83 protein-coding genes and 1 riboswitch (1 of these 84 running past the window's edge) are annotated in these 91,938 nt (G+C 71.5%); of the genes, 31 read left to right on the top strand and 52 right to left on the bottom strand.

The window, feature by feature from the left end:
- The 11 genes from ABS772_RS20485 to ABS772_RS20435 form a co-directional block, all read right to left on the bottom strand.
- The coding region (locus tag ABS772_RS20485) for a cyanase (protein WP_456238269.1) at nt 1-295 on the bottom strand (295 nt) is incomplete at its 3' end.
- Nucleotides 296-394: 99 nt separating this feature from the next.
- On the bottom strand, nt 395-1,393 hold the full coding sequence (locus ABS772_RS20480) for an ABC transporter ATP-binding protein (protein WP_350396580.1): 999 nt from the start codon (nt 1,391-1,393) through the stop codon (nt 395-397).
- 8 nt (nt 1,394-1,401) lie between these two features.
- A complete protein-coding gene (gene ntrB, locus ABS772_RS20475; protein ID WP_350396579.1) occupies nt 1,402-2,241 on the bottom strand; it encodes a nitrate ABC transporter permease in 840 nt (279 codons plus the stop codon).
- A gap of 4 nt (nt 2,242-2,245) precedes the next feature.
- Nucleotides 2,246-3,607 (bottom strand): CmpA/NrtA family ABC transporter substrate-binding protein, encoded by a 1,362-nt coding sequence (locus ABS772_RS20470; protein ID WP_350396578.1) that lies wholly within the window; start codon nt 3,605-3,607, stop codon nt 2,246-2,248.
- Between the two features lie 164 nt (nt 3,608-3,771).
- Nucleotides 3,772-4,533, bottom strand: coding sequence for a sulfite exporter TauE/SafE family protein (locus tag ABS772_RS20465; RefSeq protein ID WP_350396577.1), 762 nt, complete (start codon nt 4,531-4,533; stop codon nt 3,772-3,774).
- A 4-nt stretch (nt 4,534-4,537) separates the two neighbouring features.
- Entirely contained in the window at nt 4,538-5,485 is a 948-nt protein-coding gene (locus ABS772_RS20460; protein WP_350396576.1) for an MBL fold metallo-hydrolase, read from the bottom strand.
- Between the two features lie 10 nt (nt 5,486-5,495).
- Complete coding sequence (locus tag ABS772_RS20455; protein ID WP_350396575.1) at nt 5,496-6,830, bottom strand: FAD-dependent oxidoreductase; 1,335 nt, start codon at nt 6,828-6,830, stop codon at nt 5,496-5,498.
- Nucleotides 6,827-8,029, bottom strand: coding sequence for an acyl-CoA dehydrogenase family protein (locus tag ABS772_RS20450; protein ID WP_350396574.1), 1,203 nt, complete (start codon nt 8,027-8,029; stop codon nt 6,827-6,829). Before ABS772_RS20450 ends, ABS772_RS20455 begins: the two co-directional genes overlap by 4 nt.
- 59 nt (nt 8,030-8,088) lie before the next feature.
- Complete coding sequence (locus ABS772_RS20445) at nt 8,089-8,640, bottom strand: OsmC family protein (protein ID WP_350396573.1); 552 nt, start codon at nt 8,638-8,640, stop codon at nt 8,089-8,091.
- A 210-nt stretch (nt 8,641-8,850) separates the two neighbouring features.
- Nucleotides 8,851-10,464 (bottom strand): sigma 54-interacting transcriptional regulator, encoded by a 1,614-nt coding sequence (locus ABS772_RS20440; protein WP_350396572.1) that lies wholly within the window; start codon nt 10,462-10,464, stop codon nt 8,851-8,853.
- A 271-nt stretch (nt 10,465-10,735) separates the two neighbouring features.
- Nucleotides 10,736-12,184: an aminotransferase-like domain-containing protein gene (locus ABS772_RS20435; protein WP_350396571.1), complete on the bottom strand. Its 1,449-nt coding sequence runs from the start codon at nt 12,182-12,184 to the stop codon at nt 10,736-10,738.
- 357 nt (nt 12,185-12,541) lie between these two features.
- Between ABS772_RS20435 and ABS772_RS20430 the strand changes: the two genes are divergently transcribed.
- The 8 genes from ABS772_RS20430 (at nt 12,542) to ABS772_RS20395 (ending at nt 19,633) form a co-directional block, all read left to right on the top strand.
- Complete coding sequence (locus ABS772_RS20430) at nt 12,542-13,024, top strand: MSMEG_0572/Sll0783 family nitrogen starvation response protein (protein WP_350396570.1); 483 nt, start codon at nt 12,542-12,544, stop codon at nt 13,022-13,024.
- An 83-nt stretch (nt 13,025-13,107) separates the two neighbouring features.
- Complete coding sequence (locus tag ABS772_RS20425; RefSeq protein WP_350396569.1) at nt 13,108-14,184, top strand: Nit6803 family nitrilase; 1,077 nt, start codon at nt 13,108-13,110, stop codon at nt 14,182-14,184.
- Nucleotides 14,138-15,241, top strand: a complete 1,104-nt coding sequence (locus ABS772_RS20420; protein ID WP_350396583.1) for an MSMEG_0568 family radical SAM protein — start codon at nt 14,138-14,140, stop codon at nt 15,239-15,241. The genes ABS772_RS20425 and ABS772_RS20420 overlap by 47 nt, the downstream gene beginning before the upstream one ends.
- Complete coding sequence (locus tag ABS772_RS20415; RefSeq protein ID WP_238254494.1) at nt 15,238-15,783, top strand: MSMEG_0567/Sll0786 family nitrogen starvation N-acetyltransferase; 546 nt, start codon at nt 15,238-15,240, stop codon at nt 15,781-15,783. The genes ABS772_RS20420 and ABS772_RS20415 overlap by 4 nt, the downstream gene beginning before the upstream one ends.
- The gene (locus tag ABS772_RS20410; RefSeq protein ID WP_350396568.1) at nt 15,783-16,781 is read left to right on the top strand and encodes a sll0787 family AIR synthase-like protein; all 999 of its coding nucleotides are present in this window, start codon (nt 15,783-15,785) and stop codon (nt 16,779-16,781) included. Before ABS772_RS20415 ends, ABS772_RS20410 begins: the two co-directional genes overlap by 1 nt.
- On the top strand, nt 16,778-18,010 hold the full coding sequence (locus ABS772_RS20405; RefSeq protein WP_350396567.1) for an MSMEG_0565 family glycosyltransferase: 1,233 nt from the start codon (nt 16,778-16,780) through the stop codon (nt 18,008-18,010). The genes ABS772_RS20410 and ABS772_RS20405 overlap by 4 nt, the downstream gene beginning before the upstream one ends.
- Entirely contained in the window at nt 18,003-18,284 is a 282-nt protein-coding gene (locus ABS772_RS20400) for an MSMEG_0570 family nitrogen starvation response protein (protein WP_350396566.1), read from the top strand. The genes ABS772_RS20405 and ABS772_RS20400 overlap by 8 nt, the downstream gene beginning before the upstream one ends.
- A gap of 80 nt (nt 18,285-18,364) precedes the next feature.
- Entirely contained in the window at nt 18,365-19,633 is a 1,269-nt protein-coding gene (locus tag ABS772_RS20395) for an MSMEG_0569 family flavin-dependent oxidoreductase (RefSeq protein ID WP_350396564.1), read from the top strand.
- A gap of 235 nt (nt 19,634-19,868) precedes the next feature.
- Here ABS772_RS20395 and ABS772_RS20390 read toward each other — a convergent pair whose 3' ends face one another.
- Both ABS772_RS20390 and ABS772_RS20385 read right to left on the bottom strand, forming a co-directional pair.
- Nucleotides 19,869-20,558, bottom strand: coding sequence for an SDR family NAD(P)-dependent oxidoreductase (locus tag ABS772_RS20390; RefSeq protein ID WP_350396563.1), 690 nt, complete (start codon nt 20,556-20,558; stop codon nt 19,869-19,871).
- Nucleotides 20,555-21,619: a phosphoesterase gene (locus tag ABS772_RS20385; RefSeq protein WP_350396562.1), complete on the bottom strand. Its 1,065-nt coding sequence runs from the start codon at nt 21,617-21,619 to the stop codon at nt 20,555-20,557. Before ABS772_RS20385 ends, ABS772_RS20390 begins: the two co-directional genes overlap by 4 nt.
- 315 nt (nt 21,620-21,934) lie before the next feature.
- On the opposite strand from ABS772_RS20385, the gene ABS772_RS20380 reads away from it, so the two are divergent.
- Nucleotides 21,935-22,447, top strand: a complete 513-nt coding sequence (locus ABS772_RS20380; RefSeq protein ID WP_350396560.1) for a DUF892 family protein — start codon at nt 21,935-21,937, stop codon at nt 22,445-22,447.
- Between the two features lie 56 nt (nt 22,448-22,503).
- The gene (locus tag ABS772_RS20375; protein WP_350396559.1) at nt 22,504-22,695 is read left to right on the top strand and encodes a hypothetical protein; all 192 of its coding nucleotides are present in this window, start codon (nt 22,504-22,506) and stop codon (nt 22,693-22,695) included.
- A 27-nt stretch (nt 22,696-22,722) separates the two neighbouring features.
- On the opposite strand, the gene ABS772_RS20370 is transcribed toward ABS772_RS20375, so the two are convergent.
- Nucleotides 22,723-23,370, bottom strand: coding sequence for a hypothetical protein (locus ABS772_RS20370; protein ID WP_350396558.1), 648 nt, complete (start codon nt 23,368-23,370; stop codon nt 22,723-22,725).
- A gap of 9 nt (nt 23,371-23,379) precedes the next feature.
- Complete coding sequence (locus ABS772_RS20365; protein WP_350396556.1) at nt 23,380-24,015, bottom strand: hypothetical protein; 636 nt, start codon at nt 24,013-24,015, stop codon at nt 23,380-23,382.
- A 104-nt stretch (nt 24,016-24,119) separates the two neighbouring features.
- Between ABS772_RS20365 and ABS772_RS20360 the strand changes: the two genes are divergently transcribed.
- Nucleotides 24,120-25,103, top strand: a complete 984-nt coding sequence (locus ABS772_RS20360; protein WP_350396582.1) for a glycosyltransferase family protein — start codon at nt 24,120-24,122, stop codon at nt 25,101-25,103.
- A gap of 66 nt (nt 25,104-25,169) precedes the next feature.
- Here the strand turns inward: ABS772_RS20360 and ABS772_RS20355 are convergent, their stop codons facing one another.
- Nucleotides 25,170-26,354, bottom strand: coding sequence for a glycosyltransferase family 4 protein (locus ABS772_RS20355; protein ID WP_350396555.1), 1,185 nt, complete (start codon nt 26,352-26,354; stop codon nt 25,170-25,172).
- The gene (locus ABS772_RS20350; RefSeq protein ID WP_350396554.1) at nt 26,354-27,403 is read right to left on the bottom strand and encodes a glycosyltransferase family 4 protein; all 1,050 of its coding nucleotides are present in this window, start codon (nt 27,401-27,403) and stop codon (nt 26,354-26,356) included. The genes ABS772_RS20355 and ABS772_RS20350 overlap by 1 nt, the downstream gene beginning before the upstream one ends.
- Nucleotides 27,404-27,451: 48 nt before the next feature.
- Here ABS772_RS20350 and ABS772_RS20345 point away from each other — a divergent pair, with 48 nt between their 5' ends.
- Genes ABS772_RS20345 through ABS772_RS20310 form a run of 8 tightly spaced genes read left to right on the top strand, consistent with a single transcriptional unit; the run spans nt 27,452 to nt 35,470 of the window.
- Nucleotides 27,452-29,506, top strand: a complete 2,055-nt coding sequence (locus ABS772_RS20345) for an HAD-IIB family hydrolase (RefSeq protein WP_350396552.1) — start codon at nt 27,452-27,454, stop codon at nt 29,504-29,506.
- A 60-nt stretch (nt 29,507-29,566) separates the two neighbouring features.
- Complete coding sequence (locus ABS772_RS20340) at nt 29,567-30,421, top strand: glycosyltransferase family 2 protein (RefSeq protein WP_350396551.1); 855 nt, start codon at nt 29,567-29,569, stop codon at nt 30,419-30,421.
- A 16-nt stretch (nt 30,422-30,437) separates the two neighbouring features.
- Entirely contained in the window at nt 30,438-31,607 is a 1,170-nt protein-coding gene (locus ABS772_RS20335) for a glycosyltransferase (protein ID WP_350396550.1), read from the top strand.
- Nucleotides 31,608-31,649: 42 nt separating this feature from the next.
- Nucleotides 31,650-32,606 carry a glycosyltransferase family 2 protein gene (locus ABS772_RS20330; protein WP_350396549.1) on the top strand — a complete coding sequence of 319 codons (957 nt, stop codon included), beginning with the start codon at nt 31,650-31,652 and terminating at the stop codon, nt 32,604-32,606.
- The gene (locus tag ABS772_RS20325; RefSeq protein WP_350396548.1) at nt 32,603-33,658 is read left to right on the top strand and encodes a glycosyltransferase; all 1,056 of its coding nucleotides are present in this window, start codon (nt 32,603-32,605) and stop codon (nt 33,656-33,658) included. The genes ABS772_RS20330 and ABS772_RS20325 overlap by 4 nt, the downstream gene beginning before the upstream one ends.
- Before the next feature lie 60 nt (nt 33,659-33,718).
- The gene (locus ABS772_RS20320; RefSeq protein ID WP_238255705.1) at nt 33,719-34,393 is read left to right on the top strand and encodes a class I SAM-dependent methyltransferase; all 675 of its coding nucleotides are present in this window, start codon (nt 33,719-33,721) and stop codon (nt 34,391-34,393) included.
- On the top strand, nt 34,390-34,557 hold the full coding sequence (locus ABS772_RS20315) for a hypothetical protein (RefSeq protein WP_350396547.1): 168 nt from the start codon (nt 34,390-34,392) through the stop codon (nt 34,555-34,557). The genes ABS772_RS20320 and ABS772_RS20315 overlap by 4 nt, the downstream gene beginning before the upstream one ends.
- Before the next feature lie 19 nt (nt 34,558-34,576).
- A complete protein-coding gene (locus tag ABS772_RS20310) occupies nt 34,577-35,470 on the top strand; it encodes a methyltransferase domain-containing protein (RefSeq protein ID WP_350396546.1) in 894 nt (297 codons plus the stop codon).
- Nucleotides 35,471-35,873: 403 nt separating this feature from the next.
- Here ABS772_RS20310 and ABS772_RS20305 read toward each other — a convergent pair whose 3' ends face one another.
- From ABS772_RS20305 to ABS772_RS20245, 13 genes are all read right to left on the bottom strand, one after another.
- Nucleotides 35,874-36,293 carry a tellurite resistance TerB family protein gene (locus ABS772_RS20305; RefSeq protein WP_350396545.1) on the bottom strand — a complete coding sequence of 140 codons (420 nt, stop codon included), beginning with the start codon at nt 36,291-36,293 and terminating at the stop codon, nt 35,874-35,876.
- A gap of 107 nt (nt 36,294-36,400) precedes the next feature.
- Nucleotides 36,401-36,862 (bottom strand): PTS sugar transporter subunit IIA, encoded by a 462-nt coding sequence (locus ABS772_RS20300; RefSeq protein WP_350396544.1) that lies wholly within the window; start codon nt 36,860-36,862, stop codon nt 36,401-36,403.
- 37 nt (nt 36,863-36,899) lie between these two features.
- Nucleotides 36,900-37,628: a response regulator gene (locus ABS772_RS20295; RefSeq protein WP_238255700.1), complete on the bottom strand. Its 729-nt coding sequence runs from the start codon at nt 37,626-37,628 to the stop codon at nt 36,900-36,902.
- 10 nt (nt 37,629-37,638) lie between these two features.
- The gene (locus tag ABS772_RS20290; protein ID WP_350396542.1) at nt 37,639-40,353 is read right to left on the bottom strand and encodes a sensor histidine kinase KdpD; all 2,715 of its coding nucleotides are present in this window, start codon (nt 40,351-40,353) and stop codon (nt 37,639-37,641) included.
- Nucleotides 40,354-40,379: 26 nt separating this feature from the next.
- Complete coding sequence (locus ABS772_RS20285; RefSeq protein ID WP_350396541.1) at nt 40,380-40,997, bottom strand: K(+)-transporting ATPase subunit C; 618 nt, start codon at nt 40,995-40,997, stop codon at nt 40,380-40,382.
- Between the two features lie 13 nt (nt 40,998-41,010).
- The gene (gene kdpB, locus ABS772_RS20280; protein ID WP_350396540.1) at nt 41,011-43,101 is read right to left on the bottom strand and encodes a potassium-transporting ATPase subunit KdpB; all 2,091 of its coding nucleotides are present in this window, start codon (nt 43,099-43,101) and stop codon (nt 41,011-41,013) included.
- 69 nt (nt 43,102-43,170) lie between these two features.
- Complete coding sequence (locus ABS772_RS20275; RefSeq protein ID WP_350396539.1) at nt 43,171-43,371, bottom strand: hypothetical protein; 201 nt, start codon at nt 43,369-43,371, stop codon at nt 43,171-43,173.
- A 2-nt stretch (nt 43,372-43,373) separates the two neighbouring features.
- Complete coding sequence (kdpA, locus tag ABS772_RS20270; protein ID WP_350396537.1) at nt 43,374-45,089, bottom strand: potassium-transporting ATPase subunit KdpA; 1,716 nt, start codon at nt 45,087-45,089, stop codon at nt 43,374-43,376.
- Between the two features lie 45 nt (nt 45,090-45,134).
- Nucleotides 45,135-45,224, bottom strand: coding sequence for a K(+)-transporting ATPase subunit F (locus ABS772_RS20265; RefSeq protein WP_183437366.1), 90 nt, complete (start codon nt 45,222-45,224; stop codon nt 45,135-45,137).
- A gap of 445 nt (nt 45,225-45,669) precedes the next feature.
- Nucleotides 45,670-47,082 carry a pyruvate kinase gene (gene pyk / locus ABS772_RS20260; RefSeq protein WP_350396536.1) on the bottom strand — a complete coding sequence of 471 codons (1,413 nt, stop codon included), beginning with the start codon at nt 47,080-47,082 and terminating at the stop codon, nt 45,670-45,672.
- Between the two features lie 209 nt (nt 47,083-47,291).
- Entirely contained in the window at nt 47,292-48,389 is a 1,098-nt protein-coding gene (gene arsB, locus ABS772_RS20255) for an ACR3 family arsenite efflux transporter (protein ID WP_350396534.1), read from the bottom strand.
- A 10-nt stretch (nt 48,390-48,399) separates the two neighbouring features.
- Nucleotides 48,400-48,837 carry an arsenate reductase (glutaredoxin) gene (gene arsC / locus ABS772_RS20250; protein ID WP_350396533.1) on the bottom strand — a complete coding sequence of 146 codons (438 nt, stop codon included), beginning with the start codon at nt 48,835-48,837 and terminating at the stop codon, nt 48,400-48,402.
- Complete coding sequence (locus ABS772_RS20245; RefSeq protein ID WP_350396531.1) at nt 48,830-49,189, bottom strand: ArsR/SmtB family transcription factor; 360 nt, start codon at nt 49,187-49,189, stop codon at nt 48,830-48,832. The genes arsC and ABS772_RS20245 overlap by 8 nt, the downstream gene beginning before the upstream one ends.
- Nucleotides 49,190-49,239: 50 nt before the next feature.
- Here ABS772_RS20245 and arsH point away from each other — a divergent pair, with 50 nt between their 5' ends.
- Together arsH and ABS772_RS20235 are read left to right on the top strand one after the other, a co-directional pair.
- Nucleotides 49,240-49,986, top strand: a complete 747-nt coding sequence (gene arsH / locus ABS772_RS20240; protein ID WP_350396529.1) for an arsenical resistance protein ArsH — start codon at nt 49,240-49,242, stop codon at nt 49,984-49,986.
- 51 nt (nt 49,987-50,037) lie between these two features.
- The gene (locus ABS772_RS20235; RefSeq protein ID WP_350396528.1) at nt 50,038-50,922 is read left to right on the top strand and encodes an alpha/beta fold hydrolase; all 885 of its coding nucleotides are present in this window, start codon (nt 50,038-50,040) and stop codon (nt 50,920-50,922) included.
- Between the two features lie 23 nt (nt 50,923-50,945).
- Here the strand turns inward: ABS772_RS20235 and ABS772_RS20230 are convergent, their stop codons facing one another.
- The 11 genes from ABS772_RS20230 to ABS772_RS20180 form a co-directional block, all read right to left on the bottom strand.
- Nucleotides 50,946-51,161 carry a DUF6894 family protein gene (locus tag ABS772_RS20230; protein WP_350396527.1) on the bottom strand — a complete coding sequence of 72 codons (216 nt, stop codon included), beginning with the start codon at nt 51,159-51,161 and terminating at the stop codon, nt 50,946-50,948.
- 181 nt (nt 51,162-51,342) lie between these two features.
- Complete coding sequence (gene atzF / locus ABS772_RS20225) at nt 51,343-53,163, bottom strand: allophanate hydrolase (RefSeq protein WP_350396526.1); 1,821 nt, start codon at nt 53,161-53,163, stop codon at nt 51,343-51,345.
- Between the two features lie 287 nt (nt 53,164-53,450).
- On the bottom strand, nt 53,451-57,005 hold the full coding sequence (gene uca / locus ABS772_RS20220; protein ID WP_350396525.1) for an urea carboxylase: 3,555 nt from the start codon (nt 57,003-57,005) through the stop codon (nt 53,451-53,453).
- 6 nt (nt 57,006-57,011) lie between these two features.
- Nucleotides 57,012-57,629 carry an urea amidolyase associated protein UAAP2 gene (locus ABS772_RS20215; protein ID WP_238255059.1) on the bottom strand — a complete coding sequence of 206 codons (618 nt, stop codon included), beginning with the start codon at nt 57,627-57,629 and terminating at the stop codon, nt 57,012-57,014.
- Nucleotides 57,630-57,644: 15 nt separating this feature from the next.
- On the bottom strand, nt 57,645-58,457 hold the full coding sequence (locus ABS772_RS20210; RefSeq protein WP_350396524.1) for an urea amidolyase associated protein UAAP1: 813 nt from the start codon (nt 58,455-58,457) through the stop codon (nt 57,645-57,647).
- A 236-nt stretch (nt 58,458-58,693) separates the two neighbouring features.
- Nucleotides 58,694-59,065, bottom strand: coding sequence for a cupin domain-containing protein (locus ABS772_RS20205; protein ID WP_238255057.1), 372 nt, complete (start codon nt 59,063-59,065; stop codon nt 58,694-58,696).
- 12 nt (nt 59,066-59,077) lie between these two features.
- Nucleotides 59,078-60,451: a type III glutamate--ammonia ligase gene (glnT, locus tag ABS772_RS20200; RefSeq protein WP_350396523.1), complete on the bottom strand. Its 1,374-nt coding sequence runs from the start codon at nt 60,449-60,451 to the stop codon at nt 59,078-59,080.
- A gap of 4 nt (nt 60,452-60,455) precedes the next feature.
- Nucleotides 60,456-61,256 (bottom strand): creatininase family protein, encoded by an 801-nt coding sequence (locus tag ABS772_RS20195; RefSeq protein ID WP_350396521.1) that lies wholly within the window; start codon nt 61,254-61,256, stop codon nt 60,456-60,458.
- The gene (locus ABS772_RS20190; protein WP_350396520.1) at nt 61,253-62,191 is read right to left on the bottom strand and encodes an ABC transporter ATP-binding protein; all 939 of its coding nucleotides are present in this window, start codon (nt 62,189-62,191) and stop codon (nt 61,253-61,255) included. Before ABS772_RS20190 ends, ABS772_RS20195 begins: the two co-directional genes overlap by 4 nt.
- A 32-nt stretch (nt 62,192-62,223) precedes the next feature.
- Nucleotides 62,224-63,285, bottom strand: a complete 1,062-nt coding sequence (locus ABS772_RS20185; protein ID WP_350396519.1) for an ABC transporter permease — start codon at nt 63,283-63,285, stop codon at nt 62,224-62,226.
- A gap of 14 nt (nt 63,286-63,299) precedes the next feature.
- Nucleotides 63,300-64,310 carry an ABC transporter substrate-binding protein gene (locus tag ABS772_RS20180; RefSeq protein WP_350396518.1) on the bottom strand — a complete coding sequence of 337 codons (1,011 nt, stop codon included), beginning with the start codon at nt 64,308-64,310 and terminating at the stop codon, nt 63,300-63,302.
- 389 nt (nt 64,311-64,699) lie between these two features.
- Nucleotides 64,700-64,809, bottom strand: a riboswitch (guanidine-I (ykkC/yxkD leader).
- A 423-nt stretch (nt 64,810-65,232) separates the two neighbouring features.
- Between ABS772_RS20180 and ABS772_RS20175 the strand changes: the two genes are divergently transcribed.
- From ABS772_RS20175 to ABS772_RS20160, 4 genes are all read left to right on the top strand, one after another.
- A complete protein-coding gene (locus tag ABS772_RS20175) occupies nt 65,233-66,549 on the top strand; it encodes a quaternary amine ABC transporter ATP-binding protein (RefSeq protein WP_350396517.1) in 1,317 nt (438 codons plus the stop codon).
- The gene (locus ABS772_RS20170; protein WP_238258169.1) at nt 66,465-67,316 is read left to right on the top strand and encodes an ABC transporter permease; all 852 of its coding nucleotides are present in this window, start codon (nt 66,465-66,467) and stop codon (nt 67,314-67,316) included. Before ABS772_RS20175 ends, ABS772_RS20170 begins: the two co-directional genes overlap by 85 nt.
- Before the next feature lie 186 nt (nt 67,317-67,502).
- Entirely contained in the window at nt 67,503-68,339 is an 837-nt protein-coding gene (locus ABS772_RS20165; protein WP_238258167.1) for a glycine betaine ABC transporter substrate-binding protein, read from the top strand.
- A gap of 79 nt (nt 68,340-68,418) precedes the next feature.
- A complete protein-coding gene (locus ABS772_RS20160; protein ID WP_238258166.1) occupies nt 68,419-69,768 on the top strand; it encodes a hypothetical protein in 1,350 nt (449 codons plus the stop codon).
- A 147-nt stretch (nt 69,769-69,915) separates the two neighbouring features.
- Here ABS772_RS20160 and ABS772_RS20155 read toward each other — a convergent pair whose 3' ends face one another.
- Both ABS772_RS20155 and ABS772_RS20150 read right to left on the bottom strand, forming a co-directional pair.
- Entirely contained in the window at nt 69,916-71,415 is a 1,500-nt protein-coding gene (locus ABS772_RS20155; protein WP_350396516.1) for an Ig-like domain-containing protein, read from the bottom strand.
- A 670-nt stretch (nt 71,416-72,085) separates the two neighbouring features.
- Nucleotides 72,086-73,114 carry a GlxA family transcriptional regulator gene (locus ABS772_RS20150; RefSeq protein WP_238257750.1) on the bottom strand — a complete coding sequence of 343 codons (1,029 nt, stop codon included), beginning with the start codon at nt 73,112-73,114 and terminating at the stop codon, nt 72,086-72,088.
- Between the two features lie 430 nt (nt 73,115-73,544).
- Here ABS772_RS20150 and ABS772_RS20145 point away from each other — a divergent pair, with 430 nt between their 5' ends.
- The 6 genes from ABS772_RS20145 to ABS772_RS20120 all read left to right on the top strand — a co-directional run bounded on the left by ABS772_RS20145 (nt 73,545) and on the right by ABS772_RS20120 (nt 80,979).
- Nucleotides 73,545-74,798, top strand: coding sequence for a sarcosine oxidase subunit beta family protein (locus ABS772_RS20145; RefSeq protein WP_238257752.1), 1,254 nt, complete (start codon nt 73,545-73,547; stop codon nt 74,796-74,798).
- Between the two features lie 29 nt (nt 74,799-74,827).
- Nucleotides 74,828-75,160 (top strand): sarcosine oxidase subunit delta, encoded by a 333-nt coding sequence (locus tag ABS772_RS20140; RefSeq protein WP_350396515.1) that lies wholly within the window; start codon nt 74,828-74,830, stop codon nt 75,158-75,160.
- 1 nt (nt 75,161) lies between these two features.
- The gene (locus tag ABS772_RS20135) at nt 75,162-78,149 is read left to right on the top strand and encodes a sarcosine oxidase subunit alpha family protein (protein WP_350396514.1); all 2,988 of its coding nucleotides are present in this window, start codon (nt 75,162-75,164) and stop codon (nt 78,147-78,149) included.
- The gene (locus ABS772_RS20130; RefSeq protein ID WP_350396513.1) at nt 78,142-78,756 is read left to right on the top strand and encodes a sarcosine oxidase subunit gamma; all 615 of its coding nucleotides are present in this window, start codon (nt 78,142-78,144) and stop codon (nt 78,754-78,756) included. Before ABS772_RS20135 ends, ABS772_RS20130 begins: the two co-directional genes overlap by 8 nt.
- 170 nt (nt 78,757-78,926) lie before the next feature.
- Complete coding sequence (locus ABS772_RS20125) at nt 78,927-80,288, top strand: L-serine ammonia-lyase (RefSeq protein WP_238258426.1); 1,362 nt, start codon at nt 78,927-78,929, stop codon at nt 80,286-80,288.
- Between the two features lie 469 nt (nt 80,289-80,757).
- A complete protein-coding gene (locus tag ABS772_RS20120; RefSeq protein ID WP_350396512.1) occupies nt 80,758-80,979 on the top strand; it encodes a DUF1127 domain-containing protein in 222 nt (73 codons plus the stop codon).
- Between the two features lie 330 nt (nt 80,980-81,309).
- Here the strand turns inward: ABS772_RS20120 and ABS772_RS20115 are convergent, their stop codons facing one another.
- The 9 genes from ABS772_RS20115 to ABS772_RS20075 form a co-directional block, all read right to left on the bottom strand.
- Entirely contained in the window at nt 81,310-81,819 is a 510-nt protein-coding gene (locus ABS772_RS20115; protein WP_238258730.1) for a prolyl-tRNA synthetase associated domain-containing protein, read from the bottom strand.
- Between the two features lie 20 nt (nt 81,820-81,839).
- A complete protein-coding gene (locus ABS772_RS20110) occupies nt 81,840-82,637 on the bottom strand; it encodes an electron transfer flavoprotein subunit beta (protein WP_350396511.1) in 798 nt (265 codons plus the stop codon).
- Nucleotides 82,634-83,869, bottom strand: a complete 1,236-nt coding sequence (locus tag ABS772_RS20105; RefSeq protein WP_350396510.1) for an electron transfer flavoprotein subunit alpha/FixB family protein — start codon at nt 83,867-83,869, stop codon at nt 82,634-82,636. Before ABS772_RS20105 ends, ABS772_RS20110 begins: the two co-directional genes overlap by 4 nt.
- Entirely contained in the window at nt 83,866-85,764 is a 1,899-nt protein-coding gene (locus ABS772_RS20100; protein ID WP_350396509.1) for a DUF3483 domain-containing protein, read from the bottom strand. The genes ABS772_RS20105 and ABS772_RS20100 overlap by 4 nt, the downstream gene beginning before the upstream one ends.
- A 253-nt stretch (nt 85,765-86,017) precedes the next feature.
- Nucleotides 86,018-88,060 (bottom strand): NADH:flavin oxidoreductase, encoded by a 2,043-nt coding sequence (locus tag ABS772_RS20095; RefSeq protein WP_350396508.1) that lies wholly within the window; start codon nt 88,058-88,060, stop codon nt 86,018-86,020.
- Nucleotides 88,061-88,131: 71 nt separating this feature from the next.
- On the bottom strand, nt 88,132-89,265 hold the full coding sequence (locus tag ABS772_RS20090; protein ID WP_350396507.1) for a hybrid-cluster NAD(P)-dependent oxidoreductase: 1,134 nt from the start codon (nt 89,263-89,265) through the stop codon (nt 88,132-88,134).
- Nucleotides 89,266-89,268: 3 nt separating this feature from the next.
- Nucleotides 89,269-90,528 (bottom strand): aromatic ring-hydroxylating oxygenase subunit alpha, encoded by a 1,260-nt coding sequence (locus ABS772_RS20085; RefSeq protein ID WP_350396506.1) that lies wholly within the window; start codon nt 90,526-90,528, stop codon nt 89,269-89,271.
- Between the two features lie 124 nt (nt 90,529-90,652).
- Nucleotides 90,653-91,447, bottom strand: a complete 795-nt coding sequence (gene hisN / locus ABS772_RS20080) for a histidinol-phosphatase (protein ID WP_350396504.1) — start codon at nt 91,445-91,447, stop codon at nt 90,653-90,655.
- A 2-nt stretch (nt 91,448-91,449) separates the two neighbouring features.
- A protein-coding gene (locus tag ABS772_RS20075) for a phosphotransferase (RefSeq protein WP_238258692.1) crosses the window boundary here: on the bottom strand, nt 91,450-91,938 show its 3' portion. The gene runs 447 nt beyond the window's last position; only the last 489 of its 936 coding nucleotides appear in the window; the start codon falls outside the window, past its right edge — the gene reads right to left on this strand; the stop codon is at nt 91,450-91,452.

Raw genomic sequence — 91,938 nt, 5'->3', positions numbered from 1 at the left:
TGCCGTAGACCATCACCAGCTCGTAGAAGCGGTAGATCAGCGGGTCGGTCGGCGGCATCTGCGGGATCGAGCCGCGATAGGGCGCCTCGTTGAGCATCCGCTCCTCGGCCTGGCTCAGCCCGAACAGTTCGGCGGCCTTCGCGGCTTGCGCCTTGGGCAGCTTCATCTGGCCCATGCAGGCGGCGGTGATGAGGATCGGCGAGATGCCGCCGATCTCGTCCTGGATGTGCTTCCAGGTCCAGCCCTTCTCGCGCTTGATGTCGAGCAGTTTCTCGGTGAGGTCTTCGCGCTTCATGCAGGTCTCCTTGGATGTGGGCATGGGGACCTCGCCCGCTTCCGAGCGGGAGCGGGGTCGAGGCAGTGATCGCGGGGCGGTGATCCCGGGGCGACGGGCTCAGGCCCGGCGGGCCGGGGGATCGGCGGCGGTGGCGATGGCGGCGGCGTCCGCCTCGCTGAGGGAGGGGCGCACCACCGGCGGATGGCGGGGGTCGTAGCCGTCCGGCATCGCGTCCCGCAGGGTGCGGGAGCGGGTCACGAGGAAGTCGATCAGGTGGTTGCGCAGGGCGTAGTAGCCCGGCGCGTGGTGGAGCTGCGTGCGGTCGCGGTCCTTGGGCAGCGGGTTCTCGACGATCTCTGCGACCTTCGCCTCCGGCCCGTTGGTCATCAGCACGATCCGGTCGGCGAGGTAGATCGCCTCGTCCACGTCGTGGGTGATCATGAAGACGGTCTGGCCGGTCTCGACGCAGATCCGGCGCACCTCGTCCTGCAGCGTGCCGCGGGTGAGCGCGTCGAGCGCCGAGAACGGCTCGTCCATCAGCAGGATCTTCGGCTCGATGGCGAGCGCCCGGGCGATGCCGACGCGCTGCTTCATGCCGCCGGACAGCTCCGACGGGCGCTTGTGCTCGGAGCCGGCGAGCCCCACCGTACCGATCGCCTTGCGGGCGCGGGCCTCGATCTCGGCCCGCTTCGCCTTCCGCCAGCGCGAGGACACCGCGTAGGCGACGTTGCCGAGCACGCTGCGCCAGGGCAGCAGGGCGTGGCCCTGGAAGATCACGGCGCGGTCGAGGCTCGTGCCGGTGATCGCCTGCCCGTCGACGATGACGACGCCGTCGCTCGGCGCGTCGAGCCCGGCGAGGATGTTGAGCACGGTGGTCTTGCCGCAGCCGGAATGGCCGATCATGCAGACGAACTCGCCGCGCCGCACCGGCAGCCACAGGTTCTCGAAGATCGTGGTCGGCTTGCCTCCCTTCTTGCCCCCCGGCGCCGGAAAGCGCCGGGCGATCCCCTCGATGGAGATGAATTTTTCGGACGTGGGCATGCGGCGGGTCCCGGCCTCGGAGGTGTCGGGGGCGGCGCGGCCGGCACGCCGCACGAAGGGAAGGAGCTTGCTCATGCTCGGCCTCATTCGGGGAAGGTGACGAGGGCTTGCGCGCGGGCGAGCAACTGGTCGAGGACCATGCCGACGAGGCCGATCACCAGGATCGAGGCGATCACGTTGGTGATCGAGAGGTTGTTCCACTCGTTCCAGACGAAGTAGCCGATGCCGGTCCCCCCCACGAGCATCTCGGCGGCGACGATGACGAGCCACGCGATGCCGATCGAGATGCGCATGCCGGTGAGGATCGTCGGCGCGGCCGCCGGCAGGATCACCGTGAAGGCGCGCCGGACCGGGCTCACCTCCAGGGTGCGGGCGACGTTGAGCCATTCCTTGCGCGTGCCCGCGACGCCGAAGACCGTGTTGATCAGCATCGGCCAGATCGAGCAGATGAAGATCACGAAGATCGCCGACAGGCTCGAATCCTTGATGGTGTAGAGGGCGAGCGGCATCCAGGCGAGCGGGGAGACCGGCTTCAGGATCTGGATGTACGGGTCGAGCGCCCGGCTCATTAGCGGCGACATGCCGATGAGGAAGCCGACCGGGATCGCCACCAGCACCGCGAGGCCGTAGCCCAGCGCCACGCGGCCGATGGAATAGGCGAGCTGGATGCCGATGCCCTTGTCGTTGGGCCCGCGGTCGTAGAACGGGTCCTTGAGGTGTCGCCAGATCGTCGCCCCGACGTCGAGGGGGCCGGGCATGGCCGACTTTCCGGTCGTGGCCGTCTGACCCATCAGGGCGGCGTATTCCGGGTCCATGGCCTCGGTTCGGCCCGATCCGCTCACCGCGACCTGCCAGCCGAGCAGGATCAGCGCGAGGAGCGCGAGCGAGAGGATGCCGGCGCGCAGCGAAAGGGTGCGGTGCATGAGCTCAGCTCGCACGCTTGATCTTGAAGGATTCGAGGTATTCCGCCGGCTTGGCCGGATCGAACGTCTTGCCCATCACCACGAAGGTCTTCGTCGTCGTCTCGGGTGGGGTGAGCCCGTCCTGCTTCATCAGCCGCGCGGCGTCGGTGGCGCGGTAGACCTGCCGGGCTACGCCGGCGTAATCGACATCGCCCTTGATCTGGCCCCAGCGCTTCATCTGGGTCAGCGTCCAGATCGCGAAGCTCTCGTAGGGGAAGGGATCGAAGGCGACCCGCTTCGGGTCCTTCTTCACGCTGCCGAGCCCGTCGGCGTAGGTGCCGGTCAGAACCTGCTCGACCACGGTGAGCGGCTGGTTGAGGTAGTTGGCCGGCGCGATCGCGGCGGCGATCTCCTTGCGGTTCTCCGTCTTCGACGCGTAGGCGGTCGCCTGGAGGATGGCGCGCAGGAGGGCGGCCGTCGCGTTCGGCATCTCGCGGATCGTGTCCTGCGCCACCGAGAAGGAGCAGCAGGGATGACCGTCCCAGATCTCCTTCGAGAGGATATGGATGAAGCCGACGCCGTCGTAGACCGCGCGTTGGACGACGTTGTCAGGGGCGAGGAAGCCGTCGATGTTGTCGGCGCGCAGGTTCGCGACCATCTCGGGCGGCGGCACTGAGCGCAGCTGCACGTCGGTGTCGGGATCGATGCCGTGCTCGGCGAGGTAGTACCGCAGCAGGTAATTGTGGTTCGAGTAATCGAACGGAATCGCGAGCTTGAAACCCTTCCAGTTCTTCGGGTCTCGGTTCTCCTTGTGCTTATTCGCGAGGCAGATTGCCTGTCCGTTGACGTTCTCGATTGCCGGCACTGCGAACGGGACCGGGTTCGAGCCGAGCCCCATCGTGATGGCCAGCGGCATCGGTGCCAGCATGTGGGCGGCGTCGTATTCCTTGTTGAGGGTCTTGTCGCGCACCACCGCCCAGCCGGCGGTCTTCACGACATCGACGTTGAGGCCCTGCTTCTCGTAGAAGCCCATGGGCTTGGCCATGATGATCGGGGTGGCGCAGGTGATCGGGATGAAGCCGACCTTGAGGTCGGCCTTCTCCGGCTTGGCCGTCTCCGCGAAGGCCTCGGCCACGAACTTCGTCGGCAGGAACTGGCCGACGGCCGCCGCCGCGGTCGCCAGCCCGACGCTCTTCAGGAAGGCGCGGCGCTCCGCCCGATGGGGAAACAGGGCCCGCATCATCGTGATCTCGACGGCCCGCTCGATCGCGGCGTCACCCGTGGGCAGGGCCGCCTCGTGCGCGGCCTGGCTGTTATGCGCCCCGCAGGAGCAGCCGCCGCGCCCGAGGCGGCGTTTGGCGTCGAAGGGATTGTCGAAGGGGGCCATCACGGTCTCCGGCAGGGCAGGTGAACCTCTCTCAGCAACACTCGCGCCAAGCGTTGGAATTTTTTATTTCGGATGCTGAATCAGAGACTTATCGTTTTCAGGGTCGGCCCGCCGGATCGTGCGCCTTCGACAATGTCGACCGATTGTCGACATTGTCGCCCGGCTCAACGCACCAGCATGACGAGGCCGGCGCCGGCGATGAGCGCCGCCAGCACGGTGTCGAGCAGGCCCTTGCGGGCGGCGCAGGCGGAGCGCAGCCGCAAGCCGGCGAGGCCGCCGCCCGTTCCGCCGGCCACGAAGGCGAGGACCAGGGGCCAGTCCACGAGCTGCGACAGGGCGTAGCTGAGGCCGGTGGTGAGACCGAAGGCGGTGATCACCACGAGCGAACAGCCGACCGCGCTGACGAGCGGCATCCCGGTCGCGGCGACGAGTCCCGGCACGACGAGGAAGCCGCCGCCGATGCCGAAGAAGCCCGACATCAGCCCCGTGGCCCCGCCGAAGCCGACGAGCTTCGGCACGCTCTCCCGCGCCGCGTCCGGCGCCGCGGCGGGCCGGAACCGCCGCCGGACCATCATGGCCGCCGCCGCGAGCATGACCAGCGCGAACAGGGCCTGCAGCCGGGGCCCGTCGAACTGCTTGCCGAGACCGGCGCCGAGCAGGGCGGCGAGGATGCCGGCCAGGCCGAACCATCCGGCGGCGCGCCACGGCACCCGGGCCACCCGCAGGTGGCCGACGAGGTTGACCAGCGAGCAGGCCGCGACCGCGAAGGCGCCGGTGCCGACCGCGACGTGGACGTTCCTGAGCCCGACGACGTGGATCAGCATCGGGATCGCGAGGATCGAGCCGCCGCCGCCGGCGAGCCCCAGGATCAGCCCGACGACCGAGCCCGAGGTCGCCCCGAGCGCGTATTGGACGGGGTCCAGCATCGGCTCAGCTCCGGCCCGTCGTCAGCGGGATCTTGAGGTAGCGCGTGCCGTTCTCCTCCGGCTCCGGCAGGCGGCCGCCGCGCATGTTCACCTGGATCGACGGCATGATCAGCCGCGGCGCCGACAGGGTCCGGTCGCGGGCCTCGCGCATCGCCACGAACTGATCCTCCGCGGTGCCGTCGCGGACGTGGACGTTGCCCCTGCGCTGGGCCGCGACCGTGGTCTCGTAGGCGAAGCTGTCGCGGCCGGGCGCCTTGTAGTCGTGGCAGAGGAAGAGCCGCGTCGGGTCGGGCAGCGACAGCAGGCGCCGGATCGAGCGGAACAGAAGGCGGGCGTCGCCGCCGGGGAAGTCGGCCCGCGCCGTGCCGTAATCCGGCATGAACAGGGTGTCGCCGACGAAGGCGGCGTCGCCGATGACGTAGGTGAGGTCGGCCGGGGTATGACCCGGCACGTGGAGGACGACGGCCTCGATCCCGCCCAGGGCGAAGCGGTCGCCGTCCTCGAACAGGCGGTCGAACTCGGTGCCGGCGCGGGCGAATTCGGTGCCCGCGTTGAAGAGCTTGCCGAAGGTCTCCTGGACCTCGACGATGCCGCGGCCGATCGCGAGGCGCCCGCCGAGCTTGCCCTGGAGGTAGGGCGCGGCCGAGAGGTGGTCGGCGTGGACATGGGTCTCCAGGATCCACGCCACCGTCAGGTTCTCGGAGCGGACATAGTCGATGACCTGGTCCGCCGCCGCGTAGGACAGGGTGCCGGCCGCCGGATCGAGGCCGAGCACGGAGTCGATCACCGCCGCCTCGCGGCTGTCGGGATCATGGACCACGAAGGTCGCGGTATGGGTCGGCTCGTCGAAGAAGCCGTGGACGATCGGGCGCGGAGCTTGCCCCGAGAGGCTCGCGGCGACGTGTGTCCGCGCCCGGTCCAGCGCGGCGTCGGCGGGGGTCGGAGGGGGCATCGTCGTCTCCTCAAGCCGCGAGCCAGGCGGTGACGTCGCCGCCCTGCCGCTGCTCCATCGCGAGCCGGTGCTCGCTGTCCTCGACCACGTGCCAGGGCGCCCCGGCGACGGGCGTGCCGTGCAGGACGATCGGGGCCGAGCGGGTCTTCAGGCGGATGACCGGGGCGGCGTGCGCGTAGCCCGGAGGGTCCCGGCCCAGGATCGTGCCCGCGATGGTCGCGGCTTGGCGGGCGACCGGCTCGATGAAGCGGCAGGGCCGCCCGTCGATGCTGATGCAGTCGCCGAGGGCGAAGATGTCCGGCCCGCTGGTGCGCAAGGTGGCCGGATCGACGACGATGCCGCGCTCGAAGGCGAGGCCTGCGCTCCGCACCAGGCGGGAGGGCGTGGCGAGGCCGGTCGCGGCGATCACGGTCGCGGCCGCGAGGCGCGTGCCGTCGGCCAGCGCCAGCGCGATCGTGCCGTCGGGCCCTCGGCTCAGGCCGCCGACGAGGCTGTTGCCCCGGTAGCGGATGCCGAGCCCTTCGAGGCCCGCCAGCAGGCGCCGCCCGGCCTGTTCCGGCAGGAGTTCGGGCAGCGGCAGCGCCTCGGCGCCGACCAGGGTGACCGCGTGGCCGGCCCGCGCCAGATCCTCGGCCAACTCGCAGCCGACCATCCCGGCACCGATCACCGCGACGGTGCGCGGCCCCCGCGCCAGTTCGGCGTGGAGCGAAGACCACGCGGCGAGGTCGTTCACCCGCCAGCACAGGGCCGGATCGAGGCTCGCCGGCAGCGCCGGGCGGGCGCCGTGGGCGAGGACGAGATGGGTGTAGGGAAGGGTGCCGCGGGTGGTGCGCAGGGAATGGCGGTCCGGCGAGAGGCCGACCGCGACCGTCTCGGCCATCAGGCGCAGGCCCAGGCGCGCCGCCGCGGCGGCGCCGGCCTCGCGTCGGAGAACCTCCGGGCTCAGGCCGCGCCCGAGGGCGACCGAGAGTTCGGGCTTGTGGTAGAGGCCGCCGTCGCAGGCCGTCACCAGGGTGATCGGCACGCTCGCATCCTCGGCCCGGATCGCCTCGGCGACGCTCCACCCGCTGACGCCGCCGCCGACGATCACCACGCCGGGCCGCCGCTGCGGCGCGACGGAGACCGGCATCGGCGCGGCCTTCGCGCGCCTGACATACGGCTCGAAATCCGCTTTGGTGACGCCGCAGATCGGGCAGGCCCAATCCTCCGGGATGTCGGCGAAGCGCGTGCCGGGGGGCAGGCCGCTATCGGGATCGCCCTCGCCCTCGTCGTAGATCAGGCCGCAGGCCCGGCAGAGGAATTGCTGCCAGGGGCCGAGGCCGTCGGCCGGCTCCGGCGCGGTCACGCCCGGCCTCCCTCGGCGGTGGGAAGCGTCTCCCGCGAAAGCCGCGCCATCTCCCAGCGCAGATGCTTGATCGCGGGCGTGACGATGGCGACGAAATGCGCCTCGCGGATGCGGCGCTGGGGTGCGGCCGACATCAGGTAGCCCCGCGCGCCCTGGTGCAGCAGCGCCGATTGCGAGGCGCGAAGCGCCAGTTCGGACACTTGCGCGCGGGCATCGAGGACGTCGATCAGGTAGTCGGTCGCACCGTCATAGGGCGTCTCGGCGAGGCGCATCACGCGGGCGCGCAACTCGGCGAGTTCGGCCGCGACGGTGTCCGGGCGGTCGTCGAGGAACTGGTTGACGTGGCCCAGGGTCTCCTCGACCGCCAGCATGGCGTCGAGGCTGCCCTCGGCGACGCCGAGGCCCATGCCGCACTGGAGCAGGATGAAGGCGCCGCGGATGCGGCCGATGAAGGGGCGGGCCGGATCGGCGATGATCTCATCCTGCCCGACGAACAGGTCGTCCACCCGCACGCCCCAGGTGCTGGTGCCCTCCATGCCGGAGAAATGCGGGCAGGGCCGCAGCTCGGCGCGGTCGCAGGCCAGCAGGAACATGATCTCGTGGCTGATCGTGTCGCCGGCTCCGATCACGCCCGCGATGGCGCCGCAATACTGGCCCGGCCCGATATGGCTGACCCAGGGCAGCATGCCGGTCACCCGGTAGCCGCCGGGAACGCGGCGGGCGCGCAGCAGGATCGGCTCGATCCCGGCGAAGGCCTTCATCGGGTTGGAGAGCGCGGTGCCGCCGAAAGTGCGGCCCGTCGCGTGGGCGTCGAGCACCGCGCCGGAGAGCGCCGGGTTGCCCGACTGCTCCAGGTAGAGGCCGCAGACGTCGTGGCACCACATCAGGAAGCCGGTGGCGCCGCAGGCCCGGCTCGCGGCCTGCATGGCGGCGATCGACAGGCCGAGGCGGGCGCCGTGCCGGTCGAGATGGACGCCGAGGGCGCCGGCCGCTCCGAGCCGGCCCAGGATCTCGAGCGGATAGGCGCCGCGGTCGATCTCCGCCGCCGCCGCGCTCAGGGGGCCTTCGGCGACGGCCCTGGCGGCGGCGAGGACGGCGGCGTCGGTCCAGTCGGGACGGTTCCGCGCGGCGGGCGGCGCGGCGGACGGCGCAGCCGGGGCATGATCGTCCGCCGGCCGGAGGGCGAGGGCGCTCGGCATCGTGCAATCTCCGCGAAGGTGGGAGGGGCGGCGGGACACGCTCGGTCCCGCCGCGGGCGTCAGGCGGCGAGGCCGATCTTGAAGGGGATCGGGTTGCGCATGGAGTTGGCCACCGGCGAGAAGACGTTGGCGTGCTGCACGATGGCGTCGAGCTCCTCGCGGCTCGCATCGCCCTCGATGGTCACGGCGACCCGGATCTCCTGGAAGCCCATGTCGGCCGGCAGCTTCTCGGCGCCGCCGGCCCCCCAGGCGGCCGGGTTGCCGATGTCGCCCTCCAGATGCAGTTCGAGGCGCGACAGGCGCACCTGCTTCCACGTGGCGACGGCGGTGATGCCGACGGCGAGGCAGCCGCCGAGCGCCGAGAGCACGATCTCGCCCGGCGCCGGGGCCGTGTTCTCGCCGAAGAGGTGGAGCGGCTCGTCCACCACGACCGGCTGATGGTCGCCGACATAGCTGAGGGTGCGGTACTGCCCCTCGAGCACGGTGTGCACCTTGTTGGTGCCGCGCGAGCCGGGATTGCAGCGGCCCTTCTCGGCGAACTGCATCAGGCCGTCCCGATCGATCGGGCGCAGATAGGCGGTGACGGTGGTGGGGGCGGCGCTCGCGCTCATCGGCAACTCCTGTTCGGCTCGGGCCCCTATTGTGTCGGGGCCGGCTCGGAGGGACTTGCGCAAGGCGGGTGCCAGACCGGGCAAGGACAGGATGATTTCGTAAATACGAGCAGGATCAGCGACTTGGAGCGGAACGCCCGGGTGCGTTCCCATGGCGTTGCGTCGGCGAATGTCGACACTTTGTCGACATTGTCGGGTTTGGCCGGCCCGTCACGCCGTGGGTTGGAGCTTGCGCCAGCGATAGGAAAACTGGCGCTCGGTCAGCCCGAGCCGCTGCGCCGCGCGGGTCTTGTTGCCGCCGGCCTGGGTCAGGGCCATGCGCAGCTCCGCGTGCCCGTGCGAGTCGGCGGGCAGGTAGGGCCGCACGGCGCCGAACGCCTGCAGCGCCGCCTCGCGCTCCAGCGTCGGAGGCGAGGCCGGATACGGGACCGCCGCGAGCGCGGTCGGCGTCGCGGCGAGGGCGCCTTCGAGCATCGGCCGCACGTCCTCGACGTCGAGGACGCCCTCGCTCGCCAGCAGCACCAGCCGCTCGATGAAGTTGGCGAGCTGGCGGATGTTGCCCGGCCAGGGCTGCCGGGCGAGATGGGCGACCGCCGCTTGCGTCAGGTTGACGTTGCGCTGGTTGCTCTGGTTCGCCTGCGTGAGGAAGTGCAGCACCAGATCGGGGATGTCGCTGCGCCGCTCCGCCAGCGGGGGCAGGGTGATCGGTACGACGTTGAGGCGGTAGAACAGATCCTCCCGGAAGCGCCCGTGGGCGACCTCCGTGGCGAGGTCCCGGTTCGTCGCGGCGACGAGGCGCATGTCCACGCGGATCTCGCGCTTGCCGCCGAGCCGCACGACGGTGCCCTCCTGGAGGGTGCGCAGCAGCTTGGTCTGGAGGATCGCCGGCATCTCGCCGATCTCGTCGAGGAAGATCGTGCCGCCGCTCGCCTGCTCGAACCAGCCGGCCCGCGCCTCGACCGCGCCGGTGAAGGCGCCGCGCTCGTGCCCGAACAGCTCGGACTCGAACAGGCTGTCGGGGATCGCCGCGCAGTTGACCTTGATGAACGGCCGGTCGCGCCGCGGGCTCGCGAGGTGCAGCGCCCGGGCGAAGAGTTCCTTGCCGGTCCCGGATTCGCCGAGCAGAAGCACGCTCGCGGTGGCGCCCGCGACCTTCTCCACCTGCGCGAGGGCGCGCAGCAGCGCGGGCGAGGTGCCGATGATGCCGTAGCGGGCGCGCTTGATGCGCAGCTCCCGCGCCAGCATGTCGTTGTGTTCCTCCAACGCCCGCGTCTTCCGCTCCACCCGCTCGTTCAGGGTCAGCAACTGGCTGACCATGGTGGCGATGATGCGCAGGATGGTGAGGTCGTCCGAGAGCGCCCGCTCCCGGTGCCGGATGCGGTGGCAGGCGATGGCGCCGACGGTGCGGTGATCGACCCGGATCGGCAGCGCCAGGAACGAGACGGCGCCGCGGGGCAACTGCGCCCGCGCCACGGCGCGCCCGAGGAAGGTCGGGTCCTTGTCGATGTCCTGCACGATGATGAGGTGGCCGTCCTTGATGACGCGTCCGGTGATGCCCTCGCCCGGCGCGTAGCGGCCGCGCGCCGCCTCCTCGCGGGTCAGCCCGTAGGAATAGGCGATGCGGTGGCCTTCGCCGTCGGGGTCCTTCAGGACGATGCGCCCGCGGTTCAGCCCGACGATCTCGGACAGGAGATGCAGCATCTCGCGGGCGACCTGATCGAGGCGCAGGCCCTTGCCGATTAGGTTCATGACCTCCTGGATGAGGAACATCTCCTGCGTGCGCCAGTGCGTGCTCGACGCAGCCTTGCGGACAGTTCCATCCATTCCTCGGCAGGCCCCCGGCTCGCTGATCGGCACTCCACCGATCTGCAAGCCTCGTGCAAATCGGAGGCGGCCCGAGCCCTCACGGCCGAACGGGAGGCCGGCGCACCGGCACCGGGCGCGACGGAGCTGCGGATCGCGTGACGTCCCCGATCGACGGCCGAGACGCCGAACGGCTGGGTCGGCACCGAGCGTCCCTCGCGACATCCGATGGGCCCCTGCGGTTTCTCCGCCATCATCGGGCAAGGCCCGCGGTGATCGTCCGGAAACCGTCTCAGATGTAGGTCGAGGCCAGGGCCGGCGAGCCTTCGAGCGCGTGGGCGAGCACTTCCAGGCCGTGCGTGATCTGCTGCCGGGTCGAGGGGCCGCCGAGGCAGAGGCGCACCGCCTCCGGTGGTGTCCCGGCCACGCAGAACGGGTCGCTGCCGACGACGCCGAGCCCGGCCGACCGTCCCTGGCTGGCGAAGGCCGAGCGCGTCCAGCCCTCCGGCAGCGTGATCCAGCCATGGAAGCCGTGCGGGTCGGCGGTGTAGGTTCCGGCCGGGAGGAGCGAGGCCGCGATGCGTTGGCGGGCGCTGGACTCCTCGCGGACGAACTGCACGATGGCCTCGGCCGTCCCGTCCATGATCCAGCGCGTCGCCAGGGCCGTCGAGATCGGCGACGCCATGACCGTCGCGGCCCGCAGCGCGCCGCCGAGCGGCAGGGCCGACCGGGCGCTCGGGGCGATCAGGAAGGCGAGGCGAAGCCCGGCGCCCAGGCACTTGGCGAGGCCCGCGACGTAGTAGGTGATCTCCGGCGCCAGTTCCGCGAAGCTCGGCGGCGGGGTCGGGCAGATGCGCGCGTAGGCGTCGTCCTCGATGAGGGTGACGGCGTAGCGGCGCGCCACGGCGATCACCGCCTCCCGCCGCGACCGGGGCAAGGTCGCCGTGGTGGGGTTCTGCAGCAGCGGGTTGAGGTAGAGGGCCTTCGGCGCGACCTTCGTGCAGGCGGCCGCGAAGGCGTCGGGATCGACCCCGTGCCGGTCCATGGGCAGGTCGACGAGGCGCAGCCCCAGATGTGCCGCCAGCGCGCGGATGCCCGGATAGGTGATGCGCTCGGCGCAGATGGTGTCGCCCGGCCGCGCCACCTGCCCCAGCACGGCGAACAGGGCGCTGTGGGCGCCCGGACAGATCAGCAGGCGCTCCCGCGGCGCGACGATGCCGCGGCCCTTCAGCCAGCGCAAAGCCGCCTCCTTGTCCTCGTCCGTCCCGCCGAAGCCCTGGTAGCGCAGCAGGTTGCCGAGGTTGCCCGCCAGCTCCGCGAACGAGGCCTGCATGCGCGCCTGCAGCGCCGGAGCGTCGGGCTCGGGCGGCAGGTTCATGGTGAAGTCGACCGGCCCGGTCCGCGCCGGGCCGCCGGGATTGACCGCCTGGGCCGCCTGGGCCGGGCGCGCCGGATCGAGCACGAAGGTCCCCTGGCCGACGCGTCCCTCGATCAGGCCGCGCTTGCGCGCCTCGACGTAGCCGCGGGAGACGGTGGTGAAGTTCAGGTCGAGGGCCTCGGCCAGGGCGCGCTGCGTCGGCAGGCGCGTGCCCGCGGCCAGGCGCCCCGTCCGCACATCCTCGGCCAGGGCCTCGACGATGGCGCGGTAGCGAGGCTTGCCCCAGCGCTTCAGGTCCGGCGTCCAGGCCCCGGTCACGCCGGCCAGGGAGGCCTGCCGCCCGTCCCGCTCCGATGATGTCATCCGCCTCGTATCCGAAGATCATGCGATCAATGTCGAATTGTATGGCTAGCAACTGTCATACCGCAACCTCGACCCCTCCGCCCCGATCAGTCGATCCATACAATGCGGCGGATCGCCGAACCTGGAACGTGCAGGCCCAGGCGCCAAATCGGGCAGCATCCGCTCTGCCGTTGGGCAGTCTCATGGATCGATGTCGGGCAGCGCGCGGGCAATATTGATCGTATTATTGATCGCATTGCTCTAGGCCACATTGATCGGTGCATTGATGGAAGTCGATTGGCACACCGCTTGCCATGCTCTGCCCGCGGCCGTCGCAGCGCTGCCTGCGGCGGCCCCTGCCATCAAGGAGCGAGAGCCATGCCTGCCGTGAACCGCGAGCACCACAAGAAGGGCGACTTCCTGGTCGATTACGAGGAGAAGGTCTTCGAGGACGTGAAGGCGGAGCCGGGACAGAAGGCGCTCGTCACCTTCCACACCGTCGCGTTCGAGGGCTCCATCGGCCTCGTCAACCTGCTCCAGGCCACCCGCCTGCAGCGCAAGGGCTTCGACACCTCCATCCTGCTCTACGGCCCGGGCATCACGCTGGGCGTGCAGCGCGGCTTCCCGCGGCTCGGCGACGAGGCCTTCCCGGGCCACCTCAACTTCAACAACCAGCTCGAGAAATTCATGGCCGAGGGCGGCAAGGTCTATGCCTGCCGGTTCTCGACCCAGGCCCTGTACGGGCACGGCGAGGCGGCCTTCATCGAGGGCATCCGCATGATCAACCCCCTCGACGTGCTCGACTGCATCCTCCTGCACAAGCGCGACAACGCGGTGATCATCGACACCTGGACCGTCTGAGCGGGCTCTCAGGTCCGCCGACGGCCCCGTCGCATCCGGCGGCCGCCCCTGACGCGGCCGCCGTCACAGCCGGAGGATCATCCATGTCAGAGAACCGGATCGTGCGGGCCGCCGCCGTCCAGATCGCGCCGGACCTCGACCGGCCGGACGGCACCCTGGAGCGCGTGCTCAACGCGGTCGACGAGGCCGCCGCCAAGGGCGCGCGCTTCATGGTCTTCCCCGAGACCTTCGTGCCCTACTATCCCTACTTCTCCTTCGTGCTGCCCCCGGCGCTGCAGGGCGCGGAGCACCTGAGGCTGTACGAGCGGGCGCCGACCGTTCCGGGCCCGCTGACCCAGGCGGTCGCCGCCGCCGCCCGCCGCCACGGCGTCGTCATCGTGCTCGGCGTCAACGAGCGCGACCACGGCTCGCTCTACAACGCGCAGCTGATCTTCGACGCCGACGGGACCCTGAAGCTCAAGCGCCGCAAGATCACCCCGACCTACCACGAGCGCATGATCTGGGGTCAGGGCGACGGCGCCGGCCTCGACGTGGTCGAGACCGCGGTCGGCCGCGTCGGGGCGCTGGCCTGCTGGGAGCACTACAACCCCCTCGCGCGCTACGCCCTGATGGCGCGCCACGAGGAAATCCACGCGGCCCAGTTCCCGGGCTCGCTGGTCGGCCAGATCTTCGCCGACCAGATGGAGGTGACGATCCGGCACCACGCCCTGGAGGCGGCCTGCTTCGTGGTCAACGCCACCGGCTGGCTCACCGACGAGCAGGTGGCGCAGGTCTGCCCGGACGAGCGCCTGCGCGGCGCCTGCCGGGGCGGCAACTGCACCGCCATCGTCTCGCCCGAGGGCAAGCACCTCGCTGACCCGCTCGGCCCCGGCGAGGGCATCCTGATCGCCGACATGGACCTCGCGCTGGTGACCAAGCGCAAGCGCATGATGGACGCAGTCGGCCACTACGCCAGGCCCGAGCTGCTCAGCCTCCTCCACGACGACCGTCCGGCCTCGTTCGTGCACCAGCCGATCCGTTCCCCGACCGTTTCCCGGAGCCTCGACCATGAGCAGCAGCCCGCTTCCGACGAGCCTTCCCTCGGTGCCGCCGGTCGTGGCGGGCCTGGTCGGGATGCCGACGGAGCGCCTGATCAACGCGTTGCAGTCCTACGGCGTTAGGCTCGCCGACAGCCGCGCCGGGGCGCCGAGCCGCCGCGGCGGGGCGGGCCCCTCCGACCACAAGGCGATGACTATCGCCGGCCGCACCGTGATGGTGCCGGTCCACACCGAGACCGCGTTCGAGTCGCCGTTCCTGGTGCGCCGACCGGACGCGAACGGGGTGTCGGTGATCGAGCACGACGGCGTGGTGATCGGGCAGGCCACCTTCCCGGGCAAGCCCCGCTTCTACGCGCTCTCGACCTTCGACGGCGTGCCCTACGCGAAGATCGCGGTGCTGCACGGGCGGGACGTCCTTGCCACCACGGTGCTGCAGACCTGCATCCGCTACGCGAGCCGCACCAAGACCTGCCAGTTCTGCTCCATCGGCCAGTCGCTCGCGGCCGGTCGGACCGTCGCGCACAAGACGCCGGAGCAGTTGGCCGAGGTCGCCCGCGCGGCGGTGCTGCTCGACGGCGTCAAGCACATGGTGATGACGACCGGCACGCCGAACGCGACGGACCGGGGCGCCGCCGTGCTCTGCGAGAGCGCGTTCGCCGTGAAGGCGGCGGTGGATCTGCCGATCCAGGCGCAGTGCGAGCCGCCGGACGACGACCGCTGGTTCGAGCGGATGAAGGCCGCGGGCATCGACGCCCTCGGCATGCATCTCGAGGCCGTCACCCCCGAGGTGCGGGCGCGCATCATGCCCGGCAAGGCGAGCGTGCCGCTGGAGCGCTATTACGCGGCCTTCGAGGCCGCGGTTCCGGTCTTCGGGCGGGGGCAGGTCTCGACCTACATCCTCGCCGGCCTGGGCGACACGCCGGAGGCCATCCTGGAGACGGCCGGGCGCCTCGTCGGCCTGGGCGTCTATCCCTTCGTGGTGCCCTTCGTGCCGATCTCGGGCACGCCGCTGGAGAGCCATCCGGCCCCCGGCCCGGACTTCATGCACGCCGTCCTGAAGCCGCTCGCCGAGATGCTGGCTGCCGCCAGGCTGCGCTCGACCGACATCAAGGCCGGCTGCGGGCGCTGCGGCGCCTGCTCGGCGCTCTCCACCTACGAGCGCGCGGGGGCGGCGGCATGATCCTCGAACCCGTCCCGCCGTACCGGCCGAGCCATTTTCGCGTGAAGTTCGCCACGAGCGCCTGGGAGCGGCGCGCCTGCGCGGCGTTGCGCCGGCAGGTCTTCTGCGCCGAGCAGGGCATCTTCACGGACGACGACCGCGACGCCATCGACGCGCACGCCATCCCGATCTGCGCCCTGTCGACGCTCGGCGGCGACGCCGACGCCGTCGTCGGGACGGTGCGCATCCACGAGGTCCCGGAGCGTCCCGGCGAGTGGTGGGGCTCGCGCCTCGCCGTCGCCCGGGAATTCCGCGGGACCGCCGCACTGGGGGCCGGGCTCATCCAGGTCGCGGTCTCCTCCGCCCACGCAAGGGGCTGCACCCGCTTCCTCGCCCACGTGCAGGAGCGGAACGTGCCGCTGTTCGCGGCCCTGCACTGGACGAGCCTCGACACGGTCGCGCTTCACCGCCGTCCGCACCACCTGATGCAGGCGGACCTCGCAGCCTACCCGCCGATGCACGATCCCGAGCACGGGCTCGTCACCCTCGCCAAGGCCGCGTGATGAGCGCGGGCTTCGACCTCCAGGCCCTGGCGCACCAGATCCGCGGCGCCCGCGGCCTCGCCCACAAGCGCGACATCGACGCCGTGGTCGCGCGGCTCGGGCTGAGCAGCCGCCCTTCCGCGGTGCCGGTCGGCGACGATTGCGCGGCCATCCCCGACGGCGACGGATACCTGCTCCTGGCCATCGAGGGCTTCCTCGACGGCTTCGTGGCCGCCGACCCTTACTTCGCGGGCTATTGCGGGATCATGGTCAACCTCGGCGATGTGGCCGCCATGGGCGGGCGCCCGCTCGCCGTCGTCGACGCGATCTGGAGCCGGGATGCCGCGGCGGCGGACCCGATCCTGGCCGGCCTGTCCGACGCGGCCGCGCTCTACGGCGTGCCGGTGGTCGGCGGCCACACCAACACCCGCGCGGCCGCGGGCAACCTCGCGGTCGCCGTGCTCGGCCGGGCGGGCCCGCGCCTGCTGACGAGCTTCGACGCGGCGCCGGGCGACGACCTCGTCGCCGCCATCGACCTGCGCGGGCGCTTCCGCGAGCCGCACCCGTACTGGGACGCCTCGACCGGCAGCCCGGGCGAGCGCCTGCGCGGCGACCTCGCGCTGCTGCCCGGACTCGCCGAGGCCGGACTGGCCCGCGCCGCCAAGGACATCAGCATGGCCGGCGTCGTCGGCACGGCGCTGATGCTGCTCGAATGCTCGGGGGTGGGCGGGCTCATCGACCTCGACGCGATCCCGCGCCCCGACGGCGTCCCGCTCGCGCGCTGGCTGACCGCCTTCCCGAGCTTCGGCTACCTCGTGAGCGTCCGACCCGACCGCACGCCGGCCGTGCTGGCGCGCTTCGCGGAGCGCGGCATCGCCGCCGCCGCCGTCGGCCGGCTGGACGCGAGCCGGGTCGCCCGGGTCCGAGGTCGCGCGGACGCCGGAGAGGCCGTGGTCTGGGACTTCGCGGCCGGCCCGCTGATCGGGTGCGGCCGGACCGATGCGGGAGACGCCTCGTGACCGGGCTGCGCATCGCCATCCTGACCCACTCCACCAACCCGCGCGGCGGCGTGGCCCACTGCCTCTCCCTGGCCGAGGCCCTGTGCGCCCTCGGCCACGAGGCCGTGGTCCACGCGCCGGACCCTACCGGCCGGGGCTTCTTCCGGGCCGCGGCCTGCCCGACCGTGACGGTGGCCGCCAAGGCCCCCAAGACCGCCGAGGCCGCCGAGGCCGCCGAGGCCGCCGAGGCCGCCGAGGCCGCCGAGGCCGCCGGCACCGTCGCGCTGGTGCGGGCCCGCATCGAGGACTACCTGCGCCACTTCGCGACGCCGGCCGCCTGCGACTTCGACCTCTTCCACGCCCATGACGGGATCGGCGGCAACGCCCTCGCGACCCTGAAGCACAGGCGCCTGATCCCGGGCTTCGCGCGCACCGTCCACCACATCGACAGCTTCTCCGATCCGGTGCTGGCGGAGTGGCAGGACCGCTCGATCCGCGAGGCCCGGCGCCTGCTCTGCGTCAGCCGCACCTGGGGCGACTGGATCAGGGACGACCTCGGCGTCGAGGCCGACGTGGTCGGGAACGGGGTGGACCTGTCGGCCTACCGGAGCGAGCCGGCCGAGGCGGACGCGGTCGTGCGCGCGCGCTGGGGTCTCGGCGCCGGGCCGGTGGTCCTCTCCGTCGGCGGCTTCGAGGCGCGCAAGAACACGGCCGGCATCGTCGCGGCCTTCGCGCGCCTGCGCCAGCGCCACCCGACGGCGCAGCTCGTGGTCGCCGGCGGCGCCTCGCTCCTCGACCACGCGGCCTACCGCGCCCGCTGCCGGGCGGCGCTGTCCGCGGCCGGGCTCACGGTCGGCCCCGGCGCGGCGGTCGTCGAGACGGGCCCGGTCCCGCAGGCCGAGATGCCGGCGCTCTACCGGCTCGCCGACGTCCTGGCCTTCCCCTCCTGGAAGGAGGGCTTCGGCCTCTGCGTGCTGGAGGCGATGGCCTGCGGCACGCCCGCCCTCGTGTCCCGCCAGCCGCCCTTCACCGAGTACCTGACGCCGGCCGACGCCCTCTTCGTCGATCCCGCAGACCCGGACGACATCGCCGACGCCATGGCCGCGGCACTGGTGCCGGACACCCGCGCCCGCCTGCGCGCCTCCGGCCTGACGCGGGCCGCCGCCCATTCCTGGCGCGGCTGCGCGGAGCGCCACCTCGACGCCTACGCGGCCTGCGCCCGCGTCCCACAGGAGCCGATCCATGCCTGAGATGCGCTTCCACGTCCGCTGGCCCGACGGCCGGCGCGAGGCCTGCTACTCGCCCTCCCTCGTGGTGAAGGACTTCCTCACGCCGGGCGAGAGCTACGCCGTCGACGACTTCGTCGAGAAGACCCGCACGGCCCTCACCATCGCGAGCGAGCGGGTGCGCGAGAAGTACGGCTTCGCCTGCTCCTCGGCCCTGGACCAGCTCGCCCGCATCGAGGCGGCCGCGGCGCGGCAGCCCCCCGGCGGCCGGGTCACCGTCGAGACCTTCGAGCCCTGAGCCGGCACCGCTTCCCAGATCGTCACGCCCAGATCGTCTCGCCCAGATCGTCTCGCCCAGATCGTCTCGGAGTTTGCGCCATGACCTCCACGCCCCGTCACGTCCCGGTCGTCATCGTGGGAGGCGGCCAGGCCGGCCTCTCGGTGAGCTACCACCTCAAGCAGCGCGGGATCGAGCATCGCGTGTTCGAGAAGAGGACCGCCGCGCACAGCTGGGCGACGCAGCGCTGGGACAGCTTCTGCCTCGTCACGCCGAACTGGCAGTGCGACCTGCCGGGCCACCCTTATGACGGGCCGGACCCGGACGGGTTCATGAAGAAGGACGAGATCGTCGCCTACCTCGCGGCCTTCGTCGCCAAGGTGGACCCGCCGATCCATGAGGGCGTCACGGTCACGCGCGTCGCGCGGCGCGAGGACGGCCTCTTCTCGGTCCAGACCTCGGAGGGCGACTACACCGCGAGCGAGGTCGTCGTCGCGTCCGGCGGCTACCACACCCCGATCATCCCGCGCATGGCCGAGAAGCTGCCGGGCTCGATCACGCAGATCCACTCGAACCAGTACCGCAACCCGGCCCAGCTGCCCGACGGCGAGGTGCTGGTCGTCGGCTCCGGGCAGTCCGGTGCGCAGATCGCCGAGGACCTGCACCTGGCCGGCCGCACAGTGCACCTGGCGGTGGGCGACGCGCCCCGCTGCGCCCGGTTCTACCGCGGCCGCGACGTCGTCACGTGGCTCGCCGACATGGGCTACTACGAGATGACCGTCGACAACCATCCGCTGCGCGACGGCGTCCGCGACAACACCAACCACTACGTGACGGGCCGCGACGGCGGGCGCGACATCGACCTGCGCCGCTTCGCCATCGAGGGCATGAAGCTCTACGGCCTGCTGGAGGATTACCGGGACGGCGCCCTGCGCTTTCGCGACGACCTCAAGCGCTCGCTCGACGGGGCCGACCGGACCTACAACGGCATCAACGCGGCCATCGACACGTATATCGCCGAGAAGGGCATCGAGGCCCCGGCGCAGGCGCCCTACACCCCGGTCTGGGAGCCGGGGGAGCCGGTGCTCAACCTCGACCTCGAGGGCTCCGGCATCACCAGCATCGTCTGGTGCATCGGCTTCACGCCCGATTTCCGCTGGCTCGATGCCTCGGTGTTCAACGGCGCGGGCAGCCCCAAGCACAAGCGCGGCGTCACGAGCGAGGACGGCGTCTGCTTCATCGGCCTGCCCTGGCTGAACACCTGGGGTTCGGGCCGCTTCGGGGCGGTCGGGCGCGACGCCGAGCACATCGTGCAAGTGATCCAGAAGCGCCTCGGGGCCGAGCGGCCCGCCCTCCGGTTCGCGGTCTGACGGCGACCGAGACGTTCGGCAAGTCCGAGATCGGCGCAGTGGCCAAGGTCCTGGAGAAGGGGCTGTGAGGCTCCGGCCGGGTCTCGGGAGCGGCGCGTTCGCGGGCGCCGTCATCCTCGCATCCGCCCTCGGCAGCAGGGCCGCGGTCACGGGCTGGCTGCCGGCGGTCGACCTCGCCGTGGACGCACCCTGAGACGCCCTGCCGTCAGGCACGCTGAGATCACAGGCGGTCGGCCTACCAGAGCACCGTCGCGCCGGTATAATCGAGAAACACGCAGCCCCGCTGGCCCTGGCGCGCTTCGAGAACCGCGACCATCCCGCGGGCGCTGGTCTCGACGTCGAGGGTGGCGCGCCGGCCGCCGAGATCGGTGCGGACCCAGCCCGGATGCATCAGGACGAGGCCCCAGGCCGCCCCGGAATGCTGGCCCGCGAACGAGCGCGCCAGCGTGTTGAGCGCCGCCTTGCTGGCCCGGTAGCTGCTCCATCCGCCGCCGCGGTTCAGCGACACCGAGCCGAGCTTCGAGGTCATCAGGACGATCAGCCCGTCGGGCGCGAGACGGCGATGGAAGCTCTCGGCGAAGCGGATCGGACTGAGGGCATTGGTCTGGAACACCGCGCCGGCCACCTCCCGCGGCAGCAGGCCGGCGGGCGTGCCGGCCTGGGTCGCGACCCCGGCGACGACGAACACGAGGTCGAAATCCGGCGCCTCGGCGAGGCCTGCCCGCAACCGCGCCACGGCCGCATCGTCGTCGATGTCGATGCCGGTCTCGATCCGCAGCGGGCCGGCCCCCGCGAGCGCCGCGAGCGCGGCGGAGGGGCGGCGCACGGTGGCGGTCACATCCCAGCCGCGGGCGAGGAAGCGCTCGACCAGACCGAGGCCCAGGCCGCGGGAGGCGCCGACGATCAACGCCCGGCGACGGCTCACGGGACCTCGGCCTCCGCCCCGAAGCCGAGCCCGGCGACGAAGCGGTTCCAGGTCTCGATCCGGATCTGGCCGCCGGTGGCGCGGCGATGGCCCTGTGCGAACTGATCGTCCGGCCCGAGCCGAGGCGCGCGCTCCTCCAGAAAGCCGATCAGGTCCGGCACGGTGGCGCTGCGGACGGCGAAGTGGACATAGCCCGCCCGGAAGCCGGCATTGGCGCCGATCACCACCTGCCGCCGCAGCCGGTGGGTCCAGGATTGCGCGACGAGCGGATGGATCTGGCAGGGCGAGTCGCAGCGGATCAGCGCGACGGGGCCGGAAAAGAGCGGCGGCACGCTCCGCGCGGCGTCGAGGGCCGCGCGCACCTCGGCCCGGGCCGCGCGCAGGAGCGCCGCGTCGGGATCGTCCGCCGAGACGACGTCGCCCGGCCCGCCTGCCCGCAGGAGCAGACGCAGGGCCGGGCCGGCATCGCCGCCGGCCGAGCGGCGCGGCGCGTTGACGAGGCTCACCGCCTCGCGCAGCGCCTTCAGGGTGTAGGCCTTGCGCAGCGGTCCCATGACGTCGGGGAAATCGGCGCTCGCGGCGCGCTCGCCGAGGTCGCCGACGAGACCGATTCCGGCGAGCCAGGCCAGATCCTCCGCCTCGCCCAAGGCCGCGGCGCAGGCATGGGCGAGCAGGCTGGAGGTCGGCGTCGGCGCGTCGGCCTGTCCGCTGATCACCGCAGCCTCGGCGGCCGGCATCGACCGCGGCACGTGGTGATCCACGAGCACCGTCGGCACGCCGGACAGGATCGTGCCGGCCTGCACGCCGAGATCGGTGACGACGAGCCCCCCGGGGTCGAGGGCGGAGAGTTCGGCCGCCATAGCCGGCGACCAGGCCGACTCGCCGCGGCCGACCACACGGACGGGGACGAGGCCGCGCCCCGACCGTTCGAGCGCGCGCGACAGGATCGCGCCCGCCGACAGGCCGTCGGCATCGTCGTGGCACAGGACCACCGGCCTGCCCGGCCCGAAACCGGAGACGGCCCGGGCGAAGGCGGCACCGTGCGCGGCCAGATCCGTCACCGGCGTTCACCGCGTCGGCAACAGCCCGGATGGTGCCTCGTCCCGGACATGCGGTCGTCTCCTGCTCGGGTCCTGCTCGGGCTCGAATCGCGGCGCCGACGGGCAACCGCGGCCCGCGCGCCCGGTTGCGGCGCCACTTGCCGCAGGGGGACCCACGGCGTGACCCACGGCGCGCGTGGCAGGCCCGCGATGCGAAGACATCGTGTCGGCGCATCAGGCTTGGCGGGGCGCTTCCGCCGCAGGATACGCGCGGAACGCCGGTGTTGCTCTCAAGTTATCGGCCGGAACAGAGCTCAACCCGGAGACTAAAACGAGATGGCAGGCACCGATATCGGCACGATTTACGCTGGATCCCTGAAGAATACGCGTGCTTTGGAGAAGCAGGGGCTGGAGCAGATGGAGAGGCAGCTCTCCGGACTTGAGCGTTATCCCGACTATGCTGCCGTCCTGCGCCGTCACGTCGAAACCACGAAGGCCCAGCTCGGCCGTCTCGACAAGGCGCTGGAGGCGATCGGTGAGAGCCCTTCGGGCCTGAAGGAGACGGTGACGAGCCTTGCCGGCTCCCTCGGCGCCGCCGTCCACGCCTCGGCCCAGGACGAGACGCTGAAGAACCTCTACGCCGGCTACGCCTTCCAGCACGACCAGATCGCCGCCTACCGCTCGCTGAGCGTGATCGCCGAACGGGCGGGCAAGACCGAGCAGGTCTCGCTCTTCCGCGCGGCGGTCGACGAGGAGACGCGGGCGGCCGAAGACATCGCGGCGCTGATCGAGCCCGTCACCAAGACCTATCTCGATCTGACGCTCAGCGGCGCGAAGGCCGACAGCTAGAAACCCTCCCGGGCGGCCTCGGCCCGGGGCCGCCCCCAGCTCGGACGCTGCGCGCCATGGACGATCCCACCCCCGTTGCCGTCACCGTCGAGGCCTGCCCGGAGCACTCGGAGCAGTTCCGCTGGCATCTGACCGACCGGGACGGCGTGTCCGTCCGCGTCTCACCCGAATCCTATCCCTCGCCGGAGGATGCCTGTTCCGCCGGCGAGGCCGCCCTGCGGGCGTTCGGCGCCGCGCAGCCCGGCTGAGTGTCCCTCAGGGTGTCACCCGAGGTTTCACGCGGGCGCCGTCCACGCCGCGTGGACCGCGCCGCGGGCGGTGTCGGGCTTGGACGCCCCGATGAAGACGACGACCGGGCCATGGGCGTCGCGCCGGGGATCGTAGAAGTCGAGCAGGCCCGGTGCGATCGCCTGGAAGAAGCGCGGGCGCACGGCGTCCCGGCGGAGCAGGTGGTCGATCACGACCTGATCGCCGTGCACCGCGTTGGGCACCGGGCCGCAGGAGCCGGCCGTCATCCAGCGCTCGGGCTCGGCTGCGAAGCGCGCGTAGAGCCCGGCGAGTTCGTCGCCCTCCCAGCGCATCAGGGCGCTGGAGAGGCGGCCCTTGTGGAAGTAGTCCTCCATCGCCGCGAGGCCCGGCTCGGCCAGGGCGTCGGCCGGGCCCGTGAAGACGGTGTCGAGGTCGCACAGCACCGTCGTGCCGTCCGAGAGGCCGGGGCGGAACGCCTCCATCTTCGCCCACCAGGCCGGCCAGTCGTGGCGCAGGGGCACGCGCTCGACGCCCGCGACGGCGAGCGGCCCGTCGGTGAGGCAGAGGATCCGCGTGAAGGCCGGGGCGTGGCGGCGCACGCCGCGGGCCAGCCGCTCGACCCAGGTCGCGTCGTAACGCCCGCCGCCCTTGAGCACCGTGATCAGCGTGGACATCGGACCGGATCATCCTTCGAGAGGCTGCAGATGCAGGCGCCCGGCGGCCTGGGACTCGGCGAACCACGCGCGCTCGGCGGCCCAGGGGTGGCCGGGCCAGCCGTCGAACCCGAAGCCGTAGGCCCGGGCCGGATCGGCCTCGGCCGGACGGGCGAGCAGGAGCGCCAGGGTCACGAGGAAGCCTGTGCTTGGGTTCGGGCGCCCCTGCGTGTGGGGGGCGAGCAGGCGCCGGGCGTGCGCGTGCAGCGCCTCCGGCAGGATGTGGATCGGGCGGCCCAGGGGGCGCAGCAGCGCCAGGGCCTCACGGGTCCAGCAGATCGGCTCGGGGCCCTGCTCCTCCGGCGGCAGCATCGGAAACGGCAGGATGAAGGCCTGCGCCGCCCGGACCACCGGACGCTCCAGAAAGGCCCGGTCTGCCAGCCACTCGCGCATCTGGCCGCCGCGATTGACCAGGGCGAGATGCGTGACCCGGGAGCCGGTGCGGCCGTCGAAGCCCGCGGCGTTGTTGAAGCGCACGATGCATTCCGCCGCATCGATCGCCTCCGCGGCCGCGCCGATCTCCGGCGCGTTGCCGACGATGGCGAGGGACGAAGAGGCGGCCAAGCCCGGCCGCTCGCCTCGGAGGCAATCGATGTCGGCAGCCATTCGCGTCAACGGTTCGAGGGCGTCGTCCGAGGAACGGCCCAGGTAAGGCGCCGGCCCGGCGCAACCAGACCCTCGTCGCGAGAAGGTGTTTCGACGTGACGGCCCTGCGCCGGTGCTTCGTCTGCGCGGCCGACATGCTCGCGCCGAGTCGGCGGCACCTGACCTATCCGGACGGGCATCGGCGTTCGTTCCCGCTCGCCTGCGGCTCCTGCGGCGTCCTGCTCGAACGGGAGGCGGACGCGTCCGGCTGCCGCGCGCATCTGGCCGAGGCGCTCACGGCGCGGACCTTCGTCTGCGACCGGCAAGCGCCCTACGGGCTCGACCTCTACACCCTGCGCATCGCCGCGACCCGGCCCGGGCGCGGCATCCGCCCGCTCGACGCGGAGGGCCGTGCGGCGCTGCTCCATCCCCACGCCGAGCGCGCCGCGCATGCGGAATTGTACGACCTCGACGGGGCAGAGGCGCGCCCCGTCTCCCTCGGGCTGATCTGCCGCCCGGCCGAGCGGGACGCGGTGCTGGCCGGCCTGCCGGGCCAGGCGGGCTGGACCGACGACGTCGCGATCCTGCTCGATGCGCGGGCGGCGGCGCCCGAGGCGGTGATCGTGTCCGGGTTTCGCGAGGGCGCGGTGCGGGTGGCCGCCCGGCCGCTCTCCGGCGATTTCGCCGCCCAGCGCAACGCGCTTCAGGCGCTCGCCCGTCACCCCTGGATGCTGCAACTCGACGCCGACGAGACGCTCGACCCGGCCGCCGGCCGCCTCCTGCCCGCGCTGGCGGCGATGGCGGAGACCGGCGCCGTGCGCTCGATCGGGCTGGCGCGGCGCAACCGCGTCGGGGGCGTCCTCTCCGACGTCTTCCCGGACGTGCAGTACCGACTGAACCGCCGCGCGGTGACCTATGCCGGCCGGGTGCACGAGCGGCCGCAGCTGGCGGGCGGCTGGCCCGAGAGCTTCTTCACCCTGCACGGCGCGATCGAGCATCACCTGAGCCGCGCCCATGTCGAGGCGCGTTCGCGCCGCTACGAGGCGCTGGACCCCGGCCGCGGGCGTCCGGACGAGGAAGAGGCGCTGCTTCGACCCTACCGCGACTAGGTCCGGGTTTCCGGTCGAGGCCTTCGGCGGGCCCAGGACAGCGCCCCGGTGGTTCGGCAACGCCGATCAGTTCCGTCGCGCCGCACCGATCGCGGCCTCGTAGAGCGCCAGAGTCTCTCGCCCGAGGCTCGCCCGGTCGAAGCGTCCGGCCGCCGCCAGGGCGCGGGCGCGGCAGGCGCGGCGCAGGCCGGGATCGACGAGGAGCGGGCGCAGGGCGTCGGCGAGGGCCGGTCCGGTGGCGGTCGCCGCCAGCGGCCCCGCCCCCGGCGCACCGACGAAGGCGCGGGCGCTCGCATCCTCGGCGCAGGCCACCACCGGCCGGCCGTAGGCCATGGCCTCCTGGTAGACGAGGCCGAAGCTCTCGTAGCGCGACGGGGCGAGGACCGCGTGGGCGTCCGTATACGCTCGTGCGAGCGCCGCCGCATCGATCCGGCCGCGGGCGCGGATGCACCGGCGCGCGGCCTCGGGCAGGTCCGGCGGCAGGTCCTCCGACGGCACCCCGACGAGGTCGAGGCGGAAGGGCGGCAGGTCCCCCCGCGCCTGCTCCCCGGCCAGGATCGCGACCGCGCCGAGCAGGGCGTCGAACCCTTTGCGCGCCTCCGCCCGCCCGACGAAGAGCAGCTGCACCGGGGCGTCCTCCCCGGGATAGGAAGCGGCGCGGGCGCTGGTCAGGATCTCCGGCGGCAGGCTGAGGCCGATCACGGCGGAGGGCTGCCGCCCGGAGAGGCGATAGGCCCGCGCGATCACCGCCCCGTGCGCGGCGGTGTTGGCGATGAGTCCGGCGCTGCCGCGCGCCTGCCGGCGCTCCAGCGCGTCGGCGGCGAGGCCGTCGAGGCGGTCGCGGGGCCCGGCGCCGTCTCCGCGGGTGAAGGCGGCCGGGGTCGAGCTGCGCGTCACCAGGGGCAGGTCGCGGCGACCGGCGAGCAGAGCCGCGGGCGCGTACCAGTTCGTCGCCTCGATCACGGCGAAGGGGGCCCGTGCGTGGGCGGCCAGCACCGCCCGCCGGAAGGCGAGGGGGGCGGCCAGATGCCCGATCGCGCCCCACAGGCGCAGGCGCGCCAACCCGCCGCCGGCCGGCAGGGCGAGCCCCTCGACCGCGACCCCGCCGACCTGTTCCCGGCCGCGGCGGTCGAGGGTGAACACGGTCACGTCGGCGCCGGCTTGCGCGAGGCTCTCGGCGATCTCGCGGGCCGCGGTCGAGAGCCCGCTCGGGGCCGGCGGGTAGTCCCAGGCCAGGAGTGCGGTGCGCATCAGGCCGCGAGCAGGCGTCGGTAGATCGCGAGGTAGTCGCGCGCCATGCGCTCGGCGGTGAAGCGCGCCTCGAAGCGGCGCCGCACCTGCCGGCGGTCGAGCCGGTCGATCCGGGCCAGGGCGTCGACCGCCTCGGCCTCGGAGGCGACGACGAAGCCGGTCACCCCGTCCTCGACGATCTCGGGGACCGAACCGCGATTCCAGGCGATCACCGGCGTGCCGCAGGCCATCGCCTCGATCATCACGAGGCCGAAGGGTTCGGGCCAGTCGATCGGGAACAGCAGGGCTCGGGCGCCTCCCACGAGATCCGCCTTCGCCGCGTCGTCGACGGGGCCGAGATAACACGCGTCGGGGCCGAGCAGGGGCCGCACCTTCCGCTCGAAATAATCCGGGTTGCCGACATCGATCGTGCCGCCGAGGCGGATCGGCAGGCCGGCGGCGCGGGCGACGCGGATCGCGGTGTCCGGCCGCTTCTGGTCGGTCATCCGACCGACGAAGGCGACGTGCGCGCCGGGCTCGGCGCGCAGGGTGTAACGGTCCCGGGCGATGCCGTGATGCACGGTGCCCGCGCGGTTCGGGGCCGGAATGCCGGCCTCCTGCGCCGCCGAGATCGCCGCGACCGGCAGGTCGGGGAAGCCGGCGAAGAACAGGGCCCGGTCGAGTTCGTCCACGCGCCAGTGCACCGTGGTCAGGCTGTGGCGACGCCGCGGGCCGAGCAGGGCCGCGTGGGCGAACTCGCCGTGGCAATGCACGATGTCGAACTGGTCGAGGCGCAGGCGCAGCGCCTCCAGCTGCAAGGCGTCGAGCGCCGCCGGAACTCCGGGGGGGACTGACCGGTTGCGACGTTCCAAGGCGGCGAGGCTCGGATGATCGCCGATGCGCGGCAAGTCTGTCGCACTGTCCGAGGGCGCGAACAGCGTTACGTCTATGCCCAAGTTTCGCAGCGCCATGGAAAGATCGTGGACGATCCTCTCGGTGCCGCCATGGTGTTCGGGGGGAGTCGGGAAAATGTTCGGGGCGACCTGTGCGACGCGAATTACCTGTTGCACCTTGACTGATACCTTTCGTCACGGTTCGCTCGTCACGACGAACGCCTGATGTTCGTCCTGCATATCGCTCTTCAAGGCTGCTTGCGCGGCCGTGATGTCGTCTACGGCCTCACCTCCGATACCGGCGGCCATATCCGCTACCTGCTCGATCTGGTCGGGGCGTCGGAGCAGGATGCCCGGGTCGCGCGGATCGTGATGGCGACGCGCCGGTTCGAGGGGCCGCCCGGTCCCGAATACGCCGTGCCCGAAGAGCGGGTCTCCGACAAGGTCGAGCTCGTGCGGCTCGCGAGCGCGTCGCCGGGCTACCGGTCGAAGGAGGAGATGCACGGCGAGGTCGAGAGCTTCGCCGAGAACCTCATCGCCTGGATCGGCCGTCAGACGTCCGCGCCGGACATCGTCCACGCGCATTACGCGGATGCCGCCGCGGTCGCGGCGATCGTCGAGGCGCGGCTCGGCATCCCCTTCGTGTTCACGGCCCATTCCCTCGGGCGGGTGAAGGCGGCCCTGCTCGGCGGCGAGTCCGCGCGCGGGCCGGAACTCGCGCGCCGGATCGCGACCGAGGAGGCGGCGCTGGCGCGGGCGAGCCTGGTGATCGCCTCGTCGCGCGACGAGGCGGAGGTGCAGTATGCCGGCTACAGCGCCTACGATCCCGGCCGCGCCCGCGTGCTGCCGCCGGGCAGCGACCTCGCCCGCTTCGCCGAGAGCCGTCCGCTCCCGCGGGTCGATGCGGCGATCGACCGGTTCCTGCACGATCCGGGCAAGCCCGCGCTGCTGGCGCTCGCCCGTCCCGTGGCGCGCAAGAACCTCGCGGCCCTGGTGCGGGCCTACGGCGAGTGCCCCGAACTGCAGGCGCGCGCCAACCTCGTGATCGTCGCCGGCACCCGCGAGGACATCGACCGGCTCGACGGCGACATGGCCGCGACCCTGCGCGACCTGCTCGTGCTCATCGACCGCTACGACCTCTACGGGCGCGTGGCCTACCCGAAGACGCACCGCCCGGAGGACGTGCCGGCGATCTACGCCTACGCGCGGGAGCGCGGCGGCCTGTTCGTCAACCCGGCCCTCAACGAGCCCTTCGGCCTGACCCTTCTGGAGGCCTCCGCCGCCGGCCTGCCGCTGGTGGCCACCGACAGCGGCGGCCCCAACGACATCGTCGAGACCTGCGGCAACGGGCTGCTGGTCGATCCGCGCGCGCCCGCCTCGATCGCCGCCGCCTGCCTGCACATCCTGACCGAGCCCGCCTTCCGCGCCGCCTGCGTCGCGGGCGGGGCGCGGGCGGCCGCCACCTACGACTGGGACCGGCACGCCGCGCGCTATCACGAACTTCTCGGCGCGCTGCTCGCCCGCAACCCGCCCCTGCGGGCCCCGCGCCAACTGCTGATCTGCGACATCGACAACACGCTGGTGGGCTGCGAATCCGCGCTGGCGACCTTCCGGCGCTGGCGCAGCCGGCAGACCGGGCTGGCCTTCGGCGTCGCCACCGGCCGCTCCTTCCACAGCGCCATGGCGGTGCTGGAGCAGCAGGCGAGCCCGCGGCCGCAGGTGATGATCACCTCGGTCGGTTCGGAGATCTACCATCTCGACGCCAACGGCGTGACCTACACGGCGGACGCCGCGTGGCGCGAGACGGTCTCGAGCGCCTGGGACCGGGAGGCGGTCGGCGCGGCGCTGAGCCGCCTCGACGGGCTCGTGCCGCAGGGTCCCCTCGAGCAGCGCGCGCACAAGCTCAGCTTCTTCGGCGACGCGGAGACCGCCGGCGGGGTCCGCGAGCGCCTCGCGCAGGCGGGTCTCGCGGCGAACGTGATCCACAGCCACGGCCGCTACCTCGACGTGCTGCCGCCCACGGCCTCGAAGGGAACGGCGGTCGATCACGTGCGCGCCCTCTACGGCCTGCCCGAGCGGGCGGTGTTCGTGGCGGGCGATTCCGGCAACGACGTCGAGATGCTGCGCGCCCGCGCGCAGGCGATCATCGTCGCCAACTACTCCGACGGGCTCGCCGCCAACGCGGCGCTCCAGCACTCCTACGTCGCCCGCGCGTCGCATGCCCGCGGCATCATCGAGGGCGTCCTGCATTTTCGCCGGGCGCTGTCCTATGCCTCGTAGGCCGCACCCCCGGGCGCCCGCGTGACCCGCCCTCGACCGCCTTCCGGCGAGGCGACGAGCGTGCTCACCCTGGTCCGTGGCCGGGCCGACCGGCTCCGCAACCTGATGCGCGGCCTCGCCCGCCAGACCGTGCCCCCGCGCGAGTTGGTGATCGCCTGGATGCAGCCGGACCGGGCGCCCGACCTGCCCGATCCCGGCTGCCCGGTGCGCCATCTCCACGTGCCGGGCGAGCCGATGCCGCTCGCCGCCGCGCGCAACCGGGCGGTCGCGGCGGCGGCCGGCGACGTCCTCGTCTTCCTCGACGTCGATTGCATCCCGGGTCCGACCCTGGTGGCGGCCTACGCCGAGGCCGCCGCGGCGGAGCGCGGCCTGTTCCTCGGCGAGGTTCTCTACCTGCCGCCGCAGGCGATCCCCGACGGCACGGAGCCGGAGCCCGCCGCGCTCGACCGCCTCGGCCGCGCCCACCCGGCCCGGCCTCCCGTGCCCGTGGCGGGCCTGCGGCGAGAGCCCGATGCGGGCCAGCTCTGGGGCCTGTCCTTCGCCCTGCCGGCCGAGGCGTGGCACGCGGTCGGCGGCATGGACGAGGCCTATGCCGGCTACGGCGGCGAGGAGACGGATCTCGCCGCCCGCCTCGCGCAATCCGGGCTGCCGACCTTCTGGGTCGCGGGCGCGCGGGCCTACCACCAGCATCACCCGGTCCACGTGCCCCCGCTCCAGCATTTCGACGCGATCCTCGCCAACGCGACCCGCTTCCGCGCGCGGCACGGCCGCTGGTGCATGACCTACTGGCTCGACCAGTTCCGCGCCGCCGGGCTGATCGATTGGGACGCCGACGCCCCCGCGATCCGCCGCCTCCGCCCCCCGAGCGCGCCCGAGATCGCCGCAGCCCTCCGGCCCGACGCCCTGTTCTCCTGAGAGGCCGGTCTTTTCGATGAAAAAACCCATCGCGTTCTTCGTCCATCACCAGGGCCGCGGCCACGCCAACCGCACGATGGCCGTGGCCGCCGAATTCGCCCGCGACCGTCCGGTCTCGGTGCTGACCGCCGGTCCGCACCTGTTCGACGGCGTCTCCCGCGACATCGAGCGCGACATCGAGCGCGACATCGAGATTGTGGCGCTGCCAGACATGATCGGCGCCGCGGTGCCGACCCCGCGCCTCTACGCCGAGCCGACGCCGCCGGTGATGCATTGCGTCCCGCTCGGCCTTTCCGAGATGCGCCGGACCATGCGGGCCATCCTCGACCATCTCGACGAGCGCGCGGTCGGGCTGTTCGTGGTCGACGTCTCGGCCGAGATCGCGCTGCTCGCGCGCATCGCCAGCGTGCCGGCCGTTCAGATCCGGATGCACGGCGACCGCGGCGATCTCGGGCATATCGGCGCCTACGAGGCCTGCGTCGGCATGCTCGCGCCCTTCGACGAGCGGCTGGAGCAGGACGACTACCCGGCGCATCTGCGTCGAAAGACGTTCTACAGCGGCGGCCTGTGCACCAGCATCGACCGGGTGCCCGACCGCGCCGAGGCCCGCGCCCGGCTCGGCCTCGACCCGGCCCGCGAGATCGTCGTCGCCGTCACCGGGGGCGGGGGCAGCGGCACGCCCTACGCGCCGCTGACGGTCGCCGCCCGCGCCGCGCCCGACGCGCTCTGGCTCACCCTCGGACCGACCCACCGCGAGGGCCACGAGACCGATTTCGCCAACCTGCGCGAGCTCGGCTGGGTGCCCTCGGTGACCGACTACCTCGCGGCTGCCGACATCGTCGTCGCCTCGGCCGGCGACAACACCGTGCACGAGGTCGCCCGGGTCGGCGGGCGCCTCATCGTCATGCCGGAATGGCGCTATTTCGGCGAGCAGACCCGCAAAGCCGAGGCGCTGGTCCGCCTCGGCGCCGCGGTCCAGGCGCCGCGATGGCCCGGCGACCTCCAGGGCTGGCGCGACCTCCTCGCCCGCGCCCGCAGCCTCGATGGAAGCGTGCTGCGCAGCCTCTACGCGCCGGACGCGGCCCGGCGCGCGGCCGGCTGGCTCGAAGGGCTGACCGACGAGCTGTGGCAGGGCCGGCCCGCCGCCGAGGCGCCGGCCCCGCTGCGCGTCGTCGCGGCCGGCTGAACGACCCGTCCCCTCCCTCGATCGCCGGAGCCCAGGCACCGCATGTCCACCGTGTCCGTCGTCACCCTGGCCAAGGGGCGATCCGCTCATCTGCGCAACGTCCTGCGCGGGCTGGAGCGCCAGACGCAGAAACCCGCCGAGTTCATCGTCGCCGTGATGCAGGACGCGCCCTACGACCTGCCGGAAGTCGGCTTCCCCGTCCGCCAGATTCCGGTGACGGGCACCGAGCTGCCGCTCGCCGCCGCGCGCAACCGCGGCGTGGCGGCGGCCTCCGGCGCGATGATCGCCTTCCTCGACGTCGACTGCATTCCGACGCCCGACTTCGTGGCGGATTACGCCCGGGGCCTCTCGGAGCTCGACGGCCTGCTGATGGGCGAGGTGCTGCACCTGCCGGAGCGCGCGACGTCGGGCGATTGGGACTATCCCGACCTCGCGGAGGTCGCGGAAAAGCATTCCGACCGGCGCGGCCCGCCCGCCTCGGGGCTCGAGATCTGCACCGATTACCGCTGCTTCTGGTCGCTCAACTTCGCGATCCGCCGGGCGACGTTCGAGGCGGTCGGCGGCTTCGACGAGCGCTACACCGGCTACGGCGGCGAGGACACCGATTTCGGCAAGATCCTCGACCGGCGCGGCATCCCCATCGCCTGGATGAAGGGCGCGCTGGCCTATCACCAGTACCACCCGCACCACATGCCGCCGATCCACCATCTCGACAGCGTGGTGCGCAACGCCGAGCTGTTCGAGGCCAAGTGGGGCTACCGCACCATGGGCCACTGGCTCTACGCCTTCAAGGTGATGGGCCTGATCGACGACACGCCCGACCGGCCGATCCGCATCCTGCGCCGCCCCGACGCCGCGGACCTCGCGCTCACCGGGCAGCAGAGCCACCAGCCCTACACCAACGCCGCCTCCGTCATCCGCTTCCTGGAGGCGAAGGCGCGCGAACGGGACGCGGCGGAACCGGCCCCGGTGCCGGTGACGGTGCCGGTGACCGCGTGAGGATCGCGCTCCTCGCCCATCTGCGTCACCCGATCGCGCCGCCCTTCGCCGGCGGGCTGGAGGCCCATACCTGGCATCTCGCCGAGGGGCTGACGGCGCGCGGCCACGACGTCGTGCTGTTCGCCGCCGGCGACAGCGACGGGCGCTTCGCCGTCGACCCGGTGATCCCCGTGCATCACGAGCGACGTTTCCCGGGGATGGAGCACCGGGGCGATCCGGAGCTGAGGGCGCATGTCGACGCGGGCTATGCCGCCGCTTGCGACCGGATCGCCGCCGGCGGCTTCGACGTGCTGCACAACAACAGCCTGAGCCGGCTGCCGCTGGAGCGCCGCCGCACGGAGGCGGTGCCGACGGTGACCTCGCTGCACGTGCCGCCCTACGACGCCCTGCGCTGGTTCGTGCACGAGAGCGTCACCCCCGGCCACCGCATCACCGCGACCTCGCGGGCGCACGCTCGGGCGTGGTGGCCGGAGGGCGCGCCGCCGCAGGTCTCGGTGCTGCACAACGGCATCGATCCCGCCGCCTGGCCCTTCCGGGAGCAGGGCGACGGCAGCGCCGTCTGGTGCGGGCGCATCGCGCCGGTCAAGGGCACGCACCTCGCTGTTCGCGCGGCCCGGCGGGCGGGCCTGCCGCTGACGTTGTTCGGCCCGATCGAGGAGCCCGCCTACTGGGAGAGCGCGGTCGCCCCGCTCCTCGGCGGCGGGATCCGCTACGGCGGCCATCTCGGCGGCGCGGCGCTGGCGCGCGAGATCGGCCGCGCCTCCGTCTTCCTGTTCACCCCGTGCTGGGACGAGCCGTTCGGGCTGGTGATGGTCGAGGCGATGGCCTGCGGCCTGCCCGTGGCCGGGTTCGCCCGGGGCGCGGCCGAAGAGATCGTCGGCGAGGCCGGCCGTCTCGTTCCCCCCGGGGACGAGGCCGCCCTCGCCCACGCCCTCGATGCGGCGCGGGCGATCCCGCGCGCGGTCCCGCACGGGCGCGTCCTGCGCCTGTTCACCCGCGACCGGTGGCTCGACCGGTGCGAGGCCTTCTACGCCGAGGCCCGCGCCGCCTGACCCGCTCCCCATCCGCGCCGGACCCTCCGGGCGCACCTCTCCCCGCAGCCCGAGCCGAGAATGACCCGACACGACCTCATCGCCGCGCTCTGGCACGGCCGCGATCCCTTCGCCGATCCCCCGGACGGGCTGCGTCCCCTCGACCTGCAGGGCTGGCGCAGCGGGCACCCCTATCTCGCGGAGGCGGTGGAGCAGGTCCGCCCCGCCGTGGTCGTCGAGGTCGGCACGTGGAAGGGAGCGAGCGCGCTCCACATGGCCCGCACCATGGCCGAGCGCGCGATCCCGGGCACGGTGATCGCGGTCGATACCTGGCTCGGCGCCGTCGACCACTGGGCGGACGAGGGCCTGTTCGCCGAACTCGCCACCGAGCACGGCTTCCCGAGCCTCTACCGCACCTTCCTCGCCAACGTCCTGCGCGAGGGGCTGGCCGAGCGGGTGGTGCCGCTGCCGCTCGACTCAGTGAACGCCGCCGCGCTGATGCGCCTGCGCGGGGTCACCGCCGACGTGATCCATCTCGATGCCGGCCACGAGGAGGCATCGGTCGCGGCCGACCTGCGGGCCTGGTGGCCGCTGCTGCGGCCCGGCGGCCTGTTCATCGCCGACGATTACGACCGCCTCGGCGGCCGCTTCCCCGGCGTCACCCGCGCGGTCGATCAGTTCTGTGCGGAATGTGCGGTCGAAGGCCCATGGTCTTTCGACGGGAAATGTAAGTTCAAGAAGCCCGATCGACGATGATCCTTGATCTCGACGAGGCGGAGACCCGCTGCCGCCCGGTCGCCGTCGACGGCCCCCTCGTCGAGGCCGAGCGGATCCGCCTCGGTACCGCCTTTGCCCGATCCCTCGCTGACGCGTGTTCCTGGGCAGATGAAATGCGCTATCCTGCACTCTCCTGCGACTGAGAGGTGAGGCGTCCGCGACATGCATCCCGGTTTCCTGTCGCTGGACGCTTTTCTGGCGCGCAGGGCGGCCGACCGGCGCCTTGCCCGTCTCACGCACGATGTTCCTCTCCCCGAGGCCCGGGGCCTCGAATTCGGGCCGGCGAACAACCCGACGGCCCTGCCGGAGGGGATCCGCGTCGCCTATGTCGATCGCGCCGTCGACGCGCAGGCCGGCCTCGACGAGGCCGTGCCGATCGATCACGCCTGGGCGGGCTCCGGCTCGCTGGCGTCCGTGCTCGGGACGGACGGCCTCGACTTCGCCATCGCCGCGCAGGTCGCGCAGTACGTGCCCAACCTCCTCGGGTGGTTTCGCGGCATCCATGCGGTGCTGCGGCCCGGGGGCGTGCTCAACCTGTCGCTGCCCGACCGGCGCTTCATGTTCGATGCGGGGCGGGCCGACAGCACCATCGCCGAACTGGTCGAGGCCGACCTGCTGGACTACGGCCGGCCGAGCCCGCGCCAGATCTTCGCCCACACCTATCAGGCGCTCGCCATCGAACCCGGCGGGATCTGGGCGGGCGAGGATCCGGCGCGGGCACCGCGATTGTGCGGCGAGGCCGCCCTGGCCCTGGCCTACGAGCACGCCAGGGACACCCACGCCTCGGGCCGCTATCAGGAGTGTCATTGCTGGGTGTTCACGCCCCTGTCCTTCCTCGACCTCGTCGAGGCGGCGGCCCGTCTCGGTCTGTTCCCGTTCGTGCTGAACCGGATCGCCGCGACGGAGCCGGAGCAGTTCGAGTTCTACGTGTCGATGCGGCGCGACGGCGAAACGGATCCGGAGGCGCTGCGCGGCATGCAGGTGGGCGCCGTCGCCCATCTGCGTCAGATCCTCGAGCGGCAGCAGCGGAGGGCAACGCTGCTCGCGACCCGATGAGAGGGCTGACTCGATCGAGATCAGGGCGAAGCCTGTCTCACCCCAGCGAGGCGTGAGGACGGCCCTCCGTCGCGCCAGCGATGACGAACCTCGCCGAAGCACGAAATCGGAATGGCGCCGCGAGGGGCGGGATTCCGTATGGATTGCCATTGACTGGTTCGACCCGAGCGAACGCACCAGGAGCAAGCATTTCCGACGCTGCGCATTCTTAGACAGCGAGTTTCTATCTAGGCTGCCCCGCCCGAATGGGCCACGGCTCCGGTACTCCCACGACGTTTAGCCCGAGGAGCGGGCGCGGAGATTTTCAGGCGCTCCCCGGCCGGAGTTGCTTGCCGGGGAGCGCTTGCACCCGGTCCCGCTCGGCCTGGACCGCTTCCGGCAGCCGAGATCTCAGCGGGTCCGGTCAGCGGTCCAGCACGGCCCGCTCGTTCTTGGCCACGAGCGTGCGGAAATGAGGCGTCAGCTCGCTCTCGGACAGCGCGAAAGCCTGCGCGAATTGCAGGATCAGCCGCTCCTCGCCGGGCTCGGCCTCGCCGTCCGCCATCGCGCTGTCGATCATGTTCAGGACGATGCAGAGCCGCTGATCCGGCCGCAGCCGGGGCGCCGCATCGGCGAGGAACTGGGCCGGCTGGGTGGCGCGGGTGTAGCGCAGGACCGCGTCGAGCTGCGAGCGCGTCGCGTTTCGTCCCAGGACCGAGATCAGGTGGCCGATCTCCTCGGGGTCGATCTCGCCGTCGGAGGCCATGCAGTAGATCAGCGAGGCGGCCAGGCAGTTCCGCGGCGTGAGGTCGAGGGACGCTTGCGGCTTGAACATGTTGAACATCGGCGGACCTCTCCAGGCGTTGCGGGCTCCTCGTTGCGGCGGCGAGGATGATGGCCCCACCTACGCGCTTCGTGCATCGGAATGACGACAGCGCGGTCCTTGTCGGGTCACCCCGTGCCGAGGGACCGGCCGCTCACCAGCGCGGAGAGGCCGGCTGCGTTCCGCGCGGCCCGCAGCGCCGCCGCGTTCTCCGGGTCCCGCAGCTGGCGCGCGACGCGGGCCAGGGCGTTCAGGGGCTCGCCGCCGCTCTCCGTCGGCAGCAGCAGCAGGAACACGAGGTCGACCGGCCGCTCGTCGACCGCCTCGAAGTCGAGGGGCTCGCGCAGGCGCGCCAGGAGGCCGTAGGGCCGCCGGACGGCGTCCAGGCGCGCATGCGGCAGGGCCACGCCCGCACCGATCCCGGTGGAGCCGAGCCCCTCGCGCCGGACGAGGGCCGCGAGGATCTCGCCGGCGTCGAGGTCGAGCGCCCGCGCCGCGCGCCGGGCCAGGTCGTCGAGGAGGGCGGCCTTGCCGGAGGCGCGCAGGTCGGGGATCACGCTGTCCGGGGCGAGGAGGTCGTCGAGGGTCATCGCGCCGTCCGGCCTCCGGCGGCCCTCGGGGCCGGCGTCACGGCTTCGGCACCGGCACGGCCGTCCCGGGCGTGGGGGCCGGTTCGTCGTCGGGCGCCCGCAGGCGGTAGCCGACGCCGGTCTCGGTGAGGAGGATGCGCGGGCGCTCGGGATCGACCTCCAGCTTCTGCCTGAGCTGGCGCATGTAGACCCGCAGGTACTGGGGGTCCGACGAGACCGAGACCGCCTGCATCAGCTGGGCGTGGGTCAGCACCTTGCCGGCATGCATCACCAGGACCCGCAAGAAGTCGTACTCGCGCGGGGTGAGCTTCACCTCGGCGCCGTCGATCCGCACGATGCGCCGGACGAGATCGACCGAGAGGCGGTCGACCCGGAAGACCGGGCGCTCGCCCTGGACCGCGAGCTGGTGCCGCAGGGCCGCCCGCAGGCGGGCGAGCAGCTCCGCCATGCCGAAGGGCTTGGTGACGTAGTCGTCGGCGCCGAGATCGAGCGCCTCGACCTTGCCGCCCTCGTCGTCTCGGCTCGACAGCACCACCACGGGCAGGCCGGGATGGCGCGCGCGGATCGCGCGCAGCAGGTCGTGGCCGCGCATGTCGGGCAGGCCGAGATCGAGGATGATCAGATCGACCCTGTCCCGCCCCAGCACCGCCTGCGCCGCGGCGGCGCTGCCCGCCTCCAGGATGGCGTAGCCCTGCGTCGCGAGCCCCGTGCGCAGGAGCCGGCGGATCGGCGGCTCGTCGTCGATGACCAGGATGGTCGGGCTCATAAAATCGGGCTCATGCGGCGATGTCCCTCGCGGTCCCGGCCGGAACCGGCAGGGTGACGGTGAAGCAGGCCCCGCTCCGGTCGCGGCGGTTGGCGGCGGTGACGCGCCCGCCCATCGCCTCGACGAAGCCGCGGGCGATGGCGAGGCCGAGCCCCGTGCCGGCGCGGACCCGGTCGCCCTTGCGCACCCGGTAGAACTTGTCGAACACGCGCTCGGCCTCCCCCTCGGGCAGCCCGGCCCCCTCGTCCAGCACCTCGATGCGGACCGACGCGCCGTCGCGGCGGGCGCGGACGGTCACCAAAGTGTCCTCAGGGGCGTATTTGGCGGCGTTGTCGAGCAGGTTGACGAGCACCTGCTCGAACAGGACCGGATCGAGCCTCAGGGTCGGCAGGTCGGGCGCGACCTCCACCGCGACCCGGTGACCCGCGAGCACCGCCTCGACCCGGCGCAGGGCCGTGTCGACGGTCTCGGACACGTCCTGGGGCACGCGGTTCGGCGTCACGGCGCCGGCCTCCAGGCGGGTCATGTCGAGGAGGTTGGCGATGAAGCGGTTCAACCGCTCCGATTCCTCGATGATGGTCGCGAGCAGGTCCGCCTTGGCCTCGGGCGGGAGCGCCGCGTCGAGGTCGCGCAGGGTGCTGGCCGCGCCGAGCACGGAGGCGAGCGGCGTGCGCAGGTCGTGGCTGATCGAGGTCAGGAGCGCCCGCGCCAGCCGGTCGGTCTCGGCGGCGCGCTCGGCCCGGTCGAGGTCCTCCACCAGCCGCACGCGCTCGATGGCGAGCGCGCCCATGTCGGCGAGGGCGTCGAGGAGGCGGCGCCCCTCCGGCGTCAGGATCGGCCCGGTGCCGTCGGCGTCGAGGCCGATCACGCCGAGGGTGCCGCGGCCGGTGCGCATCGGCAGGAACAGGCGGCGGGCGCCGGGCAGCGTGTCGGCGCCGCGCCCGGCTGGGCGGTCGTTGTCGAAGGCCCACTGGGCGGCGGCGCGGTCGGCCTCCTCCAGCCGGTCCTCGGGCGGGTAGCCGGCCCGCACGGTGACGGCTCCCTCCTCGGGCAGGAGCAGCACGACCCGGACCTTCAGCATGGCCGCGACCTGGGCGGAGGTGGCCCAGAGCACGTCGTCGAGGGTGCCGCAGCCGGAGAGCTTGCGGGAGAAGCCGTAGAGCCGCTCGGTCGCCCGCGCCCGGCCCTGGCTGACGAGGGCGAACCGGCGCACCCGCGCGGCGAGGTTCGAGACGACGACCGCCACCACGGTGAAGAGGAGGAAGGCCGCGACGTTGGTCGGGTCGGCGATGGTCAGGGTGTAGACCGGCGGCAGGAAGAAGAAGTTGTAGGCGAGCGAGGCCGCCACGACCGCCGCGAGCGAGGGACCGAGGCCGAAGCGGACCGCCACCGCCACCACCGCCGTCAGCAGGATCAGGTCGGCGTTCTCGACGCCGGTATAGGGCTGGAGCAGGAGGGCGAGGCCGAGCCCCGCCGCCGTCGCGGCGAGCGAGAGGGCGTAGGCGCTGAAATCGACCCTTGCGGGCGGCGCGAGGGTGGCCACCGGGCGGCGGGGCGCCGTCTCGGCCGGTACGGCGGCGCCCGGCACCACGTGCACGCTGATGTCGCCGCAGCGCCGCACGAGGTCGTGCACCACCGAGCCGTTCAGGAGCTCGAAGGCCCAGGAGCGCGTCGCCTTGCCGACGACGATGTGGTTCACGTTGGCGGAACGGGCATAGGCGAGGATGTCGTCGGCGATGCGCCGCCCGCCCGGCAGGGTGACGGCGTCGCCCCCGAGCCGGTCGGCCAGCCGCAGGGCCTCGGCGATCCGGTCGCGCTGCGCCTCGCCGAGCGACGCCGCCCGCGGCCCCTCGATGAAAAGCGCCGTCCAGGGCGCGTGCAGCCGGTCGGCGAGACGCTTGGCGTAGCGCACCAGGCCGCCGGAGCGCGGATCCTCGCTGACGCAGACCAGCACCCGCTCGCCCGCCGCCCAGGGGCCGGGGATGGCGTTCGCCCGCATGTGGCTCAGGAGCTCGTCGTCGACCCGGTCGGCGGTGCGGCGGAGCGCCAGTTCGCGCAGCGCCGTGAGGTTGCCGCGGGAAAAGTAGTGCCGGAGCGCCCGCTCGGCGTTCGAGGGCACGTAGACCTTGCCCGCCTTCAGGCGCTCGATCAGGTCGTCGGGGTTGAGGTCGACCACCTCGATGTCGTCGGCCCGGTCGAGGACGCCGTCCGGCACCGTCTCGCGCACCCGGATGCGGGTGATCGAGGCGACCACGTCGTTGAGGCTCTCGACGTGCTGGATGTTGAGCGTCGTCAGCACGTCGATGCCGGCCTCGAGCAGTTCCTCGACGTCCTGATAGCGCTTCGGGTGGCGCGAGCCCGGCGCGTTGGTGTGGGCGAGTTCGTCCACGAGCGCGAGGTCCGGCCGGCGAACGAGCAGCGCGTCGAGGTCCATCTCCTCCAGCACCGTGCCGTGATAGGGCACGGCGCGGCGCGGGACGACCTCGAAGCCGTCGAGCAGCGCCTCGGTCTCGGCCCGGCCATGGGTCTCGACCACGCCGACCACCACGTCGGCGCCGGCCTTGAGCCGCGCGCGGCCGACGGTGAGCATCTCGTAGGTCTTGCCGACGCCGGGCGCGGCCCCGAGGAAGAGCTTGAGCCGGCCGCGCGTCCGCTCCTCCCGGCGCGCCGCGTCGAGCAGCGCGTCGGGCGAGGGGCGGTTCGGGTCGCGGCCAGTCTCGCTCATGCGCCTTTCTCGGTCACGCGCCCTTCTCAGCGGCGGGCCCCGGCGGCGGCAAGGTCGTCCAAAGCGAGGTTCAGCGCCAGCACGTTGACGCGCGGCTCGCCGAGCAAGCCGAGGGTCCGCCCCCGCACCTGCGCGGCGACGAGGCCGCGGACCGCCTCCTCGGGCAGATTGCGGGCACGGGCCACCCGCGGCACCTGGAACAGGGCGGCCTCGGGCGAGAGGTCGGGGTCGAGCCCCGAGCTGCTCGTCGTGACGAGATCGACCGGCACCGGCCGGCCGGGATTCTCGGCCTTGAGTCGGTCGAGGTCGGCCCGCACGCGCTCGGCCAGAGCCGCACTGGTGGGGCCGAGGTTGGAGCCCATGGAATTGGCCGCGTTGTAGGGCGCCGGCACGGTCTTAGCCGCATCCGCCGGGTCCGGCGCGGTGGTGGCCGAGGGGCGGCCGTGGAAGAAGCCGGCCCCGGTGAAGGACTGCCCGATCAGGGCGGAGCCGACGATCCTGCCGTCGCGCTCGATCAGGCTGCCGGCGGCCTCGGCCGGGAAGATCGCCCCGGCGAGGCCGGTGACCGCGAGCGGGTAGGCGAGGCCGGTCACCGCCGTCAGGGCGACGAGGAGGACGAGGGCGGGGCGGAGCGGGTTCGACATGGCGTGTTCCATTCTAAGCGAGGTGGAGGGCGGAGACGGCCATGTCGATGGCCTTGATGCCGAGGAAGGGCACCAGCACGCCGCCGAGGCCGTAGACGAGGAGGTTGCGCCGCAGCAGCGCGGCCGCCCCGACCGCCCGGTAGGTGACGCCCCGCAGCGCCAGCGGGATCAGCGCCACGATGACGAGCGCGTTGAAGATGATGGCCGAGAGGATCGCGCTCTGCGGCGAGGCGAGCCCCATCACGTTGAGCGCCTGGAGCGGCGGATAGAGCGTCAGGAACATCGCCGGGAGGATGGCGAAGTATTTGGCCACGTCGTTGGCGATGGAGAAGGTGGTGAGCGCGCCACGCGTCATCAGCAGCTGCTTGCCGATGCCGACGATCTCGATGAGCTTGGTCGGGTCGGAATCGAGATCGACCATGTTGCCGGCCTCGCGGGCCGCCACCGTGCCGGTGTTCATGGCGACGCCGACATCGGCCTGGGCCAGCGCCGGCGCGTCGTTGGTGCCGTCGCCGCACATGGCGACCAGCTTGCCCTCGGCCTGCTCGCGCCGGATCAGCGCCAGCTTGTCCTCCGGCGTCGCCTGGGCGAGGAAGTCGTCGACGCCGGCCTCCGCCGCGATGGCCGCGGCGGTGACGGGGTTGTCGCCGGTGATCATGACCGTGCGGATGCCCATCCGGCGCAGCTCGGCGAAGCGCTCGCGGATGCCGCCCTTCACGATGTCCTTCAGGGCGATGACGCCGAGCAGGCGGCCGTCCTTCGCCACGGCGAGGGGCGTGCCGCCGGCCCTGGCGATCTCCTCGGCGATCGCCCGGATCTCGCCCACCGCCTCGGTCTCGGCGGCGGGATGGTACGCCAGGGCGGCACTGGACCCCCGCGTCGCCGTCGGCTGGCCGGAGACCGAGGCGATCACGGCCTCGACCGCGCCCTTGCGGATCGCGCTGCCCTCCAGATCCACGCCCGACATCCGCGACTGCGCGGTGAAGGGCACGAAGGTGGCGTTGAGCCCGGCCATGTCGCGGGCGCGCAGGCCGACCTTCTCCTTGGCGAGCACGACGATGGAGCGGCCCTCCGGCGTCTCGTCGGCGAGCGAGGCGAGTTGCGCCGCGTCGGCCAGCTCCGCCTCGGAGACGCCGCGGACCGGCCGGAACTCCGTCGCCTGCCGGTTGCCGAGCGTGATCGTGCCGGTCTTGTCGAGCAGCAGCGTGTCGACGTCGCCCGCCGCCTCGACGGCGCGGCCGGACATCGCGAGCACGTTGAAGCGCACCAGCCGGTCCATTCCGGCGATGCCGATGGCGGAGAGCAGCGCGCCGATGGTGGTCGGGATCAGCGTGACGAAGAGCGCCACCAGCACGATGACGGGGATCGATCCGCCCGCATAGGCCGCGAAGCTCGGGATCGAGGCCACCGCGAAGACGAAGACGATGGTCAGCCCCGCGAGCAGGATGTTGAGCGCGATCTCGTTGGGCGTCTTCTGCCGCGACGCGCCCTCGACGAGGCGGATCATGCGGTCGACGAAGGTCGCGCCGGCCGCCGCGGTGATGCGCACCTTGATCGCGTCGGAGAGCACCTGCGTGCCGCCGGTCACCGCCGAGCGGTCGCCGCCGGATTCGCGGATGACGGGGGCGGACTCGCCGGTGATGGCGGCCTCGTTGACGGAGGCGACGCCCTCGATCACCTCGCCGTCGGAGGGAATCAGGTCGCCGGCCTCGACCAGCACCACGTCGCCGACCGTGAGCGCGGTTCCGGGCACGGTCTCGTAGCCGGGTCCGCCGCCGGTGAGGCGCTTGGCCGTCATCTCGGTGCGGGTGCGCCGGAGCGCGTCGGCCTGGGCCTTGCCGCGGCCTTCCGCGAGCGCCTCGGCGAAGTTCGCGAACAGCAGGGTGAACCAGAGCCACAGGACGATCTGGCCGGAGAAGAACAGGTCGGGCCCGCCCGCGGCGAGGTCGCGGACGAAGAGCCCGGTGGTGAGCGCCGCCACCACCTCGACCACGAACATGACCGGGTTGCGGATCATGGCCCGCGGATCGAGCTTGGCGAGCGCGCCGCGGAGCGCCGGCCCGATCAGGGCGGCGCTGAACAGGGATTTTTTCTCACGGGACATGGGTCGGTGCGTCCGGAAAGGGAGCGGGAGGCCCGGCGCGGCCGGGTCATCGGAGGTTTCTTGGGCCGGTCAGGGCGCCGTCGTCCCGGCGGCCAGGGCGAAGGCCGCCAGCAGGGCGAGGCCGCCGAGCAGGGCCACGAAGAGGAGCGCCAGCACGAGGTCGGAGACGCGGACCGGCCGGAGCGGGCCGCCATGCGCCCGATGCCGGGGCAGGCGGCGCGGCGCCGGCCGGGCGCGGGGCAGGCGCCGGGGGGAGAGGGCGCGCGGCATGCTCAGCCCCCCGCCGGAAACGTCTGCCCGGCCGCACCGGCGAGGTGCTCGACGATGGGGCCGAGGGCGAGCGAGGGGAGGAAGGTCAGGCCGCCGACGATCAGGATGACGCCGACGAGCAGGCCCACGAACAGCCCGCCATGGGTCGGGAAGGTGCCGGCGGAGGCGGGCAGCGTCTTCTTGGCCGCGAGGGAACCGGCGATGGCCAGCGCCGGGATGATGACGAAGAAGCGGCCGACCAGCATGCCAACGGCGAGCAGGCTGTTGTAGAACGGCGTGTTTCCGGAGAGCCCAGCGAAGGCCGAGCCGTTGTTGGCCGCCGCCGAGGTGAAGGCGTAGAGGATCTCCGAGAAGCCGTGCGGGCCGGCATTGGCGGGGCCGGCCAGCCCCGCCGGCAGCACCGTGGCGAGCGCGGTGCCGCCCAGCATCATCAGCGGCAGGCAGAGGATGGCCAGCATCGCCATCTTCACCTCCCGCGCCTCGATCTTCTTGCCGAGATATTCGGGCGTGCGCCCGACCATCAGGCCGGCGACGAAGATCGCCACCACGACGAAGACCAGCATGCCGTAGAGGCCCGCGCCGACGCCGCCGACGATGATCTCGCCAAGCTGCATGTTGAGCATCGGCACGAGGCCGCCGAGCGCGGTGAACGAGTCGTGCATGGCGTTGACCGCGCCGCAGGAGGCGGCGGTCGTCACCACCGCGAACAGGGCGGAGGCCAGGATGCCGAACCGGACCTCCTTGCCCTCCATGTTGCCGCCGGCGAGCCCGAGCCCGTTCAGGACGGGGCTGCCCGCCGCCTCGCTGGCATAGGTCACCGCGACGCCCGCCAGGAACAGCACGCCCATGGCGGCGAGGATCGCCCAGCCCTGGCGCTCGTCCCCGACCATGCGGCCGAAGACGTTGGTGAGGGCGGCGCCGAGGGCGAAGATCGAGACGATCTGGACGAAGTTCGCCAGCGCGGTGGGGTTCTCGAACGGGTGGGCGGCGTTGGCGTTGAAGAAGCCGCCGCCGTTGGTGCCGAGCATCTTGATCGCGACCTGGCTCGCCACCGGGCCGACCGCGATGGTCTGCCGCGCGCCTTCCAGGGTCGTGGCGTCGACGTAGGCGCCAAACGTCTGCGGCATGCCCTGAGAGACCAGGAACAGCGCGTAGACGAGGCAGATCGGCAGCAGCAGGTAGAGGGTGCAGCGGGTCAGGTCGACCCAGAACGAGCCGACCGTCCTGGCCGAGGCGCGGGCAAAGCCGCGGATCAGGGCGACGGCGAGGGCGATGCCGGTGGCCGCCGAGAGGAAGTTCTGGTGCGTCAGCCCCAGCATCTGGGAGAGGTACGAGAGGGTGCTCTCGCCACCGTAGTTCTGCCAGTTGGTGTTGGTGACGAAGCTCGCCGCGGTGTTGAAGGCGAGGTCCGGCGCCACAGCCGCCTGGCCCATGGGGTTGAGCGGCAGCACGTCCTGCAGGCGCAGCACCGCGTAGAGCAGCACGAAGCCGAGCCCGTGGAAGGCGAGCAGGGCGAGGCCGTAGCCGAGCCAGGTCTGCTCGTGGCGCGCGTCGATGCCCGCGAGCCGGTAGAGCCCGCGCTCGACCGGAGCGAGCAGGGGCGAGAGGAGGGTGCGCTCGCCGGTGAAGACGCGGGTCATGTAGAGCCCGAGCGGTTTCACCAGCGCGAGAACGACCGCGCAGAACAGCGCGATCTGGATCCATCCGTCGAGAGTCATGGGGGGATTGGTCCGTCAGGGCCGCTCGGAGCCGCCGGGCATCGCTCAGAAGCGTTCCGGGCGGACGAGGGCGAAGGTGAGGTAGGCGAGGAGCCCCGCGGTCACGAGGGCGCCCAGGGCGAGGTCGAGGGTCATGAGAGCCTCTCAGAGGCGCTCGCAGAGCGCGGCGTAGCCCGCGGCCAGGCCGAAGAAGGCGAGGCCGCCGAGCAGGAAGACGAGGTCGAGCATGGGGTGCGTCCGTATCCGTCCGGCCGTCGGCGGCGGGACGCCCCGCAGCCGATCCGGGCCGGCCCCGAATGTGGACGGGAACCGCGTGAGGGTTCGAGAGGGAGAGGAGGGCGATCCTATAAGGATCGCATCAGGATCGGGCGGGATCCGGGTCCGGCGCGGTCAATCGACGGTCCGCCCGGGCCGGTGCTGCCGACGCGGCCCGGCGGGCAGCTCCTAGGAGCGCTTGGGCTCCTCAGCCGGAGGCGACACGAAAGCCGACCCCTTCGGACCGACGAGCCGGCGCGACCTGCTCGAGATCCAGACCGCGTCCGGCGGGCCTTCGATGATCGGGCCGATCGGGTTTGCCGCCTTAGATCTGGATCAGGCGGATGTTGTTGGTGTTCCCCGACGTATGGAACGGGATGCCGGCCGCCGTCACGATGAGGTCGTGGGGCTTGGCGAACCCTTCCGCCTGCGCGTGGCGGCAGGCGTCGGCGGTCATCGCCTCGTAGGTGTCGACGTCGTCGGTGCGGACGCTGTGCGCGCCCCAGAGCAGGCTCAGGCGGCGGGAGGTGCCGACATCCGGGGTCAGCGCCAGGATCGGCACCGCCGGCCGCTTGCGGGCGACGCGGGCCGCGGTCGTGCCGCTCGCCGTGTAGGCGACGATCGCCGCCGCGTGGACGGCCTCGGCCAGCACCGCCGTCGCCGTCGCCACGGCGTGCGGCGGGGTCTCCTCCTCGCCGGGCTCGGAGGCCGCGATGATCGAGCGGTAGAGCTTGTGCCGCTCCACCGAGCGGATGATCCGGTCCATCATCGCCACCGCCTCGACCGGGTAGCGGCCGCTGGCCGATTCCGCCGAGAGCATCACCGCGTCGGCGCCGTCGTAGATCGCGGTCGCCACGTCGGACGCCTCGGCCCGGGTGGGTGCCGGCGCGCTGACCATGGAGTCGAGCATCTGCGTCGCCACCACCACCGGCTTCACCGCGAGGCGGCAGGCGCGGATCAGCTCCTTCTGGCGGCCCGGCACGTCCTCGTGCGGGATCTCGACGCCGAGATCGCCGCGGGCGACCATCACGGCGTCGGAGAGGCGGATGATGTCGTCGATCCGCTCCAGCGCCTGCGGCTTCTCGATCTTGGTCATGATGCCGGCGCGGTCCCCGATCAGGGCGCGGCCCTCCAGCACGTCGGAGGGCTTCTGCACGAAGGAGAGCGCCACCCAATCGACCCCGAGTTCGAGGCCGAAGGCGAGGTCGGCGCGGTCCTTGGCCGTGAGCGGCGAGAGGTCGAGCAGCGTGCCGGGCAGGTTCACGCCCTTGCGGTTCGACACCGTCCCGCCCGTGATCACCTCGGCCTCGATCGTGCCGTCCCCGAGGCCGACGACCCGCACCCGCACCCGCCCGTCGTCGATCAGCAGATCCTGCCCCGGCACGACCGCGGCGAAGATTTCCGGATGGTGCAGCGGGATGGCGTCCTTGCCGCCGTCCGTCCCTTCGAGCACGAAGCGCACCCGCTCGCCCGCGGCGAGGTCGAGCCGTCCGTCCCGCACCGTGCCGACGCGGATCTTGGGTCCCTGGAGATCCTGGAGGATGCCGATCGGGCGCCCGACCTCGGCTTCCAGGGCGCGGATCGCGGCGTGGACCCGCGCGTGATCCTCCTGGACGCCGTGGCTGAAGTTGAGCCGGAAGGTGTCGACGCCGGCCAGGAACAGGGCCTTCAGCATCTCCGGCGTGTTGGTGGCCGGGCCGACGGTGGCGACGATCTTGGCGTAGCGGTGACGGCGCATGGTGGGCTCGGCCGATCACGGCCGCCTCTGTCGGAGTGGATCAGGCGATCAGAGTCGCGCGGACGCCGCTCACATTGGTCAGGATCGGCCGAAGGCGACCCCGCGCGGGACCGAATCGGCGATCGAATCAGGGTCGGGCCGGGGGCGGTCGCGCCGAGCCCGGCGGGGGACGGACGCGGCCGACGACCCGCCGCCCGCGCGGGCCCGGCTCAGGCCTCGCGAGGCGCGTGCTTCGGGGCGGCTTCCTGGCCCGCCACGCCCTTGCCCGCCGCACCTTTGCCCGCCGCACCCCGCTCGTACCAGCCCCGGCTGCGGTTCACGATCCACACGACCGAGAGCATCACCGGCACCTCGACGAGCACGCCGACCACGGTCGCGAGCGCCGCGCCCGAGTGGAAGCCGAACAGGCTGATGGCGGCGGCCACCGCGAGTTCGAAGAAGTTCGAGGCGCCGATCAGGGCCGAGGGGCCGGCGACGCAGTGCCGCTCGCCCGCGGCGCGGTTCATGAGGTAGGCGAGCCCCGAGTTGAAGTAGACCTGGATCAGGATCGGCACGGCGAGCAGGCCGATGACCGCCGGCTGGGCCAGGATCTGCCCGCCCTGAAAGCCGAACAGCAGGACCAGGGTGGCCAGCAGCGCCGCCAGCGAGACCGGTCCGAGCCGGCCGAGCAGCCGGTCGAGCGCGGCCGGACCGCCGGAGGCGAGCAGGCTGCGGCGCAGGACCTGCGCGACGACGACCGGGATCACGATGTAGAGCACCACCGACAGGACCAGCGTGCCCCAGGGTACGGTGATGGACGAGAGCCCGAGCAGCAGGCCGACGATGGGGGCGAAGGCCACCACCATGATGGTGTCGTTCAACGCCACCTGGCTCAGGGTGAAGTGCGGCTCGCCGCGCGTCAGGTTCGACCACACGAACACCATGGCGGTGCAGGGCGCGGCCGCCAGGATGATGAGGCCGGCGATGAAACTGTCGATCTGGTCCGCCGGCAGGTAGGGCCGGAACAGGGTGCCCACGAACAGCCAGCCCAGCGCCGCCATCGAGAAGGGTTTGACCGCCCAGTTGATGAACAGCGTCACGCCGATGCCGCGCCAGTGCCGCCCGACCTGACGCAGCGAGGCGAAGTCGATCCGCAGCAGCATCGGGGTGACCATCAGCCAGATCAGGACGGCGACGGGCAGGTTCACCCGGGCGATCTCGGCCGCGCCGACGGCGTGGAAGAGGCCGGGCAGGGCGTGGCCCAGCGCGATGCCGGCCGCGATGCACGAAGCCACCCAGAGGGTGAGGTATCGTTCGAACAGGGACATGTGCGCCTCCTCAGGCGCCGGCGACGCGGCGGCCCTGCGGGTCGATGACGGGCTCGCCGTCCTCCTTCGCGAATTCGCCCCGCTGCGGGGGCAGCAGGTCGAGCACCGCCTCGGACGGCCGGCACAGGCGCACGCCTATCGGACTCACCACCAGCGGCCGGTTGAGCAGGACCGGGTGCGCCGCGACGGCGTCGAGGAGCTGCGCGTCGGTGAGCGCCGGGTCGCCGAGCCCGAGCTCGGCATAGGGCGTCCCCTTCTCGCGGAGCACCGCGCGAACCGGGAGGCCGGCACGCGCCAGCATCTGCCGGATCAGCGCCCGGCTCGGCGGCGTCTTCAGGTACTCGATCACGTGCGGCTCGATGCCGGCGTTGCGGATCATCGCCAGCGTGTTGCGCGAGGTGCCGCAGGCCGGGTTGTGGTAGATCACGACGTCGAACGCCTCAGGCATGGGCGGTGTCTCCGCTGGGGCAAGCGCAGGCGGACAGGGCCGCCAGCGCGGCGTCGCAGACCTCCGGCCGTCCCTGGCAGCAATCGCGCATCAGGAAGGCGATCAGGTCGGACAGGCCGGCATAGGCGGCGCTGTAGACGACCGACTTGCCCTCGCGCCGGGAGGTGATCAGCCCGGCATGGGAGAGCTCCTTCAGGTGGAAGGAGAGGTTGGTGCTCGCGACCCCGACCGCCGCCGCGAGCGAACCGGCCGCCAGACCGTCCGGCCCGGCGGTGACGAGGGCGCGCACGACCCGCAGGCGATGCTCCTGGCCCAGGGCGGCGAAGGCCGCGAGGGCTTGCCGTTCGTCCATGATTGATCCATCATTTCAACGATCATTGAAACGTATAGGGATCCGCCGCCTTGGACAAGCCCCAGCAGCCCTTCTCCGACGGGATGCCGAATCTCTCGGACGCCCATTTCGAGGTGCCGACGGCGGAACGGGTGCAGGCCTCGGCGCCGCCCTCCCACGCGCCGCGCTTCCTGATCCTCTACGGCTCGCTGCGGGAGCGCTCGTTCAGCCGCTTCCTGGCCTACGAGGCGGCGCGCCTCTTGGAGGCGATGGGCGGCGAGGTCCGCCTCTTCCACGCCCACGGCCTGCCGCTGCCGGACGACGCGGCGGCCGACCACCCGAAGGTGCAGGAGCTGCGCGCCCTGTCGATCTGGTCCGAGGGCCAGGTCTGGGTCAGCCCCGAGCGGCACGGCACCCTGACCGGGGTCATGAAGAGCCAGATCGACTGGCTGCCGCTCAGCGAAGGATCGGTGCGCCCGACGCAGGGGCGCACGCTCGCGGTGATGCAGGTATCGGGCGGCTCGCAGAGCTTCAACGCCGTGAACAGCCTGCGCGTGCTCGGGCGCTGGATGCGGATGGTGACCATCCCGAACCAGTCCTCGGTGCCGACGGCCTACAAGGAGTTCGACGAGGACGGCCGGATGAAGGCCGGGCCGCTCTACGACCGGGTGGTCGATGTCTGCGAGGAGCTGATGAAGTTCACCCTGTTGATCCGCGGGCGGGCCGACTACCTCGTGGACCGCTATTCCGAGCGCAGGGAACGCGCGCCGGCGCGGCTCGCGGCTCTGGCCGCCGAGATCGGCTTCGGCCGGCGGTAGGCGCTGCGGACGCAGCCAAACCCTCGATCGTGCGGTGAGGTTCGGGAAACGATGACGGCAGATCCCTTCCTGGCGGGCTTTCAGCTTCGCGACATCGACGCCGACGGCATCCGCATCCGCGCGGCCGTCGGCGGGTCGGGTCCGCCGGTCCTCCTGCTGCACGGGCATCCGCAGACCCACGCCACCTGGCACGCCGTCGCCCCGCCGCTCGCCGGGCATCACAGCGTCGTGGCGATGGATCTGCGCGGCTACGGCGATTCGCAGAAGCCGGAGGGGGGTGAGCGCCACGCCAACTACGCCAAGCGCGCCATGGCCGCCGACGCGGTCGCGGTGATGCGGCACCTCGGCCACGACCGCTTCGCCGTGGTCGGGCACGACCGCGGCGGGCGCGTCGCCCACCGCCTCGCGCTGGATCATCCCGATGCCGTCACCCGGCTCGCCGTGCTCGACATCGCGCCGACCGCGACGATGTACGCGCGCACCGACAAGGCCTTCGCCACCGCCTATTTCTGGTGGTTCTTCCTGATCCAGCCGGCACCCCTGCCGGAGCGCCTGATCGCGGCCGACCCGGAATTCTTTCTACGCACCCATGTCGAAGGCCAGTCGAAGACGCCGGGCAGCCCGAGCCCGGCGCTCTTCGCCGAGTACCTGCGGGTCTACCGCGATCCGGCGACGCGCCACGCGATCTGCGAGGATTACCGGGCGGCGGCGGGAATCGACCTCGAACACGACGCGGCCGACGCCGAAAGGCGGATCGCGGTTCCGCTCCTGGCGCTCTGGGGCGCCCAGGGGACGGTGGGGCGGACCTACGACGTGCTGGCGACGTGGCGCGAGAAGGCCGCGGACGTGCGCGGCGCCGCGCTCGATTGCGGTCACACTCTGCAGGAGGAGCGGCCCGACCTCGTACTCGCGGCCCTGCGCGATTTCCTGGCGTGAGGGCGCCCCGGCCCGGCGCCTCCTTACACGAAGGGCTTCACCAGCACCCGCCGGCCCTCGCGGTCATGCACGGTGACGTGCCACTCGGACCAGTCCTCGCGGCCGGCGAGGCTGCTCATCACCTCCTGCGCCACCTCGTCGGCGCGCCGCACGAGGCGCTCGGGGACACGGATGTCCTTTCCTCGCGCGTCGAACACGCATTCGTAGCCGTTCGTCGCGTGGAAGCGGTAGCGTGCCATGGGCCCCCATTCCTCCTCTGACCGATCCGGAAAAGACCGTCGTTCGCCTTTCGTTCCATATGGGGACAGAATGGGGAAAAGGGCAATGCGGCGTTCAGTGCCGTCAGGGACTTGCACCCGGTTTTGAGCGATGGGGCGGCCTGGGGACAGGCGGCCAACCGAACCGAAACCGGGAACCGTGTCAGGCCGACGCCTCCCCGGACGCGAGGTAGGCGCGCCAGCCGCCGTGCCCGCTGATGTCGCGGGCGCCCGCGAGTCCGGCCGCCTCCGCCAGAAACCCCTTCGGGGTCGTGCCGTCGGCGAGCGACAGCGTCCCGATCGCGAGCGGGGAGGGGATGGCCGCCACGAAGCGGCCGAAGGCGTCCGGCGCCAGCGCCCAGACCTCGGTCTCGATCGCGGTACCGGTGCCGGGCGCGACGCGGATCAGGCCGGGCCGGGCCGGCGGGCCGCCGGGGAGGGCGTGCAGGCGGTAATCCGGGCGCGTGGCGACGGCGCGCAGGAAGTGGGCGCCGCGGGCGGTCAGCTCGCCGTTCAGCGGCAGGCCGGACAGGTGCGCGCCGACGACCGCGACCTCGATCTCGTCGCCTTGCGCGCGCGTCACCTGCGGCGCGGCCTCGGCGGGGAGCGGCAGGCCGCTTGCCCCGAGGGTGGCACCGGAGGCGGCGTGGAGGCGGGCGCCGAGTTCGGCGAGGAGCCCGTCGGCCCCGCGCGGCGCGATCAGCGTGACGCCCGACGGAAAACCGTCGGCGCGCCACCGGCCCGGCACCGCGAGGGCGCAGAGATCGAGCAGGTTGACGAAGTTGGTGTAGGTGCCGAGCTCGCTGTTGGGGCCGACCGGGTCGGCGGCGAGGTCGGCGACGCGGCGCGGACGCGGGTAGGTCGGCACCACCAGCACGTCGATGGCGCGCCAGACCGGCTCGGTCGCCCGGCGCAGTTCGGCGAGGCGGTAGAGGCCGGCGAAGGCATCCGCCGCCGAGTGACCGGTGGCCGCGCCGATGATCGCCCGCGTGGTCGGGTGCAGGGCCTCGGGCCACGCCTCGAGGAAGGAGCGGATCGCCTGATAGCGCTCGGCGACCCAGGGCCCCGCGTAGAGAAGCTGCGCCACCGCGTGGAAGGGCGCGAGATCGACCGCCGTCGTCGCGCCGCCGAGCAGGGCGCGAAGGTCGGCCAGCGACGCGTCGAAGGCCTGTTCCGAGAGGGGATCGCCACCAAAGATCCGGCCCGCCGCATCCGGCACGCCGAGGCGCAGGCCCGGCGGCAGGCCGCCGGGGCGGGGCGGGACGGGCAGGGCGCGCGCAAACGGGTCCTGCGGATCGTAGCCGGCCATGATCCGGAAGACCGCGTCGGCCTCGCTCACGGTGCCGGCGAAGACGGAGAGGGTGTCGAGCGTGCGGCAGGCCGGGACCACGCCCCGCCCCGAGACGCTGCCGAGGGAGGGTTTGAGCCCCACCACGTTGTTGAGGCCGGCCGGGACCCGGCCCGATCCGGCGGTGTCGGTGCCCAGGGCGAAGGTGACGAGGCCGCGCGCCACCGCGACCGCCGAGCCGGACGAGGAGCCGCCGGGCACGATCGACGGATCGCAGGCGTTCTTCGGGGCAGGGTAGGGGGTGCGCAATCCGACGAGCCCGGTGGCGAACTGGTCGAGATTGGTCTTGCCGACGAGGATCGCGCCGGCCGCGAGCAGGCGCGCGACGGCGGGGGCGGTCGCCTCCGGCGTGTAGGCGAAGTCCGGGCAGGCGGCGGTGGTGGGCAGGCCCGCCACGTCGATGTTGTCCTTCACCGCGAAGGGCACGCCCCAGAGCGGCGTCCGTTCGAGGTCGAAGGGGCCGAGGGCGCGCGCGGCGGCTTGCGCCTCCGCCTCCGGCACCAGGGCGAGGAAGATGCCGGGATCGTCGGCGGCGGCGATCCGGCGATAGGTCTCCGCCACCACCGCCTCGGGCGAGAGCCCGTCGGCGTAGGCGGCGTGGAGCGCGCTCAGGCTCGGGAAGGCGGGAACCGGCATATCTCTCTCACGTCGGTGAAGGGGCGACGGGCCGGCGGCACGTCTCCCGGAAGAAGGGGCTCCGGCGGCCCGAGCCGAACGACGGGGCTGCCGGGGCTATCGCGGCGCTTCTCGGTCCCGGCCGCCCCGCGGCAGCCGCCCGGCAGCCTTGGCCTGGAGGCCGAGCACCACCAGGCCGAGGATCGTGGTGAGGGTGCGCTGGATCCGCTGCATCATCGGCCGTCTCCGTGCATGCGCGAGGATCGCGCCGGGTGGGAAGGACGGCTCTTGCAAGATCCATCCCCGTCTCAGACCTCGAGGACGGCGACGAGGTCGCCGCCGCGCAGGGTGCGGCCGGGCCCGGCGCGGATCTCCCGCACCCGGCCGCCCACGGGGGCGGTGACCGCCACCTCCATCTTCATCGATTCGAGGATCGCCACCGTCTGGCCGGCGGCCACGGTCTCGCCCTCGCCGACGAGCACCTTCCAGACATTGCCGGGCACGGTGGTCGGCACGCCCTCGCAGCCCGGCGGGATCGCGGCGGCCTCGTCGGCCACCGCCTCGTCGGCGACGAAGCTGTCGAGCCCTTCCGCCTTCCAGCGCTCGCGCTCGGCGGCGAAGGCCGCCTGCTGGCGCGCGCGCGCCGCCTCGATCTCGGGCGCGTGGCCCGCCAGCATGGCCCGGTGCTCCGCGTAGGAGAACCGGCCGTCCTCGATCCGGATCGGATAGGCCCCGTGCGGGAAGGCGGCCCGCGCCTCGGTGAGTTCGGCGTGGCTCACGGGGACGAAGCGGATCCGGTCGAAGGGCCGCAGCAGCCAGGGGTGGTCGGGCACGAATTCGCGGGTCATGCGCCAGGTGTTCCAGATCTGGATCGTGCGCCCGAACAGCTGGTACCCGCCCGGCCCCTCCATGCCGTAGATGCACATGTAGGCGCCGCCGATGCCGACCGCGTTCTCCGGCGTCCAGGTGCGGGCCGGGTTGTACTTCGTCGTGACGAGGCGGTGGCGCGGATCGACCGGGGTCGCCACCGGCGCGCCGAGATAGACGTCGCCGAGCCCCATCACGAGGTATTCCGCGTCGAAGATGATGCTTCGCACCGCCGCCTCGTCGGGCAGGCCGTTGATGCGGCGGATGAACTCGATGTTCGAGGGGCACCAGGGTGCGTTGGGGCGCACCAGCTCCTGGTACTTGCGCATGGCGAGTTCGGCCTGCGGGTCGTTCCACGACAGCGGCAGGTACACCGTTCGGCTCGGGACGCTCACATCCTCGGCGGCCGGCAGGCCGGCCTCGATCTCGCGCAACAGGCCGAGGAGGCGGGGGCGCGGCAGCGCCGTGCCGTCGTAGTGGATCTGCAGCGAGCGGATGCCCGGCGTCAGGTCGATCAGGCCCGGCAGCCGCGCCGCGCGCACCGCTTCGGCGAGGAGGTGGACGCGCAGGCGCAGGCCGATATCGAGGGCCATCGGGCCGTACTCGACGAGGAGGTTGTCGTCGCCCTGCCGCCGGTAGGCGACGGGGACCGGACCGGTCTCGTCGCGGGCGAGGATGGGGGAGCCGGGCGTGTTCCCTCTCCCCTCCGCGGGCACCCTCCCCCGCAGAGGGGGGAGGGCTTTCGCCAGTGCTTCATCCTCCGGCCGTTCCACCGGCCGGAACCGCACGGTGTCGCCGGGCCGGAGCTGGCCCATCTTCCACAATTCGTCGCGGGCGATGACGCCCGGGCAGACGAAGCCGCCGAGGCTCGGGCCGTCGGGGCCGAGCAGGATCGGCATGTCGCCGGTGAAGTCGATGGCGCCGACGGCGTAGGCGTTGTCGTGCAGGTTCGAAGGGTGGAGCCCCGCCTCGCCGCCGTCGCTGCGGGCCCAGCGCGGGGTCGGGCCGATCAGGCGCACGCCGGTGCGGGCCGAGTTGAAGTGCACCTCGTAAGATTCCGAGAACAGGTCGGCGATGTCGGCCTCCTGGAAGAAGTCCGGCGCCCCGTGCGGACCGTAGACGACGCCGATCTCCCAGGCATGCGTCAGCGGCGCCGGCTCGGGCGGGGCCGCCTCTACCGTCGGCGCGTCGCCGAGATGGAGCACGTCGCCGGCCTTCAGCACCCCGGTGGCGTGGCCGCCGAAGGCGCCGAGCGCGAAGGTGGCGCGGGAACCGAGCACGGCCGGCGCGGAAAAACCGCCGCGCAGGGCCAGATAGGCGCGCTGGCCCGGTCCCTCGATCGCGCCGACAGCGAGCGTCTGTCCTGCCCTGACCGGGAAGGCCGCGCCGTGGGGGCGCGGCGCGCCGTCGAGGGTGAGCCGCATCGCGGCGCCCGCCAGCGCCACCCGAGCGTCGGCGTGGAAGCGGAGCGTCGGGCCGGAGACGGTCAGTTCGAGGGCGCAAGTGTCCCGGTCGTTGCCGACCAGGGCGTTGGCGCGGGCGAAGGAGCGGGCATCCATCGGCCCGCTCGGCGGCACGCCGACCTCCCACAGGCCGAGGCGGCCGGGCAGCTCCTGCAGGCTCGATTGCGGGCCGGGCAGCAGCACCTCGATGCTTTTGGGGCGGTATTCGAGATCGCGCAGAGCCGTCGTCGCCACCCGGCCGCTCGCGAAGATCTCCGAGGCGGCGATGGTGCGCAGGTAGTCGAGGTTGGTCTCGATGCCGAAGACGGCCGTCTCGCCGAGCGCCGCCCGGAGCGCCGCGATCGCCGCCGGCCGGTCGGCGCCGGTGACGATGATCTTGGCGAGCATCGGATCGTAGAACGGCGTGACCTCGGTGCCGGCGGCGATCCAGCCGTCGATGCGGGCGGAGTCCGAAAAACGCACCTCGGTGAGCAGGCCGGCGCTGGGGGAAAAATTGGCGTGCGGGATCTCGGCGTAGAGCCGGGCCTCGATCGCCGCACCCCGCGGCGCGAGCGGCCCGGCCGCCGCGATCGGATCCTCGCCCGCGGCCTGGCGCACCATCCATTCCACGAGGTCGATGCCGAACACGGCCTCCGTCACCGGGTGCTCGACCTGGAGCCGCGTGTTCACTTCGAGGAAGGAAAAATCCTCGCGGGCGGGATCGTAGATGAACTCGACCGTGCCGGCCGAGGCGTAGGCGACGCTCTCACCGAGCGCCACCGCCGCGGCGTGGAGCCGGGCGCGGGTCGCGTCGGAGAGGCCGGGGGCGGGCGTCTCCTCGATCACCTTCTGGTTCCGGCGCTGGAGCGAGCAGTCGCGCTCACCCAAGGCTACGACGCGGCCTTGCCCGTCGCCGAAGATCTGCACCTCGACGTGGCGGGCCTCCGCCACGAAGCGTTCGAGGTAGACGCGGGCATCGCCGAAGCTCGCCCGCGCGGTGCGCTCCACCGCGGCGAAGCGCTCGGCGAGTTCTTCCGCCGAGTGGCAGAGCTGCATGCCGATGCCGCCGCCGCCCGCGGTGCTCTTCAGCATCACCGGATAGCCGATCGCCTCGGCCGCGCTCAGCGCGGCCTCCACGTCCGGTAGAAGATCGGTGCCGGGCAGGAGCGGCACGCCGCTGGCTTTGGCCAGTTCGCGGGCGGTGTGCTTGAGGCCGAAGGCGCGCAGGTGCTCCGGGCGCGGGCCGATGAAGGCGATCCCCTCCGCCGCCAGCCGCTCGGCGAAGCCGACATTTTCGGAGAGGAAGCCGTAGCCGGGATGGACGGCCTCGGCGCCTGTTTCCTTGCAGGCGGCGATCACGGCCTCGACGTCGAGATAGCTCTGCGCGGCCGGCGCCGGCCCGAGGCGCACGGCCTCGTCGGCGGCGAGCACGCCCGGCGTGAAGCGGTCGGCGTCGGAATAGACGGCGACGGACGCGATGCCCATCCGCGTCAGCGTGCGCACGACGCGGGCGGCGATCTCGCCGCGATTGGCGACCAGAACCTTGGCGAACATCTCGGGTCAGCCCTCGCGGACCGTCACGCGGATCGGCGTGGGGTTGAAGCCGTTGCAGGGGTTGTTGATCTGCGGGCAGTTCGAGATGACGCAGATCACGTCCATCTCGGCCCTGAGTTCGACGTAGTCGCCGGGCGACGAGACGCCGTCGACGATGGCGAGCCCGCCGTCCTGCTCGATCGGCACGTTCATGAAGAAGTTGATGTTCGGCACGATGTCGCGCTTCGACAGGCCGTACTTCGCCACCTCGATGGCGAAATTCTCGCGGCAGGCGTGGAGATACTTCGTGGCGTGGCCGAAGCGGACGGTGTTGCTCTCGCAGGAGCACGCCCCGGCGGAGGTGTCGTGGCGCCCGCAGGAATCGGCGGTGACGGTGAGCATCACCCGGCCCTCGCTCGACATCACCCGCGTGCCGGTGGTGACGTAGGCCGCGCCCTGCTCGCGCAGGGTGTCCTGGGCGGAGTAGCGCTCGGTGAGGTCGTCGGCCCGGTAGAACAGGGTGTCGACGGCCTGGCAGCCTTCCAGATCCTCGATGCGGATCGTCTGGCCCGCCCGCACGAGCGTGGAGAACGGCGCCTGCGCGGGCACCACCTGATCGAAGAGCGCGGTCACGGTGTCGGTCATCGGTCTGCCTCCCCTTCAGAAGCCGGCGGCGGCGTTGTTCTCGAAGCCGCGCACGGCCTCGATCGTGGCGGTGCGGCAGAGGTCGTCCGATGCCGGGGCGGGCGCCCGGAAGCGGGTGACGGCGACCGGGTTCGGCGCGTAGTCGGGTGCCGGATCGAGGGGGTGGGGACAGTTCGAGAGGGCGACGGTCAGGTCCATCTCGGCGCGCAGGTCGACGAAATCGCCCGCCGCGCGGCCGGCCTCGTTCCAGGCGAAGCGGCCCTCCGGCCCGACGACGACGGGGGCGAAGAACGAGACGCAGGGCGGGATGTCGCGCCGCTCCAGACCGCTCTTGAGGGCGGCCAGCACGAGGTTGTCGCGGGTGTTGCGGTGGGGACCGCCGGCGTAGCGCGCCGCGTTCGAGGCGGCATTGGAGCCGCCGACGAGCGCATCGTGGGCAGCGCAGGAATCCTCCGTGAGCGAGAGCATCACGCGGCCCATGTCGGAGAACAGCACCCGGCCCTTTCGCAGGGCGGCGGTCCACTGCACCTTGACGGTGTCGGCGGTGTTCAGCCGCTCGCTCGGATCGGTGGCCGACCACGCCGCCAGGGCGACGCTCGACGGGCCGTGGTCGAGCGAGAGCCGGAGCGCCTCGCCGGCCTTGAGCGCGGTGGTCCAGTACCAGCCGCCGGGGATCGTCTCGCGGTGGAGGATCGTGCCCGCGTCGAGCGGCAGGCCGCCGCGGGGGCTCGGGCCGGGCAGGGCGCGGGGGGCGTGGCCCTGGCCTGCCCGCTTCAGCTCCTCGTAGCGGCGGCGGTTTTGCGTGATCACGCTCGCTTCGTCCGACATGGTCGTGTCTCCGATGGGGCCGGGTCGTCCCGGCTCAGGAGCCCCGTCGCGGCCGGGCCGTCCCGGCAGGCCGATCTTCTGTTGATTTCGATGCTCGGTCTCACCCTCTCCCCTCATCCTGAGGCGCCGCGAAGCGGCCTCGAAGGAGGGCTCCAGGGATCGCGCGGCCGGCTGGAGCGCTCCTTCGAGGCTGAGCTGACGCTCAGCACCTCAGGATGAGGGTGAGGGTGGGACGGTCACGGGTGGTCGGGCGCCGAGGGCCCCTCGTAGAAGGCGAAGAGCTTGCGGGCGGGCTCGACGATCTCCCAGGTGCCGGTGAAGCCGGCCGGCGACACGAAGGCGTCGCCGGCGCGGAAGGTGGTTTTCTCGCCCGCCTCGTCGGTGACGACGATGACGCCCTCCAGCAGGTGGCAGAACTCGCTCTCGGTGAAGACGACCCGCCACGTCCCCCGCTCCGCCGCCCAGGTGCCGGCGGAGAAGCGCCCGTCGGCGCTGGTGAAGTGGAGCGTCGCGGTTTGGACCGGGTCGCCGGCCAGGATGCGCTCGGGCGCCGGCCGGTAGGTCGAGGGCGCGGCGGCAGAGGTCGCGAAGGCGATGACTTTGGTCATGGAAGCCTCCGCCTAGAACAGGTGGCTGTAGCGCTCGATCTCCCACGGGCTCACCGTGAGATGGTAGGCGTTCCACTCCTCGCGCTTGTAGCGGATGAATTCTTCGCGGAGGCCGGCGCCGAGGGTGGCCTCGACCAGCGGGTCGGCGGCGAAGGCGTCGACCGCCTCCTGCAGGGTCTGGGGCAGGAACTCGATGCCGCGCTCCTTCCGCTCGGCGTCGCTCAGTTCGTAGAGGTTGTCCTCGTTGGGCGCGCCGGGATCGATCCGCTCGCGCACGCCCTCCAGGCCCGCCGCCAGCACCAGGGCGGCGGCGAGGTAGGGGTTGACCGCCCCGTCGGCGTTGCGGCTCTCGCAGCGCCCGCCCCCGGCCGGCACCCGCACCGAGTTGGTGCGGTTGTTCGAGCCGTAGGAGTTGAAGACCGGCGCCCAGGAGAAGCCCGCCATCGCCCCCTGGCGCACGAGGCGCTTGTAGCTGTTCACCGTCGGCGCGAAGGCGGCGCAGAGCGCCCGGCCGTGGCGCAGCACGCCGCCGATGAAGTGGTAGCCGGTCTCGGTGAGGCCGAGACCGCGGGGATCGTCGCCCGGCGCACAGGCGAACAGGTTGCGGCCGGTCTCGGCGTCGGAGAGCGACATGTTGAAGTGGGCGCCGTTGCCGGTGCGGTCGGCGAAGGGCTTGGGCATCATCGTCGCGATCAGCCCCTCCTCCTTGGCGTAGTGCTTCGCCATCATGCGGAAGAAGGTCAGCCGGTCGCAGGTCGTGAGCGCGTCGGCGTACTGGAAGTCGAACTCGAACTGGCCGTTCGCATCCTCGTGGTCGAACGAGTACAGGTCCCAGCCGAGATCGTTGATCGTGGTCGCGACCTTGTCGAGCCAGGAGAAGTTGTCGACGAAGCCGCGCACGTCGTAGCAGGGTTTCACGAGTTTATCGTCCGCGACCGGCGTGTGCAGCGAGCCGTCGGCGGCCTGGCGCAAGAGGAAGATCTCGCACTCGATGCCGAGGTTGAAGCCGAAGCCCATGGCCTCGGCCTGCTTCAGCACGTTCTTCAGGGCGACGCGGGTCGAGAGCGGGTAGGGCTTGCCCCGGAAGGTGAGGTCGGCCGGCGCCCAGGCGAGCTTGCTCTCCCAGGGGAGCGGGATGACGCGCGAGAGGTCGGGGACCGAGGCGAGTTCGTCCTCGTTCGGAGCCTGTCCGAGGCCGTCGAGGGCGTAGCCGGTGTAGCGCTCGGAGCCGGCCGCCATCTGCGGCAGGTGGTCGAGGGGGACCACCTTGGCCTTCTGCGCGCCGTGGATGTCGACATAGGCGCCGATGACGTACTTCACGCCTTTGCTGCGCAGATCGTCCTGCACGGCGTGGATCGCCGGATCGATATCGCTGGTGTGGCCCATGGCTTCAGGCTCCTTTCGGGGCGACGGCCCGGCCGTCGTAGGAATGGGGGAGGGGCGGGGTCTCGGTGAGCCCGCGGCGGACGAGGGCGGCGAGATCCTCGACCATCCAGGCGAACAGCTCGGCGCCCTCCGCCGGGCTCGCCCGCGAGGGCGAGCCGGTGACGCCGTTGCAGCTGGTGCGGTTGACCGGGTGGGCGAAGACGAGACCCTCGGTGCGGTCCGGGTCGTCGGACTCGGCGATGCGGTCTTCGCGGACGAGGGCGGGGGCGAGCGCCTGCATCAGCGCGGTCTCGGCCCGGTTGGCGTGCCAGTCCTCGGCGTCGGCGAAATGGGCCGCGCGCACCCGCTCGCTGACGGTGGCGGTGTTGACGAGCGCCACCATCAGGTCGTCGTGGGCCGCGCGCAGCAGTTCCAGCGCGCAGCGCAAGGGGGCAGCGTTGGTGACGTGCCCGTTGACGAGGAACAGGCGGCGCACGCCCGAGTGATAGGCCTGGGCGCCGATCTGCCGGACGAGATCGGTCATCAGCAGCGGGTCGAGGGCGATCGTTCCGGGCCAGCGCCGGGAATGGCCCAGCGAGCAGCCGTAGGGGAGGGTGGGCAGCATCGACACGCCCGTGCGCGCCGAGACCTCGCGGCAGAGGGTGTCGGCCAGCACGAAATCCATGCCGCAGCCGAGATGCGGCCCGTGCTGCTCGGTGGCGCCGACGGGGAGCAGCGCGGCCCCCGCGGCGCGGGCGAGGTCGCCGGGAATCTCCTCCCAGGTGCGTTCGGACCAGAGCACGGGGAGGCTCGGGAGCGGGCTCATTCGACCTCGTCCCCCACGCTCGCCATGCGGGTGACGATGTCGAGGCCGCCGAGATCGGCCGGGCCGTCGGACTCGGCCTCGGCCGGATGGATCAGCGCGTCGAGCCGGGCGCGGGTGGCGCGGAATTCCGGCGTCAGGCTCTGGCCGGGATGGCGCGGGCGGGGCACCGGCACCTCGATCAGTTCTTCGACCTCGCCGGGATGGGCCTTCAGGACGAGGATGCGGTCGGCGAGATGGACGGCCTCGTCGAGGTCGTGGGTGATGAAGACGATGGTGATGTCGATCTTGCGCCAGATCTCGATCAGGTAGGCCTGCATCCGGGCGCGGGACTGCGCGTCGAGCGCCGAGAACGGCTCGTCCATCAGCAGGATGCGCGGGCGCATGGCGAGGGCGCGGGCGATCGCCACGCGCTGCTTCATGCCACCCGAGAGCTGGTGCGGGTAGGCGTCGGCGAAGCGCTCCAGGCCGATGAGCGCCAGCCACTGCGCCGCCTCGCGCTCGGCGACGTGGCGCGACTCGCCGTTCTCCTCGAGCCCGAAGGCGACGTTGCGCTTGACCGTGAGCCAGGGGAACAGGGTGTAGCCCTGGAACACCATGCCCCGGTCGGCGCCGGGTCCGGAGACGGGCACGCCGCCGACGCTGACGGTGCCGGAACTCTTGGTCTCGAGGCCGGCGAGGATGCGCACGAAGGTGGACTTGCCGCAGCCCGACGGCCCGACGACGCAGAGGAATTCCCGGCGGTGGGTGACGAGGTCGATGCCGCGCAAGGCGACCGTCTCGGCGCCGTCGGCATTGCGGAAGACCTTGCCGAGGCCCTCGACCCGCAGGGCGACGTCGCGGGCCTTCAGCCGGTCGAAGCGGGCGCGCACGGCCTCGCCTTGGCTGCGGTAGTCGCAGGGCTCGGCGGTCAGCGGGATCGGGGCGGACGCGCTCATGCGATCACACAGACCGTCATTCATGACATCGCTCATGCCTCGGCCCTCGCGTAGGGGAACAGGCGGCGGCCGATCAGCGCCAGGGCGATGTCGGTGGCGATGCCGACGAGGCCGATCACGAGGATCGCCGCGTAGACGTTGTCGAAGTGCTGGTAGCGGGCCTGCTGGGTGATGAAGAAGGTGATGCCCGAGGACGTGCCGATCAGCTCGGCGACGATCAGGTAGGTCCAGGCCCAGCCGAGCAGGATGCGCTGGTCGCGGTAGATCTGCGGCAGCACCGCCGGCACGATCACCCGGCGGATCAGGCGCAGGTTGCGCGAGCCCATGGTGAGCGCCGCCTCGACCAGGAGCGGATCGACCCGGCGCGTGGTGTTGGCGATGACGAGCACCTGCTGGAAGAAGGTGCCGATGACGATGATGGCGATCTTCGGCCCGTCGTAGATCCCGAGGATCGCGACCATCAGCGCGCCGAAGGCGGGCGCCGGCAGGTAGCGCACGAACTCGATCACGGGCTCGGTCAGCCGGGCGACCGTGGGCTGCGCCCCGCAGAGCACGCCGAGCGGCACGCCGACGAGGGACGAGAGCGTGAAGCCCCAGAATATGATCTGGATCGAGTGCCACAGGCTGGCCGGCAGCCAGATCGCGTCGCGCTGGGGCGGGGGTGCCGTGAGCGTGGTCCAGAAGGCGACCGCGACCTCGTGCGGCGCCGGCAGGTAGACGGGATTCGCCGCGCGGCCCTCGGGCACGGCCGTGCCGGCCCCCTGAGCCGCCGCGACCTCCTCGGAGAAGGCCGCCCGCGGCACCCGCATGCCGGGCTCCATCCAGGCCACGTCGCCGGGCTCGGTCACCTCTATCAGCGGATGCCAGAGGAAGGGCAGGTAGGAGACGGCGGCCCAGAGGCCGAGCGGCAGGAGGAAGGAGAGGAGGGTGAGCGTCAGCCGCCGCCGCGGCGACAGCGGACGCGCCACGCCGACCCAGGAGCGCCGCGCCCGCCCGGCGACGGGGGGCACCGTGGCGACCGGCGGGAGCGGGGCGACCGCTTCCGCCGGAGCGGCGTCCCCGTCGGACCGGCGTCGAGTCTGCGGCGCGCGCATCGGCTCGCTCCCCCTCACTTGCCGTCGGTCAGCGCCGGGTCGATGCTGGCCTTCACGTCCTGCGGGGTCTTGTAGACCTCGAACTTGACGTTGAAGGCGTCCGCGTGCCGGCTCGAACCGTAGAGCGAGCCGAAACCGTCAGCGTCCTTCATCACGGCGCGGCCCTCGGCCAGCGTCAGGAGCTTCGTGCCCTTGAGGAAGCGGGTGAACACGGCCGGCTCGACGCCGACCTTGGCCGCCATGATGGCCACCGCGTCCGCTTGGGTCTTCGGGTCCTGGATATAGCCGACGACCCGGTCCCACAGGCCGACGAACTTGATCCAGTCGGACCGCCGCGCCGCGAGGCTCGCGGGCGTCACCGTGACCACGTCGTAGATCAGGCCCGGCCGGTCGGCGGAGGTGTAGAGCGGGCGGGCGCCGGCCGCGCCGCGCATGGCCTGGCCGGCGATCGGCTGCCACGCGCCGATGGCCGCGACGTCGCCGGAGGCGAGGACCTGCGGCGTCTCGTTGGTCTTGGCGTTGACGAGGGTGACGTCGCTCTCCTTGATCCCGGCCTTCTGCAGGCCGTCGATGAGGAGGAGGTGCTCGACGAGGCCGACTTCGAGGCCGACCTTCTTGCCCTTCAGGTCGGCCAGCGACTTCACCCCCGGCTTGCCGACGATCATGTCGTTGCCGTTCGAGTAGTCGGTGAGCATGATCATGACGTTGCGGGCGCCGTTGCCGCTCATCACGAGGGCGTCGCCGTTGGTGCAGGTCACCGCGTCGAGCTTGCCCGCCGAGAAGGCGTCCATCGAGGCGGAATAGTCGAACCACTCGAACTTGGCGTCGATGCCGGCCTCCTTCAGCCAGCCCTTCTCGATGGCGACCTGCCACGCCACCCAGCCCGGCCAGTCGCTGTAGCCGATGCGCAGCGGCTCGGCGGCCTGCACCGTCGGCGCGGCGAGGAGGCCGAGCGCGAGGGTGAGGGCGGACAGGCCGCGCCGGACGCCCGTGAGGCCGCCGGTGATCAGACTCGGGATGCGCATGTCTCGTCTCCTGGGAGGGCCGTCTCGTCGGGCTTGCGGGTGCGGATCGGGCGCTCGTCGATGCTGCGCGCGCCGACGGGCAGCGACGGGCGGAAAAGCCCATCGTCGGAGAGCCGGAGCCGAAGCGCCGGAAAGCAGGGAGGCTGGGCGACGGCGCGGCTCGACGCGCCGTCGCCGCCTACGAAACGATGTCGGGGAAGCCGTCGGGAGGCACGGCCGGGGCGGGCCGGCGGCCGAGGCCGGCCGGCGCGGCAAGCATCGCGGGGTGGGCCCAAGTGTTGATCGAAGATGTCGAGACGACGGTCTCGGAGGCTCTGCCGGGCATACGTCCCTTCCAATACAGAAAGAGATTGTACAAGACCTGTCCTTGCCAATCTCTGGCCAGTGAGGTCTCCCGGGCTTTTATCCCGCCGTGCATCCGGGCGGATGTCTCCCGCCGCGGCAACCGCTCTCGGACCGAACACATCGAAGCGATGCTGGAACCCTAGCGATCAACTCGATGACTTTTCTAAGATCTGTGTTTTTGCTGGTCAAGCAAAGAACATCCCGCGCCTGCGCAACTTTTTATCGTTCATGCCCATGTTTTGAGCGCCGTGCGGCGTGAATTGGCAGCCGGCACGGTCGGGCGGTACGGCGCCCGGCTGCCGAGACCTTCGCCGGCGGGGCCGCAACGGACGCCGCGCTGCTCAAATCCCGCACATATCTTGCAACTTTTTTGGACAACCTTGCCCGGAATCGCGGCACGCCCCGGCGGAGCCCGCCGATTGCGGCGGTAAATTGCCGGAACGTCGGCCGGCGCCAATAAAACGTCGCAATACGACAAGCCACCTGGAATGACTGGAAATAACCTTTGATCGTCCAAGATAAAACTATAAAAATTTCCGTCAAGGACGATATCGCCACACACTGAAAGGTTTCGCCTATGGGCCGGATCAATCTTGAAGGTATCAGCAAGATATTCGGCTCGAACTCCGCCAAGGCGCTCGATCTGATCGCGCAGGGAAAGCGCAAGAGCGACGTCGCCGCCGCCTGCGGCGCCGTCGTCGGATTGCGCGACATCTCGTTCGACATCGAAGAGGGCGAGATCCTCGTCCTGATGGGACTGTCCGGCTCCGGCAAATCGACGCTCCTGCGCTGCATGAACCGGCTCGTGGAGCCGTCCTGCGGCCGCATCGTCGTGGACGGGGTGGACGTCACCCGGCTCGGCCGCAAGGAGCTGCTCGCCTTCCGCCAGAAGACCTTCGGCATGGTCTTCCAGCACTTCGCCCTGCTGCCGAACCGGACCATCCTCGGGAATGTCGGCTTCGGGCTCGAGATCAAGGGCGTCTCCGACAAGGAGCGCACCGAGCGGTCGATGCAGGCCATCGAGCTCGTCGGCCTCAAGGGCTGGGAATCGAAGTACCCCAACGAATTGTCCGGAGGCATGCAGCAGCGCGCGGGTCTCGCGCGGGCGCTCGCGGCGGATGCGGACATCCTCCTCATGGACGAGGCCTTCAGCGCCCTCGATCCCCTGATCCGGCGCGACATGCAGGCGGAGCTGCGCGACCTCCAGCGCAAGCTCAAGAAGACCATCGTCTTCGTCTCGCACGATCTCGACGAGGCCATCGCGCTGGGCGGCCGCATCGTCCTGATGAAGGACGGCGAGGTGGTCCAGATCGGACAGCCCGAGGAGATCGTGGCCCGCCCGGCGACCGAGTACGTGGAGCGGTTCGTCGAGCATATCGATCTCGCCGCGGTACTGCGGGCGGGACAGGTGGCGGACGCGTCCGGGGTCGTGCTCGCCCCGACCCAGACGGTGGCCGAGGCGCGCAGCGCCGTCGCCGCCACGCAGGCCGGGGTCTGGCTCGTCGCCGACCACGACGGGCGGCTCGTCGGCCGCGTCTTCGCCGACAGGCTCGCCGCCGCCCGCCCCGCCGAGCCCCTCTCCAGCCTGCTCGATCTCGGACAGGCCGTGGTCGAGGCGGAGACCCATCTCGGCGCCGTCCTCGCCACGGTCGCGGCCGAGGAGGCCGTGGCGGTCGTCGGCGCGGACGGGCGTCTGATCGGCGCCATCACCTCTCGCGACGTCGTCCAGGCGCTCGCCGCGCGCCCGGGCGCGCACGGATCGTCCCAACCGGGCGCCCCGACCCTCTCGAAGCCGGCAGGAGCACATCGATGGAGTGGAACGTCCCGAAATTTCCCCTCGACACGCTCAGCGACGACGGACTCAACTGGCTCACCGACCATGGCAGCTGGCTGACCCGGGCCGTCAGCCGCAGCGTCTCCGACTGGATCGACACGCTGACCAGCGCCCTGGTCGCGGTGCCGCCGTGGATCTGCATCGCGGTCGCAGCCTTCGCCGCCTACCGCGTCGGCGGCCGCAAGATCGGGATCATGACGCTCCTCGGCCTGCTGTTCCTGTGGAACCTGCGGCTCTGGCAGGCCACGGTCGAGACCCTGGTCCTCGTCACCATCGCGACCAGCGCGGCGCTGCTGATCGGCATCCCGGTCGGGATCTGGTTCGCGCTCAGCCGGCGGGCGTGGCGGGCCTTCTCGCCGGTGCTCGACATGATGCAGACGCTGCCGAGCTTCGTCTACCTGATCCCGGCGCTCCCCTTCTTCGGTCTCGGGGCCGTCTCGGCCTGCTTCGCGACGATCGTGTTCTCCGTGCCCCCGGTCATCCGGCTGACCGCGCTCGGCATCCGCAACGTGCCGACCGAACTCGTCGAGGCGTCGGACGCCTTCGGCGGCTCGGCGACCCAGAAGCTGTTCAAGGTGCAGCTTCCGCTCGCGCTGCCGACCATCATGGCCGGCGTCAACCAGACCATGATGCTCGCCCTCTCCATGGTCGTCATCGCCGCGATGATCGGTGCGGGCGGTCTCGGCCGCGCGGTCTGGCAATCGATCCAGCGGCTCGAGGCGGGGGCCGGGTTCGAGGCCGGCATCGGCATCGTGATCCTGGCGGTCATCCTCGACCGCGTGACCCAGGCGCTGGCGGCCCGGGCCCGTCCTCACGGTGTGGCGTGAAGACAACAGCCTTGGGGCGCAAGCAACTCCTCATTGCGCCTCCGGTTTACAAAACAAACATATGACGTAGGATCGAGTCGCTCTTGATAAACCCGATAACCGCTACTTCAAGAGGGGCTTAGGCCCAGGTTCGACTTCGGTTCAAGATCGGCGCTCACCCTTAGACCAAGCTGAAAGGTTCTAGTTATGCGTGCACCGGTTCTTGGAGCGATACTCTGTCTCGCGCTGGTCCAGACGCCGGCCGAGGCGGCGGGCAAGGAGGTCCGGCTCGCCTACGTCGAGTGGGCCGATGCCGTGGTCGCCACCGACATCCTCAAGCAGGTGCTGGAGGAGAAGGGCTACCAGGTGAAGACGATTCCCCTCGCCGCGGCCGCCATGTGGCAGGCCGTGGCGAACGGCGACGCGGATGCGAGCGTGGCGGCCTGGCTGCCGGTCACGCAGGCGGCCTATTACGAGAAGCTGAAGAACCGTCTCGAACTGATCGGCCCGAACGTCACCGGCGCCAAGATCGGCTGGGCCGTGCCCGCCTCCTCGCCCCTGAACTCCATCGAGGACCTGAAGACCAAGGCGGCGGACGTCGATGGCAAGGTGATCGGCATCGATCCCGGCGCGGGCCTGATGAAGAGCTCGGAAGCCGCGATCAAGGCCTACGGCCTTCCGGTCAAGCTGGTCGACGGCAGCGACGCCACGATGACCAGCGCGCTCAAGGACGCGATCCGGCGCAAGCAGGACATCGTCGTCACCGCCTGGACGCCGCACTGGATGTTCGCGCGCTATGAGCTGAAGTACCTCGCCGACCCCAAGAAGGTCTTCGGTGAGGACGAGAGCGTGAACACCCTCGCCCGCAAGGGACTGAAGGACGACATGCCCGAGGTCTACAAGATCCTCACCAAGTTCAAGCTCACCGTCAAGGAAGAAGAGGCGGTGATGGCGGAGAACGAGGAGAAGGGCGCCGACCACGTCGCCAATGCCGCGAAATGGATCAAGCAGCACCGCGAGACGGTCGACGGCTGGCTGAAGTAAGCGCACCGATCGGGACAGAAGAACGACAGGACACAGCTCGGACGGCGGCTCGGGAACTCAAGAAGAGGGGTCGGGGGACATGACGGCGAACGGTTTGGCGGCGGCCCTGGTGGTCTGTGCCGCGGGGGTGATGCTGTGCCCATCGATGGCCGCGGCGCAGGCGCAGCGCCCGGTCGAGGTCGATGCCGAGCCCAGCCAGGTCAACCGCGAGCAGCCGGTCGCGGTCCCCGATCCCAGTTCCGCGCCCGATTCCCTCAGCAATTTCGATCTGGCGCCGCCCAAAGGCAAGACCGACACGGGCACCTTCACCTTCGGCGGCGCCATCCGCGCCCGCTACGACTGGCGCTTCGACGACGCCAGCCGCGGCGGCGTCCGCAAGGCGACGGAACATTTCGACTTCGACACCCTCGCGCTCAAGGCCGCCTACGATTCCGACACGATCTTCGGCGCGGCGCAGTACCGGTTCTACGGCGGCAGCTCGATCTACGGACCCCGCAACGGCTATCGCGGCTATCCGGGCGAGGTCCACTTCCCGATGTGGGCCTATATCGGCTACAAGTTCACCAAGGAAGACAGCATCACCGTCGGCCTCAACCAGTCGCCGTTCGGCCTGACCCCGTATTTCGGCACGAGCTTCCTCGAAACCCTCGGCTTCACCATGGGCCTGGAGGAGGTCTACAATTTCGGCGTCAAGTTCTCGCATGTCGAGCCGGACTTCAACTATCAGGTCGGCTTCTATCCGGGCGCCAACCCGAACGCCTTCGGCCTCAGCCTCGACAGCGCGCGCTACTCGACCAACATCGTCCGCGCCGATTCCTACGTCACGAACGGGACCAGCAACGCCGAGCAGAACATGTTCATCGGCCGGGCCGAGTACTTCGTCCTCAAGAACGACACCGCCTCGCTCGCGTTCGGCGCCTCGATCTGGCACTCGGACATCTACAATTTCGACACGCGCCAGACCGGCACCAAGCAGCTCGAAGGCCTGCACGCGCTGGGCACCTACGGCCCCTGGGGCTTCAAGGCCATCTATGTCCGCCAGGACATCGACCCCAAGAACCCCTTCCGCAACGACCTGATCACGGTCGGCGGCTTCGACTTCTCGTACAATCTGGCGACGCACGGCAACTTCGTGTCGACCGAGGTGACCTACAAGGTTCCCGATCCGATCGGCCCCTTCACCGTGGTGCCCTTCGTCGGCTACAGCGCCTTCTACAAGGACAAGGCGAGCTTCAAGACCAGCGAGCGCTTCACCCTCGGCGGGGCCTGGACGCTGACGGCCGACCCGAACCTGATCATCTACACCGAGGCCGCCATCGGCCGGAACGACCCCTATGTCGGCGTCGGCGAGTTCAACAACGGCCTCGCCCAGGGCGGCGAGAACCGCTGGAAGTCGCGGTTCATCATGAATATCGGCTATTATTTCTAGAGCATCGTCCCGAACGATGGTTGCCGGCTCTGTCGGCGACGACCGTTGAATTCCGGCTGCCGCACGACGTATCGGCGCTTCGAGGGACGCCAGCCCTCCCCCGTGGGCGCGAGCCCGTTGCCCGCGCCCTCGGTTCTCGTCGCCCGCTCAGATGACGAACGTCGCACCATCGTCGGGGGCGTAGAAGGCGATGCCCTCGTAGCGGAAGTCGGGCAGGTTGGCCCTTACCTGATCGCGCTCGGCCTCCGAGATGGTGAAGAAGTGTCCGTTCGTCTTCGCATTGAAGAAGCGGTACACCGCCTCCGTGGCCGCGCCCTGATCCGTTTCGAAGGCAAAGGAGCCGACGCCCTCGTAGCGGAAGTCGGGCAGGTTGGCCCTCACCTGATCGCGCTCGGCTTCCGAGATGGTGAAGAAGTGTCCGTTCGTCTTCGCGTTGAAGAAGCGGTACACCTCCTCCGTGGCCGCGCCTTGATCCGTTTCGAAGGCATAGTAGCCGACGCCCTCGTAACGGAAGTCGGGCAAGTTGGCCCTCACTTGGTCGCGCTCGGCTTCCGAGACGGTGAAGAAGTGTCCGTTCGTCTTCGCGTTGAAGAAGCGGTACACCTCCTCCGGCTGAACGACCGTGCCGGGCCTCCCGCTTGTCGTGTTCACCGAGAGTGAGATCTGCCCTGCACCACCGGAGTTCCCGGCCAAGTCCGAGTAGCTGCTTGCGGCCACGGAGACGTTTCCGGAGCCGTTGAAGTTGGCGTTGGGCGTGTACAGAGCCGTGAAGGTGTCTGCATCCACGCTGAAGAAGTTGCTGAGCGTGCCGCCCGTCGCCGCGACATCGTTCGCGGCAAAGCCCCTGACGGCCTCGCTGAACTGAAACGTCACGGTTGCGACCTCGCCCGCCGTGAGCTGCGTGTCGCTCGCCGACAGCGTCAGCAACGGTGTGCTTGCATCGGCCGGAGGTCGGTTCGAATCTGAGCCGTAGAGAGCATCAACGGCTTGGTTGTCGAACCGCCCGAGGGTGCTGGGCCAACCTGACGCCCCGCTATGCGAGGCATGGTCATAGCTCATAACCGTATAGTCTATGCTGTCGTAGCCGTCCGGCATCACCTGACTGTTTCGTGCAGTCGCTTCGTGGGGATGCTTCAATCCGATGGCGTGGCCGATCTCGTGAAGCAGTGCCATGAAGCCATAGCTGCCCACGGAAAAGCTATCCGCTGCGTATCTTTCATGAATCCATATGTCGCCGCCGGCGGGAAGTGAGCTGGGATAGTAGGCATGCCCCCACGTCCCACTCCCGAGCATGCCCGAGAACGCAATCCTTATGTCACCAGTCTGTTGGGTGCTCTCGACAACCTCATAGAAATCGATGTTGGAGATTTCGTCCCATTCCGCGAAGGCGAGCCTAACATTGCTGATTTGCGTGCTGTTCAGATAGCCCCAATCAGACCATTCCCTCGTATCGCTGTAATGATCACTCGCTCTCCAGGTATTGGAACCGTTTGCTCCCGGGAAGCTGTAGGAAATTCTGATACCCTCTCCCCGCTTTCCCCATTGGTATCCCGATATCAGGGAGACATATTCTGAACTTCCGAATAATTCCGCTACGTTGTAGGACGTATAATCTACCAGCGATCCGGTAATACCATCCCTTGCCATCTCTATTTCCCCTACGAAAACAGAAATTTAGTCCGCTGTTTATGCTGTCTGTCCGAGCATCGCATCATGCATTTCATTTGGTGAATATTTCATATGAATGAGCCGCACCAGGAATGTTCATGATTTGCTAATTTTATTTTACGTTACTTTACAATATAGAGAGAGCAGCAAGAATCCGTTAATGCCGAGAACTTCGGCCCGGCGAGGATCTGCATCCGGCCGCTGGTCGGGGCCCACGATCTGTTTGAGCATACGGCCAACGCTCGATGACACTGCCGTCGACCGGGTTTCGATCACATGAACGGTATCGGTCGGACTTTAGAGCATCGTCCCGAAAGGTGGCCGCCGGCCTGTCTGAGAAGGTGATGTAAAAACAGAGGGCGAGAGCATCGCCCCGGATATCGGATCGAGGGCGATGCTCTCAGTCCTCGCTGTCGCATGACGGTTTCGGAAAACCGGATTCCACCGCTCCGCCCAATCGGCGAACATCCGCTTCCGGGTGCGATGACCGTCATCGCGGTCGCTTGGCCGAGTGAAGGCTCGCCTTCCACCCGCAGCAGCCATGGGCACGGTCAAGCCGATCGGATGTCGACGGTAAGCCCCGTCCGCCTTCCGGCTGGTGTGAGCCTGGTCGTCGCGATGCCGGGATCGACGCGCCGGGGCAGATTCCTCAGCCGCGCGCGCCTTGCGCCTGCATGGTCTTCCGCTCCGCGCTCGGCGGCTGGCCGAAGCAGTCGAGATAGGCCTTCGAGAAGTGCGAGGCCGAGGTGAAGCCGCACTCGAACGCCACCGAGAGCAGCGGCATCGCCGTCTGGCGGATCAGGGTGCGGGCGTGCTCCAGCCGGATGCGCAGGTAGTGCTTGGCCGGCGAGCGGCCGAGATATTTCAGGAACAGCCGTTCGAGCTGGCGGGTCGAGAGATGCACCGCGTCGGCGAGTTCCTGGCTGCCGAGCGGCTCGGCGAGCGAGGTCTCCATCAACCCCACCACCCGCAGCAGCTTCGGATGCGAGACCCCCAGGCGCATGCGCAGGTCCATCCGCTGGCGCTCGCCGGATTCGCGGATGCGGTGGTGGATGAGCTGGTCGGCGACCTCCGAGGCCACGCTCGGCCCGTGGTCGCGCATGATCAGCGACAGCATCATGTCCGCCGCCGCGGTGCCGCCCGCGCAGGTGAAGCGGTTGCGGTCGATCTCGAACAGGTCGGAGCCGATCTCCAGCCCGTCATGCTCCGAGACGAGGCCCGGCAGGTTCTCCCAGTGGATCGTCGCCCGGTAGCCGTCGAGGAGGCCGGCCTTGGCCAGCACGTAGGTGCCCGTGCACACCGCGCCGATCGCCGCCCCGCGGGCGCTGCAGCGGCGCAGGGCCGCGTGGAGGGCGCGGTGATCCGGGCGCTGGATGTCGATGCCGCCGCACACGACCATCATGTCGAAGTCCTGCGCCTCGCAGAAGCGGCCCGCGACTTTGACCTCGATCCCGTTCGAGGCGGTGCACTTGGTGCCGTCCTCCGACCACAGCGAGAAGCGGTAGAGATCGCGTCCGACCGCGCGGTTGGCGAGCCGCAGGGGCTCGATCGCCGAGGAGAAGGCGATCATCGAGAAGCGGTCGACCAGCATGAAGCCGACGGAGATGGCCTTCCCGGAGAGGGCCTCGTTGCCGGCCACCACGCTGGCCGGGCATGCCTCCCCGGCCGATATCGTCATTTCCATCCCGACCACCATTTGCCGGCCTTTGCCGCCGCTTGGTGGGCAAGTCGCGTGCCGTGCCGATCCCGGTGCCGATGCGGCCGCGGGAGCGATTCGTGCGCGTCCCGCTTGTCGCCGACCGTGTCGCCGACACCGGTGATCAGACGCGGCGCGCCCGCCGAGGCGGCGCCCACACCGGAACTTAATCTCCGATTGTTCGCCGAACGCAATAGAATAATTCTTGTTCGATCCCGCCTCACGGCGGCGTGACCGGCACAGACGGCCTGTTCTGTCAGTCAAGCGCGCCCATCGAACGGGCAATTCGGCGTTTCGGGCAGCAGCCCTCGGGAAAACGAGCGAAGTCGGGAATCCCAAACTCGCGGTCGCCGTCGATCAAGCCCCGCCGCGGCGCGCGGACCATGATCCGTCAACACCGCGAGGTCGACCGATGCGCCGCTTCTCCCTCACGTCGCTACTCTCCGAATCCCTGCGGGGGCATACGGGCTGGGGCCGCCAGTGGCGCGCCCCCGAGCCGAAGCCCCGCTACGACGTCGTCATCGTCGGCGGCGGCGGGCACGGCCTCGCGACCGCCTACTACCTCGCGACCGTCCACGGCATCACCAACGTGGCGGTGCTGGAGAAGGGCTGGATCGGCGGCGGCAATACCGGCCGCAACACCACGATCATCCGCTCCAACTACCTCTACGACGAGAGCGCGGCGATGTACGAGCACGCGCTCAAGCTCTGGGAGGGCCTGTCCCAGGAGCTGAACTACAACATCATGTTCTCCCAGCGCGGCGTCCTGATGCTCGCGCACAACATCCACGACGTCCAGAGCTTCAAGCGCCACGTCTACGCCAACCGTCTCAACGGCATCGACAACGAGTGGCTGTCGAAGGAAGAGTGCAAGGAGTTCTGCCCGCCGCTCGATATTTCGGGCTCCTTGCGCTACCCGGTGCTCGGCGGCGCGCTCCAGCGCCGGGCCGGCACCGCCCGCCACGACGCCGTCGCCTGGGGCTATGCCCGCGGCGCCGACGACCGCGGCGTCGACATCATCCAGAACTGCGAGGTCACCGGCATCCGCCGCGACGCCTCCGGCGCGGCGGTGGGCGTCGAGACCAGCCGCGGCTTCATCGGCGCCGGCCGGATCGGCGTGGTGGCCGCCGGCCACACCTCCACCTTGATGTCCATGGCCGGCGTATCGATGCCGCTGGAGAGCTACCCGCTCCAGGCGCTGGTCTCCGAGCCGGTCAAGCCGTGCTTCCCCTGCGTGGTGATGTCCAACGCGGTCCACGCCTACCTGTCGCAATCCGACAAGGGCGAACTCGTCATCGGCGCCGGCACCGACCAGTACACCTCCTACAGCCAGCAGGGCGGGCTGCACATCACGACGCACACGCTCGACGCGATCTGCGAGCTGTTTCCGCAATTCACCCGGATGCGGATGCTGCGCTCCTGGGGCGGCATCGTCGATGTGACGCCGGACCGCTCGCCGATCATCGGCAAGACCCCGGTGCCGAACCTGTTCGTCAATTGCGGCTGGGGCACCGGCGGCTTCAAGGCGACCCCCGGCTCGGGCCACGTCTTCGCCCACACGCTCGCGACCGGCACGCCGCACGCGATCAACGCGCCCTTCACCCTCGACCGGTTCCGCACCGGCCGCCTCATCGACGAGGCCGCCGCCGCGGCCGTCGCGCACTGATCCGCCCTGATCTGCACGGAGGCCGAACCATGCTGCTGATCGCCTGTCCCCATTGCGGCAACCGGCCCGAGACCGAGTTCCGGTGCGGTGGCCAAGCCCATATCGCCCGCCCGGCCGACCCGATGACCGTCGATGACGGCGGCTGGAGCGAGCACCTGTTCGTGCGCGCCAACCCCAAGGGCGTGCATGCCGAGCGCTGGTGCCACGTCCACGGCTGCGGCCGCTGGTTCAACGCGCTGCGCGACACCATCAGCGACCGCTTCATCGAGACCTATCCGATGGGGGCGCAGCCGAAATCCGGCGTGAAGCCCGGGACGATTCTCGGAACCAATTCCGCAACCCAGAGCGAGACGAGGGCGTGAGATGGCACAGCCGTTCAGATTGTCCCGCGGCGGACGCATCGACCGCACCCGCCCCATCGTCTTCGAATTCAACGGCAAGCCGGTCCACGGATTTTCCGGCGACACCGTCGCCTCGGCGCTGCTCGCCAACGGCATCCACCTCGTCGGGCGCTCGTTCAAGTATCACCGCCCCCGCGGCATCCTGAGCCACGGCCCCGACGAGCCGAGCGCGCTGCTCTCCGTCGATCGCGGGCCCGGCCGGATCGACCCGAACAACCGCGCCTCCGTGATCGAGGCGCGCTCCGGCCTGCGCACGGCCTCGCAGAACCACTGGCCGTCCCTCGACTTCGATGTCGGCGCGGTCAACGACCTCCTGTCGCCGGTCTTCGTGGCGGGCTTCTACTACAAGACCTTCATGTGGCCCCGGAAGTTCTGGGACCGGGTCTACGAGCCGTTCATCCGCGCCGCCGCCGGCCTCGGCAAGGCGCCGACCCAGGCCGATCCCGACCGCTACGCCAACCGCCACGCCCATTGCGACGTGCTCGTCGTCGGCGCCGGCCCGGCGGGTCTCGCCGCCGCGCTCGCCGCGGCGCGCACCGGCAAGCGGGTCATCCTCGCCGACGAGGGCCCGGAGCCCGGCGGCTCGCTCCTGCACGACACGACGGCGCAGATCGACGGACGCCCGGCGGCGGACTGGCTCGCCGAGACGCTGGCCGAACTCGACAGCTGCGAGAACGTGATCCTGCTCTCCCGCACCACCGCCTTCGGCTACTACAACCACAACCACGTCGCGATGACCGAGCGGGTCACCGACCACCTGACGTCGGCCGCGGGCCAGGCGCCGCGCGAGCGCCTGTGGCAGGTGCGGGCGGGCGAGGTGGTTCTCGCTGGCGGCGCCCACGAGCGCCCCCTCGTCTTCGCCGACAACGACCGGCCCGGCATCATGCTCGCCGAGAGCGTGCGGGTCTTCCTCAACCGCTACGGCGTGGCGCCGGGCCGCAAGCTCGTCTTCGCCACGAGCGGCGCCTCCGCCTACCAGGCCGCGCTCGACGCGCGCGCCGCCGGTCTCGACGTCACCCTCGTCGACCTGCGCCTGGAATCGGATTGCGGGCCGGAACTGGCGCAGCTGCGCGCCGCCGGCGCCGAAGTGCTGACCGGCCACACCGTGGTCGGCTCCAAGGGCCGAAAGCGCGTCACGGGTCTCATCGTGGCGCCTGTCGGGAGCGACGGCCGGTGCGGCGGCCGTCGCCTTCTTTCCTGCGACTGCGTCGGCATGTCCGGCGGCTGGACGCCCGCCGTGCACCTGTTCTCGCAATCGCGCGGCAAGCTGACCTACGACGCGGGGATCGATGCCTTCGTGCCCGGCACGTCGGCCCAGGCGGAGCGCTCGGCCGGCGCGGCGCGCGGCCGCTACGATCTCGCCGCCTGCCTCGCGGACGGCTTCGCCGCCGGCGCCGCCGCGGCGGGGTCCGACGAGCGGCGGGATTTCAAGGCCACCGTGACGCCGACCGGCTTCCAGCCGGTGCGGATCATGCCCACCGACGCGAACCCGCCCAAGGTCCGCGCCTTCGTCGATTACCAGAACGACGTCACCGCCAAGGACATCAAGCTCGCGGTCCGCGAGGGCTTCCAGTCGATCGAGCACGTCAAGCGCTACACCACGACGGGCATGGCGACCGACCAGGGCAAGACCTCGAACATGAACGCCCTCGGCATCGTCGCCGGGCAGCTCGACAAGGCGCTGCCGGCGGTGGGCACCACCACCTTCCGCCCGCCCTACACGCCGGTGACCTTCGGCGCCCTGGTGGGTCCGGCCCGCCACGCCCTGTTCGATCCGATCCGCACCACGCCGATCCACGAATGGGCCGAGAGCCACGGCGCCCTGTTCGAGAACGTCGCCCTGTGGCGGCGCGCCTGGTACTTCCCGAAGGCCGGCGAGGACCTCCACGCCGCGGTCGCCCGCGAGTGCAGGGCGGTGCGCGAGACTGTGGGCATCTTCGACGCCTCGACGCTCGGCAAGATCGAGATCGTCGGCCGCGACGCCGCCGAGTTCATGAACCGCCTCTACATCAACCCCTGGACCAAGCTCGCGCCGGGGCGCTGCCGCTACGGGCTGATGCTGAAGGAGGACGGCTACATCCTCGACGACGGCGTCGTCGCCCGCGTCTCGGACACGTGCTTCCACGTCACCACCACGACCGGCGGCGCCGCCCGCGTGCTCGGCCACATGGAGGACTACCTCCAGACCGAGTGGCCGGACCTCGAGGTGTTCCTGACCTCGACCACCGAGCAATGGGCGGTGATCGCGCTCCAGGGCCCGAAGGCCCGCGACGTGATCGCGCCCCTCGTCGACGGCATCGACCTGTCGCCGGAAGCCTTTCCGCACATGGCGATGCGCACCGGCACGATCTGCGGCGTGCCGACCCGGCTGTTCCGGGTGTCGTTCACCGGTGAGCTCGGCTTCGAGATCAACGTGCCCTCCGACCACGCCCGCGCGGTCTGGGAGGCGGTGTTCGAGGCCGGTCAGGCCCACGGCATCACGCCCTACGGCACCGAGACCATGCACGTCCTGCGCGCCGAGAAGGGCTACATCATCGTCGGCCAGGAGACCGACGGCACGGTGACCCCGGACGATGTCGGCATGGCCGGGATGATCCCGAAGGCCAAGGGCGACTTCGTCGGCAAGCGCTCGCTGGCGCGCCCCGACGTGGTGGCCTCCGGCCGCAAGCAGCTCGTCGGCCTCGTGACCGACGATTCCAAGCTCGTCCTCGACGAGGGCGCGCAGATCGTCGCCGACACCGATCAGCCGATCCCGATGCGCATGCTCGGCCACGTCACGTCGAGCTACTGGAGCGCCAATTGCGGCCGCTCCATCGCGCTGGCCCTGGTCGAATGCGGGCGCGCGCGGATGGGCGGCCAGCTCCACGTCACCACGCCGGACGGGTTCACCCGCGTCACCGTCTGCGAACCGGTCTTCTTCGACGTCCAGGGGGAGCGCATCAATGCTTGAGACCCGCTACCGCGCCGCCCGCGCCCTGCCGCTCGGCGCCCTGTCCCGCCCCGCGGCCTCCGGTCCGGGCGTGTCGGTCCGGCCCGCGGGCGCCGAGGCGCGCTTCTCCCTGCGGGCGCGGCTCGCCGGCGGCGCCGCGCCGAAGGTCGCCGGGCTCGTGCTCGACGCGCCAATTAACACCGTCGGCACCGACGGCACCGACGGCGAGAGCGTGACCACCGGGACCTGGATCGCCCGCCTCGGACCCGACGAGTGGCTCGTCGGCGGCCCGGAGGCCGATGCCGACCTGCTGCAGGGCCGCATCCACGAAGGGCTCGCCGGCCTGCCCCATTCCCTGGTCGACGTCTCGCACCGCAATGTCGGCATCGACGTGTCGGGCCGGCAGGCGGCGGCGGTGCTCAATGCCGGCTGTCCGCTCGATCTCTCCGAAGCCGCCTTTCCCGCGGGCAGCGCCACCCGCACCCTGCTCGGCAAGGCCGAGATCGTGCTGATCCGGCCGACGGCGGCGCCCGTCTATCGCGTCGAGTGCTGGCGTTCCTTCTCGACCTATGTCCACGGTTTCCTCAATGAGGCCGTGTTCGGCGTCGAAGGACCGGCCGCGCCTTGATGCAGGATTGACGCAGGATTGATGCGGGCCGGCGGCGATCCCACCTCCTCGCCGAGGGCCCGCGCGAGGCCCCGGTCCCCTGTCGTGACGGGCCTCTCCCCGAACGGGCCTCCGCGTCTCGCGAGAGGCACTCTCGGGAGGGGCGCTTTTTTGAGAGAGCAACGGACCCGATGATCAGCACCTTCGATCTGTTCAAGATCGGGATCGGTCCGTCGAGTTCGCACACCGTCGGGCCGATGGTCGCGGCGCGCCGGTTCCGCGAGACCGTGCTCGCCCGCGGCGGCGTCGCCCGGATCAGCGCCGAGATCTACGGCTCCCTCGCCTGGACCGGCCGCGGCCACGGCACCGACGTGGCGATCCTGCTCGGGCTCCTGGGCCACGCGCCCGCCACGATCGATCCCGACCGGACCGGGCCGCTCGCGGACGAACTGCGCCGCACCGGCGACCTCGGCATCCCGGGCGTCCGTTTCGAGCCCGAGCGCGACCTCGTCTTCAACTTCAAGGACATCCTGCCGCTGCACACCAACGGCATGCGCTTCTGCGCCGACGATGCTGCCGGTGCTCGGATCGAGGACCAGATCTTCTACTCGGTCGGCGGCGGCTTCGTCGTCACGGCCGCGGAGGCCGAAGCCGCCTCGGCCGGGGATGCCGGGGCGGAGCCGCCGCCGCTCGCCTTCGGCAGCGGGCGCGAGCTCCTCGACCTGACGCTGCGCACCGGGCTGACGATCCCGCAGATCCAGCTCGCCAACGAGCTGACCCTGCGCCCGCGCGCGGAGATCGATGCCGGCCTCGACGCGATCCGCGACGCGATGTTCGCCTGCATCGAGCGCGGCCTGCGCATGGACGGCGAGTTGCCCGGCGGCCTGCGGGTGCGGCGGCGCGCCAAGCGGCTCTACGAGTCGCTGGAGGCGACGCGGCTCGCCAACAGCCGCCCGGCCCACGAGATCATGGATTGGATCAGCCTCTACGCGCTCGCCGTCAACGAGGAGAACGCCTCGGGCGGCCGGGTGGTGACGGCGCCGACCAACGGCGCGGCCGGCATCGTGCCGGCGGTGCTGCGCTACACCCGCGACTTCTGCCCCGACTGGAGCGACGAGCGCGGACGCGACTTCCTGCTCACCGCCGCCGCCATCGGCGGGCTGATCAAGGCCCGCGCCTCGATCTCGGGAGCCGAGGTCGGCTGCCAGGGCGAGGTCGGCTCGGCCGCGGCGATGGCGGCGGCGGGACTGACCGCGGCGCTCGGCGGCTCGGCCTTCCAGATCGAGAACGCCGCCGAGATCGCCATGGAGCACCATCTCGGCATGACCTGCGATCCGATCGCCGGCCTCGTCCAGGTGCCCTGCATCGAGCGCAACGCCTTCGGCGCCAACAAGGCGGTGGTGGCGGCGTCCCTGTCGCTCCGCGGCGACGGCGAGCACCGGGTGAGCCTGGACGAGGTCATCGAGACCATGCGCCAGACCGGCCACGACATGCAGGCCAAGTACAAGGAAACCTCGCTGGGCGGGCTGGCCGTCAACGTCGCCGCCTGCTGAGGAAGGACGCGGGTCTTCCGCCCTCGAAGCGACCGGTCGGCCATCGCCGGGCCCCACCCGATCAGACCGTTTCCGGTTGATCGCTTCGGCCTCCGTCGCTCCTCTCCTCCCCACAAGGGGGGAGGGGACAAGCCAGGGTCTGACCGAAGGAATCAACCGGAAACCGTATCACGCTGGCCGTGACCGATCCCGCACCCCCCTCTTCCGACCCCGGAGGAGGGGGTTTTTTCGTCGGCGGGCCGGTTCTTGCCCGGCACGGCCCCGAGGTGAACGGTCAGGCGGACGCCCGCCTCATGCATGATAGGTAAGCAAACTGCTAAAAATGGGGACTTTCCTGCACAATGCATGCGCATCAAGCAGAGCAGATCCCAAGCATTGGCGCTCCTCCGACGACTGAGGAAGCCTCATATGAACGTCGACGCGGGCCGTCCTCGTCTTGATCAACGACGGCGCGATCGAGGTTCATCCCATGTTCAACAAGGTTTTCGAGAGTGTTCGCGCCCATCTCCGCGCGCGGGTCGAAGAAGAGACGCTCATGGACCTGAGCGACGCGGCGCTGGACGATATCGGCCTGACCCGCGGCGCCCTGTCGGCGCTGAGGACCGGCGCCGAGCCGGCCTATGCCGAGGGGCGGACCATCGCGCCGCTCTTCGCGGCGCTCGCCTTCCCGGTGACCCTGCAGGCCGCCTGAGGGCGCCCTCGGCGGACGGTTCGAGGAACCGCTGTCCCCGCGTCACCGGCATTCCAGGGCGCTGGCAAGCGAACCCGGAACGACGGAGGCGTTGCGACGTCCGATTGATCGGCCCGGTGCCTTCTCCGTCATTGCGAGGCGAAGCCGTGGCAATCCAGGGCGCGACCTTTCCGGATAGGGCGCGCCCTGGATCGCTTCGGCTCCGCCTCGCAATGACGGGGTGGAGTCAAACCCGAAGCGATCAACCGGACACCGTAAGAGCAGTACGAATGCGCTGCGGCGCCGCGAAGCGCGCCCCGCTGCTCCGGCTTGCCCGCTTCGGACGGGGCCTCAGGCCGCCGCGCTCTCCGGCAGGGCGACCGGCGTGGGCTCGTGCCCCTCGGCGCGCAGCACCGCCACGAGGTCGGCCGGGACGAGGGACAGGGTGCGCGTGCTGACGAGCGGGTGGATGTTGATCCGCGTCGCGTCCAGCAGGCTGTCCTGAAGGAACACCCGCACGCTGCCCGGCGCGGCGTTGAGCGCCGCCAGCGGCGAGACGGCGCCGCTCTCGACCCCGAGGAGTTCGCGCAAAGCCTCCGGGCTCGCGAAGGACAGGCCGCCGCGCGCGCCGAGCACGGCGCGGAACGCCTTGAGATCGACCTGGGCGTCGTGCCGGAGCGTGAGGAGGAAGTAGGTCTTCTTCCCGTCGCGCAGGAACAGGTTCTTGGTGTGGGCGCCGGCGATGTCGCCGCAGACCGCCATCATCGCCTCGACGGTGAGGACGGCTTCGTGCTCGGTCAGCTTGTAGGCGATGCCGCGCTCGCGCAGCCGCGCCAGCAGGTCGTCCGGGCTCAGGGGCATGGGGTGGTGTTCCACTCTGTTCAGGTCTTCGGTTGCGCGCCGGCCGGCGCCAGGACGCCGATCTGCCGGAGATAGGCCAGGATCTCGCGGGCGGCCTCCTCGGGATCGGGGTCGATCAGGAGCCGGCCGCTCGAGGCCGCGCCGCCCTCGCCGGTGGCCGCCTTCAGCCGCTCCGCCGCCGATCCGCCCGCGGGCGCCCCCTTCACGATCTTGGGCCGGCGGCGATAGGGCCGCTCCTCCACCGCGAGGACCGGGGCCGGGAGCGCGGCCGGCGCCACGGTCAGCGGCGCGACGGTGCCGCGCCGGGCGCGGCCGTAGGCGTAGGCGAGGGGGGCGGGGGCGTCGGGGTGGCAGGTGACGACGACCGGTCCCCGCACCTGCAGCCTTCGCAGGGCGCCGCGGCCGAGGCTCTGGTCGAGGCGCAGGGTGCCGTCCGGTTCGGACGCCGCCGCGACCACGTCGGAGACCAGGGGGATCGCGAGGGCACGGGCCAGCGCGTAGGGCACGAGGCCGCTCTCGTCGCCGCCCTGGCTGCGCCGTCCGGCCAGGATCAGGTCGGGCGCCCGCGCGGCGAGCCGGGCGGCGAGCGCCGGCACCGGGTCGTCGCCCGCCGCGATCGCGACGTGCTCGATGCGGTCGAGCCCCTGGCCCAAGGCCTCGGCGACCGCTGCGGCCTCCGGCCCGGCATGCAGGCCAACAATCTCGGACGGCGCACCGAGCCCGGCGGCCATCCGGATCGCCTGCGCCTCGACCCGCGGCAGCACCGGCGCCCCGGAGACGGGATGGAGGCCGGCGGAGAGGAGGACCGCGATTCTCATGGCGCCATCTCCTCTCCGGCAGCCTGTTCGCCATTCTCTTGGGCGAGCAGCCGCAGCAGGGCCGGCATCACCGCCTGCGCGTCCTGCACCACGGCGAGGCCCGCCCGCTCGATCATCGCGGCGTGCAGGTCGGTGTTGACCGCCACCACGTGCTCGCAGCCGGCGACGCCCTGGAGATGCTGCGGCGCCCCGGAGATGCCGAGCGCGAAGTAGCAGGTCGCCGCGAGCACCGTGCCCGAGGCGCCGACCTGGCTGTGGCGCGGCATCAGCCCGGCGTCGCACAGCACGCGGCTGGCGCCGGGCGTCGCGTGAAGCGCCGTCACCACCCGGCGGAAGGTGTCGAGATCGGTGAGGCCGTTGCCGGCGGAGACGACGAATTCGGCGAGCGCCAGCGGCACGGTCGCGGGGTCGGCCTGGATGCGCGTCGCCGACACGATCCTTTTCGGAGTGTCCGGTGGCGGCGCACCCTCGAAGGGGAGGGCGCGCGCCTCCCGCGGCGGGCCGGCATAGTCGGCGACCGCGTCCGGCGCCACGGTGGCGAGGCGGGGCGGGGCGAGGCTCTGCTCGACCCGGCGGCCCCTGGCCGGGCGGACGAGCCCCTTGGCGGCCACCACCTCGGCATGGGTGAACAGCGCCTCGTTCAGGCCCACCGCGACGCGGCGGGCGAGGTCGCCGCCGTCGAGGGATTCCGGGAACAGGACGTGGCGCGCCCCGAGCGCGGCGAGGGCGGCCTCGACGCGGGCGGCGCGGGCCTCCGGATCGTAGCCCTCCGCGCCCTCGCACCGGAGCACCCGGTCGGCGCCGGCCGCGCCGAGCCCCTCGCAGGCGCCGTCGACGACCACCGCGACACCGCCCTCGCGCCCGGCGAGCGCCCGGGCGGCGCCGAGCACCTGCCGGTCGTGGCCCGAGAGCCGGCCGCCGGGGGCGTCCGGCACCACCGCGACGAGGAAGGCGGGCGCTTCGAGGATGATGGTCTTGGGCGCCTCCGCCGCGGGCATGGTCCGCGGCGCGGCGGCGACCGCGTCCCCGACGGGACGGGCGGCCTGACTGACATCGTAGCGCGGCCGCGCCCCGCCGCCGATGCGCTGCGCCGCGCGCTCGGCCCGCGGATTGCGGCGGAGCCGTCCGGAACCGGCGGCGGTCCGGGTGCGGTCGTAGCGCGGGCGGGGGCCCTCGCCGGCCACGCGGTGGGAGGCCCGCTCGGCCCTCGGATCGCGGCGCGGGCGGCTCATCGGCCCGCCTCCACCGCCTGGAGCAGCAATTCGGCCACGTCGCGGATCTCCGCCTTGCGGTCGGTCACGCCCTCCAGCATCGCCGTGCAGGAGGGGCAGGCGACGGCGACGATGCCGGCGCCGGTCTCGGCCGCCTGGGCCATGCGGATGTCGGGGATGCGCCGCTCGCCCGGAACGTCGCTCACCGGCGCGCCGCCGCCGCCGCCGCAGCACATCGCCCGGCGGCCCGAGCGGGTCATCTCGCTGCGGGCGACGCCGATCGCGTCGAGCACGGCGCGGGGCGCCTCGGTCTCCCCGTTGTAGCGGGCGAGGTAGCAGGGGTCGTGATAGGTGACCGAGAGGTCCGGCAGGCGGCCGGGGGTGAGCTTGCCCGCCCGGATCAGCTCCAGCAGGAAGGCGGTGTGGTGCACCACCGTGTAGCGCCCGCCCATGGCCGGGTACTCGTTGCGCAGGGCGTGCAGCGCGTGCGGGTCGGCGGTGACGATCCGCTCGAAGCGGTATTTTCGAAGGGTCGCGACATTCTCCCGCGCCAGCGCCTGGAAGGTCGCCTCGTCGCCGAGGCGCCGGGCGAGGTCGCCGGTGTCGCGCTCCTCCGCTCCCAGAACCGCGAAATCGACGCCGGCCTCGCGTAAGAGCCGCACCAGGGCGCGCAGGGAGCGGCCGTAGCGCAGGTCGTAGGCGCCCTCGCCGAGCCAGAGCAGGATCTCGGCCCCGCCACGCTCGGCGATGCGCGGCAGCTCGACCCCGGCGGTGAAGTCGGTGCGCGACGCCAGCGGGCGCCCGCCGGGATCGCCGGCCTGGCGCAGCTCCGTCACCGGTACGACCGCCTTCTCCGGCAAGGCCCCGCGCTCCAGCGTCTCGTGGCGGCGCAGGGAGACCACGGCGTCGACGTGCTCGATCATCATCGGGCATTCCTCGACGCAGGCGCGGCAGGTGGTGCAGGACCACAGCGTGTCCGGGTGGATGCGCGCGTCCGGCCCGATCAGCCGGGCCAGCGCCCCGCGCTCGCCCTCCGCCGCCCGGCCGCCGGGATAGGGATTGCCGGCGTAAGCAGGCTCGGCCGGGGAGAGGCCGGCGACGAGATCCTGAATCAGCTTCTTGGGATTGAGCGGCTGGCCGGCGGCGAAGGCCGGGCAGGCGATCTCGCAGCGCCCGCAGCTGACGCAGGCGTCGTAGGACAGGAGCCGGTTCCAGGTGAAGTCGGCGGGCATCTCCGCGCCGAGGCGCGGCGCGTCGAGGTCGAGGGGCTGCAGCGCGGTGTCGGGCCGGCCCTCGAACCGGCCGGGCCGGGGATGGGCGACGAGGTGGAGCGCGCCGGCCGCGGCGTGGCGCATCGGGCCGTGGCGCACCTCGAAGGCGAGGCCGAGCCCGCCCGCCGCCGCGAGCGCCAGCGCGACCGAGCCGAGCAGGCCGCCGCCGCCGAGGGCCAGCAGCAGCGCGGTGAGCGTGCCGCCGACGGCGTAGGCGACGAGGAGGAAGGGCAGGATCTGGAAGCGGCCGGCGGAGAGGCGCTTCTGCTTTGCCGGGTAGCGCCGGGCGCCGACGAGGAGCGAGCCGACGGCCGTCACCCCGAAGGCGAGCGCCACGAGGAACCAATAGGGCCGGAAACCGGCCAGCGGCGGCAGGATCGCCAGGGCGGTCAGGATCGAGGACGCGAGCAGGCCGCCAGCCACGACCGCGTGCATGCGCGAGGCGTAAGGATCGCGCGCCACGACGTGGTGGACATCGACGAGGTAGCGCTTCGGCAGCTTGGCGAGCCCGTCGAGCCACGCCACCGGCGCCGCCGCGCCGACGCGCCAGAGCGCGGCCCGGCGCACGGTCTGGACGAGGGCGAGCGCCGCCATCAGCCACACGAGGCCGGGAAACACCGTGGTCAGGGGCACGAAGCTGGTCATGACGGTGGGCCTAAGGGCTTGGCGACGTTAAGAAACTCACTCTCTGCGACCGCACCTCCCTCCCCCCTCTGCGGGGGAGGGTGCCTGCGGAGCAGGCGGGAGAGGGGAGCGACGGTGCCGGAGGGGGCGCACCTCGTCCGCTGCTGCGACCGATCCGGCGACGGGGTTTCCCCTCTCCCGACCCCCTTCGGGGGCCACCCTCCCCCGCAGAGGGGGGAGGGGGAACGCGGCGCCGCTCAGCGCCTCACAGAGCTCACAGATCCTTGCACAACCTGAGGGCGTCGTAGATCGCCGCGTGGATGTTGCGGCCCGCGACCGCGTCGCCGATGCGGTAGAGGGCGTAGCCCTTCGACAGGTCGTAGGGCTGCGGCTCGCCGCGCAGCAGCGCGTCCTGATCGGTCTGGCCGTGGTTGACGGAAGACGCCTTCAGCGCGCGGTAGAGCCCGTCCACGGGGAGCGTGCCGTGATCGACCACCACGCGGTCGACGACCCGCTCCTCCTCCGCATCCGTCATGGTGTTGCGCAGGGCCGCCACCAGCCGGTTGCCCTCCGGAAAAATCTCGATCAGCTCCATGTTCGGGCTCATCACCACGCCGAGCTTGTACAATTCGCGCAGGTGGATCGGCTGATTGGTGGTGCCGACCTCCTCCGCGATCATCCGGTCGTGGGTGGCGATCTCGACGAGGCAGCCGCGCTTGGCCAGCTGCTCGGCCACCGACGCGGCGTTGTGCTGGCCCATCTCGTCATAGAGCAGGACCGAGCCGGTGGGCTCGACCGCGCCGGTCAGCACCTCGGCGGTGGTGACCGCGTGCTGCTCGGCGCCCTTGGCGTGGCCGCGGAACGGCGTGCCGCCGGTCGCCACGATGACGACATCGGGCTTTTCCGCGAGCACGGCCTCTTCCGTCGCCTCGGTGTTGAGGCGCAGATCGACGCCGAGCTTCGTCACCTGCGACACCAGCCAGCGGGTGATGCCCGACATCGCCTCGCGCCAGCCGGCCTTGGCCGCGATGGAGATCTGGCCGCCGGCAGCCGCACCCTTCTCGAACAGCACGACCGCGTGGCCGCGCTCGGCGCAGACGCGGGCCGCCTCCAGCCCGCCGGGGCCGGCGCCGATCACCACCACGCGGCGGCGCAGATCCGCCTTGCGGATCTCGTGCGGCATGGTGGCCTCGCGGCCGGTGGCGGCGTTCTGGATGCAGAGCGCGTCGCCGCCGACATAGATCCGGTCGATGCAGTAGCCCGCGCCGACACACTGCCGGATGTCGTCGGCCCGGCCCTCGGAGAGCTTCTTCACGAGATGCGGGTCGGCGATGTGGGCGCGGGTCATCGCCACCATGTCGACATGGCCCTCCGCCACCGCGCGGGCGGCGGTGGCGAGGTCGGTCACGCGTTGCGCATGGAAGACCGGCACGTCGACCTCGCGCTTGATCGCGCTCGGCAGGAACAGGAACGGCGCCACGGGGAACGACATGTTCGGCAGCGAGATCGCGTGGGCGATGTGGTCGCGCGCCTGGCCGCCGAGGATGTTGAGGAAGTCGACGAGCCCGCGCCGGGCGTATTCCGCGGCGATCGTCAGGCAATCCTCCTGGCTCAGGCCGTCGGCGATCATCTCGTCGCCGGACATGCGGATGCCGATGACGTAGTCGTCGCCGACCTCGGCGCGCATCGCCTCCAGCACCTCGATGCCGAAGCGCATCCGGTTCTCCAGGCTGCCGCCGTACTTGTCGGTGCGCTGGTTGACCGACGGCGACCAGAACTGGTCGATCAGGTGGCCGTGGGCGGCGGAGACCTCGCAGCCGTCGAGCCCGCCCTCGCGGCAGCGGCGCGCGGCTTGCGCGAAGCTTTTCACGACGCGGGCGATGTCCTCCGCCTCCATCTCCTTCGGGATGGTGCGGGAGGCGGGCTCGCGCCGGGGGGAGGGCGAGATCGTGGGGAGCCAGTGCTCGGTGTCCCACTTGGTGCGCCGGCCCATATGGGTGAGCTGGATCATCAGCTTGCCGCCATGCGCGTGCACGCGGTCGGCGAATTGCCGGAAGTACGGGATCACCGAGTCGTCGGCGACCGAGATCTGGTTCCAGGGCGCGGCGGGGCTGTCGACGGCGACCGAGGACGAGCCGCCGAACATGGTGAGCCCGATGCCGCCCTTGGCCTTCTCGGCGTGATAGAGCTGGTAGCGCTCCTGCGGCTTGCCATCCCGGCCGTAGCCGGGGGCGTGGCTCGTGGACATCACCCGGTTGCGGATGGTGAGGCCCTTGATGGTCAGCGGCTTCAGAAGCGCGTCGGCATTGGCGATCACGGGACGACTCCCGAAGGCGATGGGGGGAGCTTGGGACGCTGGGAGGACCGGCCGCCGCGGGCGGCGGGATCTCAGCGCTCGATGACGAGGTCGCTCGTCGGCTTGGAGCAGCACAGCAGCGCCATGCCGGCATCGATCTCGCGCTGACGGATGCCGCCGGCATGCGTCATGGCGACGGTGCCGGAGGTGAGCTTCGACTTGCAGGTGCCGCACAGGCCCTTGGCGCAGGAGGAGGGCAGGCGGATGCCGGCCTTGCGGGCGGCGTCGAGCACCGTCTCGTTCTCCGGGCATTCGAGCACCCGGCGGGTCTTGGCGAACTCCACCCGGAAGGTGCGCACGCCGCCCGCGGGCGCGGCCTCGGCGTCGAGTTCCTTCTCGGCCTCCGTCGCCGCCGCCTGCTCGGACTCCGACAGTTCGCCGAAGTCGAAGCTCTCCTGATGGTGCCGGGCCATGTCGAAGCCGGCATCCTTCAGCATGGTCCGCACCGCGTCCATGTAGGGCTTGGGGCCGCAGACGAAGATTTCCCGATCGAGGAAGTCCGGCACCGCCTCCCGCAGGATCTCCAGCGATAGCCGGCCCTTCGGACCCGCCCAGACCTCGTCCGGGGAATCCGTCTCGCAGACCGCGTGGAAGCGGAAGCCGGGATCGAGCCGGGCCATCGTCTCCAGTTCGCCCCGGAACACGATGTCGGCGGGCGAGCGGGCGGAGTGGACGAAGGCCACGTCGCGGGCCTCGCCGAGATCGTGGAAGGTGCGCGCCATCGACATCATCGGCGTGACGCCGCTGCCGCCCGACAGGAGCAGGTATTTCTGTGCCGGATGGGTGAAGCAGGAGAACTCGCCCATCGGCCCCAGGGCCCGCACGACCGCACCGGGCTTCAGATTGTCGTGCAGCCAGTTCGAGACCGGGCCGCCGGGCACGCGCTTGACGGTGAACGAGACCGCGTTCGGCCGGGTCGGCGCCGAGGAGATCGTGTAGCAGCGGTGGATCGTGTCCGTGCCGATCTCGAAGGAGAAGGTCAGGAACTGGCCCGGCGCGTAGGCGAAGCGCCGGGGCTCCTTCGGGGCGAGCACGAAGGTCTTCACGTCGTGCGTCTCGTCGCGCACGGCGAGGCAGACCAGGGCGTCGTCGGCCTCCGCATCCCAGGGCGCGGAGGCCGCGAGCCGCGCGGCGGCCGGCTCGGCCGAGGCGGGGACCGACGCCATGGCTCAGCGCCCCAGATGCGCGGCCATGCGGCCGACATACCAGTTGCAGAATTTCTCCACGAGCATCTCGGTGTGCGGCGAGTAGGGGCCGGGCTCGTAGGCCGGGCTCGACACGCCCTGCTGGCAGATGCCGACGAGCTCGCTGTCCTGATCGTTCGTCGCTTCCCAGACGCTGATGAGGTTGGCGAGATCGTAATCGACGCCCTCGACCGCGTCCTTGTGCACCAGCCACTTGGTGCGCAGCAGCGAGCGCTCGGCATCGAGCGGCAGCACCGAGAAGGTGACGATGTGGTCACCGAGGAAGTGGTGCCAGGAATTCGGCTGGGTCCAGACCGAGAGGCCGCCGGCCTTGGCGCTGGTGAGGTTGCCCAGGAGCTTCTTGCAGGCGGCCTTGGTGTCGATGGTGTGGGACTCGCCGTCGCCGTCGAGCGGCAGCCGCTCGGTGCGGAAGCCCGTGACCATCGTGTCGAGCTCGTCGATCTCCTTCGAGGGCAGCCCCTCGGTCTCCCACTCCGCGTGCCGGGTCTTGAGCAGGCAGCCGTAGCGCTCGGCGTTGGCGCGGTCGTGCTCGTCCATCTCCTCGGGGGCGAAGCCGAAGCCGTAGGCGAAGAGCGGCACGGTCAGCTCGGGATGGTTCGCGCCGCAATGGTAGCACTCGCGATTGTTCTCCATCGTGAGCTTCCAGTTGCCGGGCTCGATGATGTCCTTCTGGAAGGCGACCTTGGTCTCGCGCACGTTGTGCGGCTCGAGATAGGGGCCGAGCCGCGCGGCCATGTCGTCGAAATCGGCCGGGGGCTCGTCGGCGAGGCAGATGAAGAGCAGGCCGGCGAGCGAGCGGATGTGGACCGGCTTGAGGCCGTGGCAGCCCTTGTTGAAGTCCGGGCCCATATGCTCGGCGTGGATGAGGTTGCCGGTGAGGTCGTAGGTCCAGGAATGGTAGCGGCAGACGAGGTTGCCGACGGTGGACTTCTCCTCGTGGACGAGGCGCGCGCCGCGGTGGCGGCAGACGTTGTGGAAGGCGCGGATCTCGTTGTCGTCGTCGCGCACGATGGCGACCGAGGCCTTGCCGATATCGACGACCATCACGTCGCCGGCCTCCGGCACGTCGGGCTCGACGCCGACATAGATCCAGTGGCGCCCGAAGATGACCTCCATGTCGGCCTCGAACACCTCGGGGCTGAGGTAGAACGGGGCCGCGAGGGTGTAGCCGGGGCGACGCTCGCGCAGGAGGCGCTGCAGCGGGGTCGGCGTCACATCGAGCATGGGGACCTCCCGAGCCGTATCTGGCTTTCGGGAATTATTGTTCGTCGGGGTCCGCGTCGCTTCCACACCAGCGACATCCCCTTGGCAAACCGCGACGCGGCGGAAACCGCCGGTTCCGGCGGCTTCACCCCCGCAGGATCGCCAGCGCCTCGGCGTGCAGGTCCGGGGTCGCCGCCGCGAGCACGCGCCCGTCGAAGTCGAGGGTAAGGTCCTCGCCGTTCCAGTCGGTGATGACCCCGCCCGCCGCCCGGATCACCGGCACCAGCGCCATGACGTCGTAGGGCTGCAGGCCGGTCTCGGCGATCAGGTCGCAATGGCCCGAGGCCAGCAGGCCGTAGGCGTAGCAATCGCCGCCGTATCGGCGCAGGGCCGTCCGCGCGACGAGGCGCTGGTAGCGCGCCGCGTCGGCGCCGGTGAAGCCTTCGGGCGCGGTGGTGAAGAAGCGCGCCTCGGCCAGGCGGCGGCAGGAGCTGGTGCGGGCGGGGGCTTCGCCGAACCGCGCCTGTCCCGGCAGCCCGGTCCAGCGCTCGCCGAGGGCGGGCATGTCGATCAGCCCGACCACCGGCACCCCGCCGTCGAGGAAGGCGATCAGGGTGCCGAACAGCGGCAGGCCGGTGACGAAGCTCTTGGTGCCGTCGATCGGGTCGATCACCCAGACCGGGCCGCCCTCGGGCGTCGTGCCGGCCTTCACGCCCATCTCCTCGCCGAAGATGCCGTGATCGGGAAACCGCGCCTCTATCAGGCCGCGCAGATGCGCCTCGATGGTGCGGTCGGCCACCGTCACCGGGCTCTCGTCGGCCTTGGACAGGATGTCGAGCGGCGTGCGGAAGTAGGCGAGCGCCAGCGGGCGGGCGGCGTCGGCGAGGTCGGCGGCGAAGGCGAGGATGTCTTCCGGGGCCGGCAGTGCGGACGAGGCCATCCTCACAGCGCCTTCAAGAAGAGCGGCCAGCGCGGGTCGGTCATGATCGAACGGGCGCGCATGTGTTTCCAGATTCCGTACTTGTAGAAATCGAAGTCGAGGGTGGAGATGCGGTTCTGCACCATGGCCCAGGTCGACCATTTCACGTCGGCGAGCGCCTTGTGCACCATCAGGCGCGCGAACAACGCTTCGTCGTAGCGGCCGAAATACTGCTCGATCAGCGCGCGGTCGACGCTCTCGGAAAAGAACATCTCCCCGCTCCAGATCGCGATGTCGTAGAGCCGGTCGTTGTTCGAGGCGTATTCGAAGTCAATCAGCAGAATCGAGCCGTCCTCGCCGATGAGGAAGTTGCCCGGCATCGGATCGTTGAAGCAGGGCACGAGGTCGAGGCCCGAGGCTTCCAGCGCCGCCCGCGCGAGCCGGGTCTGGCGGGTGAGCCAGGCTTGGTCCGGGGGCAGGAGGGCGCCGAGTTCGGCCGCCTGGGCATCGTG

Source organism: Methylorubrum podarium, assembly GCF_040270385.1.
Classification (GTDB): Bacteria; Pseudomonadota; Alphaproteobacteria; order Rhizobiales; family Beijerinckiaceae; genus Methylobacterium; species Methylobacterium podarium.
The sequence above is the reverse complement of the archived record's forward strand: the minus strand, read 5'-3'. Positions and strand labels throughout refer to the sequence as shown.

Excerpts from the sequence above, each read along its gene's own strand:
- ABS772_RS20480 (WP_350396580.1), bottom strand. The coding sequence starts at position 1,393 with ATGAGCAAGCTCCTTCCCTTCGTGCGGCGTGCCGGCCGCGCCGCCCCC.
- ntrB (WP_350396579.1), bottom strand. The coding sequence starts at position 2,241 with ATGCACCGCACCCTTTCGCTGCGCGCCGGCATCCTCTCGCTCGCGCTC.
- ABS772_RS20470 (WP_350396578.1), bottom strand. The coding sequence starts at position 3,607 with ATGGCCCCCTTCGACAATCCCTTCGACGCCAAACGCCGCCTCGGGCGC.
- ABS772_RS20465 (WP_350396577.1), bottom strand. The coding sequence starts at position 4,533 with ATGCTGGACCCCGTCCAATACGCGCTCGGGGCGACCTCGGGCTCGGTC.
- ABS772_RS20460 (WP_350396576.1), bottom strand. The coding sequence starts at position 5,485 with ATGCCCCCTCCGACCCCCGCCGACGCCGCGCTGGACCGGGCGCGGACA.
- ABS772_RS20450 (WP_350396574.1), bottom strand. The coding sequence starts at position 8,029 with ATGCCGAGCGCCCTCGCCCTCCGGCCGGCGGACGATCATGCCCCGGCT.
- ABS772_RS20445 (WP_350396573.1), bottom strand. The coding sequence starts at position 8,640 with ATGAGCGCGAGCGCCGCCCCCACCACCGTCACCGCCTATCTGCGCCCG.
- ABS772_RS20440 (WP_350396572.1), bottom strand. The coding sequence starts at position 10,464 with ATGGATGGAACTGTCCGCAAGGCTGCGTCGAGCACGCACTGGCGCACG.
- ABS772_RS20435 (WP_350396571.1), bottom strand. The coding sequence starts at position 12,184 with ATGACATCATCGGAGCGGGACGGGCGGCAGGCCTCCCTGGCCGGCGTG.
- ABS772_RS20430 (WP_350396570.1), top strand. The coding sequence starts at position 12,542 with ATGCCTGCCGTGAACCGCGAGCACCACAAGAAGGGCGACTTCCTGGTC.
- ABS772_RS20425 (WP_350396569.1), top strand. The coding sequence starts at position 13,108 with ATGTCAGAGAACCGGATCGTGCGGGCCGCCGCCGTCCAGATCGCGCCG.
- ABS772_RS20420 (WP_350396583.1), top strand. The coding sequence starts at position 14,138 with ATGCCGACGGAGCGCCTGATCAACGCGTTGCAGTCCTACGGCGTTAGG.
- ABS772_RS20415 (WP_238254494.1), top strand. The coding sequence starts at position 15,238 with ATGATCCTCGAACCCGTCCCGCCGTACCGGCCGAGCCATTTTCGCGTG.
- ABS772_RS20410 (WP_350396568.1), top strand. The coding sequence starts at position 15,783 with ATGAGCGCGGGCTTCGACCTCCAGGCCCTGGCGCACCAGATCCGCGGC.
- ABS772_RS20400 (WP_350396566.1), top strand. The coding sequence starts at position 18,003 with ATGCCTGAGATGCGCTTCCACGTCCGCTGGCCCGACGGCCGGCGCGAG.
- ABS772_RS20395 (WP_350396564.1), top strand. The coding sequence starts at position 18,365 with ATGACCTCCACGCCCCGTCACGTCCCGGTCGTCATCGTGGGAGGCGGC.
- ABS772_RS20380 (WP_350396560.1), top strand. The coding sequence starts at position 21,935 with ATGGCAGGCACCGATATCGGCACGATTTACGCTGGATCCCTGAAGAAT.
- ABS772_RS20375 (WP_350396559.1), top strand. The coding sequence starts at position 22,504 with ATGGACGATCCCACCCCCGTTGCCGTCACCGTCGAGGCCTGCCCGGAG.
- ABS772_RS20370 (WP_350396558.1), bottom strand. The coding sequence starts at position 23,370 with ATGTCCACGCTGATCACGGTGCTCAAGGGCGGCGGGCGTTACGACGCG.
- ABS772_RS20365 (WP_350396556.1), bottom strand. The coding sequence starts at position 24,015 with ATGGCTGCCGACATCGATTGCCTCCGAGGCGAGCGGCCGGGCTTGGCC.
- ABS772_RS20355 (WP_350396555.1), bottom strand. The coding sequence starts at position 26,354 with ATGCGCACCGCACTCCTGGCCTGGGACTACCCGCCGGCCCCGAGCGGG.
- ABS772_RS20345 (WP_350396552.1), top strand. The coding sequence starts at position 27,452 with ATGTTCGTCCTGCATATCGCTCTTCAAGGCTGCTTGCGCGGCCGTGAT.
- ABS772_RS20335 (WP_350396550.1), top strand. The coding sequence starts at position 30,438 with ATGAAAAAACCCATCGCGTTCTTCGTCCATCACCAGGGCCGCGGCCAC.
- ABS772_RS20330 (WP_350396549.1), top strand. The coding sequence starts at position 31,650 with ATGTCCACCGTGTCCGTCGTCACCCTGGCCAAGGGGCGATCCGCTCAT.
- ABS772_RS20320 (WP_238255705.1), top strand. The coding sequence starts at position 33,719 with ATGACCCGACACGACCTCATCGCCGCGCTCTGGCACGGCCGCGATCCC.
- ABS772_RS20315 (WP_350396547.1), top strand. The coding sequence starts at position 34,390 with ATGATCCTTGATCTCGACGAGGCGGAGACCCGCTGCCGCCCGGTCGCC.
- ABS772_RS20310 (WP_350396546.1), top strand. The coding sequence starts at position 34,577 with ATGCATCCCGGTTTCCTGTCGCTGGACGCTTTTCTGGCGCGCAGGGCG.
- ABS772_RS20305 (WP_350396545.1), bottom strand. The coding sequence starts at position 36,293 with ATGTTCAACATGTTCAAGCCGCAAGCGTCCCTCGACCTCACGCCGCGG.
- ABS772_RS20300 (WP_350396544.1), bottom strand. The coding sequence starts at position 36,862 with ATGACCCTCGACGACCTCCTCGCCCCGGACAGCGTGATCCCCGACCTG.
- ABS772_RS20295 (WP_238255700.1), bottom strand. The coding sequence starts at position 37,628 with ATGAGCCCGACCATCCTGGTCATCGACGACGAGCCGCCGATCCGCCGG.
- ABS772_RS20290 (WP_350396542.1), bottom strand. The coding sequence starts at position 40,353 with ATGAGCGAGACTGGCCGCGACCCGAACCGCCCCTCGCCCGACGCGCTG.
- ABS772_RS20285 (WP_350396541.1), bottom strand. The coding sequence starts at position 40,997 with ATGTCGAACCCGCTCCGCCCCGCCCTCGTCCTCCTCGTCGCCCTGACG.
- kdpB (WP_350396540.1), bottom strand. The coding sequence starts at position 43,101 with ATGTCCCGTGAGAAAAAATCCCTGTTCAGCGCCGCCCTGATCGGGCCG.
- ABS772_RS20275 (WP_350396539.1), bottom strand. The coding sequence starts at position 43,371 with ATGCCGCGCGCCCTCTCCCCCCGGCGCCTGCCCCGCGCCCGGCCGGCG.
- kdpA (WP_350396537.1), bottom strand. The coding sequence starts at position 45,089 with ATGACTCTCGACGGATGGATCCAGATCGCGCTGTTCTGCGCGGTCGTT.
- ABS772_RS20265 (WP_183437366.1), bottom strand. The coding sequence starts at position 45,224 with ATGACCCTCGACCTCGCCCTGGGCGCCCTCGTGACCGCGGGGCTCCTC.
- pyk (WP_350396536.1), bottom strand. The coding sequence starts at position 47,082 with ATGCGCCGTCACCGCTACGCCAAGATCGTCGCCACCGTCGGCCCGGCC.
- arsB (WP_350396534.1), bottom strand. The coding sequence starts at position 48,389 with ATGTCCCTGTTCGAACGATACCTCACCCTCTGGGTGGCTTCGTGCATC.
- arsC (WP_350396533.1), bottom strand. The coding sequence starts at position 48,837 with ATGCCTGAGGCGTTCGACGTCGTGATCTACCACAACCCGGCCTGCGGC.
- ABS772_RS20245 (WP_350396531.1), bottom strand. The coding sequence starts at position 49,189 with ATGGACGAACGGCAAGCCCTCGCGGCCTTCGCCGCCCTGGGCCAGGAG.
- ABS772_RS20235 (WP_350396528.1), top strand. The coding sequence starts at position 50,038 with ATGACGGCAGATCCCTTCCTGGCGGGCTTTCAGCTTCGCGACATCGAC.
- ABS772_RS20230 (WP_350396527.1), bottom strand. The coding sequence starts at position 51,161 with ATGGCACGCTACCGCTTCCACGCGACGAACGGCTACGAATGCGTGTTC.
- atzF (WP_350396526.1), bottom strand. The coding sequence starts at position 53,163 with ATGCCGGTTCCCGCCTTCCCGAGCCTGAGCGCGCTCCACGCCGCCTAC.
- uca (WP_350396525.1), bottom strand. The coding sequence starts at position 57,005 with ATGTTCGCCAAGGTTCTGGTCGCCAATCGCGGCGAGATCGCCGCCCGC.
- ABS772_RS20215 (WP_238255059.1), bottom strand. The coding sequence starts at position 57,629 with ATGACCGACACCGTGACCGCGCTCTTCGATCAGGTGGTGCCCGCGCAG.
- ABS772_RS20210 (WP_350396524.1), bottom strand. The coding sequence starts at position 58,457 with ATGTCGGACGAAGCGAGCGTGATCACGCAAAACCGCCGCCGCTACGAG.
- ABS772_RS20205 (WP_238255057.1), bottom strand. The coding sequence starts at position 59,065 with ATGACCAAAGTCATCGCCTTCGCGACCTCTGCCGCCGCGCCCTCGACC.
- glnT (WP_350396523.1), bottom strand. The coding sequence starts at position 60,451 with ATGGGCCACACCAGCGATATCGATCCGGCGATCCACGCCGTGCAGGAC.
- ABS772_RS20195 (WP_350396521.1), bottom strand. The coding sequence starts at position 61,256 with ATGAGCCCGCTCCCGAGCCTCCCCGTGCTCTGGTCCGAACGCACCTGG.
- ABS772_RS20190 (WP_350396520.1), bottom strand. The coding sequence starts at position 62,191 with ATGAGCGCGTCCGCCCCGATCCCGCTGACCGCCGAGCCCTGCGACTAC.
- ABS772_RS20185 (WP_350396519.1), bottom strand. The coding sequence starts at position 63,285 with ATGCGCGCGCCGCAGACTCGACGCCGGTCCGACGGGGACGCCGCTCCG.
- ABS772_RS20180 (WP_350396518.1), bottom strand. The coding sequence starts at position 64,310 with ATGCGCATCCCGAGTCTGATCACCGGCGGCCTCACGGGCGTCCGGCGC.
- ABS772_RS20175 (WP_350396517.1), top strand. The coding sequence starts at position 65,233 with ATGGGCCGGATCAATCTTGAAGGTATCAGCAAGATATTCGGCTCGAAC.
- ABS772_RS20170 (WP_238258169.1), top strand. The coding sequence starts at position 66,465 with ATGGAGTGGAACGTCCCGAAATTTCCCCTCGACACGCTCAGCGACGAC.
- ABS772_RS20165 (WP_238258167.1), top strand. The coding sequence starts at position 67,503 with ATGCGTGCACCGGTTCTTGGAGCGATACTCTGTCTCGCGCTGGTCCAG.
- ABS772_RS20160 (WP_238258166.1), top strand. The coding sequence starts at position 68,419 with ATGACGGCGAACGGTTTGGCGGCGGCCCTGGTGGTCTGTGCCGCGGGG.
- ABS772_RS20155 (WP_350396516.1), bottom strand. The coding sequence starts at position 71,415 with ATGGCAAGGGATGGTATTACCGGATCGCTGGTAGATTATACGTCCTAC.
- ABS772_RS20150 (WP_238257750.1), bottom strand. The coding sequence starts at position 73,114 with ATGACGATATCGGCCGGGGAGGCATGCCCGGCCAGCGTGGTGGCCGGC.
- ABS772_RS20145 (WP_238257752.1), top strand. The coding sequence starts at position 73,545 with ATGCGCCGCTTCTCCCTCACGTCGCTACTCTCCGAATCCCTGCGGGGG.
- ABS772_RS20140 (WP_350396515.1), top strand. The coding sequence starts at position 74,828 with ATGCTGCTGATCGCCTGTCCCCATTGCGGCAACCGGCCCGAGACCGAG.
- ABS772_RS20135 (WP_350396514.1), top strand. The coding sequence starts at position 75,162 with ATGGCACAGCCGTTCAGATTGTCCCGCGGCGGACGCATCGACCGCACC.
- ABS772_RS20130 (WP_350396513.1), top strand. The coding sequence starts at position 78,142 with ATGCTTGAGACCCGCTACCGCGCCGCCCGCGCCCTGCCGCTCGGCGCC.
- ABS772_RS20125 (WP_238258426.1), top strand. The coding sequence starts at position 78,927 with ATGATCAGCACCTTCGATCTGTTCAAGATCGGGATCGGTCCGTCGAGT.
- ABS772_RS20120 (WP_350396512.1), top strand. The coding sequence starts at position 80,758 with ATGTTCAACAAGGTTTTCGAGAGTGTTCGCGCCCATCTCCGCGCGCGG.
- ABS772_RS20115 (WP_238258730.1), bottom strand. The coding sequence starts at position 81,819 with ATGCCCCTGAGCCCGGACGACCTGCTGGCGCGGCTGCGCGAGCGCGGC.
- ABS772_RS20110 (WP_350396511.1), bottom strand. The coding sequence starts at position 82,637 with ATGAGAATCGCGGTCCTCCTCTCCGCCGGCCTCCATCCCGTCTCCGGG.
- ABS772_RS20105 (WP_350396510.1), bottom strand. The coding sequence starts at position 83,869 with ATGAGCCGCCCGCGCCGCGATCCGAGGGCCGAGCGGGCCTCCCACCGC.
- ABS772_RS20100 (WP_350396509.1), bottom strand. The coding sequence starts at position 85,764 with ATGACCAGCTTCGTGCCCCTGACCACGGTGTTTCCCGGCCTCGTGTGG.
- ABS772_RS20090 (WP_350396507.1), bottom strand. The coding sequence starts at position 89,265 with ATGGCGTCGGTCCCCGCCTCGGCCGAGCCGGCCGCCGCGCGGCTCGCG.
- ABS772_RS20085 (WP_350396506.1), bottom strand. The coding sequence starts at position 90,528 with ATGCTCGATGTGACGCCGACCCCGCTGCAGCGCCTCCTGCGCGAGCGT.
- hisN (WP_350396504.1), bottom strand. The coding sequence starts at position 91,447 with ATGGCCTCGTCCGCACTGCCGGCCCCGGAAGACATCCTCGCCTTCGCC.